This window comes from Streptomyces cynarae, assembly GCF_025642135.1.
Taxonomy (GTDB): domain Bacteria; phylum Actinomycetota; class Actinomycetes; order Streptomycetales; family Streptomycetaceae; genus Streptomyces; species Streptomyces cynarae.
Genome location: NZ_CP106793.1, coordinates 8077322 through 8191328, shown reverse-complemented (window position 1 = coordinate 8191328; position 114007 = coordinate 8077322). Strand labels below are relative to the sequence as shown.

At 70.6% G+C, this 114007-nt stretch carries 101 protein-coding genes and 5 pseudogenes (2 of these 106 cut by a window edge); 52 read left to right on the top strand and 54 right to left on the bottom strand.

Features of this window, described 5'->3' with window-relative positions; all coding sequences use genetic code 11:
- Window positions 1-306 carry the 3' portion of a Gfo/Idh/MocA family protein gene (locus N8I84_RS36980; protein ID WP_263233857.1) on the top strand. The gene continues 693 nt to the left of window position 1, outside the view, so the window shows 306 of its 999 coding nt (coding positions 694-999); its start codon lies off the left edge, out of view; it ends in the stop codon at window positions 304-306.
- Window positions 307-427: 121 nt separating this feature from the next.
- Here the strand turns inward: N8I84_RS36980 and N8I84_RS36975 are convergent.
- Window positions 428-662: pseudogene (locus tag N8I84_RS36975) on the bottom strand (MFS transporter); the annotation flags it as partial.
- A 59-nt stretch (window positions 663-721) separates the two neighbouring features.
- Here N8I84_RS36975 and N8I84_RS36970 point away from each other — a divergent pair.
- The 3 genes from N8I84_RS36970 to N8I84_RS36960 all read left to right on the top strand — a co-directional run bounded on the left by N8I84_RS36970 (window position 722) and on the right by N8I84_RS36960 (window position 2346).
- Window positions 722-952, top strand: a complete 231-nt coding sequence (locus N8I84_RS36970) for a LysR substrate-binding domain-containing protein (protein ID WP_263235010.1) — start codon at window positions 722-724, stop codon at window positions 950-952.
- 97 nt (window positions 953-1049) lie between these two features.
- Entirely contained in the window at window positions 1050-1865 is an 816-nt protein-coding gene (locus tag N8I84_RS36965) for an MBL fold metallo-hydrolase (protein WP_263233856.1), read from the top strand.
- Window positions 1866-1941: 76 nt separating this feature from the next.
- Entirely contained in the window at window positions 1942-2346 is a 405-nt protein-coding gene (locus tag N8I84_RS36960) for a tautomerase family protein (protein WP_263233855.1), read from the top strand.
- 67 nt (window positions 2347-2413) lie between these two features.
- Here N8I84_RS36960 and N8I84_RS36955 read toward each other — a convergent pair whose 3' ends face one another.
- The gene (locus N8I84_RS36955) at window positions 2414-2998 is read right to left on the bottom strand and encodes a helix-turn-helix domain-containing protein (protein WP_263233854.1); all 585 of its coding nucleotides are present in this window, start codon (window positions 2996-2998) and stop codon (window positions 2414-2416) included.
- A gap of 117 nt (window positions 2999-3115) precedes the next feature.
- Between N8I84_RS36955 and N8I84_RS42885 the strand changes: the two are divergent.
- The 3 genes and pseudogenes from N8I84_RS42885 to N8I84_RS36945 form a co-directional block, all read left to right on the top strand.
- A pseudogene (locus N8I84_RS42885) lies at window positions 3116-3400 on the top strand (EamA family transporter); the annotation flags it as partial.
- Between the two features lie 7 nt (window positions 3401-3407).
- Window positions 3408-3602: a hypothetical protein gene (locus N8I84_RS36950; protein ID WP_390899084.1), complete on the top strand. Its 195-nt coding sequence runs from the start codon at window positions 3408-3410 to the stop codon at window positions 3600-3602.
- A 33-nt stretch (window positions 3603-3635) separates the two neighbouring features.
- Window positions 3636-4343: a B3/B4 domain-containing protein gene (locus tag N8I84_RS36945; RefSeq protein WP_263233852.1), complete on the top strand. Its 708-nt coding sequence runs from the start codon at window positions 3636-3638 to the stop codon at window positions 4341-4343.
- 64 nt (window positions 4344-4407) lie between these two features.
- Here N8I84_RS36945 and N8I84_RS36940 read toward each other — a convergent pair whose 3' ends face one another.
- Genes N8I84_RS36940 through N8I84_RS36925 form a run of 4 tightly spaced genes read right to left on the bottom strand, consistent with a single transcriptional unit; the run spans window position 4408 to window position 8385 of the window.
- Window positions 4408-5418 (bottom strand): aldo/keto reductase, encoded by a 1011-nt coding sequence (locus N8I84_RS36940; protein WP_263233851.1) that lies wholly within the window; start codon window positions 5416-5418, stop codon window positions 4408-4410.
- Complete coding sequence (locus tag N8I84_RS36935; RefSeq protein ID WP_263233850.1) at window positions 5415-6188, bottom strand: SDR family NAD(P)-dependent oxidoreductase; 774 nt, start codon at window positions 6186-6188, stop codon at window positions 5415-5417. The genes N8I84_RS36940 and N8I84_RS36935 overlap by 4 nt, the downstream gene beginning before the upstream one ends.
- Window positions 6185-7522, bottom strand: coding sequence for an L-fuconate dehydratase (locus N8I84_RS36930; protein ID WP_263233848.1), 1338 nt, complete (start codon window positions 7520-7522; stop codon window positions 6185-6187). The genes N8I84_RS36935 and N8I84_RS36930 overlap by 4 nt, the downstream gene beginning before the upstream one ends.
- Before the next feature lie 11 nt (window positions 7523-7533).
- Window positions 7534-8385: a fumarylacetoacetate hydrolase family protein gene (locus N8I84_RS36925; RefSeq protein ID WP_263233847.1), complete on the bottom strand. Its 852-nt coding sequence runs from the start codon at window positions 8383-8385 to the stop codon at window positions 7534-7536.
- Window positions 8386-9252: 867 nt separating this feature from the next.
- Here N8I84_RS36925 and N8I84_RS36920 point away from each other — a divergent pair.
- From N8I84_RS36920 to N8I84_RS36890, 7 genes are all read left to right on the top strand, one after another.
- Window positions 9253-10305 carry a sugar ABC transporter substrate-binding protein gene (locus N8I84_RS36920; protein WP_263233846.1) on the top strand — a complete coding sequence of 351 codons (1053 nt, stop codon included), beginning with the start codon at window positions 9253-9255 and terminating at the stop codon, window positions 10303-10305.
- Window positions 10306-10429: 124 nt separating this feature from the next.
- On the top strand, window positions 10430-12025 hold the full coding sequence (locus N8I84_RS36915) for a sugar ABC transporter ATP-binding protein (RefSeq protein ID WP_263233845.1): 1596 nt from the start codon (window positions 10430-10432) through the stop codon (window positions 12023-12025).
- 2 nt (window positions 12026-12027) lie between these two features.
- On the top strand, window positions 12028-13071 hold the full coding sequence (locus N8I84_RS36910; protein ID WP_263233844.1) for an ABC transporter permease: 1044 nt from the start codon (window positions 12028-12030) through the stop codon (window positions 13069-13071).
- Window positions 13072-13162: 91 nt separating this feature from the next.
- A complete protein-coding gene (locus tag N8I84_RS36905; protein ID WP_263233843.1) occupies window positions 13163-13864 on the top strand; it encodes a FadR/GntR family transcriptional regulator in 702 nt (233 codons plus the stop codon).
- Window positions 13865-14694: 830 nt separating this feature from the next.
- Window positions 14695-17709, top strand: coding sequence for a hypothetical protein (locus tag N8I84_RS36900; RefSeq protein ID WP_263233842.1), 3015 nt, complete (start codon window positions 14695-14697; stop codon window positions 17707-17709).
- A 295-nt stretch (window positions 17710-18004) separates the two neighbouring features.
- Window positions 18005-18988 (top strand): cyclase family protein, encoded by a 984-nt coding sequence (locus N8I84_RS36895; protein WP_263233841.1) that lies wholly within the window; start codon window positions 18005-18007, stop codon window positions 18986-18988.
- Window positions 18989-19160: 172 nt separating this feature from the next.
- A complete protein-coding gene (locus N8I84_RS36890) occupies window positions 19161-19292 on the top strand; it encodes a hypothetical protein (RefSeq protein WP_263233840.1) in 132 nt (43 codons plus the stop codon).
- 370 nt (window positions 19293-19662) lie between these two features.
- Here N8I84_RS36890 and N8I84_RS36885 read toward each other — a convergent pair whose 3' ends face one another.
- The 3 genes from N8I84_RS36885 to N8I84_RS36870 form a co-directional block, all read right to left on the bottom strand.
- The gene (locus N8I84_RS36885; protein WP_263233839.1) at window positions 19663-20634 is read right to left on the bottom strand and encodes a succinylglutamate desuccinylase/aspartoacylase family protein; all 972 of its coding nucleotides are present in this window, start codon (window positions 20632-20634) and stop codon (window positions 19663-19665) included.
- 212 nt (window positions 20635-20846) lie between these two features.
- The gene (locus tag N8I84_RS36875) at window positions 20847-23873 is read right to left on the bottom strand and encodes an aminotransferase class III-fold pyridoxal phosphate-dependent enzyme (protein WP_263233838.1); all 3027 of its coding nucleotides are present in this window, start codon (window positions 23871-23873) and stop codon (window positions 20847-20849) included.
- 63 nt (window positions 23874-23936) lie between these two features.
- The gene (locus N8I84_RS36870) at window positions 23937-24257 is read right to left on the bottom strand and encodes a hypothetical protein (RefSeq protein ID WP_263233836.1); all 321 of its coding nucleotides are present in this window, start codon (window positions 24255-24257) and stop codon (window positions 23937-23939) included.
- A gap of 504 nt (window positions 24258-24761) precedes the next feature.
- On the opposite strand from N8I84_RS36870, the gene N8I84_RS36865 reads away from it, so the two are divergent.
- From N8I84_RS36865 to N8I84_RS36845, 5 genes and pseudogenes are all read left to right on the top strand, one after another.
- Window positions 24762-25979 (top strand): PucR family transcriptional regulator, encoded by a 1218-nt coding sequence (locus N8I84_RS36865; RefSeq protein WP_263233835.1) that lies wholly within the window; start codon window positions 24762-24764, stop codon window positions 25977-25979.
- A 596-nt stretch (window positions 25980-26575) separates the two neighbouring features.
- Window positions 26576-27259, top strand: coding sequence for a haloacid dehalogenase type II (locus N8I84_RS36860; RefSeq protein WP_263233834.1), 684 nt, complete (start codon window positions 26576-26578; stop codon window positions 27257-27259).
- 55 nt (window positions 27260-27314) lie between these two features.
- Entirely contained in the window at window positions 27315-27506 is a 192-nt protein-coding gene (locus N8I84_RS36855) for an FAD-dependent oxidoreductase (RefSeq protein ID WP_263233833.1), read from the top strand.
- A 35-nt stretch (window positions 27507-27541) separates the two neighbouring features.
- A pseudogene (locus tag N8I84_RS36850) lies at window positions 27542-27724 on the top strand (transposase); the annotation flags it as partial.
- A gap of 389 nt (window positions 27725-28113) precedes the next feature.
- The gene (locus N8I84_RS36845; RefSeq protein ID WP_263233832.1) at window positions 28114-28284 is read left to right on the top strand and encodes a hypothetical protein; all 171 of its coding nucleotides are present in this window, start codon (window positions 28114-28116) and stop codon (window positions 28282-28284) included.
- A gap of 131 nt (window positions 28285-28415) precedes the next feature.
- On the opposite strand, the gene N8I84_RS36840 is transcribed toward N8I84_RS36845, so the two are convergent.
- Window positions 28416-29594 (bottom strand): acyl-CoA dehydrogenase family protein, encoded by a 1179-nt coding sequence (locus tag N8I84_RS36840; protein WP_263233831.1) that lies wholly within the window; start codon window positions 29592-29594, stop codon window positions 28416-28418.
- Between the two features lie 129 nt (window positions 29595-29723).
- Complete coding sequence (locus N8I84_RS36835) at window positions 29724-30110, bottom strand: ferredoxin (RefSeq protein ID WP_263233829.1); 387 nt, start codon at window positions 30108-30110, stop codon at window positions 29724-29726.
- Window positions 30111-30232: 122 nt separating this feature from the next.
- On the opposite strand from N8I84_RS36835, the gene N8I84_RS36830 reads away from it, so the two are divergent.
- Window positions 30233-30637, top strand: coding sequence for a ChaB family protein (locus tag N8I84_RS36830; RefSeq protein ID WP_263233828.1), 405 nt, complete (start codon window positions 30233-30235; stop codon window positions 30635-30637).
- A 45-nt stretch (window positions 30638-30682) separates the two neighbouring features.
- Window positions 30683-31033: a hypothetical protein gene (locus N8I84_RS36825; RefSeq protein WP_263233827.1), complete on the top strand. Its 351-nt coding sequence runs from the start codon at window positions 30683-30685 to the stop codon at window positions 31031-31033.
- Window positions 31034-31106: 73 nt separating this feature from the next.
- Here N8I84_RS36825 and N8I84_RS36820 read toward each other — a convergent pair whose 3' ends face one another.
- The 7 genes from N8I84_RS36820 to N8I84_RS36790 form a co-directional block, all read right to left on the bottom strand.
- Window positions 31107-32462: an NAD(P)/FAD-dependent oxidoreductase gene (locus N8I84_RS36820; protein WP_263233825.1), complete on the bottom strand. Its 1356-nt coding sequence runs from the start codon at window positions 32460-32462 to the stop codon at window positions 31107-31109.
- Between the two features lie 140 nt (window positions 32463-32602).
- A complete protein-coding gene (locus N8I84_RS36815; protein ID WP_263233824.1) occupies window positions 32603-33859 on the bottom strand; it encodes an alginate lyase family protein in 1257 nt (418 codons plus the stop codon).
- A 27-nt stretch (window positions 33860-33886) separates the two neighbouring features.
- Window positions 33887-37216: an alginate lyase family protein gene (locus N8I84_RS36810; RefSeq protein WP_263235009.1), complete on the bottom strand. Its 3330-nt coding sequence runs from the start codon at window positions 37214-37216 to the stop codon at window positions 33887-33889.
- Between the two features lie 39 nt (window positions 37217-37255).
- The gene (locus N8I84_RS36805) at window positions 37256-39040 is read right to left on the bottom strand and encodes a glycosyl hydrolase family 28 protein (RefSeq protein WP_263233823.1); all 1785 of its coding nucleotides are present in this window, start codon (window positions 39038-39040) and stop codon (window positions 37256-37258) included.
- 56 nt (window positions 39041-39096) lie between these two features.
- Window positions 39097-39921 carry a carbohydrate ABC transporter permease gene (locus tag N8I84_RS36800; RefSeq protein ID WP_263233822.1) on the bottom strand — a complete coding sequence of 275 codons (825 nt, stop codon included), beginning with the start codon at window positions 39919-39921 and terminating at the stop codon, window positions 39097-39099.
- Window positions 39918-40913, bottom strand: a complete 996-nt coding sequence (locus N8I84_RS36795) for a carbohydrate ABC transporter permease (RefSeq protein WP_263233821.1) — start codon at window positions 40911-40913, stop codon at window positions 39918-39920. The genes N8I84_RS36800 and N8I84_RS36795 overlap by 4 nt, the downstream gene beginning before the upstream one ends.
- A complete protein-coding gene (locus N8I84_RS36790; RefSeq protein ID WP_263233820.1) occupies window positions 40910-42265 on the bottom strand; it encodes an extracellular solute-binding protein in 1356 nt (451 codons plus the stop codon). Before N8I84_RS36790 ends, N8I84_RS36795 begins: the two co-directional genes overlap by 4 nt.
- A 622-nt stretch (window positions 42266-42887) precedes the next feature.
- On the opposite strand from N8I84_RS36790, the gene N8I84_RS36785 reads away from it, so the two are divergent.
- The 6 genes from N8I84_RS36785 (at window position 42888) to N8I84_RS36760 (ending at window position 50267) form a co-directional block, all read left to right on the top strand.
- Entirely contained in the window at window positions 42888-43901 is a 1014-nt protein-coding gene (locus tag N8I84_RS36785) for a hydroxyacid dehydrogenase (protein WP_263233819.1), read from the top strand.
- Window positions 43902-44021: 120 nt separating this feature from the next.
- A complete protein-coding gene (locus N8I84_RS36780; RefSeq protein ID WP_263233818.1) occupies window positions 44022-45110 on the top strand; it encodes a LacI family DNA-binding transcriptional regulator in 1089 nt (362 codons plus the stop codon).
- Between the two features lie 379 nt (window positions 45111-45489).
- Window positions 45490-46830 (top strand): ABC transporter substrate-binding protein, encoded by a 1341-nt coding sequence (locus tag N8I84_RS36775; RefSeq protein WP_263233817.1) that lies wholly within the window; start codon window positions 45490-45492, stop codon window positions 46828-46830.
- A 10-nt stretch (window positions 46831-46840) separates the two neighbouring features.
- Window positions 46841-47725: a carbohydrate ABC transporter permease gene (locus N8I84_RS36770; RefSeq protein WP_263233815.1), complete on the top strand. Its 885-nt coding sequence runs from the start codon at window positions 46841-46843 to the stop codon at window positions 47723-47725.
- Window positions 47725-48639: a carbohydrate ABC transporter permease gene (locus tag N8I84_RS36765; protein WP_263233814.1), complete on the top strand. Its 915-nt coding sequence runs from the start codon at window positions 47725-47727 to the stop codon at window positions 48637-48639. The genes N8I84_RS36770 and N8I84_RS36765 overlap by 1 nt, the downstream gene beginning before the upstream one ends.
- Complete coding sequence (locus N8I84_RS36760) at window positions 48636-50267, top strand: glycoside hydrolase family 43 protein (RefSeq protein WP_263233813.1); 1632 nt, start codon at window positions 48636-48638, stop codon at window positions 50265-50267. Before N8I84_RS36765 ends, N8I84_RS36760 begins: the two co-directional genes overlap by 4 nt.
- A 111-nt stretch (window positions 50268-50378) precedes the next feature.
- On the opposite strand, the gene N8I84_RS36755 is transcribed toward N8I84_RS36760, so the two are convergent.
- Window positions 50379-52019: an APC family permease gene (locus tag N8I84_RS36755; RefSeq protein WP_263233812.1), complete on the bottom strand. Its 1641-nt coding sequence runs from the start codon at window positions 52017-52019 to the stop codon at window positions 50379-50381.
- Between the two features lie 355 nt (window positions 52020-52374).
- Here N8I84_RS36755 and dhaK point away from each other — a divergent pair, with 355 nt between their 5' ends.
- From dhaK to N8I84_RS36740, 3 genes are all read left to right on the top strand, one after another.
- Window positions 52375-53367: a dihydroxyacetone kinase subunit DhaK gene (dhaK, locus tag N8I84_RS36750; RefSeq protein WP_263235008.1), complete on the top strand. Its 993-nt coding sequence runs from the start codon at window positions 52375-52377 to the stop codon at window positions 53365-53367.
- Window positions 53368-53438: 71 nt separating this feature from the next.
- Window positions 53439-54038 carry a dihydroxyacetone kinase subunit DhaL gene (gene dhaL / locus N8I84_RS36745; protein WP_263233811.1) on the top strand — a complete coding sequence of 200 codons (600 nt, stop codon included), beginning with the start codon at window positions 53439-53441 and terminating at the stop codon, window positions 54036-54038.
- On the top strand, window positions 54031-54447 hold the full coding sequence (locus N8I84_RS36740; RefSeq protein WP_263233810.1) for a PTS-dependent dihydroxyacetone kinase phosphotransferase subunit DhaM: 417 nt from the start codon (window positions 54031-54033) through the stop codon (window positions 54445-54447). The genes dhaL and N8I84_RS36740 overlap by 8 nt, the downstream gene beginning before the upstream one ends.
- A 246-nt stretch (window positions 54448-54693) precedes the next feature.
- On the opposite strand, the gene N8I84_RS36735 is transcribed toward N8I84_RS36740, so the two are convergent.
- The 3 genes from N8I84_RS36735 to N8I84_RS36725 all read right to left on the bottom strand — a co-directional run bounded on the left by N8I84_RS36735 (window position 54694) and on the right by N8I84_RS36725 (window position 57924).
- Window positions 54694-55239: a PadR family transcriptional regulator gene (locus tag N8I84_RS36735; protein ID WP_263233809.1), complete on the bottom strand. Its 546-nt coding sequence runs from the start codon at window positions 55237-55239 to the stop codon at window positions 54694-54696.
- Between the two features lie 29 nt (window positions 55240-55268).
- Window positions 55269-57284: an NADPH-dependent 2,4-dienoyl-CoA reductase gene (locus N8I84_RS36730; protein ID WP_263233808.1), complete on the bottom strand. Its 2016-nt coding sequence runs from the start codon at window positions 57282-57284 to the stop codon at window positions 55269-55271.
- 124 nt (window positions 57285-57408) lie between these two features.
- Window positions 57409-57924: a MarR family winged helix-turn-helix transcriptional regulator gene (locus N8I84_RS36725; RefSeq protein WP_390899075.1), complete on the bottom strand. Its 516-nt coding sequence runs from the start codon at window positions 57922-57924 to the stop codon at window positions 57409-57411.
- 16 nt (window positions 57925-57940) lie between these two features.
- On the opposite strand from N8I84_RS36725, the gene N8I84_RS36720 reads away from it, so the two are divergent.
- Window positions 57941-58771 (top strand): alpha/beta fold hydrolase, encoded by an 831-nt coding sequence (locus N8I84_RS36720; protein ID WP_263233806.1) that lies wholly within the window; start codon window positions 57941-57943, stop codon window positions 58769-58771.
- On the opposite strand, the gene N8I84_RS36715 is transcribed toward N8I84_RS36720, so the two are convergent.
- Complete coding sequence (locus N8I84_RS36715) at window positions 58768-59544, bottom strand: putative protein N(5)-glutamine methyltransferase (protein ID WP_263233805.1); 777 nt, start codon at window positions 59542-59544, stop codon at window positions 58768-58770. The two genes, N8I84_RS36720 and N8I84_RS36715, sit on opposite strands and share 4 nt — an antisense overlap.
- A gap of 326 nt (window positions 59545-59870) precedes the next feature.
- On the opposite strand from N8I84_RS36715, the gene N8I84_RS36710 reads away from it, so the two are divergent.
- The gene (locus tag N8I84_RS36710) at window positions 59871-60290 is read left to right on the top strand and encodes a MarR family winged helix-turn-helix transcriptional regulator (RefSeq protein WP_200420014.1); all 420 of its coding nucleotides are present in this window, start codon (window positions 59871-59873) and stop codon (window positions 60288-60290) included.
- A gap of 55 nt (window positions 60291-60345) precedes the next feature.
- Here the strand turns inward: N8I84_RS36710 and N8I84_RS36705 are convergent, their stop codons facing one another.
- Window positions 60346-61056 carry a GNAT family N-acetyltransferase gene (locus N8I84_RS36705; RefSeq protein WP_263233804.1) on the bottom strand — a complete coding sequence of 237 codons (711 nt, stop codon included), beginning with the start codon at window positions 61054-61056 and terminating at the stop codon, window positions 60346-60348.
- Window positions 61053-61979 (bottom strand): NADP-dependent oxidoreductase, encoded by a 927-nt coding sequence (locus N8I84_RS36700; RefSeq protein WP_263233803.1) that lies wholly within the window; start codon window positions 61977-61979, stop codon window positions 61053-61055. Before N8I84_RS36700 ends, N8I84_RS36705 begins: the two co-directional genes overlap by 4 nt.
- Before the next feature lie 565 nt (window positions 61980-62544).
- On the opposite strand from N8I84_RS36700, the gene N8I84_RS36695 reads away from it, so the two are divergent.
- Entirely contained in the window at window positions 62545-62958 is a 414-nt protein-coding gene (locus N8I84_RS36695) for an Rv1733c family protein (RefSeq protein ID WP_313884317.1), read from the top strand.
- A gap of 94 nt (window positions 62959-63052) precedes the next feature.
- On the top strand, window positions 63053-64018 hold the full coding sequence (locus N8I84_RS36690; RefSeq protein WP_263233802.1) for an acetylxylan esterase: 966 nt from the start codon (window positions 63053-63055) through the stop codon (window positions 64016-64018).
- Between the two features lie 39 nt (window positions 64019-64057).
- On the opposite strand, the gene N8I84_RS36685 is transcribed toward N8I84_RS36690, so the two are convergent.
- The gene (locus N8I84_RS36685) at window positions 64058-64783 is read right to left on the bottom strand and encodes a class I SAM-dependent methyltransferase (protein ID WP_263233801.1); all 726 of its coding nucleotides are present in this window, start codon (window positions 64781-64783) and stop codon (window positions 64058-64060) included.
- Window positions 64784-64909: 126 nt separating this feature from the next.
- On the opposite strand from N8I84_RS36685, the gene N8I84_RS36680 reads away from it, so the two are divergent.
- From N8I84_RS36680 to N8I84_RS36665, 4 genes and pseudogenes are all read left to right on the top strand, one after another.
- Entirely contained in the window at window positions 64910-66493 is a 1584-nt protein-coding gene (locus N8I84_RS36680; RefSeq protein WP_263233800.1) for an alpha-amylase family glycosyl hydrolase, read from the top strand.
- Between the two features lie 99 nt (window positions 66494-66592).
- Window positions 66593-67255, top strand: a complete 663-nt coding sequence (locus tag N8I84_RS36675; protein WP_263233799.1) for a protein-L-isoaspartate(D-aspartate) O-methyltransferase — start codon at window positions 66593-66595, stop codon at window positions 67253-67255.
- A gap of 294 nt (window positions 67256-67549) precedes the next feature.
- Window positions 67550-68686, top strand: a complete 1137-nt coding sequence (gene rho, locus N8I84_RS36670) for a transcription termination factor Rho (RefSeq protein ID WP_263233798.1) — start codon at window positions 67550-67552, stop codon at window positions 68684-68686.
- A 108-nt stretch (window positions 68687-68794) separates the two neighbouring features.
- Window positions 68795-69619, top strand: a pseudogene (locus tag N8I84_RS36665) (D-alanyl-D-alanine carboxypeptidase family protein); the annotation flags it as partial.
- Window positions 69620-69702: 83 nt separating this feature from the next.
- On the opposite strand, the pseudogene N8I84_RS43250 reads toward N8I84_RS36665, so the two are convergent.
- The 14 genes and pseudogenes from N8I84_RS43250 to sigJ form a co-directional block, all read right to left on the bottom strand.
- Window positions 69703-71072, bottom strand: a pseudogene (locus N8I84_RS43250) (glycosyltransferase 87 family protein).
- Entirely contained in the window at window positions 71069-72622 is a 1554-nt protein-coding gene (gene mptB / locus N8I84_RS36655; protein ID WP_263233795.1) for a polyprenol phosphomannose-dependent alpha 1,6 mannosyltransferase MptB, read from the bottom strand. Before mptB ends, N8I84_RS43250 begins: the two are co-directional and overlap by 4 nt.
- 121 nt (window positions 72623-72743) lie before the next feature.
- Window positions 72744-73667 (bottom strand): glutaminase, encoded by a 924-nt coding sequence (locus N8I84_RS36650; protein WP_390898991.1) that lies wholly within the window; start codon window positions 73665-73667, stop codon window positions 72744-72746.
- A gap of 142 nt (window positions 73668-73809) precedes the next feature.
- The gene (gene aspA / locus N8I84_RS36645) at window positions 73810-75234 is read right to left on the bottom strand and encodes an aspartate ammonia-lyase (protein WP_263233793.1); all 1425 of its coding nucleotides are present in this window, start codon (window positions 75232-75234) and stop codon (window positions 73810-73812) included.
- Between the two features lie 51 nt (window positions 75235-75285).
- Window positions 75286-76302, bottom strand: coding sequence for an asparaginase (locus tag N8I84_RS36640; RefSeq protein ID WP_263235007.1), 1017 nt, complete (start codon window positions 76300-76302; stop codon window positions 75286-75288).
- An 11-nt stretch (window positions 76303-76313) separates the two neighbouring features.
- Window positions 76314-77756 (bottom strand): amino acid permease, encoded by a 1443-nt coding sequence (locus tag N8I84_RS36635; protein WP_263233792.1) that lies wholly within the window; start codon window positions 77754-77756, stop codon window positions 76314-76316.
- On the bottom strand, window positions 77753-78430 hold the full coding sequence (locus N8I84_RS36630) for a FadR/GntR family transcriptional regulator (RefSeq protein WP_263235006.1): 678 nt from the start codon (window positions 78428-78430) through the stop codon (window positions 77753-77755). Before N8I84_RS36630 ends, N8I84_RS36635 begins: the two co-directional genes overlap by 4 nt.
- A gap of 201 nt (window positions 78431-78631) precedes the next feature.
- Window positions 78632-79465, bottom strand: a complete 834-nt coding sequence (locus N8I84_RS36625; protein ID WP_263233791.1) for an undecaprenyl-diphosphate phosphatase — start codon at window positions 79463-79465, stop codon at window positions 78632-78634.
- Between the two features lie 85 nt (window positions 79466-79550).
- Window positions 79551-79925, bottom strand: a complete 375-nt coding sequence (gene crcB, locus N8I84_RS36620; protein ID WP_263233790.1) for a fluoride efflux transporter CrcB — start codon at window positions 79923-79925, stop codon at window positions 79551-79553.
- Window positions 79922-80293, bottom strand: coding sequence for a DUF190 domain-containing protein (locus N8I84_RS36615; RefSeq protein WP_263233789.1), 372 nt, complete (start codon window positions 80291-80293; stop codon window positions 79922-79924). Before N8I84_RS36615 ends, crcB (N8I84_RS36620) begins: the two co-directional genes overlap by 4 nt.
- A 34-nt stretch (window positions 80294-80327) precedes the next feature.
- Window positions 80328-80804 carry a fluoride efflux transporter CrcB gene (gene crcB, locus N8I84_RS36610; RefSeq protein ID WP_263233788.1) on the bottom strand — a complete coding sequence of 159 codons (477 nt, stop codon included), beginning with the start codon at window positions 80802-80804 and terminating at the stop codon, window positions 80328-80330.
- Window positions 80805-80985: 181 nt separating this feature from the next.
- Window positions 80986-81951, bottom strand: coding sequence for an SMP-30/gluconolactonase/LRE family protein (locus N8I84_RS36605; protein WP_263233787.1), 966 nt, complete (start codon window positions 81949-81951; stop codon window positions 80986-80988).
- A gap of 113 nt (window positions 81952-82064) precedes the next feature.
- Entirely contained in the window at window positions 82065-82505 is a 441-nt protein-coding gene (locus N8I84_RS36600) for a hypothetical protein (protein WP_263233786.1), read from the bottom strand.
- Window positions 82506-83069: 564 nt separating this feature from the next.
- Window positions 83070-84032: an RNA polymerase sigma factor SigJ gene (sigJ, locus tag N8I84_RS36595; protein ID WP_263233785.1), complete on the bottom strand. Its 963-nt coding sequence runs from the start codon at window positions 84030-84032 to the stop codon at window positions 83070-83072.
- Window positions 84033-84201: 169 nt separating this feature from the next.
- On the opposite strand from sigJ, the gene N8I84_RS36590 reads away from it, so the two are divergent.
- A complete protein-coding gene (locus N8I84_RS36590; protein ID WP_263233784.1) occupies window positions 84202-84606 on the top strand; it encodes a hypothetical protein in 405 nt (134 codons plus the stop codon).
- 39 nt (window positions 84607-84645) lie between these two features.
- On the opposite strand, the gene N8I84_RS36585 is transcribed toward N8I84_RS36590, so the two are convergent.
- The 3 genes from N8I84_RS36585 to N8I84_RS36575 form a co-directional block, all read right to left on the bottom strand.
- Window positions 84646-84933, bottom strand: coding sequence for an ArsR family transcriptional regulator (locus N8I84_RS36585; protein ID WP_263233783.1), 288 nt, complete (start codon window positions 84931-84933; stop codon window positions 84646-84648).
- 165 nt (window positions 84934-85098) lie between these two features.
- On the bottom strand, window positions 85099-86658 hold the full coding sequence (locus N8I84_RS36580; RefSeq protein ID WP_263233782.1) for a glycosyl hydrolase 53 family protein: 1560 nt from the start codon (window positions 86656-86658) through the stop codon (window positions 85099-85101).
- 144 nt (window positions 86659-86802) lie between these two features.
- The gene (locus tag N8I84_RS36575; RefSeq protein ID WP_263233780.1) at window positions 86803-88824 is read right to left on the bottom strand and encodes a beta-galactosidase; all 2022 of its coding nucleotides are present in this window, start codon (window positions 88822-88824) and stop codon (window positions 86803-86805) included.
- Window positions 88825-89053: 229 nt separating this feature from the next.
- Here N8I84_RS36575 and N8I84_RS36570 point away from each other — a divergent pair, with 229 nt between their 5' ends.
- The 7 genes from N8I84_RS36570 (at window position 89054) to N8I84_RS36540 (ending at window position 94879) form a co-directional block, all read left to right on the top strand.
- Window positions 89054-90382 carry an ABC transporter substrate-binding protein gene (locus N8I84_RS36570; RefSeq protein ID WP_263233779.1) on the top strand — a complete coding sequence of 443 codons (1329 nt, stop codon included), beginning with the start codon at window positions 89054-89056 and terminating at the stop codon, window positions 90380-90382.
- On the top strand, window positions 90379-91302 hold the full coding sequence (locus N8I84_RS36565; RefSeq protein ID WP_263233778.1) for a carbohydrate ABC transporter permease: 924 nt from the start codon (window positions 90379-90381) through the stop codon (window positions 91300-91302). The genes N8I84_RS36570 and N8I84_RS36565 overlap by 4 nt, the downstream gene beginning before the upstream one ends.
- Window positions 91299-92228 (top strand): carbohydrate ABC transporter permease, encoded by a 930-nt coding sequence (locus tag N8I84_RS36560; RefSeq protein ID WP_263233776.1) that lies wholly within the window; start codon window positions 91299-91301, stop codon window positions 92226-92228. Before N8I84_RS36565 ends, N8I84_RS36560 begins: the two co-directional genes overlap by 4 nt.
- The gene (locus N8I84_RS36555) at window positions 92225-93256 is read left to right on the top strand and encodes a LacI family DNA-binding transcriptional regulator (protein ID WP_263233775.1); all 1032 of its coding nucleotides are present in this window, start codon (window positions 92225-92227) and stop codon (window positions 93254-93256) included. Before N8I84_RS36560 ends, N8I84_RS36555 begins: the two co-directional genes overlap by 4 nt.
- Window positions 93257-93570: 314 nt before the next feature.
- Window positions 93571-93921 (top strand): VOC family protein, encoded by a 351-nt coding sequence (locus N8I84_RS36550; protein WP_263233774.1) that lies wholly within the window; start codon window positions 93571-93573, stop codon window positions 93919-93921.
- 81 nt (window positions 93922-94002) lie between these two features.
- A complete protein-coding gene (locus N8I84_RS36545) occupies window positions 94003-94410 on the top strand; it encodes a MarR family winged helix-turn-helix transcriptional regulator (protein ID WP_263233773.1) in 408 nt (135 codons plus the stop codon).
- A gap of 304 nt (window positions 94411-94714) precedes the next feature.
- Window positions 94715-94879 carry a hypothetical protein gene (locus tag N8I84_RS36540; protein WP_263233772.1) on the top strand — a complete coding sequence of 55 codons (165 nt, stop codon included), beginning with the start codon at window positions 94715-94717 and terminating at the stop codon, window positions 94877-94879.
- 273 nt (window positions 94880-95152) lie between these two features.
- On the opposite strand, the gene N8I84_RS36535 is transcribed toward N8I84_RS36540, so the two are convergent.
- The 5 genes from N8I84_RS36535 to N8I84_RS36515 form a co-directional block, all read right to left on the bottom strand.
- Entirely contained in the window at window positions 95153-96238 is a 1086-nt protein-coding gene (locus tag N8I84_RS36535) for a hypothetical protein (RefSeq protein ID WP_263233771.1), read from the bottom strand.
- Between the two features lie 103 nt (window positions 96239-96341).
- A complete protein-coding gene (locus N8I84_RS36530; protein WP_103844916.1) occupies window positions 96342-96743 on the bottom strand; it encodes an SseB family protein in 402 nt (133 codons plus the stop codon).
- Between the two features lie 172 nt (window positions 96744-96915).
- Window positions 96916-97470, bottom strand: a complete 555-nt coding sequence (locus N8I84_RS36525) for a cysteine hydrolase family protein (RefSeq protein WP_263233770.1) — start codon at window positions 97468-97470, stop codon at window positions 96916-96918.
- Window positions 97467-98963 (bottom strand): purine-cytosine permease family protein, encoded by a 1497-nt coding sequence (locus tag N8I84_RS36520; RefSeq protein WP_263233769.1) that lies wholly within the window; start codon window positions 98961-98963, stop codon window positions 97467-97469. Before N8I84_RS36520 ends, N8I84_RS36525 begins: the two co-directional genes overlap by 4 nt.
- 84 nt (window positions 98964-99047) lie before the next feature.
- On the bottom strand, window positions 99048-100025 hold the full coding sequence (locus tag N8I84_RS36515) for an Lrp/AsnC family transcriptional regulator (RefSeq protein ID WP_263233768.1): 978 nt from the start codon (window positions 100023-100025) through the stop codon (window positions 99048-99050).
- 103 nt (window positions 100026-100128) lie between these two features.
- Here N8I84_RS36515 and N8I84_RS36510 point away from each other — a divergent pair, with 103 nt between their 5' ends.
- A complete protein-coding gene (locus N8I84_RS36510; protein WP_263233767.1) occupies window positions 100129-100923 on the top strand; it encodes an inositol monophosphatase family protein in 795 nt (264 codons plus the stop codon).
- Window positions 100924-100982: 59 nt separating this feature from the next.
- On the opposite strand, the gene N8I84_RS36505 is transcribed toward N8I84_RS36510, so the two are convergent.
- The 3 genes from N8I84_RS36505 to N8I84_RS36495 all read right to left on the bottom strand — a co-directional run bounded on the left by N8I84_RS36505 (window position 100983) and on the right by N8I84_RS36495 (window position 105438).
- Window positions 100983-102800, bottom strand: a complete 1818-nt coding sequence (locus N8I84_RS36505; RefSeq protein ID WP_263233766.1) for a phospholipase C — start codon at window positions 102798-102800, stop codon at window positions 100983-100985.
- 194 nt (window positions 102801-102994) lie between these two features.
- Complete coding sequence (gene efeB / locus N8I84_RS36500) at window positions 102995-104233, bottom strand: iron uptake transporter deferrochelatase/peroxidase subunit (protein WP_263233765.1); 1239 nt, start codon at window positions 104231-104233, stop codon at window positions 102995-102997.
- Window positions 104230-105438, bottom strand: a complete 1209-nt coding sequence (locus tag N8I84_RS36495; RefSeq protein ID WP_263233764.1) for an EfeM/EfeO family lipoprotein — start codon at window positions 105436-105438, stop codon at window positions 104230-104232. Before N8I84_RS36495 ends, efeB begins: the two co-directional genes overlap by 4 nt.
- A 311-nt stretch (window positions 105439-105749) precedes the next feature.
- Between N8I84_RS36495 and ku the strand changes: the two genes are divergently transcribed.
- Both ku and N8I84_RS36485 read left to right on the top strand, forming a co-directional pair.
- The gene (gene ku, locus N8I84_RS36490; protein WP_263233763.1) at window positions 105750-106814 is read left to right on the top strand and encodes a non-homologous end joining protein Ku; all 1065 of its coding nucleotides are present in this window, start codon (window positions 105750-105752) and stop codon (window positions 106812-106814) included.
- Window positions 106815-106915: 101 nt separating this feature from the next.
- Complete coding sequence (locus tag N8I84_RS36485; protein WP_263233762.1) at window positions 106916-107287, top strand: ANTAR domain-containing protein; 372 nt, start codon at window positions 106916-106918, stop codon at window positions 107285-107287.
- 36 nt (window positions 107288-107323) lie between these two features.
- Here the strand turns inward: N8I84_RS36485 and N8I84_RS36480 are convergent, their stop codons facing one another.
- Window positions 107324-107887, bottom strand: coding sequence for a hemerythrin domain-containing protein (locus N8I84_RS36480; protein WP_200419485.1), 564 nt, complete (start codon window positions 107885-107887; stop codon window positions 107324-107326).
- Window positions 107888-108212: 325 nt separating this feature from the next.
- On the opposite strand from N8I84_RS36480, the gene N8I84_RS36475 reads away from it, so the two are divergent.
- Window positions 108213-109457 carry an MFS transporter gene (locus N8I84_RS36475; protein ID WP_263233760.1) on the top strand — a complete coding sequence of 415 codons (1245 nt, stop codon included), beginning with the start codon at window positions 108213-108215 and terminating at the stop codon, window positions 109455-109457.
- 216 nt (window positions 109458-109673) lie between these two features.
- On the top strand, window positions 109674-109832 hold the full coding sequence (locus N8I84_RS36470) for a hypothetical protein (protein WP_263233759.1): 159 nt from the start codon (window positions 109674-109676) through the stop codon (window positions 109830-109832).
- 98 nt (window positions 109833-109930) lie between these two features.
- Here the strand turns inward: N8I84_RS36470 and N8I84_RS36465 are convergent, their stop codons facing one another.
- Window positions 109931-110518 carry a hemerythrin domain-containing protein gene (locus N8I84_RS36465; protein WP_263233758.1) on the bottom strand — a complete coding sequence of 196 codons (588 nt, stop codon included), beginning with the start codon at window positions 110516-110518 and terminating at the stop codon, window positions 109931-109933.
- Between the two features lie 217 nt (window positions 110519-110735).
- On the opposite strand from N8I84_RS36465, the gene N8I84_RS36460 reads away from it, so the two are divergent.
- Entirely contained in the window at window positions 110736-112190 is a 1455-nt protein-coding gene (locus N8I84_RS36460; RefSeq protein ID WP_263233757.1) for a purine-cytosine permease family protein, read from the top strand.
- Between the two features lie 19 nt (window positions 112191-112209).
- Here N8I84_RS36460 and N8I84_RS36455 read toward each other — a convergent pair whose 3' ends face one another.
- On the bottom strand, window positions 112210-114007 hold the 3' portion of the coding sequence (locus N8I84_RS36455) for a SpoIIE family protein phosphatase (RefSeq protein ID WP_263233756.1). 368 nt of this gene lie beyond the right edge of the window; the window shows 1798 of its 2166 coding nt (coding positions 369-2166); its start codon lies beyond the right edge, outside the window — the gene reads right to left on this strand; it ends in the stop codon at window positions 112210-112212.

The following is a 114007-nucleotide window of genomic DNA, read 5'->3' as shown; positions in this document are numbered from 1 at the left end:
CGTTGTTCCATGGTGCACGGCACCTGGCAGGCGACGTGCCGGCTGGTCGGCACCCGGGGTGAGGCCACGGCGCTCGACTTCGTACTGCCGCACCAGGACGACCGGGTCGTGGTGCGCACGGACAGCGGCGAACGGACGGAGGAGCTGGGACGCAGGTCCTCGTACACCTACCAGCTCGAGGCGTTCGCGGCCCGGGTGCGGGGCGGGCAGCCGCTGCCTCTGGACGCGGACGACGCGCTGTCGACGATGCGGCTCATCGACACCGCCTACGAGAAGGCCGGGTTCACGCCCCGGCCACGCAGCTGACGCGACCGGCCTGTGACCGGGATCGGTGGTCGGCAACGGGTGGCGGGGTTGTACCCCTCGCTGCGGTCCTGAGCTGCGCGGGGAGCGTCCTTGGAGGCGACTCCTCCTGGACGTAGGGGCGTCAGGCCGCCGAGGTCGCGGGGCCGAGGTGGTGCGGGAAGCGGACGCAGACGGCGGCGGCCGCGACCGCGGCGGCGACGACCAGCGCACTGCCCAGCAGAAGCGCCTGGTGGCAGCCGTGGCTCAGCAGTGGGGCGGCGAGCAGCGGACCGAGGATCTGGCCAGCGCTGTATCCGGCGGTCACCAGGGCCACGGCGTGGGGGTACTCGAAGGTGGGCGCCGATGGACAGGGCGATCTACGGTCAGCGGTACGACCGGCCCCTGGTCGTGGCCGACGGACGAGCGCCCGGCCAAGATCGTCGAAACGGCCAACTACGACGAATGGCTGGAGACGGTGGCCGCCAACCGCGGCATCGGCATCGTCCCCGAGGTCGCACAGCGCCGTACCCAGCACCCCGCCCTGCGCTTCGTCCCCCTCACCAACGCACCGCCCAGCCCTGTCAGCCTCGTCCACTTCCCCGACGCGCAGCGGACGCTGATCCGCCGGTTCCTGGACGCCGCCCTGTCGGCCGCCACCCTGGAATGATCACAGCGGTCCAACGAGCTGAATGTATGCCTGACCGGCATGGACAGGCCACCACAGGCATTTCTGCCAAGGGCGCGGAGTCATTAGCGTCGACGGCATGAGCGAAACCCTGAGCACAGGTCTGTCCCGACAGGAATCCGCGGTCACCGTCCTGGGTGGCCCGACGGCCGTGATCGACCTCGGCGGACTGCGCATCGTCAGTGATCCGACCTTCGACGACGCGGGTCCCCACGGGTATCTCACCAAGACGGCCGACCCTGCCGTCGGCGAGGACGGCGTGGGGCGGGCCGACCTCGTTCTGGTCAGCCACGACACGCATCCGGACAACCTCGATGAGCGTGGCCGCGCGTTCGCGAAGGCCGCCCCCCTGGTGCTCACCGGCCCCCTGGCCGCCGGCCGGCTGGGATCACCGGCAGTCGGCCTCGCACCGTGGACCAGTCACTCCGTGCCCCGCGCGGACGGCGGCGGCGACCTGACCGTGCTGGCGGTCCCCGCGGTCCACGGCCCCGAGGACGGCGAGCGGGACGCCGACGGGAACGTCAACTGCGAGGTCATCGGGTTCGTGCTGTCCGGGCAAGGGCTTCCCACCGTGTATGTGAGCGGCGACAACGCCTCGATCCGCACGGTCGCGGAAATCTCCCGCCGGGTGCCCGACATCGACGCGGCCGTCCTGCACGTGGGAGCGGCACGCGTCCCGGCGAAGTTCGACGGCCGTCCACTGTCCCTGGACAGCCGAGCCGCCGCTGCCGCGGCAGCCGTCCTGGGCGCGGACACCGTCGTCCCGGCCCACTATGACGCCTGGGCCCACTTCTCCGAGGGACTGGCGGAGATCGAGCTGGCCTTCCACGAGGCCGGCCTGTCCTCCGTGCTGCGCGTCGCGCCCCACGGAACATGGGTGCAGCTGACCCGCTGACCCGCTGACCCGCTGACCCGCTGACCCGCCCTCACCGACGCACACATCAGCGACAGGACTGCAAGGAACGACACGCATGCCATTCGTACGAATCGATCTCATCCGCGGCCGTCGTCCCGATGAGGTGAGGGCGATCGCCGACGCGACGCACCAGGCGCTCCTGGATGTGCTGGACATCCCCGAGCGGAACAGGTTCCAGATCATCACCGAGCACGACGCGGATCACGTCATCGCCCTGGACGCCGGCCTCGGCTTCGAACGAAGCGACCGGCTGGTGATGATCCAGATCTTCACCCAGTCGGGACGCACCACCGAAGTCAAGCAACGCCTCTTTCACACGATCGCCGAGCAGCTCGAACCCCTCGGCATCAGCGGTGAGGACGTCTTCATCGGCATCGTGGAGAACGGCCCTCAGGACTGGTCGTTCGGCTTCGGACGCGCCCAGTACACCGAGGGCGACCTGGCCGTACCCGGCCGCTGACGCCGCATCACCAAGGCCGCCCGGGAACCGGTCGCCGGCCTCGTCCGTCAACGGTGCGCCACGCAGATCAGTTTGTGGGAGCGGGACCGGGCGGCAGATGGACCGTCATGATCAGGTGGCAGGTCTCCGTGCCCGAGCCCCGGTAGGTGTGAGAGGTGTCGCCGTCGAATGTGGCGGTCTGGCCGGCCTCGAGGGTGTGCTCGGTCCCGTCGACGAGCAGGGTCATTCGGCCGGAGGTGACGCTGACGGTTTCCACGACTCCGGCCTGGTGGGGGTGGCTGGGATATTCCTCACCCGGTTCCAGTTGCCAGCGCCAGACCTCGACCGGGGCCGGGCCTGAGGTCGTCAGCATCAGCCGGGCCTCGCTGCCCCGCTCCCCGGTCCACAGAGGTGCCACGGCGTCGGCCGTCACGACCCGGACACGCCCTTGGGGCGGTCCCTGCATCAGGGCGGACACCGAAATGCCGAGAGTGTCGGCCAGCCGCACCAAGGTGGCCAGGTTCGGGTTGCCCTGGGCCTTCTCCAGCCCCACCAGGGCGCCCTTGCTGACCTGGGCACGCCGGCTGAGTTCCTCCAGGGACAGGCCCGCGCGGATGCGGGCCGCCCGGACGTTGTGCGCGACCGTCCGCAGGGCTGTGGCTGTCTCGACCACCTGATCACCATCCTCACTGCGAGCCATTCAAATGAACCGTCCGGTCAGTTGATTTGACTCCTGCCGGTCGTTCTGTCGTACCGTGGGGTCGTTCCATTGATGGTAAGGGATGGCGCTGTGATCGCTTTGCTGCTGGCCCTGGGCAGCTCACTCGCGTACGGATGCGCCGACTTTCTCGGCGGTCTCGGCGCCAGAAAAGCTCATGTGCTGCGTACCGTGATGATCGCGGCCCCGGCCGGTCTCGCGGTCGAGCTGCTGCTGTGGCCTGTGCTCGGCGCCTCGTTCAGCTCCGCGGCCCTGGGCTGGGGTGGCGCGTCCGGGGTCGCCTCGGCCGCCGCGTTCGCCCTGCTCCACCGCACCCTGGCGATCGGCCCGATGAACGTGCTGTCACCCGTGACCGCGCGGCCGGATGCTGTCGGGCATCCGCGGGCTTCGTCTCGAAGTCACCGACGTACGGGCCAAGTCCAAGTACGACGACCACAAGCCCGTCGAACACCGCAGCGCCGTCGCCGACCGCCTCACCGAGCGCGGACAGGGCCTGGACGTGCCCGCCGCACGCCGGCAGCTCCGCCGCCTCGACCGCATCGGCCCCTGGAAGTCCTGACCGCCCCACCCGCAGAAAACGGAAACGCCATCCATGCCCGCCTTCCGCATCGCCCCCGCCGTCACAGACGCCTTCCCCGACACGCTCATCGCCCTGGTCACCGCCACCGGCCTGCGCGTCCGTGAATCCTGGCCCCACACCGCCGCCGCCGTGGAGGAACTGGAGCAACGGCTCGCCGACGGCACCTGGCGGCCCGCCGACGAGACCGACCCCCGCATCGAGGCCTGGCACAACGCCTACCGCTCCTTCGGCACCAACCCGCGCCGCGTCCGCCCCAGCGTCGACGCCCTCGGCCGCCGCCTGGCGAAGAGGGGGAGCCTGCCGCGTATCAACCCGGCCGTCGACTCCTACAACACCGTCTCCGTCCGGCACGGCCTGCCCGCAGGCGCCTTCGACCTCGACCACGTCACCGGTGACGTCGACATCCGCCACGCGGACGGCATCGAGTCCTTCACCCCGCTCGGCGAACCCGACACCGTCGAGCACCCCAAACCCGGCGAGATCATCTACACGGACACCACCGGGGTCCTGACCCGCCACTGGAACCACCGCGACGCCCACCGCACCCGCGTCACAGAGGACTCCACCCGCGTCGCCTTCGTCCTGGAAACCCTCCACGCCGACCGGGACGGCGACCTCCTCAAGGTCGCAGCCGACGAACTCCAGGGCCTCCTCGCCCCGCACGCCGAACAGACCGCTGTGTCCTACCTCGGCCCGGCACAACGCCAGGCCACCACCTGAGACCTCCGACGCGCTGACCTCGCGGCCCGCCTGACGGCGGCGGCCGGGCTGCTCCAGGCGACCCTCATGGCGACTCCTTCGGCCGCAGCGCCATGGGAGTCGGCGTGCCGGGGGCCAGCAGCCCCTCGGCGCGCAGCTCGTCCCACACCGCGGCCGGTACCGGGTGCCGCAGCTGCTCCACGGTGTCGCGCACCTCCCCGGCGGAGCGTGCCCCGGTCAGGACGCTCGCGACCGCGGAGTGGCCGAACGGGAAGTGCAGGGCGGCGGTGCGCAGCGGGACGCCGTGGCGTTCGGTGACGCTCTTCAGGTGCAGCGCTCGGTCCAGGACCGGGCGCGGGGCGGGTGCGTAGTCGTACGTCGCCCCGGGCTTCGGGTCGGTCAGCAGCCCGGAGTTGAACACGCCGCCGATGATCAGGCTCCGGCCACCGGCGGCGGCCTCGGGCAGTACCTCGGCGAGCGCCTCCTGTTCGAGCAGGGTATAGCGGCCGGCGAGCAGGACCACGTCGATGTCGGTCTCACGCAGGAAGCGGGCGGGGAGCGCGCACTGGTTCGTTCCGATGCCGATGGCCTTGACGACGCCTTCGTCACGCAGCCGCTCCAGCGCCGGATACGCCTCGGTGAGGGCCTGCTCGGCGTGGTCGTCGGGATCGTGCAGCAGCGCGATGTCGACGCGGTCCAAACCGAGGCGGTCCAGGCTCGCTTCCAGGGAGCGCAGTACCCCGTCCGCGCTGAAGTCCCAGACCCGGTGGTGGGTGTCGGGTACGGCGAAACCGTGCGCGAGGTCGTCGCCGCGGCCACCCTGCGGGTTCGGTTGCAGCAGCCGCCCGACCTTCGTGGACACGGTGTACGCGTCCCGGGGGCGGCCACGCAGCGCGGCTCCCAGACGGCACTCGGACAACCCGAGTCCGTAGTGGGGCGCGGTGTCGAAGGTGCGGATGCCCGCGTCCCAGGCCGCGTTCACGGCGGCGATGGCCGCCTCGTCGGTGACCGGGCGGTAGAGGTTGCCGATGCCCGCGGCCCCGAACGCCAGCTCGGTGACCCGCAGACCGGTGCCGCCCAGTGTCGCCGCCCTCATGAGCCGGCCTGCGGGCGGAGCCTGAGCCCCTGCATGCCGCCGTCGACGGCGAGGACGGTACCGGTCACGGAGGCGGCGGCCGGAGACGCCAGGTAGACCACGGCCGCTGCGACCTCCTCCGCGGTGACCAGGCGGCCCATCGGCTGGCGTGCGTTGAGGGCGGCGCGTTCGGCGTCGGGGTCGTCGGCGGCCTCCAGGAGCCGGGCCACCCAGGGGGTTTCGGCGGTGCCCGGGTTGACGCAGTTGACGCGGATGCCCTCGCGGACGTGGTCGGCGGCCATGGCGAGGGTCAGCGACAGGACGGCGCCCTTGCTGGCGGAGTACAGGGCGCGCTGGGGGAGCCCGGCGGTGGCGGCGATCGAGCAGGTGTTGACGACGGCCGCAGTGCCCGGACGGGCGGTGGCAGCGCGCCGCAGGTGCGGGAGGGCGGCGCGGGTCGTGCGGACCATGCCGAGGACGTTGACGTCCAGGACGAGGTGCCACTGTTCGTCGGGGTTGTCCTCGACGGTGCCGACGGCGCCGATGCCCGCGTTGTTGACGAGGATGTCCAGACCTCCGAGCCGTACGGCCGCTTCCTCGACGGCCAGGCGTACCGAGGTGTCGTCCCGGACGTCGGCCTTGAGGGCGTGCAGAGGCTCGGGCACCTGGGACGGTTCGAGGTCGAGTACGGCCACCGCGGCGCCGTGCGCCGCGAACGCGCGGGCCGTGGCGAGCCCGATGCCGGACGCGCCGCCGGTGACGAGGGCCCTGAGCCCTGACAGAGCGGTCATGAGACACCTTCCATCCGGGCACGGTCGGCGACCCAGAAAGTTCCGTCCGGGAAGTGGTAAGCGGCGATGGACTCCTCCCGCATGGTCGCGGAGAAGCCTGGGGCGAGTGGGGCGGTGTAGTGGCCGTCGCGCATCACCACGGGCGCGGTGAAGTGCTGGTGGAGGTGGTCGACGTACTCGATGACCCGGTTCTCGGTGGTGCCGGACAGGGCAAGGTAGTCGAACATCGACAGGTGTTGGACCAGCTCGCACAGTCCCACCCCGCCAGCGTGCGGACACACCGGAACGCCGAATTTCGCGGCGAGCAGCAGGATCGCCAGGTTCTCGTTGACTCCGCCGACGCGGGCGGCGTCGATCTGCAGCACGTCGATGGCGCCGGCCTGGAGGAGCTGCTTGAAGACGATGCGGTTCTGCACGTGCTCGCCGGTGGCGACCTTCATGGGGGCCACCGCCCGGCGTACGGTCGCGTGTCCGAGGACGTCGTCGGGGCTGGTGGGCTCCTCGATCCAGTAGGGCCCGAACTCGGCGAGCGCGTTGGTCCACTCGATCGCCTCGTCCACGTTCCACCGCTGGTTGGCGTCGACGGCGATGCGGATGTCGTCGCCGACGGCGGCACGAGCGATGCGCAGCCTCCGGATGTCGTCCTGGAGGTCGGCGCCGACCTTCAGTTTGATCTGGGTGAACCCGTCGGCGACGGCCTGCTTGGCCAGTCGGGTGAGTTTGTCGTCGGAGTAACCGAGCCAGCCCGGTGAGGTGGTGTAGCCCGGGTAGCCGCGCTCGAGGAGCGTCGCCTCGCGCTCGGCGAGCCCCGCCCGGCCTTCGCGCAGGAGAGCGAGAGCGTCCTCGGGAGTGAGGGCGTCGGCGATGTACTGGAAGTCGACCTGGGAGACCAGCCACTCCGGTTCGGCGTGGGCGAGCAGCCGCCACAGCGGCTGCCCGGCCCGCTTGGCGGCCAGGTCCCACACGGCGTTGACCACGGCGCCGATCGCCATGTGCATCACCCCCTTCTCGGGGCCGAGCCAGCGCAGCTGGCTGTCGCCGATCAGGTCGCGGCTGAGTGAGCCCGGGTCGGCACAGAGCTCTGCCACGGAGCGGCCCACGATGTGGGGCCGCAGGGCGCCGATCGCGGCGACCTGCACGTCGTTGCCGCGTCCGATGGTGAAGGTGAAGCCGTGGCCCTCGAGCCCGTCGCCGGCGTCGGTGCGCAGCACCACGTAGGCGGCGGAGTAGTCGGGGTCCGGGTTCATCGCGTCGGAACCGTCCAGTTCCCGCGAGGTGGGGAAGCGGACGTCGTACGTGTCGATCGCGGTGATCCGGGCTGAGTTGGCAGTCAAGGGGGTGCCTTTCATGCTTGGCCGAAGGTCTGGCGCTGGCTGCCGAGCCTGTCGACGGAGAGTTCGACGCTGTCGCCGGGGCGGAGGTAGGGCGTGCCGGGCAGGCCGAGGGCCACACCTGCGGGCGTACCCGTGTTGATCACGTCGCCCGGCTCGAGAACCATGTACTGGCTCAGGTAGGACACGATGTGGTCGACCGGGAAGATCATGTCCCGGGTGTGCCCGCTCTGCCGCTTCACGCCGTTGACGCTCAGGTGCAGCCCGAGGTTCTGCGGGTCGCCGACCTCGTCGGCGGTGACCAGCCACGGGCCCAGCGGGTTGAAGGTCTCGCAGGACTTGCCGAGGTCCCACTGCGGGGAGTACTCCAGTTGGAACTCGCGCTCGGAGACGTCATGACTGATCGCGTACCCGGCGATCACATCCCGCGCGGCCTCCGGGCCGTCCAGGTAGCGTGCCCGTCGGCCGATGACGACCGCGAGCTCGACCTCCCAGTCGGTCTTCACCGAGCCGCGGGGGACGAGCACCTCGTCGTAGGGGCCGACGACGGTGCCCGGGTCCTTCATGAACACCACGGGCCGTACGGGAATCGCCGCGCCGGTCTCGGCGGCGTGGTCCCGGTAGTTCAGACCGACGCAGACGATCTTGCCGGGGCGCACGACGGGCGGTCCGATCCGCAGGCCGTCCGCCTCCAGCGCGGGGAGACATCCTGCCGCGATCGCCGTGCGGACACGGTCGACACCGTCCGAGGCAAGGAACGCACCGTCGATGTCGGGGGTCACGGAGGACAGGTCCAGCAGTCGGCCGTCATCGGTGCGGACAGCGGGCCGCTCTTCACCGGGGGCGCCGACTCGTAGCAGTTTCACTGGCAATTCCCTTGCCGTAGGCGGTTTTTCGGATGGAGGTGACGGCCGGGTCGTACAGGCCGTGCCGCCAGCTGTGCCCTGAAACCGGAGCCCCGCAGAGAGCCTCAGCGACCGCTCGACCCAGTCATCGGATGTATGACGGCATCGCGACTGTAGACGCAAGGAAGCCGCCTGACAACGGATACCTCGGATGTCTTCCCGTGCCACTCGTGGTTCGCCACGATTTGTGCGAGCTGACACCGATGTCACCGCCGGAGTCGGGACGGCCCGTGGAGGTTTCCTCCGATGAGTGGGGCGGGCCACGCGCGGCAAGCTCCGCTGGTGGTAACCACGATCCGGCATGCCCGACACCAGCCGGAGGGGCTGCGGGAACACCGGCACGCCGCTCCGCCGACGCGGCGGCTGACCGGCCGCAGCGGTCTTTGCCGAATCGTGAGCCTGAGTCGCTCGCCGCGAGCCGGTCGACCGACCGGGCAAAGCTACAGGTCAGGAAGGGGTGCGGCAGGCTGCCGACTCGTTCGGGCGGGCCTGCGGAGGCGCGCGCCGTCATGCGGCGCAATTGAGTTGTGGCGGACTCTTGTCAACGTCGGCAACGCCGTCGTAACGTCCTCGGCGTCCGAGAGACATCGGAGGAATGGTCCAGCGCTTCAAGGCCCATTCGGTCGGACAAGTACGGCCGCTTGCCCTCCGTTTCTCGGCACCGGCTGTCCCTCACCTCCGTCCCCATCGGGCGCGGTCCGCACTGCCTTGTGCCAGGTCCACGTCTGCCCGGCCCGCGGCCGCGCCCGTCCCTGCCCGACGGCGAGTTCGCCTCCCTCTCATCGTCGCCCCGCGGTCCTCCGCCCCGCCAAAGGAGACAACACGGCCATGAAGCTCACTCGCACCCGCTCGACCGCCACCGCCGCCACCGCTGTGCTCGCGGTACTGGCCCTCGCCACCGCGTGCAACCGCGGGAGCGCCGGCTCAGTCGGCTCGGGCAGCGACAAGCCGGCCATCGGCATCGACGTGCCCCGCGCGGACTCCGACTTCTGGAACTCCTACGCGCAGTACCTGAAGAAGGACGTCCACGCCGACGGCATCAACGCCCTGCCGATGAGCGACTCGCAGAACGACGTCACGCACCTTGTCGCCAACGTGCAGGTCTTCCGCAACACCGGAGCCAAGGCCATCGTCATGGCTCCGCAGGACACCGGTGCCATCGCCTCCACCCTCCAGGAACTGTCGACCGCGAAGATCCCGGTGATCAGCGTCGACACCAGACCCGACAAGGGTGACGTATACATGGTCGTCCGCGCCGACAACCGGGCGTACGGCACCAAGGCCTGCGAGTTCCTCGGCAAGCAACTCGGTGGCGAAGGCAAGGTGGCCGAGTTCGAGGGAGCCCTGGACTCCATCAACGGCCGCGACCGCTCGGAGGCGTTCGCCGCGTGCATGAAGGAGAAGTTCCCGAAGATCAAGGTCTTCGAACTGCCCACTGACTGGAAGGGCGACGTCGCCTCGGCCAAGCTGCAGAGCCTGCTCGCCCAGAATCCCGATCTGAACGGCATCTACATGCAGGCGGGCGGTGTCTTCCTGCAGCCGACCCTGGCCCTGCTGCAGCAGAAGGGCTTGCTCAAGCCGGCGGGCCAGAAGGGGCACATCACCATCGTCTCCAACGACGGCATCCCGCAGGAGTTCGACGCGATCCGCAAGGGCCAGATCGACGCGACCGTCTCCCAGCCCGCCGATCTCTACGCCAAGTACGCGCTGTACTACGCCGAGGCCGCAGCGGAGGGCAAGACCTTCGAGCCGGGTCCGACCGACCACGACTCCACCATCATCAAGCTCCCGAACGGCCTGGAGGACCAGCTCCCCGCCCCGCTGGTGACCAAGAAGAACGTGGAGGACAAGTCCCTGTGGGGTAACAACGTCGCCCAGTGACCTGCTTCATCGCCCACAGCTGCGGGGGGCCCCACTCCCCCGGTAGCACCCCAGCACCACGGCCCCGGGTTCACCCCGCGCTCCTCGGCCCCCCAGCATCCGTACCCGAAGGACGGTATCCACCATGGCGGACACCGCCACCACCCCGGCGGCCGGTCCCGTATCCCGGGCCCCGGTCGCCGAGGCGACAAGCATCGGCAAACGGTTCGGTGCCACCGTCGCGCTGCGCGACGCCCGTATCAGCATCGCCGAGGGCGAGTCACACGCCCTGGTGGGCCGCAACGGCGCCGGCAAGTCGACGCTCGTGTCGATCCTCACCGGCCTCCAACAGCCCGACACCGGTTCACTGCGTTTCTCCGGTGAGCCGGCGCCGGCCTTCGGCGACATCGACGCCTGGCGCTCCCGGGTCGCCTGCGTCTACCAGCGGTCCACCGTCATCGGTGAACTGACCGTCGCCGAGAACCTCTTCCTGAACCGGCAGAGTCCCGGCGCGGTGCGCCCCATTCGCTGGAAGCAGCTCAGGCAGCGTGCCGAGGAACTCCTCGCCGAATACGGCGTGGCCGTCGACCCCGCCGCGCGGGCCAGGGACCTGACCGTCGAACAGCGGCAGTTCGTGGAGATCGCCCGCGCTCTGTCCTTCGGCGCCCGTTTCATCATCCTGGACGAGCCCACCGCCAAGCTCGACGCCCGCGGCATCGGCCGCCTCTTCGACAAGCTGAGGGATCTGCAGGGCCAGGGCGTCGCCTTCCTCTTCATCTCGCACCACCTCCAGGAGGTGTACGACCTCTGCACGACCGTCACGGTCTACCGTGACGCCCGCCACATCCTCACCGCACCCGTGGCCGAACTCGGTCACCGGTCCCTCGTGGAGGCCATGACCGGCGAGACCGCCTCCGCGGACACCGCCCCCGCGGGCGCGTCCCCGGCCGCACTGACCGACGGGGCGGAGCTGCTGCGCATCGACGGCCTGACCCTGCCCGGCGCCTGCGAGGACGTGTCCCTCTCGGTGCGCTCCGGGGAGGTGGTCGGGCTCGCCGGGGCGACGGCCAGCGGCAATGTGCAGGTGGGTGAGGCCATCGCCGGTCTGCACCGTGCCAAGGCCGGAAGGATCTCGGTCGGCGGCAGGAGCGTGCGCACCGGCAGCGTGCCGTCCGCCCTGACCGCCGGAGTGGGCTTCGTCCCCGAGGACCGGCATCTGCAGGGCCTGGTCAACGGCCGCAGCGTGGCGGAGAACGCGACGCTCACCGTCACCGACCAACTCGGCCCGTTCGGCGTCGTCCTGCCCGCCCGTACCAGGGCCTTCGCCCGGCGCATGATCCGGGATCTCGACATCAAGACCCCGGCAGCCGCCACCCCGGTCTCCGCGCTGTCCGGCGGCAACCAGCAGAAGGTCGTGGTCGCCCGCGCCCTGGCCACCGACCCGCACGTGCTGGTGGCCATCCGCCCCACCAACGGTGTGGACGTCAAGTCCAAGGAGTTCCTGCTCGGCCGGATCCGGCGGGCAGCCGACGAGGGCAAGGCGGCCCTGATCGTCTCCGACGAACTCGACGACCTCAGGGCCTGCGACCGGGTCGTGGTCATGTTCCACGGACGGGTGGTCGCCGAGTTCGAGCGCGGCTGGACGGACGACCAAGTGGTCGCCGCCGTCGAGGGCGTCGCCGACACCACCACCCCAACCGCCGCGGCCACGGCGTCCGGCACCGACGAGCACGGAAGGTAGACATGTCCGCCACCACAGATGTCACGGAGCCCGCACCCAGCACGACGGAGCCGGCCGCAGCGGACACCGCACGACGCCGGCTCGACCTCGGCCGCTTCCGTGAACTGTCCCTGGTCCCGGCCGTCCTCGTGCTGGGTCTGATCGGTTTCATCGTCTCGCCGGCCTTCCTCACCGCCGACAACCTCATCGGTGTGGCGCAGCAGTCCACCGAACTGAGTCTGCTCGTCCTCGCCGCCGCCCTCATCCTCATCTGCGGGCGGATGGACCTGTCTCTGGAGTCCACCATCGGCGTGGCCCCGGTCATCGCCGTATGGCTGGTCCTGCCCACCCATGGCGGGCGGTTCAACGGGCTCGGCCTCTTCCCCGAGTGGATGGCGGTCCCGCTCTGCCTGCTGGTCGGAGTGGCGATCGGCGCCCTGAACGGATTCCTCATTCTCAAGCTGCGGCTCAACGGGTTCATCGTCACCCTGGGCGGGCTGACCATGCTGCGCGGCCTGCAGGTCGCCCTGTCCGAGGGCCAGTCGATCGTGGACCTGCCGTCCTCGTTCACCTACCTGGGCAGCGCGTCCTGGCTCGGCGTGCCCGCCGCCATCTGGATCTGCGCGGTGCTGTTCGCGGCGGGAGGCAGCGCACTGGCCTGGCTGCGGCACGGACGGGCGCTGTACGCGATCGGCGGCAACCCGGAGGCGGCACGCACCGCCGGCATCCGCGTCGACCGGATCGTGTGGGTCGTCCTCATCCTCGGCAGCCTGCTGGCCGCGTTCGCCGGCATTCTCTACAGCGGACACTACGGCTCCATCTCGGCGACGCAGGGCAGCGGCTGGATCTTCCAGGTCTTCGCCGCGACCGTCATCGGCGGAGTGAGCCTCAACGGCGGCAAGGGGTCCGTGTTCGGCGCCCTCACGGGTGTCCTGACCCTCCAGCTCGTCGTCAACGTCATGACGCTGGCGGGCGTACCGCCTCTGTGGAACCAGTTCCTCAACGGCGCCATCATCATCGTCGCGCTGATCATCTCGCGCTTCGCCTCCGGCGAGAAGCAGGAGTAGCGGCCGCCCGCGCGCCGCTCCGCCCCGGACTCGGTGCCGCGTGGCGGACCGGCGCGCGCACATCCCTCCGCCGGCAAGGAAAGGCACCCGCGTGGCACTCACCGACGAGGCGATGGAGAAGATCAAGGCGATGATCGTCGCCGGTAAACTGGCGCCCGGGTCCCGCCTGCCCAAGGAGGAGGTCCTCGCCGGGCAGTTGGGCCTGTCCCGCAACTCCCTGCGCGAGGCCGTCCGCGCGCTCACCGCGATGCGCATCCTGGTGGTGCGGCAGGGCGACGGCACCTACGTGTCCAGTCTGGAGCCCCACCTGCTCCTCGAGACGCTCTCCTTCGCCTCGGACGTCTCCCAGGGCCGCACCGCCCTGCAACTGCTCCAGGTGCGCAGGCTCCTGGAACCGCAGGCGACGGGGCTGGCCGCCGCGCTGCTGACGTCCAAGGACCTCCGGGAACTCGGCGACATCCTGGAGCGGGCCAAGTCGGCCGCCACGGTGGAGGAGTTCGTCGTCTACGACACCGCCTTCCACGCGAGGATCGTCGAAGCAGTCGGCAACCCGGTGCTGTCCATGCTGCTGCGCGTGCTGTCCACCCGCACCCAGCGGGTACGCATCGTCCGGGGCAGCCGGGCCCGGCGCGCCGTGGAGAACGCGCACCGGGACCACGACCAGATCCTCGGCGCACTCCGGGCACGCGACGCTCTGCTGGCCGCCTCCACCGCGGCGGTTCACATCACCGCCGTCGAGCAGTGGCTGGCGGCCAGCCTGATCGAGGAACCTGTGGAACCCCTCGCCGACTGACCGCTCTGTACGGCTCGCTCCCGCCGCCGCCCGACACCCTCCCACGCAGGCCGGGCGGCGGGTCATCACGCCGACGAGCTGAGCGCACCGGCCACCGTGAGCAGCCGCGTGTCGGCCGCCGACGCGGCGGTGGACACGGCCGAACCCGGTGTCCTGGCCGTACCGTTCGACGCGGCAGAGCGGCTCACGGCCGACCGGTCAAGGGCCGTGGTCGAGCGGCGAGACCGCCTGCGACATCCGCGCCCCCGTCAGCTCCTCGCTCGACGCCCTCGCCGTCCCGGCGCCGCTGTCACCGAGGAGATCGCCGGGCCGCGGCACCGGGCACGCGCGTCATCAGCGCCTTCGACCCACGTTCGCCACGACGCTGGGGGCCGATGACGCCGAGTCCGCCCGTGAGCGGGTCGCCGGCCTGGTCGCCTCCGGCGGGCCCGCCCCGCCGAAGTGGGCGCGCTCGAACATGCACGCGAACTCGAGACTTTAGCGCTGCCGGATCTCCTGGCGCAGCAGGCCCGTCACGCCGGTTGCGGTGGGCGAGCACCGTCAAGCAGCGCGCTCCCTGGCCCCGGACAAGGGCTGGACTCCCCCGTTCCTCTCTCTTGCCCATGGTGGGTCATCGCCGTAGCCTCCTCCCAGGCCATAGATCCGATGTCTCATGGATGGTTTTCCCCTCTTCCATCACCCTGCCTCGAATCTCGGAGAGAAGACCTGAGGGACATCGGATCTCTTTGCCCTCCCGCAGGCAGTTGCGGGCCGGGATGGCAGGCGGTCGCCGCCCTTGTGGACGGCGAGTCCGCACCCTGGTGTCCTCATGCCTCCTCGAAGGAGCATCAATGTCGCTGTTCCGTCCCAGAGCCGCCGGCCTGCCCGGTGCGCTCGGCACACTGGCGGCGCTCGTGTGCGCCGCGATCGCCGTGCCCAGCCCGGCGTACGCCGCCACCCCGACCGTGCTGTACGCGTCGCCCTCCGGGTCCGGCAGCACCTGCTCGCTGAGCTCGCCGTGCAGTCTGGACGGCGTCAAGAGCAAGGTGGCGGGTCTGGCCCCCGGCATGGCCGCCGACATCGACGTGTATCTGCGCGGCGGTACTTACCGTCTGTCCCAGGCGTTCGCCCTGGATGCGTCCGACTCCGGGCAGAACGGCTTCAAGGTGGTCTACGCCGCCTACCCGGGCGAGAAGCCCGTCCTCAGCGGGGCGGCCAAGATCACCGGGTTCTCCCTCTTCGACAGCACGAAGAACATCTACCGCGCCTCCGTGCCCGCCGGTACGCAGAGCCGGCAGCTGTTCGTCGACGGAGTGCGGGCCCAACGGGCACGCGGTCCGCTGAACCCCTCCGGTTTCAGCCTCTCCGGGTCCAGCTTCACCACCAGCGACTCCTCCTACACGTCGTTCACCAACGCCTCCTCAGTGGAGATCGTGGACAACACCCAGTGGAAGCAGATGCGCTGCCCACTGGCGAGCATCACCGCGCCCAGCGGCGGCGGGTCCAGCCTCAACGTCGACCCGACCTGCTTCGCCGACAACAACACCTCGGTGCCCAACCGGGGCTTCCCCTTCAACGGCGCCGGGCTGCCGAAGCTGAACGCGATCAGCTACGTGGAGAACGCGTACCAACTGCTCGACGCCCCGGGGGAGTTCTATCTGGACAGCTCGGCGGGCTACCTGTACTACAAGCCGCGCAGCGGTGAGGACCTCAGCACCGCCGACGTGGAACTGCCCACCACCGAGACGCTGCTGAACGTCAGCGGCACTCCCGGCCACCTGACCCCGGTCAACGACACGGACGCGTCCATCACCTACACCGGCTCCTGGAGCCACTCCGGTGGGCGTTCCCTGGGTGACCTCTACGACGACGTGCACGCCACCACCGTCAACGGCGACTCGGTGAGCTACACCTTCACAGGCACCGGGATCGACGTGCTGTCGGAGACCAACAGCGACGAGGGCGGCATCGACGTCTACGTCGACGGCACCAAGGTCCGGAGCGTGTCCACCTCCGCCTCCTCGCGGCTCGCCCAGCAGGTCGTCGCCTCCGTCAGCGGCCTCGCCAAGGGCCGGCACACCCTCAAGCTGGTAAAGACCGGCGGGACGTACATGGTCCTCGACGGCTTCACCGTGGTGCCGGACGCGATCACGCCCGCGCACGACATCGCCTTCCAGGGCCTGACGTTCGCGTACACCACCTGGATGCTGCCCTCCACGGCCGGCTACATCGACAACCAGGCCGGCGTGCTGTGGGACCCCGGCCACTCCAACGCCCCCATCCGGATCCCCGCCGCCGTCCAGGTCCACCGCGGCTCGAACATCACCTTCACCGGTGACGAGGTCGCGCACACCGGCGGCACCGGCATCGACCTCGCCGACGGGACCCGGAACTCCACGATCACCGGAAGCTTCATCCACGACACCTCCGGCGGCGGCGTCTCCGTCGGCGAGGTCGACGACTACTACCTCACCGACACCAGCCGCATGACCACGGGCGACACCGTCTCCGAGAACTGGATCTCCCACGTCGGCCAGGACTACTCCGACGCGGTCGGCATATGGGCCGGCTACACCCGCAACCTGGCCATCTCGCACAACGACATCGGCCACACCCCGTACTCGGGCATGTCGCTCGGCTGGGGCTGGGGCTACGCCTCACCGTGCTCCATGCAGTCCGCCCAGGGCCTGACCACCTGCGCGCACGGCACCATCTACGCGGGCGCCAACCAGATCCTGAACAACCACGTGCACGACGTGATGAACATCCTGCACGACGGCGGCCCTATCTACACCAACGGCGGCCAGGGCAACGGTGACGGCTCCACCACATCCGTGCTGGCGAACAACCTCGTCGAGGTCACCAACAACACCAACAACAGGCTGTACCAGGACGAGGGCAGCTCGTATTGGAACACCTACAACAACGTCACCCGCATCGGCGGCGGCAACTGGATCGGCATGTGGACGCCGACCATCCACGACATCAACATCCACGACAACTACTCCGACACCTCCGCCTACAACGACAAGGGCACCGACATCACCTTCAACCAGGCCACGATCGTCTCCGGCGGCGCCTGGCCCACCGCCGCCCAAGCCATCATCGCCGCCGCCGGCCCCGACGCCGCCCACCAGCCGCTGACCGGCAGGATCGACGACGACGACACCTCCATCTCCTACACCGGCAGCTGGACAGCGAACGGCAACCGCGGCTACGGCGACTACGAGGACTCCGTGCACGCCACGCAGACCAACGGCGACACGGCCTCACTGACGTTCACCGGCACGGGTGTCTCGGTCATCGGCGAGAAGAACAGCGACCAGGGACAGGTCGAGGTCTTCGTCGACGGCACCTCCAAGGGCCTGTTCGACACCAGCGCCACCACCCGGCAGGCGCAGGCGGTCATCTACAGCACCAGCGGACTGCGCGCGGGCAGCCACACCGTCCAGTTCGTCAAGCGCAGCGGCACCTGGGCCACCCTGGACGGCTTCGAGGTCACCGGTGCGGCCAACGACACCGCCTCGTCCATCGCTTACACCGGTGCCTCCTGGGGCTACTACGCGGGCCGCGGTCTCGGCGACTACCAGGACGACGCCCACGCCGCCACTGCCAACGGCGACTCGGTCACCGTCACCTTCACCGGGACCGGGATCAGCCTCGTCACCGAGACCAACTCCGACGAAGGCACCATCGCGGTCTCCCTGGACGGCGCCTCCCAGGGCACGGTCAACGCGTCCTCCACGAGCCGCCTGGCCCAGCAGACCGTGTACTCCGTCAGCGGCCTGCCGCTCGGACGGCACACCCTCACCCTCACCAAGACAGGAGGCACCTATCTGGTGATCGACCGGTTCGACGTGCGGTGACCAAGCGGCGGCCACCGGCCGCACCGGGCCGTCCGTGTCGGAGCCATCGGCACGGACGGCCCGCCGCCACAACACGTTTCACGGAACGCGCCGTCGAGTCGCGCCTTGAGCAACCTGTGCGCCACCCTGGAGACGGCCGGCGTGGTGACGCGCAACAGGTCGTCGGCCAATGTGTCTCTCTCGTTCTGCGACCACAACGCCGTGGCCGCACTGTGGCCGGCGCTACGGCCTCCCGGCCGTGGCGCGCCGTTGCCCCCCCCATCGCCGGTCCGACTTCTGGAGCGCTGATCTGCCCATGAGCGCCATCCCGCCTGACCCCCCGTCCTCGGGCCGCGCAGGAAGTACATCCCCCTGTCCCGACAACGGCCCCGCCGTGACCCGTACGGAGTTCGACGCCCTCTTCGACCGGCTGCGCACCTGGGGCCGCTGGACCCCGGCCGACCGCGGCGCCTGGAACCGGGTCACCCCGGACCACGTGCGGCAGGCGGCCGCCCTGGTCCGTACCGGGACCGTCGTCCCGATGGCCCTGCCGTGGAACACGGTCCCCGGCCCCGACAACGGCAATCCCGCCCTGCACCACATGACGGACCTGGGCGACGTCGAGCCCCCGGAGCCCACCTGCCACAAGGACTTCATCGCCGCCGACTACCACGGCAAGGGCATCAGCCACCTGGACGCGCTGTCCCACATCGCCTACCGCGGGCAGCTCTACGACGGGCGCGACGCGCGCGAGTGTGTCGATTCCAAGGGGGCCTGGTTCGGTGCGGTCGACGCCCTCGGCCCGCTGGTGACCAGGGGTGTCCTGATCGACATGCCCGTCGTGCTGGGCCGCGACTGGCTGGAGCCCGGCACGGCCGTGCACGCCGAGGACGTCCTGGCGGCCGAGCAGGCCCTGGGCGTGACCATCGGTGAGAGCGACGCCGTCCTCCTGCGCTCCGGTCACTTCCGTCGCCGCCGGGAACTCGGCGCGTGGAATCCCGACGACGCCGGCGCCGGGTTCCATGTGGACGCCATGCCGTTGCTCGCCGAGCGCGGCATCGCGCTGCTGGGCGGCGACGGCGACAGCGACGTGCGTCCCTCTCCCGTCGAGGGCGTGTCCTCCCCCGTCCACGCACTCGCCATCACGGCCATGGGCGTGCCGCTGCTGGACAACCTCGACCTGGAGGCGCTCTCCGCGGCCTGTGCCGCCGTCGGCCGCTACACGTTCATGACCGTCGTGGCGCCCCTGAACGTCCCGGGCGGCACCGGCTCGCCGGTCAACCCGGTGGCCGTGCTGTGACGGGCCGCCGCACCTTCCGGGCCGGCGTCAGCTGGACTTCCTGGACGCCGACGGGTGCAACCTCTGGGGCGACATCCGCCTGTCCGGCCTCGCGCAGGCAGGCGTCGACTGGCACTACCTCCCGCGCCTGACCGATGAGCTGCCCGTCGAGGACGTCGACGGACTGGACGCCGTGTTCGCCGCACCCGCCGTCACCGAGCGCACCTTCGCAGGGGCCCTCCGCCCGCCGCTGCTGTTCGCCCGGTTCGGTGTCGGGTACGACACCGTGGACCTCGACGCCTGCACCCGGAACGGCGCCCTGTAAGCATCACGGCCCCAGGGCGTCGGCGTTCCCGGAACCTGCACGTCTTCGACTGCGACCTACTCGGAAGTGATGTGCCGTGAGCTCTGAAAGCGAGAGCGGACCACCCTGGTCACACGTCTGTGACCGGGCTCGCTAGTTGACACCAGGCCACGTTCACGACCTGCACTGATACCAAGTAGCTTCGGCAGCCGGAGCCGCAGAGTCAGCGAAATAGTTGGCACTTTGGTACAGCGCAGGTCATGAGGCGTGCGTCGCCATAGCGGGGCCAGAAACCGGAACTCGCACTTCCAGACAAGTCTCCTGGAAGGAGTGAAATGGGGCCATCTCGGCGGGGTAGGGGGATGGGGTCAGTGGACGGACGTGCGGCCCGTCAGTGGTGCGGGGCGGCGATGGCGGCGAGGTGCGTGCCGGGGCGGACGGACAGCCCGTTCATGTTGTAGATGATCTTTCCGGCGGCGATGGCGGTGATCTTGTGCTCGGCGCCGTCGACCGGGTCGATGATGCGGCCGATGGTCTGTCCCTCGGTCACCTCGTCGCCGGTGACCGCGTCCGGGTACCAGAGGCCTGCGACCGGAGACTCGACCTCGCCCGTCCACATCCAGTCGCGCGGCTGCACGGTCACCGGTGCGAGGTGCTGCGGCGCCTCAACGACTCCGAGATGGTGCAGGAGCCGGTACAGGGCGTCGAGCAGCCTGCGCACGGTGGCGGGGTCGCGGTCGCCGAGCTGACCGGTCTCGACGAGGATCGCGGGGATGCCCTGCCGGTTCGCCGCGGCGTGGCTGTTGCCGCCGTCCGGGCTGGTGCCGAAGATGACCCGCTCGTATCCGACCGCGTGGGCCATTCCCCTGTTCTTCGCGTCGAGCTCGTCGTCGCCGGTCAGGCGGTAGCCGACGAAGTCGAGCAGGTGCTGGTCGATGCCGCCGCTGTGCAGGTCGATGTAGGCGTCGGCGCCGTCGACCAGGTTCTCGAACAGCCAGGCCGCCATCCGGTCGGTGGGGCCGCCGTCCTTGTCGCCGGGGAAGACGCGGTTGATGTTGACGCCGTCCAGCGGGGAGATGTTGAGCCGTCCGCCGTAGACGGCCGGGGGGTTGGCCACGGGGCAGATCACCAGCCGGCCGGCGATCTCGTCCGGTTCCAGCAGCCCGGCCAGGCGGGTGGTGGCGTCGACGGGGATGAACTCGCCGCCGTGGACGCCACCTGTGATGACGACCTTGGGGCCGGGACGGGAGCCGTTGACGAGGATCAGGGGGACGTCCACCGTCGTGGTGCCGAGGTCGGCGGGCAGGGTCCCGCGGGTCTTCTGGCCGGGCTCGGCACGCAGCGGGCCGATGGTCAGGGTCATGGCTTTCCTCGTTCGGGCTCAGGCCGCGGTACGGCCGTTTGTGGTGATGAAGTCGATCGGCTGGGAGGTGCGGCCCTGAAGGGCGAGGTCCGCGGCGATGTCGCCCATGGCGGGCGAGACCTTGAAGCCCTGGCCGGAGAAGCTGGCCCGCGGGGCACTTCTCGCTTTCGCGGGCCACTCTCGTTCACTGCCTCAGTAGACGGTTGCCCGTCTCAGGACTGAACGGCCGAGCGCAGCTCGGGCAGGGACAGGACCTCGTCCAGCACGTCGACGTAGAGATCCACGTGCTCGCGGCGGAAGGTCATGGGCGGTTTGATCTTCAGTACGTTGTCGTGCACGCCATTGGGGAAGACGATGACACCTCGCTCCTTCATGAGCTCGGTGACCATGAAGGCCTGCTCAGTTGCCGGCATCTTGGTGGTGCGGTTGCGGACCAGTTCGACGCCGAGGTAGAGCCCTTCTGCCCGCACGTCACCGATGAGCGGTTGGCGCTGCTGGAGCTCGCGCAGCGACCGGGCGAAGTACCCGCCCACGCTCACGGCGTTCTCCCTCAGACCATCCTGCTCGACGATGTCGAGCACGGCCTCGCCGATCGCGCAGGAGACCGGGTTGCCGCCGAAGGTGTTGAAGTACTTCATGCCCGTGTCGAACGCGTCGGCGATCTCCCGAGTCGTGACCACCGCCGCGAGGGGATGCCCGTTCCCGAGCGGCTTGCCCATCGTGACGATGTCCGGGACCACCCCCTGGAGCTCGAACCCCCACCAGGGCCCGAGTCGTCCGACGCCGACCTGGACCTCGTCGGAGATGCACAGGGCACCCGCTCGCCTTGCAGCAGTGAACACGCCATCGAGGTAGCCGTCGGGGAACACGATGTTCCCACCCGATCCCATCAGGGACTCGGCGATGAAGGCGGCCGGGGGTCGGCCGTCGGCCGTGATCCGCTCGATGACAGCCGCGGCGTCGCGCGCGTACTTGACTCCGGCGTCCGCGTCGTCGTACCCGTAGGTACTGCGGTAGCGGTCCGGGATGACGACCTCGTGGGTGGTCGCGGGCGCACCGGCGCCGCCGGGGCCCTTGTAACGGTTCGGGCTGATCCCGGTCACCACACCGGTGTTTCCGTGGTACGCGCCGTCGATGTTGACGATGTGCTGACGACCTGTCACCTGGCGGGCGATCCGCAGCGCCAGGTCGTTCGCCTCGCTGCCGGTGCAGACGAGGAAGACGACCTCGAGCGGGTCGGGCAGGGTGGCTACCAGCTTCTGCACGTAACTGGCGATCTGCGGGTAGACGAAACGGCTGTTGGTGTTGAGCTTGCGCAGCTGTCGGGTGGCGGCGGCCGTCACGCGTGGCTCGGCATGGCCGACGTGGGTGACGTTGTTCAGCGAGTCCAGATAGGCCAGGCCGTCCTCGTCGTGGAACCACACGTCCCGCCCACGCACAAGGTTCATCGGGTTGCGGTAGTAGTTGCGCTGGGAGCGAGCGATGTGGCGACGGCGCACTGAGACGACGTCGTCGATGGTGGGGGCCGCGGCGGAGGACTCGGTGAACCCGAGGAGCCGGGCGGGGTCGGGTGACAGGTGGCTCCACACCTGCCGTGCGGAAGGCGGCACGACACGAGGCGGCGGCCACGTGGCCATCCGCGCGGTGCGGTGGACCTGTACCTGGACGCAGGACCCGAGCAAGTCCGTCTCCTCGCTCGCGCCGGCGCGTCCCAACGGCGCCCCGGCCGGGACTGTCGCCGCGACGGGCGGCGTGTCGTCGAGTCCCCACCAGCACGTCCAGAACTCCAGCCCCTCGACCGCATGTCGCAGTACCAACGGCATCCCGGCGCAACCGCTGGCTTCGACGACGCCGGACAGCGGGCTGGCAACCTCCTCGGCGTCTGCCAGGATCAGCGAGCCGCCGACCTGAACCGTCGCGGGCTCGTCGGCTCCCGGGCGGCGCCGGCCCCCCAGGAGCAGCGATGCGCTGAGGTGGGGCACGTAGCCCCGCCGCCGTCGTCCGTCGAGGACGTCGTCGATGCTCGCGCGCACCGCCCTCGCGTCGTGCCAGTCGACTTCGTCGTAAAGATCACTTGCCGGTCGCAGGTCGAGCAGCTGCGGGGCCGGTGCGTACGGGGCACCGTCTCGGGCCGCCTCTGCCAAGACCTCTTCCAAACCCCGCTGCTCCCGCGTCGGGGGGAGCCCACACGCGACCCGGAACGTCGCCTCGGCGACGTCGGGGCAGACCTCGGCCACCTGCGTGATCGCCGGCCAGGTGTGTTGCATGCGGGTCCGCCCGTACGGCGTGTCGCTCTCGGCGACCCGGCGCGTCCACGTCACGGCGTTCATGCACAGCCGGGCGGCCGCCAACGGATAGACAGCCGCCAGTTCCTCAGCCGTGAGGGGGAGCACCGAGTGGAAGCCGGCCACGACTTCGGCCGCCGCAGCGAGCGGGTCGGCCTTGCGGACCATGGCGTAGCCCGCCGCGATCGCCACCTCTGCCGCGCGCACACTGTAGAGCGAGTCGCCCACGTCGACGATGCCTGAGATCCGCAGCACCCCGTCCTCGTCAGCGTCGGCCAGGACGTTGGCGTCATTGAGATCCTGGTGTACGACGCTCCGAGGCAGTCGGTCCCATGCCGGCAGGAGATCGTCGTACCAGCCCATGATCGTGCGCACCGACTCCCGCCGGTCCGCGTCCTGTACAGCGTGCAGCGACGCCTCGACAATCTCAGCGGCCCGGCGCATGTCCCAGTCGTGCGGTTCCAAGCCCACCGGTGGCTCCACGCTGGAGAGTCCGAGGCTCAGCCGCCCGGCGGCTGCTCCCAGCTGACGCAGAAGCGCCGCGGGGTGGTCGTCGAGGTCCGCCAGGACCCGGCCCTCGATCCAGCTCATCACGCGAACCACGTGCGTTCGGCCCTCGTGGACGACGGCGGCAAGGAACTTCCCCTCGCGTGTCGGGACCAGCCGTGGCACCGGAAGGTCGGGAACGGTGGAGGCCAGATGCTGGAGGAGCGAGTTCTGCCAGAGAACGTCGGCCGAGTCCGGCTCCGCGCGGGTGACCCGTACGAAGTAGCGCATGCCGTCATCGCCGGTGATCCGGACGTTCTGGTCGACCTCCCCTCCCAGTGGGTGCTGGACATATCCCTCGAGTCCGAAGGACTGCCGCAATACGTGATCGAGGAGCGGGCCCGGCAGTTGGCCGGTGTGACCGGGGATGGTCGTTCCGTCCCGGCTGGTGGTGGTCGCTGAGGTCATTGGTGCGTTCTCTCTCTCGTCGTCAGGTCGCTCATCACTCACCGTGGGCCTGCGCCACGACGCTCAGGTCGTGGCCAGTCCCCCGCCGCCACCCGTGTCGGACCTTTGCCCGACGCTGTCAGCCAGTTCCCTGACGGTCCGATCGATTGCGGTTCCCGGGGGCGGCGGGCAGAGCTGCCGCGGCTGTGTCTCGATCGCTTCGCGGGCTGCGCAGACCTCGACCAAGTTGACGAGCGACAGGTCCAGGGCGAACTCCCCCGTTTGGTACTTCCCCTCGATGCCCCGCTCCCACGGCCGCAGGGGCCGGGCCAGGACGCGCTCCAGCACCTGGTCGGCGATCGGTTCCGAGGTGGGCCGTCCGTCCGTCAAAGGCGTTGTGCTCATCGAGACGGGGCATCAGCTCACGCGACGGCGGTCATGGCGTCCCAGGTGACGTTGGCGGCGAGCACCCCGCGCAGCGCCTCGGCAGGCTCCGGCGGTGTCCTCATGGTCATCGACCCTCGCCTTGAGCTCGGCGTGGTCTCTGGGGGAGTCCTGGGTGATCTCGATCCCGCTCTGCCTGGCGAACCGCTGACACTGACCCGAGGAACGCGGCACCCTCAGCAGCGCCTACTCAAGGTGACGGACTGGGGGTCAGGTGCCTACGGAAGTGCCATAGCCGCTCCAAGTGCGTGGTCATGTCACGAGCTCTCTCCGGCCCGAGGTGATGCGTCAGATGAAACACCGCGGAGAATCCGGCAACAAGGGACGGAAGGCCGCGACATCGACCCGGTATTTTGTGCCTGTGCACAATCACTGCCAGGGAGCCCCACCGGCATGTCAGCGGCATTACCCGGAGACGGCCCCGGATCCGTCCAGTGACGGCTGTCGTCGGGAGAGGCGGTCCTCATGAGCGGCCCGGGGCGCCGTCAGGGCGGGGCTCGCCACGACGCCGTACAGGCGATCGCGCGCCGGCTCCTCGAGGAACGACTCGACGAACTGACCTCTCGTGCTCTCGAACGACTGGAAGCCGAGGAGCCTGCCTACGCGTCGTTGGACTGGGACCCGGTCCAGAAACGAGAGGGGATGCGACGAACCCTCGAACTCGCCCTGACCCGGCTGGCCGGCGGTCCCGTGTCCCGGACGGTCTCGCGCGCCACCGAGGACGTGGGACGCGAGCGAGCGGAGCATGCGTTTCCGCTGACCGCGCTGATGCACTCCTTCCAGCTGGACCTCAGGACCCTGTGGGAGGCCGTGCTCGCAGAGGGGCGGGCACGTGGCATCAGCGCCGATCCCGACTTCCTCGACGGGTTGATCCGTGTCTGGGAGGCGACGGACGCCAACAGCGTCGAGGTCGTCGACGCCTACCGCCGCACCGAGCGCGACCTGGCGAGCCGTCGTACGGAGGTGCGCAACCGCGCCTTCAGCCGCCTGGTCCTGGAAGGGGAGCAGGATCCCTCCACCGTCGCCGAGGCCTCCACGTTGCTGGGCTTCTCCGAGAACGTCGCCCTGACCGTGGTCGTGGTCGAATCCGTTCCCACCGGGGACCCGGCTGTGTCCCAGGTCGACGATGCGCTGCGTCGGGGCGGCCTGGTACGTCACTTCGGATGGATGGGCGACGAGCTCCTCGGCATCATCGGTCACGGACGGCGCGATGAAGAGGCCGTGCTTGCCATGCTGCGGCCGTTCGCCCCGTGGCGCTGCGGCGTCGCGGAAGTCCCCGGCCTGGCGCTGACGGCGCGCGGCATCCGGTTCGCACGTGCCGCGATCCGCAGCTCCGCGCAGCCCGGAGTGCGGCACGTGGAGGGTCACTGGATCGGGGCGATCATGTCGGCGCAGGAGGAGCTCACCGGTGCGATGGCCACCGGCGTGCTGCGCCCACTGCTCGAGCTGCGCGACAGCGACAGCATCGTCGAGACCCTGCGCTGGTATTTCGACCTGGGCTCGGTCGCCGAGGTGGCCGCACGCACCTACCGTCACCGGAACACGGTGGGCAATCGCCTGCAGGCTGCGGAAGAGGCGACCGGGCTGAAGCTGTCCCGACCGAACGACGCCGCCCGGCTGGTCCTCGCCCTGGCTTGGCTGGAGACGGACGCGGGCGCCCGCTTCCGGGCGACGATGTCCTGATCCACCGATCGCTGGACGGGGCGAGGCAACCGGCCGGGGCCGCGACCGGGAGAGCTGGAGCCAAAGCGTGTCGGTCAGAGGCCGCATGCCCTTCATGTGGACGGCAGCTTGGCGGCCGACAGCCCGGTCACGCCGCCGGGCAGCGGCGCCGAGCGGCCGCAGTCCGGAGCCGCTCGCGGCGCCTCTCAGAGACCATTCGGTTCGAGCGGAACTGCATCGGCCCCTGACAGGAAGTTGTGCACAGGCACAAAATACGCGGTCGATCTCGCGGCCTCACGTCGCTTGTCGCCGGATTCTCCGCAGTGCTTCACTGACGCATCGCCTCAAGCCGTAGAGAGGCTCATCGCATCGGAGCAGCAATGATGCTGCCGCCGACTACCTGATCAGCATTCGCCGTCCCCGTCGTGTCCGGGGGCTCGTCCTCCAGCGGCGGCCCCTCGGGCACCTCCTCGGCCCCCAGGCCCCCTAAACAGGTCGCCGCCCCAACGCCTCGGCAGCCTCCTGAACTTCCGATGCGGCCGACCTGGCCGCACTCGACGAGATCGCGACTCCCGGTAAGCGGAATATCCCATATGCCCGGAAAGGGATTTAATATCATGCGCCAGATCGTCACCTTCGATGCCTACGGCACCCTGGTCGACTTCCAGCTCGGCCCCACCACCCTGAAAGTCCTGGCCGACCGGCTGGACCTGGACCGTCTGAACGTCGACGAGTTCCTCGACGACTTCCGCATCATGCGGTTCCACGCCGTCCTGGAGGCATACCGCCCCTTCCGCGAGCTGCTGCCCGCCAGCCTGGAGATAGCGATGCGTCTGCACGGCCTGGAGTACCGGCAGTCCGACGGCGAGGCCCTGGTCGCGGCCGTGCCCACCTTCGGCCCCCACCCCGAGGTCCCGGCCGCCCTGCGGGCGCTGAAGTCCCGGTACGAGATCGCCATCATCTCCAACACGGACGACGACCTCATCGCCCAGAACCTGGCCAACATGGGCGTCGAGTTCGACCATGTCATCACCGCCCAGCAGGCCAAGGCGTACAAGCCGTCCCGGCAGACCTTCGAGTACGCCTTCCAGACCATGGACATCGACCCCGCCCAGGTCATCCACGTCGCCCAGGGCTGGGAGTACGACCTCATCCCCACCCGCGACCTCGGCCTCGCTCGCCGCGTGTGGATCAACCGCTACGGCCACAACGGCTCCATCGGCGCCCGCGGCAGCGGCGACTACCAGCCCTTCGACGAACTGCCCGACCTGTCCGGCCTGCCGGCCCTGCTCGGCTGCTGAAGCCGGGACCCGGACAACACCCCCTGGACTACCGGCAGACCCGAGGACGTACGTCATGAAGCAGATCCCCTACTGGCTCGACACAGCTCCTGCCTTCCCCGACCGGACCGGCAAGCCCCTGCCCGAGCAGGCGGACCTGGTGGTCATCGGCGGCGGCCTCACCGGCCTGTCCACCGCCTACCACGCGGCACTCAAGGGCGCCCACGTCGTCCTCGTTAGGTGTGCTCGTTCGTTGATTCGCGCATGACGGATCTGGCCATGCGGTTGGTGCCGGACGGGTTAGGGCTTGAGTCCAGCGAACGCCTTGGCCGCCGCAGGTGGGTGATCGAGCAGACGATGTCGTGGCTGTCCGGCTACCGCAGACTCACCCACCGCTACGAGCGTGATTCCCGCAACTACCTGGCCTTTCTCAGACTGGCCGCCGCGCTCCGCTGCTACAAGCGCCTCGTCCGCCTCACCAGTTAGGACACGGTTTCAGGCGGTAGGGCGCGGGAAGCACTCTCCGGATCGCTGAGATGCAGAGAAGAAGGCCATTCCGTGACCCACGGGGACGTGGTGCACGACCGCCGGTGCGGCTGATCGAGCACGCCGCCAGGATCGGTAACGTCACCGATCTGCCAGGTGCTCGGCGTCTCCCGCGAAACCTGGTACGACTCGACGAAGAAGGCCGAACAGTCGGCGTGCGGGGGCACGAGTGCTGCGCCGCACATCCGGGGCACCCTGAGTCACGGACCGCCGCGCTCACCTCCCACAAGGCGTTCAAGGCGCGAGTCGCCGAGTGGAGGATCGTCCCTCACCAGATCCCGCCCCGGCCTCCACGGCGCAACAGAGTCCATGAACGGATTCAACGCACCGTGCTGCGCGAGTTCTACCGGATCCGTTTCCACCGCGGCCCGGTCAACGTTGCGGGCCCCTACGCGACCCTCGTGGCCACGGCACGAGCGGAAGCCGGCGCGCAGATGAGCCTCGGCTGGCAGCAACCACCGGTCACCACCGATAGCGGCATGAACCTCGGAATCCCGTAACCCGGGACCGATCGAACGCGGCCCGATCCACATGCATCGAGTTGATGCGCCGGCACCTCTGACAACACCTGTGATCTTGGTGCCAGCCATCCCTCTTTTGTGCCGACTAAAAATCCTCGTCACACAGTCCGTCACCTGCGCACCCGGGGCATGCCGAGGCCGATCCAGGAGATGATCTCCCGCTGGATCTCGTTGTTCCCGCCGCCGAAGGTGAAGATCACCGCCGAGCGGTAGCCGCGCTCCAGTTCGCCGTGGAGCGCGGCGCCCGCCGGGCCCTCCTTCAGCGGCCCCGCGGCCGCCACGACCTCCATCAGCCAGGCGTAGGCGTCGCGGCGGGCCTCGGAGCCGTAGACCTTGACCGCGGAGGCGTCCTGCGGGGTGAGCGTGCCCTCCTCGACCGCGCTCACCATCTGCCAGTTCAGCAGCTTCATCGCGTCCAGCTTCGTGTGCGTCAGGGCCAGGCGGCGGCGCACCCAGGGCAGGTCGATCACCCGGCGGCCGTCGGTGAGCTTGGTCTGCATGGCCCAGCGCTGCACGTCGTGCAGGGCGCGGATGGCCATGGTGCCGTGGGCGGCGAGGGTGACGCGCTCGTGGTTGAGCTGGTTGGTGATCAGCCGCCAGCCGTGGTTCTCCTCGCCCACACGACGGGAGACGGGGACACGGACGTTCTCGTAGTAGCTCGCGGTGGTGTCGTGCCCGGCGAGTGTCCGGATGAGGGTGCAGGAGTAGCCGGGATCGCCGGTCGGCACGAGCAGCATGGTGATGCCCTTGTGCGGCGGGGCCTCGGGGTCGGTGCGTACGGCGAGCCACACCCAGTCGGCGGTGTCGCCGTTGGTGGTCCAGCTCTTCTGCCCGTTGACGACGTACCTGTCGCCCTCGCGGACGGCGCGCGTCTTCAGGGACGCGAGGTCGGTCCCGGCGCCGGGCTCGCTGTAGCCGATCGCGAAGTCGATCTCCCCGGAGAGGATCCTCGGCAGGAAGTACTCCTTCTGCTCGTCCGTGCCGAACCGCATGAGCGTCGGACCGACCGTGTTGAGCGCCATCAGCGGCAGCGGCACTCCCGCCTGGGCGGCCTCGTCGAAGAAGATGAACTGCTCCATTGCGCTCATCCCGCGCCCGCCGTACTCCTTCGGCCAGCCCACGCCGAGCCAGCCGTCACTGCCCAGACGGCGGATGGTGTCGCGGTAGAACCGCTTCTGTGCCGCCGGGTCGCTGTGCCGGGCGTAGGCGCCCTCTGGCACCAGCCGCGCGAAGTACCCACGCAGCTCGGTGCGCAGCCGCTGTTGCTCGGGCGTGTAGTCGAGATGCACGGCGCCTCCAGGCTCCCCGTGGCCGGTCCTGACGGCGCACACCGTAGAACCTGTTCCAGAAATTGGGAATGCCGAGGAAGGGGAATGCCTGGCGCGGCGTCCAGAGCGTCGAGCCGGTGTCCGGATCCGTCAGCCCAGTGTCTGGAGGAAATCGGAACAGGCCCGGGCGGCTTCGCGACAGGCCCGCGCCGCCTCCTCGCCACCCGGGTCCGCGTCGAAGACGTGCGCGGTGTCCAGGCAGACCGCCCGGCACCAGGTCACCTGGCCGCGGATGTCGTCCTCGTCCTGACTGCCGTACGCGGACAGCACGCGGCAGGTCGCGTCGCAGACCTCCGCGCACATGATGCCCTTGCGCCGCAGACGTTCCTGGCCCCGAGTACCGCCCGGTTCGGCGAGGCTCGCGCGCAAGGCGCACGCCCGCGCACACTCCGTGCACGCCTGTGCGCACGCGAAGCGATCCTCCAGAAACCGAATGGGATCCTGCTGCGAAATCGTGTGCGAAGTCGTGGCTGTCACACCGCGCGGGTAGCCGGTGGCGACCCCGTCAAACCGGCGTTCGCGGGAGCTGCACCCGTTTTCCCGGCGGGCCCCAGGGCACTCGTGGGGCACAGAGAGCGACGAGACGAGGAGGTGGATCCGTGCCAGGACGACAGGAACTGCCGTCGACGCTGGAGCGCTCCTCCCAGGACGCGCAGCGCACCTGGATCAAGGCGCACGACTCGGCGGTCGAGAGTTACGGCGAGGGCGAGCGGGCGCACCGGGTGGCGTACGGCGCGCTCAAGCACACCTTCGAGAAGGTCGGCGACCACTGGGAGCGCAAGGAGGGCGGCCGAAAGGGCCCCTCGGACCCCCGTTCGGCGCGGCCCCGGCAGCAGGGCGGGCGCAGCGGCGAGGGCATCGACGAGAACGCCTCGAAGGAGCACCTCTACCACGTCGCGCAGCGCCTGGGCATCGACGGGCGGTCCCGAATGTCGAAGGCGGAGCTGCTGGACGCGATCCGCAAGGAGAACCGCTCGCGTACCCGGGCCGCCCGGTCGCGCTGAGCCGCGTCCCACGTCAGGCCGTCGCACAGAGGGAAGTGAAGATTCATGGCTGAGCCCGGCCGCGGCACCCTGCCGCTGCCCGACTACGACGAGCTGCCGCTCGGCAGCCTGGAGAGCCGCATCCGCGCGCTGAACGCGGACGAGGTGGAGCAGCTGCTCGCGCACGAGCGTGAGCACGCGGGCCGTGTCCCGGTGACCGAGCTGCTCACGGCCCGGCTGGAGCAGTTGCGCGCGGGCGCCGAGCCGACGTCCGGTGACACCGCGGGCCTGCGTCCCGAGGCGAGCCGGAGCAGTGGGGGCTCGCCGGTGTCCCCGGCGACCTCGCCGGAGCCCATCAGCCCGCCGCCGCACGGGACACCCGATCAGCGGGGCAAGCCGAAGGGCGACCGCGCCTGACCCGTGCCGGTCGGCACCTGAGCCGCGTCGACCGGCGCCTGACCCGCGTCAGTCAGTCGACGTCGGTCGACCGTCAGTCGACCGCCTTCGGTGCCGTGTGCGAGGCGATCAGGTCGGGCGTGAGGTAGGCGTCGGTCCGCTCGAAGTCCTTGAGCGTGGCCGGGCGCCCGCCCTGGAAGCCGGTGCGGACGAAGTCGTAGCCCGCCATCGCGTTCAGCGTCCAGTTCGTCAGCGTGCGCAGGCGGGCCGGGACCGTGCGCAGGGCGCCCAGGTGGTAGCCGCGCGCGACGACCTGTGCGGGCAGGCCGGTCAGCTCCACGCCGACCGGCTTGGACACGGCCTGGACGCCGCCGAGGTCGACGACGAGCCCCAGGTCTCGGTGGTGGTAGGGGCTCGGCGGCGCGCCGCGCAGCGCCGCCGCGATGTTCTTCGCGGCCCTCCAGCCCTGGCGCATGGCGTGCTGGGCGGTCGGCGGGCAGATGGCGTCCGGGCCCTTGGCGAGGTCGGGCACCGCCGCGGCGTCACCGAGGGCGAACACGCCGTCAAGGCCCGGCACGGCCAGGTCGTCGCGGACGACCAGCCGACCGCGGTCGGTCTTGGCGTCCAGCGTGGCGATCAGCGGGCTGGGGGCGACGCCGGCGGTCCAGATCAGGGTGTGGCAGCGCAGCTTGCGGCCGTCGGTGAGGGTGACGGTGTCCGCCGTGGCCTCGGCGACCGAGACGCCGAGTGAGACGTGCAGGCCTCGCCGTTCCAGGATGGCGAGCGCCTTCGCGCCGAGCCGGTCGCCGAGTTCCGGCATGAGCTTGGGCGCGATGTCGACGAGGTGCCACTTCAGCAGGGACGGGTCCAGGCCCGGACAGCGCTTCACGGCGGCGGTGGTGAGGTGGTGCAGATAGGCGGCGGTCTCGGTACCGGCGTAGCCGCCGCCGACGACCACGAACTGCAGCCGTGTCTCGCGCTCGACCGGGTCGGAACTGGCCGCGGCGAGGTCGAGCTGGGAGATGACGTGGTCCCGTACCCAGGCCGCCTCCGCGAGGGTCTTCATGCCCACCGCGTGCTGGTTCACGCCGGGGATGTCGAACTGCCGTGTGACGCTGCCGGGCGTCAGCACCAGGTAGTCGTAGTGCTCGACGGTCGTCTCGCCGTTGATCTTGCGCACGACCACGGCCTTGGCGGAGGGATCGACGCCGACCGCCTGGCCGGGCACGAGCAGCGTACGGTGCAGCAGCCGGCGCAGCGGGACCGCGACCGACTGCGGGGTGAGGATTCCCGACGCGACGTGCGGCAGCAGGGGCAGATAGAGCTGGTGGCTGTAGGGCGCGACGAGCCTGAGGCGCGCCTCGGCGGGCCCCAGAATCCGCTCGAGTCGCCGCGCGGTCTCCATGCCGGCGAACCCGCCGCCGACGATCACGATCCGGGGCACGGCCATGACAGATCCCTCCAGCGGGAGACTTCGACCCCTGCCACGCTAGGGAACAGGGCCCGCATCCGCACCCCCAGCCGCCCTGTTTTCCGCGCGGGCCCGTCGGCCGGTCCGACGCCGACGGGCCCGCGCGGCCCTGCGGTGCGCTACTTGGCGTACGTCAGCGTGCCGAAGCCGAGCTGGTCGTAGCCGCCGCTGGTGGAGCCGTAGTCACCGCCGCCGCCCTCGGGGGCGACGAGGTCGTAGTACATCGCCGAGATGTACTTGTCGTCGAGGTACAGGCGCCGGTTGTAGTGGAAGTGGAGCATGGCCCACACCGGGCGGATCTGGCCGCGGGACCCGGAGCTGATCACCGTCTGCGACTGCTGGCTGCAGGTCGTGCCGCTGCCCCAGGTGTAGGTGGTGTACGGCACGTCCTGGCCGATGTTGTACTTGGCGACGTACTGGGCCGCCTTGAAGAACCTCCTGCTGTCGTAGCTGTACAGGTCCGTGCCCTGGTTCCAGGCCATCTCGCAGATGGCGCCCATCTGGCCCATGCCCATCATGGTGTGGCCCTGGTCGCGGCCCGACTCCTGCCACTGGCCCAGGGCGTAGCCGGCCGAGTCCGTGTACAGGTACGGGACGGCGTGCTCGATGGAGCCGTTGCCGGCGCCGTTGTAGAAGTAGTTGACGGCCTGGTCGTACTTGGCGCCGTCCTCGCACAGGATCGCCGTGGCGAGGATGGACGCCATGTTGCACAGGTCCCAGTTGGCCCAGTAGTTCGTGATGCAGGCGCCGTTGTGGTGGACCAGGAAGTCGTTGTTCATCGGGTAGAAGACGTTGAGCATCATCTTCTTGAACCCGGCGAGGTCGAAGCCCGGATAGTCGCGCATCAGCTCGCCGACGTTGGCGAACTGCCAGCCGTAGATGCCGGCGGCGAGGAACCGGTCCGCGTTGCCCTGGATCGAGGTCAGGGTTTTCGACCAGGCGTTGCAGATCCTGACGGCGCAGTCGGCGTTGGCGCTGGTGCCGGCGACCCACCATCTCAGCGCGTTCTGGTAGGCGGCGGCGATGTCGTTGTAGAGGATCCCGTAGTTCTCGGGGTATCCCGAACCCCGGTAGACGATGGACTGGGGGTTGGGCGTCCAGGTGGACGCGGAGTGGGAGTTGTTGATCAGGCGCTGCCAGCCGGAGTACCAGGGGTCCGTGCCGGCGGCGACCCTGACCTTGGCGCGGTTGAGGTCGCCCGAGTTGTGCAGGGCGCCGGGGTGGGCCCAGGTGGTCGGGGCGGCTCCCGCCGACTGCATGGTGGCGGCGCTGATCAGACCCGCGGCGGCGAGCCCGCCGGCGGCGCGCAGCACGCCCCGCCGACTGGGCCCGGTGTGGGGGGAATCCGGTGCTGGGTGGAGATCTCTGCGGCTCATTCGTGCATCTCCGATCCGTGGGGGGATCTATGTCGTGGTGATGCTCACCTCGCCGAACTGGGAGGTGCCGAGGGCCAGGGGGTTGCGTGAGCAGACCACGAGGCCCACGTAGTAGGGGGCGTCACCGAAGCCGGGGATGTCTCCCGCGGCGATGGCGGTCCAGGTGGCGCCGTCATCGGTGGAGGCGGACGCGGTGAAGCTCGTCCCGGTGCGCTTCAGCCGCAGCAGGCAGGGAGCGGCGACCGCCGCGTTGCCCGTGAAGGTCGACTTTCCGGCGACGGTCGTGCGCAGCATGAGCTGCGCACTGGTGCCGCCGGTGACGATGGCCCCGGCCGCCTGGTCGAACGGCGACAGGGACTTGGCCATGAGCAGGCCGACCCGGTCGCCGGTGGCTCCGCTGCGGGAGACGAGCCGGGCGGTCACCTCGCAGTCGCCGGTGACGGGCTGTCGTGCGAACTGGCCCGTCATTCCTTGGCTGTTGGCGTTGAGGTCGGTCCCGGCGCCCCGCACCACGAAGGTCCCGTCCTCGTAGGCGGTGCTGCCGGGGGTCTGGATGGCGACCACGCCGAAGGTGCCGAAGGCGCGGTCGTCGAGGACGACGTCACCGAGGTCGCCGTAAGTCCAGGGCGCGGGCGGCGGGGTGCCGACCGTGAGGGTGAGGGTGCCGGTGGTGTCACCGGCGGCGTTGCCCGCGGTGGTGGTGACGGTGAAATCGCCGGTCTCGTTCGGCGTTCCGGAGACCAGGCCGGTGCGCTTGTCGATGCTCAGCCCGTCGGGCAGGCCGTCCGCCGCGAACCGGATGGGCTCGTGCGACGCCCGCAGCAGGAATCGGAAGGGCACTCCCTTGTTGGCGAACGCCGCCGTGGCGGAGGTGAGTTGGGGCACCGACGGTGTGGGCATCGTCGCGGTGGCCGGGTCCGACAGCGGGCCGCGTCCGGCGCAGTTCGTCTTGGCGACGACGTAGTGGTACGTCGTGCCGGGCGTGCCGGTGGCGTCCGCGTACCGGATACGGGCGCCGAAGCCGACCGGTCCGACGCAGACCGCGATCGTCTCGTACGGTCCGTCGGCCTGCGTCGACCGCAGCACCTTGTAGCGGCCCGCGAGGTCCGGGTCGGTCCAGGCCAGCTCCACCGCGTCGGCGCCCGCGGTGGCGCTCAGGTCGGTGGCGGTGCGGGCGGGGCGCGGCACGGACCAGACCTCGCCGCGGGTGCGGGAGGTGACGCTGACGTTGTCGAAGGCGCCGGCGCCGGTCTCGGCGTAGTCCTGGTCGACGCCGAGGCAGGAGGTGAGGGCCAGGCCCGCGTACGCGGTGTGCCCCAACGCGACCTCGGTGGAGCCGACTTCGGTCCAGCGGATGCCGTCCGGGGAGATCGCGCCGGTGCAGCGGTCGCCCCGGCGGGTCACCCGTACCCAGTAGGGCATGCGCATCCGGTAGCCGTCGCCCGCGCCCTCGACGTACGGGGCCTGGAGCGGGGTCGCCGATTCGGGCAGCGTGCCGAGGTTGGAGATCGGGAAGCCGGCGCCGGAGGTGATCGCCTGCTGCTGGGAGGGCGGCACGGGCGTGCTGCCGGTGGCGGATATGCCGGCCCCGTCCTGGGTGCGCACGGTCCACACACCGCTCCAGGTGTGCAGCGGCAGCCCCTGGATGAGCATCGAGGCGTGTGCCGCGTCCGCGTCCAGGGAGGCGCGCAGGGTGACGCCGATCTTGGAGTACTGGGAGCTGAGGGGGAACACCACCCGCGCGGTGATCGTGCCGTCGCCGGCCAGCGGCAGGTGGGCCAGGCGGCAGGTGTCCGCGGTGCCGGACGCCTCCAGCACGAACCGCTCGCCGTCGAAGACGGCCGAACCGGGGATCTTCACCTCACCGATGTCCTGCGTGGCCCAGGACTCGGGGAGTCCTGCGGCGGCCACCGCCCAGGCCGAGCTCGCGCTGCCGCCCTGGGAGTTGGTGGCGGTGACGGCGTAGTAGTGGACGCGGCCTCCGCGCGCGTCGCTGTCGGTGTACGTCGCCTTGTCGACACCGGTCGCGATCTGCTCGTACGGGCCGTCGGGGGTGGTGGCCCGCAGGACCGTGTACGTGTCGGCCCACGCGGACGGCAGCCAGGTCACGGTGACGGACTTGTCGCCGCCGACCGCCGTGACGCCCGCCGGAGCGGCCGGGACGGTGGCGTTGGGCGCCGTCGTGCCGGCGTAGGTGAGGGTGCCCCAGCTGGGCAGGTCGTCGTTGCTGCCCTCGACGACTCGGGCGCCGCCCGTGCCGCGGAAGACGGCCGCCCTGGTGTACGGGGCGTCGAGACCGCGGACGCCCGTGTAGTGGGCGTAGTACATCTCGTAGATCGGCGGGAGGGTGCCGCGGGAAACGGCGGAGACTGCCGTCTTGATGTACTTGCCGGTGCGGTCCAGGTCGGGGACGAAGGGCACGTCGCCGCCGAGGTTGTAGCGGGCGGCGTACTCGGCGTTCGCCAGGATGCGGTTGTCGTCGAAGCCCCACAGGTCGACGCCCTGGTTCCAGGCGACCTGGGCGGCGTCGCCCATGAGGCCGACCGCGAGCTGTTCGTGGCCCTGGTCACGGCCCGACTCCTGGCCCTGGCCGGCGTCGGTGACGATACGGTGCAGGACGCTGCCGTTGCCCGCGCCGGCGGCGGCGAACCTCAGGGCGTCCTCGAAGAGCGCCCGCTCCTCGCAGAACACGCCGATGGCCATGATGGACTGAATCGACGTCAGGTCCCAGTTGCCGTTGGCGTACAGCATGTAGCCGGAGACGGCGGGATACCAGACGGTGAGGAAGGACTCCTCGCAGCGGGCGATGTCGGAGTCCGCCCAGCCGTCGTAGTCGCTGTGCCGCAGCAGCTCGGCGGCGTTGACGAACTTGAATGCCTGCAGACCCGCGCCGAGCGGACCGTCGGCCCCGGTGACGGCCGTCAGGGAGGCCGACCACACGTTGAGGATGTCGCGGGCCTTGTCGGCGTAAGCGCGGTTGCCGGTGATGCGCCACATGAGGGCGAGCTGGTAGGCGGCGGCCGAGTCGGCGACGGCCTGGTTCTGGAAGTTGGTGGGGCCACGGCCCCAGGAGGTGATCTGGCCGGTGTTCTGGATCGTGTACGTCGACTTCGAGCGCGAGTGGGCCGCGAGCGCGAGGAACCCGTCGTAGATCGGGGATTCCCTGGCGGCGACCGCGGCCTTCATGCGGGCCAGGTCGTCGGCGCTGTGCAGTAGTCCGGGGTGGGTGAAGGCCCGGAGCGTGGTGGTGTCGTCCTGGGCCCAGGCCGCCGAGGCGGAGGCGGACAGCAGTCCGCCTCCGGCGGCGACCACGAGCCCCGCGGCGCCGAGGAACGAGCGTCTGCTGAGGGGAAGCACGGGGGTCACGGGGGTGTCTCCTGGATCAGTGGTGCCGCATCACGCGTGCTGCACGGTGAGCGTGACGGTCTGGGTCGCGGTGCCCACGCTGTTGGTGGCCGACACGGTGACGTCGAAGGAGCCGACGTTGTCCGTCATGACGCCGGAGATCAGGCCGGTGCCGGTGTCGATGTCCAGTCCCTTCGGCAGCCCGTCGGCGCTGAACGTCGTCGGTAGCTCGCTTGCCGTGATCAGGTAGTTGAAGACCTGGTTCTTCGTGCCCGCGGCCTGGGCCGGGCTGGTGATCTGGGGCGCGTTGGTGGACGTGGCGTCGGTGGAGTTCAGGAACCGCATGTTCAGCACGTGCTCGTTGGCGTACGCCGGCATCATGTCCGTGAACTTGTACCAGCCGGGCTTCTTCATCCCGTTGCCGATGAACTTGCCGTTGATGACCAGGTTCTGGAACGTGACGTTGTTGATGGCGTGGTCCGCGTCGTAGCCGACCATGATGGCCGGGTTGGCGTGGGTACCGTTGTACGCCAGGTTCTTGATGTACACGCCGTCGATGCCGCGGCCGACGGAGGTGTTGTACGTCTTGTTGAACATGACACGCATGTTGATGAGCTGGCCCCAGCGGAAGTCCTCCACCCGGATGTCCTGGGCGCGGACGTTCTTCACCAGGTTGCTGTCCCCGGGGTTGAGCGCGATGCAGCCCTGGTAGTCCATCTGCGGTTCGCGGTGATCGAGGATGTCGATGTTGCTGAAGACGAGGTTCTCGATGGTCTCCGGGTTGTCGGTGTTGCCGTGTGTGCCGACGTTGATCGGGTGCGCGACGTCCGCCCAGAGGATGGAGTTGCGGACGGTGATGTTTCGGACGTCGCCGTAGTAGTTCCAGCGGTGGGCGTAGATCGCGATGCAGTCGTCGGCGTTGCGCATCCAGACGTTGTCGATCAGGACGTCCTGGCTGCAGAAGATGTCGATGCCGTCGCCCCACTGGCCGTGGCTGTAGGCGTGGAAGTTGTGGATGGTGACCTGCTGGGACTGGCCCACGGTGATCGCGTAGCCGCTGCTGGGGTTGAGCACCGTCACGCCGTCGATCTCGATGTTCTTCGAGTACTCGACCAGCACGCCGCTCGGGGAGTTGTACAGCACGCCGCGGCCCCGCAGTCGGGCGTTCTCCACGTTCTGGAACGCCACCTGCGACGTGAGCACCGCACCGCCGGCCAGGTAGACCGTCTTGCCGCTGGGCACGGTCAGTACGTTGTTGGTGGTCTTGTGCAGGCCGGGGCCGAAGTAGATGACGTCCTCGTCGCCGGGGTCGGGGACGTGCGTCTCGATCGGGTTGGCGTGCAGTTGCAGGTTGTTGAAGACGTCGCCGTCGACCTCGATGGAGAGGTTGCGCGGCTCGGTGAGGGTGAAGCTGATCGTCGCGCCGTCCACCGTGAACTGGGTGTCGTACGACAGCGGGCGGATCCGCGCGCTGCCGATCGTGCCCTTGGCCGACGTGACGGCGACCTCCACGGTGCCCTGGAAGTCGAACATGGCGACGGAGGAGTTGAACACCGGACCGCTGCCCGTGTTCGCGTCGATCTGCTTCGCTCTCGCGCGGTAGACGGGCACCGTCTGCCAGTCGCCGCCCGGGGTACGGGCCTTGACGGAGTAGCTCAGGTTGGTCGGGACCCCGCTCGGGATGGGGTAGATCACCAGCTTGTCGGTCGATGCGGGCGTGTCATCGGCTCTCGCGGTACCGGCTGCGGCACCGATCAGGGAGTACGCGGCGGCAGCGGCGCCCGCGGCCTGGAGAACGGTGCGCCGGGTCATACCGGTGCCCTGGGTGTCGTTCATGGAGAAATTCCTTAACTGAGCGGGAAGATGAGAGACAGACGGGGAGAAGAGGGCCGTCACTTGAGGCCGGATGTGGACATCCCGGTGACGAAGCCGCGCTGAGCGACCAGGAAGATCAGCAGGATGGGGACGACGTACATCACGGTGCCCGCCGCGATCCAGTTGTTGACGGGCAGGCCCTGGGCGTTGACGTACGACGTGGAGATGGCGACCGCGAGCGTGGAACGGTCGTTGGACAGCAAGAGCATGGGAGCGATGTAGTCGCCCCAGCTCCAGGTGAAGGCGATCACGAAGCTGGTCGCGAGCGCCGGCCAGGACTGCGGCAGGAAGATCCGCCAGAAGATCCCGCTCCAGCCGCAGCCGTCGACGATCGCGGCCTCCTCCAGTTCGCGGGGCATGCCGGCGAAGAACTGCCGGAACAGGAAGATGAGGAACGGGGCGCCGGACAGGCCCCACAGCACCCAGGGCCAGTACGTGTCGACCATGCCGAGCTTCGCGAAGATCAGGTAGGTCGGGAAGAGCGTGATCATCTGCGGCAGCATCATGGTGCCGAGCAGCACGCCGAACATCTGCTTCTTGCCGGGTGCGGACAGGCGTGCGAAACCGAAGCCGACCCATGCCGAGCTGAGCGTGACGAGCGTCGCGTAGATCGTTGCGATGATGAGGGAGTTGCGGGCGTAGCCGAGGAAGTCGATGTTGGTGAACGCGTCGGCGAAGTTCCCCCACTTGAGGTCGTGGGGCCACCAGTGCACGGGCGAGGCCGCGAGTTCCGAGGTGGACTTCAGGGCGGTGATCACCAGCCAGCCGAACGGGCCGAGGAACAGGCCGGTGATGATGACGAGCGCCGCGTACAGGGCGAGGCGGGGCAGCCGGGTGGTCACTTCTTCGCCTCCGGGTCGACGTTGTAGAACACCACGCCGGACGTGGTCTTGAAGATGAGTCCGGTGACGATCAGGATCAGCACGAACAGGACCCACAGCAGGGCGGAGGCGTAGCCGAAACGGCCGTAGGCGAAGTACTCCGCGAACACGTGCATCATGTACAGGTAGTTGGACTGCGGGACGGACGTGACGCCCCCGGGCGGGGGCTGGGACGCCAGCAGCAGCGGCATCACGGTCTGCACGGAGGCGATCACGCCCGTCACGGCCTGGAAGAGCAGCACCGGCGACAGCAGCGGCACGGTGACGCTGCGGAAGGTGCGCCAGGCGCTCGCGCCGTCGACCCGGGCGGCCTCGTGGAGTTCGCGAGGGATGTCCTGGAGGCCGGCCAGCGAGATGATCATGACGTTGCCCGCGCCCCACAGCACGGTCATCAGCAGCACGTAGCGGGCGTACGGGTCGCTGAGCCAGGCGACGGCGTTGATGCCGAAGATGTCGAGGACACCGTTGGTGGCGCCGGAGTTCGTGTCGAAGAGCTGCTTGAAGATGAGGCCCGCGCCGACCGGCGGTACGACGGCCGGCAGGTACAGCAGGGTGCGGAAGATGCCGCGGGCCTTGATGGGCCGGTTGACGAGGACCGCGAGGGCGAGGCCCGCGACGATCGACAGGGGCACGGAGGTCACCGCGAACAGTCCGGTCCGGCCCAGGGCGCCCCAGGTGACCGAGTCGCTCAGCAGCTCGCGGTAGTTGGCGAGGCCGATCCAGTGCCAGTTCGGGGAGATCCCGTCGAACGTGGTGAGGCTCAGCCACAGCGCGAACGCCATCGGGCCGATGGTCAGCAGCAGGAATCCGGCGATCCAGGGCGCGGTGAACATGTAGAACGCGCGATGCTGTCGCGTTGCGACGGAGGTCTGCCGCCGCGCGGGCCGAGCGCGGTCGGCGCCCCGGGCGTGGCCGGGCCGCCCGGCGACGGCGGCCAGCTGGTCGGCCGTCATGACACCAGCTCCTTTCCGCGCTTCATCTCTTCGTTCGTCTTGTCGTTGAGCCGGTCGATCAGCGTGCCGATGGACATCTGGCCCCTCATCGCGGCGGGGATGATCAGGTTGATGACCGCGTCCAGGGCCTCGACCTTGGCGTAGGGCGTGAAGGAGACGACCGAGAAGTGCTTCAGCTCGGCCTCCTGCACCGCGACGACCTGCTTCTGATAGTCCTTCTGACGCGGCATCAGGGGGCGGAGGGACCTCAAGGTCGGGATGCCCCAGCCGCCGGTCGCACGGTCCTTGGCCGGACCCTGGCCGAAGAACCATTCGAAGACCCGCCAGGCCGCCTGCTTGTTGTGCGCCTTCTTCGGCATCCAGAAGCCGGTACCGGCCTGGCAGGCGCTGATGCGCGGGCCGCCGGCGAATCGGGGCGCGGGGGCGAGACGGGACACCTTTGCCACCTTCTCGTCCCCGTTGATCATGCCGCCCAGCCAGTAGCCCGAGTTGCTCATGGCCATGCGGTTCGCCATGTAGGTGGGGCCGTCCCAGGTGTCGGGGTTCGGGTTGATGAGGCTCGGTCCGACCCCCGTCTTCGCGTAGTCCACGTACCAGGTGAGCGCCTTGCGGGCCTCCGGGCTGGAGAAGTCGATGGTCGCGTAGTCGTCGGTGAACAGGTTGCCGCCGGCGGCGGCCGTGAGGGCCGCGAGGTTGACGGTCAGGCCGACGCCGTTGTAACTGCCGCCGAACACCCTGGTCTGACCACCCTTGCGCTGGGTGAGCTGTTCGGCCTTCTCCAGCCACTCCTCGTAGGTGATGGGCTCCGTGGCGGACGGGTACGCGACGCTCTTCTGGTCGAACAGGGCGGTGTTGTACCAGTACATGGAGTCCTGGGAGAAGTCCTTCGCCATGCCGTAGCGGGGACCCTTGCCCTGGGCCTTGCCGTCCCAGCGCCACAGGTCGTTCACCGGGTCGAGGTCATCGACCTCGAGGACCGTGCTCTTGGCGAAGTACGGGTCCAGATTCTCGGCGACGCCGCGTGCGGCGAAGTACGGCGCGTCCGTGGCGCCGACGCCGCGCACCAGCTCCGGAGGTCTGCCCGCGGTGAGCATCGCGATCAGGCGGGTGACGTCGTACTTGACCCGGATGATCCTTATGCCGAGCTCCTTCTGCGCCTGCTTGATCTGGTCATCGGTGATGTCGCCCTCGTTGACCATCACCGTGATCGAGTCGCCGCCGCCCCCGCTGTCCGCGGCGCCCGCCACCTGCAGCGCACATCCGCTGAGGGCCGCCGCACCGGCCACGGCGCCGCCGGCCGACAGGGCGAGGAAGCGACGGCGACTGGGGGGAGCACCGGCGTGGGAGCGCATGAACGCCTCACCTTCTGCTTCGGGGAACGCGGCACGGGCTCTGCCGCGGGAACGCAGGCGAAGTTCGGTCGAGTAACAGGTAGCAACCGGTTGCTACGACCGAGTGGGCAGAGCTTCTTCCGGGACGGATGGCACGTCAAGGGGCTTCGCAGATTTTCGAAAAGTCTGTGTAACAGCCGAGACGTGCACGAACAGAGCCGCGGACCGCCGGGCGTCGGGCCCGACAAGGCCGATGAGCTGGGTTTTTGCGAAATCCGATAGTCCTGTTACCCAGAGTGGAGGCCATCCGGAAGCGGATGCTCCCGATCCGGCGGTAGGCACGAGCCCCCACCGGATCGCCGGCGACTGATGGTGACAACCGACCGCCACACCCCCGATGAGCGGCGGAAACCGTTACGGCCCACGCCTGCGGGCCTACCCGCACCCTCCGCACCGACTCACACCACGCCGACGGAGACCGCCCTAACCCCCAACCCCCACTGCGACGTGGGCATTTGCGTGCGGAAGCAGCCGAAAGCCGCCCATCCCCGGTGGCCCGTCGTACCGATTGACCGTGACTCCACAGCGGAATTACGGTAGAAGGCGCTTTCAGAAAATGTTACCGACACGCTTCAGGAGAGACATGCCCAGCGCCCAGCCCCCCAGGGCCGTGTTCGCCATGGATCCGGTGCACCTGCCCCTGCTGTTCCCTCCGCCGCTCATGGCCCGGTTGCAGAAGACGGTCGACATCGACACCGCGCTCGTCGTACGGGACTTCACCGACCCGGCGGCCGCATCCGCGCTGGCCCGGGCCGAGGTACTGATCACCGGCTGGGGCTGCCCCCAGCTGGACGCTCGCACCCTGACGGCGGTGCCAGAGCTGCGCGCGGTGCTGCATGCCGCCGGCTCCGTCCGCTCGCTGGTCGGCGAAGCGCTGTGGCGGCGCGGTGTCGCCGTCTCCAGCGCGGTGACCGGCAACGCGCTGCCGGTCGCGGAGTACACGCTCGCGATGATCCTGCTGGCGGGCAAGGACGCCTTCGGGCACCGGGAGCGGTTCCGGCACACGCACGCCTACCCCTCCCCCGCAGAGACGTCGGGCATCGGGAACCTCGGCCGCCGGATCGGCGTCATCGGCGCATCGCGGGTGGGCCGCCGGCTCCTGGAGCTGCTGCGCCCGTTCGACTTCAGGATCTTCCTCTACGACCCCTACGTGACGGCCGACGAGGCGGAGGCGCTCGGTGCCCAGTCACTGCCGCTGGACGAACTGCTGCGTCGCAGCGACATCGTCAGCCTGCACGCCCCCGACATCCCCGAGACCCAGCGCATGCTCAGCCGCGACCGGCTCGCCCTCATCCGGGACGGCGGCGTGCTGATCAACACCTCCCGGGGCGCGCTGGTCGACCAGAACGCCCTGACCGACGAGTTGGTCTCCGGCCGTCTGAGCGCGGTCCTGGACGTCACGGAGCCCGAGCCGCTGCCCGCCGGCTCCCCGTTGTACGGGCTCCCCAATGTCTTCCTCACCCCGCACATCGCGGGCTCGCTCGGCAACGAGCTGGAACGTCTCGGCCTTGTCGTCGTGACGGAGGTCGAGCGCCTGGTCGCAGGCCTGCCACTGGCCCATGAGGTGCACCGTGCCGATCTGGCCCGTGTCGCGTGACCGGCCCGTCCACAACCCGGTCCGGCGGGGAGTAACGATGGGATACGGTTTCGACACCGGGGGAGGGCGGGATCCCGGCTCGTCGGACGAGAAGGTCCCTACCGTGAAGGAGTCGCTACGGTGAGTCAGCGCAAGGCGTCGGCCGAGGCCGGACGGGCCACCATCCGCGACGTGGCGGAACGGGCGGGCGTGTCGGTCGCCAGCGTGTCGCGCGTCCTGTCGGGCAACTACCCCGTCTCCGACGAGCTGCGCCGCCGGGTGATGAAGGTCGTGCGGGACCTGGACTACGTCACCAACGCCCACGCCCGCTCCCTGGCCGGCGGCGGCACACCGACCGTGGCGATCCTGCTGAACAACATCACGGGCGCCGCGTTCGCACACGTCGCCAAGGGCGTCGAGGGCGCCGCCTCGCTGCGCGGCTGGCTGTCACTGGTGGGCACCACGGGGGACGACCCCGAGCGGGAACTCGCGCTGGTCAACCTCATGCGCCAGCAGGGCGTCGCCGCGGTGGTGCTGCTCGGCGGGGCGTACGACTTCGAGGAGTACCAGCTGAGGATGGCCCGCTTCGCGCGCTCCCTGGACGCGGCCGGCTCGCACCTGGTGCTGGTCGGCAGGCCGCCGCTGGAGGGCGACGTACCGGCGACGACGGTGGACTACGACAACGAGGGCGGGGCCTACGCGATGGCGAGCCATCTGCTGTCCGCCGGGCACCGCCGCGTCCTGGTGCTGCCGGGACCCGCCGAACTCACCACGGCGCAGGGCCGCTTGAAGGGCGCCCAGCGGGCCTTCGAGGCGTACGGGGTGCCGTTCGACCCGGGCCTGGTGCGGCACGGGCCGTACGACGACGAGCACGGGTACACGGCCGTCGAGGCGGCCCTGCACGAAACGCCGGACTTCACCGCCGTCCTCGCCGGAACCGACGTGGTGGCCGCGGGCGCCATGCAGGCGCTGCGCGCGGCGGGCCTCCGTGTGCCCGAGGACGTCTCCATCGTCGGCTACGACGACATCCCGCTCGCCTCCCAGCTCACTCCCCAACTGACCACCGTGCACGTCCCGTACGAGGAGATGGGCCGCGTCGCGCTGCGCGCGGTGGCGGACCGGCGCGAGAGCGGCACGAGCCGCCGAAAGGGAAGCGACGGCGACCACCTGGTGCTGGGCACGCACGTCGTCGTACGCGGCTCCGTGCAGCCGCCGCCGCGACGGTCGTGACGCGGCACGCGCAGTTCGACGTTTCGTAAACGGTTACAGCCCGGAAACCGCCCGCCCCTGAGAACGCTTACCGCGCGGCACAAGAGGCGACGCAGGCACGCTTGCACTGCGCTGACCTGCGTGAATGCCCGCCGCACCACAACGGCCAGCCCACCCTTCCGGCTTACGTGCCGGACAACGGGCCGTAACAATTTCCGCCCGCCCTCTTGCTAGAGACGTGGAATCGTCCTACGGTCCACAGCAACCGCTTACTACAGCTTCAGCTTGGCCGACCCCCCGCAACCGCGAGCCGACGGTTTCCCGGCCGCTGTTCCTGGCCAACACCGAGCCGCCGTCCTCTCGTTCTGAGAACGCCTACATTCCGAAGGATCACGGTCAGATGAACTTCACCAGCTCCCGGAGAAGGTTCGCCCACGCCGCCGTCGCGGGCATCGCGCTGACAGGTCTCCTCACCGCCTGCGGCGGATCCGACTCGGGCGACGACGCGAAGTCGAAGTCCTCCGGCCCCGTCACCCTCGACTTCTGGGGCTGGGCCAACGGCCAGGAGGCCGTCGTGAAGGCGTTCAACGCCTCGCACAAGGACATCAAGCTGAAGTACACCAAGGTCACCGACCAGCTGACCATGCAGAAGCAGCTGACCAACGCGGTGAAGGCGGGCAACGCGCCCTGCCTGGTGCAGAACACGGCCGAGTACGTGACCAGCTGGGTGTCGCAGGGCGCCCTCGCCGACATCACCCAGTACGTCGAGTCCAGCAAGGACAAGTTCAACCCGGGCTCCTGGGCGAGCGCACAGGTGCAGGGCAAGATGTACGGCGTTCCCACGAGCTCGGCGCCGAACTTCACGATCTACCGCACCGACATCTTCCAGAAGTACGGCCTCAAGCCCCCGGCGACCTGGGACGACTTCATCGCTGCGGGCAAGGAGCTGAAGAAGCACGGCATCAAGATCACCAACTTCGCCGGTGAGGACCCGAGCACGCTCGAGGTTCTCGCGATGCAGGCCGGGGCACACTGGTACTCCATCGACGGCAACTCCTGGAAGGTGAACTTCCAGGACCCGGGGAGCCTGAAGGCCGCGCAGGTGATCCAGGACATCGTCGACAACGACCTGAACTCCAAGCTGTCGTTCGCCGACTACGCGGCCGTGCAGCGCAACTACGACACCGGCGGCACCGCGACCCGGCAGATCTCCACCTGGCAGCAGTCCGGCATGGTCGCGAACTTCACCAAGTCCTTCGGCAAGTGGGCCCTGTCCCCCTGGCCGACGTTCAAGGGCGAGGCGCCCAAGACCCCGGCCGGCACCAACCTGACCGGCAGCGTGACCCTGGTGGCCAAGCAGTGCAAGAACCAGGAGCAGGCCGCCCAGGCGGCACTGTGGATGTCCACGGACCAGACCGCCGTCAAGACGATGGCGAGCCCGGAGACCGGCAACGGCGTGTTCCCGGCGCTGGCGGACAGTGACTCGTACGTCGCCGAGGCGACCTCCCAGAAGCTGCTCGGCAACAACTACCAGGCGGCCCAACAGGTCGTGAAGGACAGCCTGAAGACCGTCACCACCGACTGGACCTTCGGCCCGGACTGGACCGCGATGTTCACGGAGATGCAGGCGGGCTGGGCCAAGGTGGTCAACAAGCAGGAGAAGGTCACCGACCTGCTGGCGCACATGCAGCAGTGGACCGTCAATGACCTGAAGTCCCGCGGTATCAGCGTCAAGGGCTGAGGCAGTCTCGATGATTCGCTCCATGCGCTGGAAGGGCGCCGCGTTCACGGTGCCCTTCCAGCTCGGCTTCGTCTTCCTGTACCTGCTCCCCATCGGGTACGCCGTCTACCAGTCGCTGTTCCGCGAGCAGCAGTCCGGCCTCGGGCTCGGGGGCTCGACCACTGAGTTCAACGGGCTCGACAACTACGCCAAGGGCCTGAGCGACTCGGCGTTCATGGGCTCCATCCTGCGGGTGGTGCTCTTCGCCTGCGTCCAGATCCCGGTGATGCTGTTCATCAGCCTGGTACTGGCGCTGCTCCTGGACGCGGTCACCTCACGGGTGGCCGGCCGCTTCCGGATCCTGCTGCTGGTGCCGTACATGATCCCCGGCGTGGTCGCGGCGATCATGTGGGTCAACCTCTACAGCCCGGACGTCGGCCCACTCACCCCGCTCGGCGAGCTCTTCGGCTTCCACTGGAACTTCTTCGCGCCGTCGATGGTGTGGCCGTCCATCGGCAACCTGCTGACCTGGCACGGTATCGGTTACAACATGGTGATCATCTACTCGGCGCTGCAGGGCGTGCCCCGCGAACTGTTCGAGGCGGCCCGGCTCGACGGCGCGTCCGAGATCCGGATCGCGCGCAGCATCAAGATCCCGTACGTGCGCGGGGCCCTGGTCCTGACCGGTCTGCTCTCGATCATCCAGATGCTGCAGATCTTCAACGAGCCCGCGCTGTTCCGGAACGTCACCCCGCAGACGGTCAGCGACAGCTTCACCCCGATCATGATCATCTACAACCAGGCGTTCAACTCCGGCAACTACCACTACGCCGCGGCACTGTCGGTGCTGCTCGCCCTGATTCTGGGCCTCGCCTCCTTCCTCTTCTACCGGTTCACCTCGAAGGAGGCCGACTGATGGTGCTGACCGACAAGCGCACCGAGAGGCCCCCTGTCCGCAGCGCCCGGCGCCTGACCCGTCCGGACGCCGCCTCCCGCGGGCGGGGCGGCCAGCGCTTCCTCCTCCTCGGGCTGATCCTGGCCAGCGTCTACAGCCTGTTCCCGGTGTGGTGGCTGCTCGTCGCCGCGACCAAGAACCGGACCGCGCTGTACCAGAGCAACGGCCTGTGGTTCTCCGGCTGGCACCTGTGGGAGAACCTGCACCAGGTGTTCACCTACCAGGACCACATCTTTCTGCGCTGGACGGCGAACTCGTTCCTGTATGCGGGCGTCGGTTCACTCGGCGGCACGCTGGTCGCCCTCGCCACGGGCTACGGCCTGGCGCGCTTCGACTTCCCCGGCCGGAACGTGGTCTTCGCGTGCGTCGTCGGCTCGTTCCTGATCCCGATCGCGCTTCTCACGCTCCCCCTCTACCTGCTGTTCTCGGCGATCGGCCTGGTGGACACCCCCTGGGCGATGCTGATCCCCTGCCTGATCAACCCGTTCAGCGTGTACCTGGCCAAGGTGTACACGGAAGCCACGATCCCCTACGAGCTGTTGGAGGCGGCCCGCATCGACGGCGCCGGTGAGCTGCGGATCTTCTTCAGCATCGTGCTGCGGATGATGACGACGGGCGGCGCGACGGTGTTCCTGCTCGCCTTCGTCAACACCTGGAACGCCTTCTTCCTCCCGCTGACCGTGCTGCGCGGCAAGGAGAACTGGACCCTGAACCTGGGCCTGTACAACTGGTCGGGTACGCGGATGGAGTCCGGCATCGACCTGACGGGGCTCGTGCTGACCGGTGCACTGCTGTCCATCGTGCCGATGGCGATCATGATGGTGGCGATGCGCCGCTACTGGCGGACCGGCGTCACTCTGGGAGCCCTCAAGTGACCGTGCTGCGCAATCCCGTGATCCGCGGTTTCGCCCCGGACCCCTCGCTGGTCCGGGTCGGCGACTGGTACTACGTGGCCACGAGTTCGTTCGAGTGGTTCCCGACGATCCCGATCCACCGGTCGCGCGATCTGGCGCACTGGGAGTACGCGGGTCATGTGCGGGGTGCGGTCCCCGGGGACTCACTGGCCGGGGTCCCCGACTCGGGGGGCGTCTGGGCGCCGTCGCTGAGCTGGGACGGCGAACGGTTCTGGATGGTCTACACGATCGTCCGCTCGGTCGGCACGGCGTACTTCGACCTGGACACGTACGTCACCACGGCGACCGAGGCGGACGGGAAGTGGAGTGCGCCGCGCAGGGTCGCGAGCCATGGCTTCGACCCGGCGCTCTTCCACGACGGGGGCCGGCTGTGGCTGCTCAACCTCCAGAACGACCACCGCCCGGGCGGGGACCGTTTCGCCGGGATCGTCCTGACGGAGCTGGACCGAGCCACCCTCGCCCCGCTCGGTGAAACGCACCTGCTGCTTCAGCACGAACGGCTCATCGAGGGTCCGAAGCTGCTGCGACGCGACGGCTGGTACTACCTGGTCCTCGCGGAGGGAGGCACGGGCTTCCAGCACGGGGTGCGCGTGGCGCGCGGGCGGACCATCACCGGCCCGTACGAACTGGACGACGCTCCCCTGCTGACGAGCCGGGACGATCCCTCGCTGCCGTTGCAGAAGGCGGGGCACGCGGAGTTGGTCGAGACGCCGGACGGGTCGTGGGTCATGAGCCATCTGGCGGCCCGTCCGCTGCGGACCCCGGACGGTCCCCGGTGCACCCTCGGCCGAGAGACGGCGATCCAGGCCGTGACCTGGGACACGGACGGCTGGCCCCGGCTGCGACAGGGAGGCCCGCACCCCCTGGTCGAGGTCGACGTCCCCACGCGCTCCGACCCGGCGCCGCCGATCGCGCGGCCCGAGCCGCTGTCCTGGCCCTGGAGCACCCTGCGCGGATACCCGGACCCGTCCTGGGCCGACACCGCCGGCCGTCCGGGCTGGATCCGGCTGCGTGGCCGTCAGGGGCCCGAGTCGCTGTGGGCGCAGAGCCTGCTCGCCCAGCGCGTCACCGAGCACCGCGCGGAGGCCGAGGTCACGGTGGAGGCGGCGCCGCGCACCTTCACCCAGGCCGCCGGCCTCGTCCTCTGGTACGACACCCGGTCCTACCTGACGCTCGACCTGACCTGGGCGGAGCCCGACGGCGAACCGCAGCGGGGCCAGCAGTGGCGGGGGGCCGGCCGTACCGTGCTCAGCCTGGTGGAGCGGGACGAGCAGGACCTCCGGCAGGTCGCCCTGGTCGACGTGGACGCGCGCGGCCCGGTCACGCTGGGCGTCACCGTCGACGGCGCCGAGGCCCGGTTCTGGTATGTGCGGGCGGGCACGCGCACGCCGGTCGGGCCGCCGCTCGACTTCAGCCGGCTGTCCGACGACCACGGCTCCCGGCTGCGGTTCACGGGCGCCTTCGCGGGCATCCACGCCCGCGACCTGGTCGACGCCGCGTTCACGGCCGACTTCACCGGCTTCCGTCTCACCTGCACGCCCCCGGTGACGATGCTGGGGGGAGCGGAGCTGACGCGTCATCACGGGTGAGGCCGCCGCCGCGCACGGCGGCTCAGCCGCCCCGGGCAAACGAGAGGCGGGTGTCGTACCGGACCGGCGATCCGGTACGACACCCGCCTCGCTGCACAGGAATCCGAGGGGTCAGTGCGTGGGCACGTCCACGACCACGACCTCGTCGATGCTGCGCTGGATCTCCTCCGGGCGCGGGGCGACGGCGCGGGCCCAGAAGTAGATGCCCAGGGAGAAGACGGCGATGACCAGGATGTCCCACCACAGCGGGAGGTTGCCCTGGCCGCCGAAGGTGCCCTGCCAGGAGATCAGGCCCATGCCCAGCAGGTAGACCGGCAGCCACTGGGCGGCCTTGAAGTCCATCCGGGGCGCGTCGGGCAGGCCCTTGTTGTTGGCGTAGAGGGCGTAGCCGCCGAGCAGCACGTAGCCGAGGACGATCGCCACGCCGAGCCGCCAGAGGATGTCCCAGCCGGACCAGAAGATGATCAGGTTGGCCACCACGAAGGACAGCGGGGCGATCACCTTGCCGGCGGGCAGGCGGTAGGGGCGCTCGCGGTCCGGCAGCTTGTCGGTGAAGACGCCGTAGGCGAGCGGGGCGCCCGCGTACATCAGGACGCTCGCCGAGGTGATGAAACCGACCAGCTTCTGCCAGCTCGGGAAGGGCAGGAAGCAGATGACGCCGGTGACGAAGGAGAGGATCAGGCCGAACCACGGCACGCCGCGGGCATCGACCTTCTCGAACAGCTTGGGCGCGTAGCCGTTCTTGGAGAGACCGAAGGAGACACGCGAGGTGGCGGTGGTGTAGATGAGGCCGGTGCCGCCGGGGGAGATCACCGCGTCGATGTACAGCACGACGGCCAGCCAGCCGAGGCCGACCAGCGTGGCCAGGCCCGCCCACGGGCCCTCGATGCCCTTGAAGGCGAGCTTCGCCCAGCCGTGCGCGAAGCTGCTGTGGGGCAGCGCGGCGATGAACACGACCTGGAGCAGGACGTAGATGATCGCGCCGATCGCGACGGAGCCGAGGGTCGCGCGGGGCAGGTCGCGCTTGGGGTCGCGGCTCTCACCGGCGAGCTGGATCGCCTGCTCGAAGCCCAGCAGGGCGAAGATGATGCCGCTGGTGCTGATGGCGCCGAGCACACCCTTGGCGCCCATCGGGGCGAAGCCCTCCGAGGTGAAGTTGCCCGGGTGGAAGTTGCCGATCGCGACGATGAAGATGGCGGCCAGCGGGACGGCGATCTTCCACCAGGTGGCGGCGCTGTTGGTGTGCGCGAGGACCTTGACGCCGAGGAAGTTGACGGCGACGAAGACGGCCATCAGGAAGACGGCGACGACGAGACCGCTGGCCGTCAGGGTGCCGTCGGAGGCGTGCTGGAAGCTCTGCGCGAAGTGCCAGTGGCCGAGGTAGCCGATCATGGCCTCGACCTCGATGGGCGCCACGGTCGCCGCCTGGAGCCAGGAGAACCAGCCGAAGGACATGCCCGCCAGGCCGCCGAAGGCGTAGTGCGGATAGCGTGCCGTACCGCCCGCCACCGGGAACATGCCGCCGAGCTCGGCGTGCACGAGGGCGAGGAGGACGATGGCGACAGCGCCGATCACCCACGAGATGGTCGCCGCGGGACCGGCTGTCATGACGGCGTTCTTGGCGCCGTAGAGCCAGCCGGAGCCGATGATGGACCCCACCGAGGCCCACATCAGTCCGATCAGACCGACGTCACGCCGCAGACCGGTCCGGTCGCGGGTGGCGTCGGGGGCTGCATGGTCAAGGTTCACCATGTCAAGGGGCCTCTCACTATCTGAGCAGGGAATTAACGCACAATTGGCGGCTCAGGGTAGGAACGGAGACCCGTTCGACAGAAGGTCGTCACCTGAAATTTGACCCTTCCAGGGGGATTTCTTTTACTCGCACTTTGCGCAGGTCAGCGAGGGTTCCGGAATGTCCGTATTCAGTCCGGGAATGCGAGAAGAAGGTAAGACAGATCACACTTCTCGAGGTATTCGGCCGGCGTAAATAGTCATGCTCATGCCAAACAGTTCCCGCAGGCCGGACGCGCTGAAGAACGTCCGCACACGTGACCGCCGCCTCCCGAACATCGATACTGCCGACAGCGAGTGGACGCAGGAGGCTCCCATGAAGATGTTGATCAATGTCCCGGAGACGGTGGTCGCCGACGCGCTGCGGGGCATGGCGGCCGCGCACCCCGAGCTTGCCGTCGATGTGGAGAACCGGGTGATCGTACGGCGTGACGCCCCGGTCGCCGGAAAGGTCGCGCTCGTCTCCGGCGGCGGTTCGGGCCACGAGCCGCTGCACGGCGGCTTCGTGGGCCCCGGCATGCTGTCGGCGGCCTGCCCCGGCGAGGTGTTCACCTCTCCGGTGCCCGACCAGATGGTACGGGCGGCGGCCGCCGTGGACAGCGGCGCCGGTGTCCTGTTCATCGTGAAGAACTACACCGGCGACGTGCTGAACTTCGAGATGGCGGCCGAGCTCGCCGAGGACGAGGGCATCCAGGTCGCGAAGGTCCTGGTCAACGATGACGTCGCCGTGACCGACAGCCTCTACACGGCGGGCCGGCGCGGCACCGGCGCCACCTTGTTCGTGGAGAAGATCGCGGGGGCGGCGGCCGACGAGGGGCAGCCGCTGGAGCGGGTGCAGTCCATCGCCCGGCAGGTCAACGAGAACTCCCGCAGCTTCGGTGTCGCCCTGAGCGCCTGCACCACGCCCGCCAAGGGGACCCCCACCTTCGACCTGCCGCCCGGCGAGCTGGAGCTGGGTATCGGCATCCACGGCGAGCCGGGCCGCGAGCGGCGCCCGATGATGACCGCCCGGGAGATCGCCGACTTCTCGGTGAACGCCGTCCTGGACGACCTGGAGCCCCGCAATCCGGTGCTGGTCCTGGTCAACGGCATGGGCGCCACCCCACTGCTGGAGCTGTACGGCTACAACGCGGAGGTGCAGCGGGTGCTGTCCGAGCGTGGCGTCCCGGTGGCCCGCACTCTGGTCGGCAACTATGTCACCTCCCTCGACATGGCCGGCGCCTCGGTCACCCTGTGCCAGATCGACGAGGAGCTGCTGCGGCTGTGGGACGCACCGGTGAGCACGCCGGCGCTGCGCTGGGGCCTGTGAGCGACCTGTCCCCCGGGCCGCACGCGGGGCAGACGAGTGAGGTCAACGTTCGTATCAGGCAAGGAGATGCAGTGCTCGACGCCGACTTCTTCCGCCGTTGGATGACGGCGGCCGCCGCGTCCGTCGACCGCGAGGCCGAGCGGCTGACCGCGCTCGACTCGCCGATCGGCGACGCCGACCACGGCAGCAACCTGCAGCGCGGCTTCCGCGCGGTCACGGCCACGCTGGAGAAGGAGGCGCCGGACACGCCCGGTGCGATTCTCCAGCTCGCGGGCCGTCAACTGATCTCGACGGTCGGGGGTGCCTCCGGCCCGCTGTACGGGACGCTGCTGCGCCGCACCGGCAAGGCCCTCGGGGACGCCACCGAGGTGACCGAGCAACAGCTGACGGACGCCGTACGGGAGGGCGTGGACGCGGTGATGGCGCTCGGCGGGGCCGCGCCCGGCGACAAGACCATGATCGACGCCCTGGTGCCCGCGGTGGACGCGCTCGCCACCTCCTTCCGGGCGGCGGCGGCCGCCGCCGAGGAGGGTGCCGTGGCGACGATCCCGTTGCAGGCCCGCAAGGGCCGGGCGAGCTATCTGGGTGAGCGCAGCATCGGGCACCAGGATCCCGGCGCCACCTCGTCCGCCCTGCTGATCGCCGCTCTCGTGGAGGCCTCCGGTGAGTGACGGCACGGAGAACCTGGTCGGGATCGTGCTCGTCTCGCACAGCCCGGCGGTCGCCGAGTCGGTGGCGACGCTGGCGAAGGCGCTGTCGGGCGGGGGGACCACCGCGCCCATCGCCGCGGCGGGCGGAACGGTGGACGGCGGGTTCGGAACGAGCTCCGAGCTGGTGTCCGCCGCGGCGGCCTCCGTCGACCGGGGTGCGGGAGTCGCGATCCTGATGGACCTGGGCAGCGCGGTTCTCACTGTGAAGGCGCTGCTCGCGGAGGGCGACGAGCTGCCGCCTAACACCCGGGCCGTCGACGCCCCGTTCGTCGAGGGCGCGGTCGCCGCGATGGTCACGGCGTCGACGGGCGCGGACCTGGCGGCGGTGGAGGCGGCGGCCGGGGAGGCGTACTCCTACCGGAAGGAGTGACGGGGCACCCGAATCGTCGGGACGGTGCGGCCGAGGGCCGGGGCGGATCGGGGCCCCGGCCCTCGGCCGCGTTCGCCGGCGCGGGATCAGCGACGACAGCGGACCGCGCCGTCGGCACGAACTGCCCTGGAAGGCAAGCGAGTTCACGCCGCATAGGGCACCAGCATACGTAGCCCGGACGGGCCCGGGCCAACACCGCCCCCGTCCGCGGGGCCCGGTTGGGCTGTCCGGGTGCGGGCGGATCCGCTATTCGGGGGCGGACAGCTCCTGGAACTCCTCCAGGGCGTGGGTGAGCCACTGGATCCAGAAGGTCTCCAGGTCGATGCCGGCCCGCAGCACGAGGTGCTGGAGGCGGTCCCGCACCGAGTCACGGCCGGGCCCGAAGTCGCGTTCCTCGAACTCGCGGTACTCGGCCAACTGACGCCGGTGCAGGTCGAGATGGCGGCGCAGGTCCGCCTCCATCCCCTCGGTGCCGACGACGGCGGCGGCGCGCAGCCGCAGCAGCAGCACGTCCCGGTGCGGCTTGGGGTCCTGGGAGGCGGCCGTCCAGCGGGCGAGTTCGGCACGGCCGGCCGGCAGGACCTCGTACGACTTCTTCTGCCCCCGGGCCGGCTGCTCGGCGGGCAGGGCGCGGATCAGGCCGTCGCTCTCGAGGCGTCCCAGCTCCCGGTAGATCTGCTGATGGGTGGCCGACCAGAAGTAGCCGATCGAGCGGTCGAACCGACGGGTCAGTTCGAGCCCCGACGACGGCTTCTCCAGCAGGGCGGTCAGGATCGCGTGCGGGAGGGACATGGCCTCATCCTAGGGACCGGCTCCGGCTCCTACAGTGCCGCCGCCAGCTCCGTGCCCTGCTTGATCGCACGCTTGGCATCCAGCTCGGCAGCCACGTCGGCGCCGCCGATGAGGTGCGGGGTGCGGCCCGCGGCGAGAAGCTCCTCGTACAGGTCGCGGCGCGGCTCCTGCCCGGTGCACAGGACGACCGTGTCGACCTCCAGGACGCGGCTCTCCCCGTCCACGGTGATGTGCAGCCCGGCGTCGTCGATCCGGTCGTATCCGACGCCCGGCACCATGGTCACGCCCCGGTGCTTCAGCTCGGTGCGGTGGATCCAGCCGGTGGTCTTGCCGAGCCCGGCGCCGACCTTGGAGGTCTTGCGCTGGAGGAGGTGGACGGTGCGCGGCGGGGCGGGCCGCTCGGGGGCGGCGAGGCCGCCGGGGGCCCGGTAGTCCATGTCGACGCCCCAGTGGCGGAAGTATGTCGCCGGGTCCTCGCTCGCCTTGTCACCGCCGTCGGTGAGGTACTCGGCGACGTCGAACCCGATGCCGCCCGCGCCGAGGATCGCCACGCGGTCGCCGACGGGCGCGCCGTCCCGCAGCACGTCGAGGTAGCCGAGGACGCGTGGGTGGTCGGCGCCGGGGATGTCGGGGGTGCGGGGGGTGACACCGGTCGCCACGACGATCTCGTCGTATCCGGACAGGTCACCGGCGGCGACAGGGGTGTTCAACCGGACGTCCACGCCGTGCAGGTCGAGCTGGGTGCGGAAGTAGCGCAGGGTCTCGTCGAACTCCTGCTTGCCCGGCACCTTGCGGGCCACGTTGAGCTGGCCCCCGATCTCGCCCGCCGCCTCGTAGAGCGTGACGTCGTGGCCGCGCTCGGCGGCGGAGACGGCACAGGCCAGTCCGGCGGGACCGGCGCCGACGACGGCGACGCGCTTGCGCAGCCGGGTCGGGGCGAGGACGAGTTCGGTCTCGTGGCAGGCGCGCGGGTTGACCAGGCAGGAGGTGATCTGCCCGCTGAAGGTGTGGTCGAGGCAGGCCTGGTTGCAGCCGATGCAGGTGTTGATGGTCTCGGGCCGCCCGGCCGCGGCCTTGGCGACGAAGTCCGGGTCGGCGAGCATCGGGCGGGCCAGGGACACCATGTCGGCGTATCCCTCGGCGATCAACTGCTCGGCCAGCTCGGGGGTGTTGATGCGGTTGGTCGTCACCAGCGGCAGCGAGACGGCCCCCATGACCTTCTTGGTCACCCAGGCGTACGCGCCGCGCGGCACGGAGGTGGCGATGGTGGGGATGCGGGCCTCGTGCCAGCCGATGCCGGTGTTGATGATCGTGGCTCCGGCGGCCTCGACCGCCTTGGCGAGGGTGACGACCTCCTCCAGGGACGAGCCGCCGGGGACGAGGTCCAGCATGGAGAGCCGGTAGACGACGATGAAGTCCTCGCCGACCGCCTCGCGGACGCGGCGGACGATCTCGACCGGGAAGCGCATCCGGTTCTCGTAGGAGCCGCCCCAGCGGTCGGTGCGCCGGTTGGTCCCCGCCGCGATGAACTCGTTGATGAGGTAGCCCTCGGAGCCCATGATCTCCACGCCGTCGTACCCGGCCTGCCGGGCCAGGCGGGCGGCGCGCGCGTAGTCGTCGATGGTCTGCTCGACCTCGGCGTCGCTGAGGGCGTGCGGGACGAACGGGCTGATCGGCGCCTGGAGGGCGCTGGGCGCGACGAGGTCGCGGTGGTAGGCGTAACGGCCGAAGTGGAGGATCTGCATCGCGATCCGCCCGCCCTCGCGGTGCACGGCGTCGGTGATGACGCGGTGCTGTTCGGCCTCCGCGTCGGTGGTGAGCTTGGCGCCGCCCTCGTACGGGCGTCCGGCCTCGTTGGGGGCGATACCGCCGGTGACGATGAGCCCCACTCCCCCGCGCGCCCGCTCGGCGTAGAACGCCGCCATGCGCTCGAAGCCGCGCTCGGCCTCCTCCAGGCCCACGTGCATCGAGCCCATGAGCACGCGGTTGGGCAGCGTGGTGAAGCCCAGGTCGAGCGGGGTCAGCAGGTGCGGGTAGCGGCTCATGGGGCCCTCCGTGCGGCGTGTCGTCCCGTCTGTTGTAGACGACGGCGGCCGGTTTGTGCAACTAGTTGCACAAACCCTGATGGGCAGTTCCCCGCGGTTTCGGGTGGCAGTCCTGAGCCGGCCCTCAGTCCACGTCGACGTCGTCGAAGAGGTCGAGCATCCGGGTCAGCACCCGCAGGCACGCTTGCAGATCGGCCTCGGTCAGGTCGCCGCGCACCTGCCGCAGCAGCGTGTACTCGCGGGCCGTTACGGCGTCGATCACCGCCTCCCCCTCGCCGGTGAGCCGGAGCAGCGAGGAGCGCTTGTGGGCGGGGTTCGGGATGCTCTCGACCAGCCCGCGCGCCGCCGCCCCGTTGACCATCCGCTGCACGAACTGCCTGCTGAGCGCCTGCGCGCGCCCCATCTGCGGGACGGTCATGGGCCCGTGGTCGCGCAGCAGGGCGAGCACGGCGCGTACGCCGACGGAGACGCCCTCGATCGCCTCGGCCTGTTCCACCTTGCGCTGCACCCGCCGGTACAGCGGGCCCACCAGGGCGAAGACCTCCATGAGACGGGGGGCGAGGACATCCGGGGCGAGTGGCGCGTTCCGATCGGTCACACCGGCAATTATGACACCTGAGTTGTCAACCTCTCGGGACATTGACACCTTGGTTGTCATGACGGAGACCATGGAGACGCTGAAGACGTTCGAGACCGGCGACGGCAGGCTGGCGTATCGCGACGAGGGCGCGGGGGCGCCGCTGGTGCTGCTGCACGGCGGCTTCCTCGACCACCGGATGTGGGACGACCAGATCCCGGTGTTCGCGCGGACCCACCGGGTGATCGCCCCGGACGCGCGCGGCCACGGGGCGTCCTCGAACGCGACCCGGCCGTTCCGCCACACCGACGATCTCGCCGCGCTGCTGCGCCACCTCGGCACCGGGCCCGCGACCCTGGTCGGGCTGTCGATGGGCGGGGCGATCGCCGTGGACACCGCTCTCGAGCACCCGGACCTCGTGCGCGCCCTCGTCGTCAGCGGCGTCGGCACGAGTGAGCCCGACTTCCAGGACCCGTGGACGCAGGCCGTCAACTCCGCGTACTGGCATGCGCTCGGCGCCGGTGACATCGACGCCTTCGTGGACGCGTTCGCACGGTTCACTTACGGCCCGCAGCGCACGGCCGAGGACGTCGACCCCGAAGTCGACCGGCGGGTACGGGAGATGGCCCGGGCGACGATCACCAAGCACACCGGCGACGAGCCGGACCACTCGGTCCGCGTCACCGACACCTGGGCCCGCGCCGCGAGGATCGAGGTGCCCGTGCTGGCCGTCAACGGCGGCATCGACTCGCCCGACCACATCGGCATGGCCGAGCGTCTGGTCCGCACCGTCGCGCACGGCCGGGCGACGGTCGTGGAGGGCACCGGGCACTACCCCAACATGGAGCGGCCCGATGCCTTCGACGCGATCGTCCGGGACTTCCTGCGCTCGCCCGAGGCGAGTCGCTAGCGCCTGTTGCCGATCAGCACGTTGGCGTACAGCTCCTCCGAGACGGCGAGCCGGACGTCGAGGCCGCCGTGGGTGAACGCCTCGACAGCCGAGGGGACTTGGCGTTCGCTCGTCTCGACGAGCAGACGGCCGCCGGGTGCCAGCCACGCGGACGCCTCTGCGGTGACCCGGCGCAGCACCTCCAGGCCGTCGCAGCCGCCGTCCAGAGCGGTCAGGGGCTCGTGGTCGCGGGCCTCCGACGGCAGCAGCGCGACTTCGTCCGTGGGGACGTAGGGGACGTTGGCGGTCAGGACGTCGACACGGCCGCGCAGTTCGTCCGGGAGGGCGGCGAACAGGTCGCCCTCATGGACCCGGCCCCCGTACGCGGCGACGTTGCGGCGGGCGCAGCGTACGGCGGCCGGGTCGATGTCGGCGGCGTGGAGTTCGGGCCGGTCGAGCCCGGCCGCCAGCGCCGCGCCGACCGCCCCCGAGCCGCAGCACAGGTCCACGACGAGACGGGCGCCGCGAGAGACGGCGAGGGCCTGTTCGACGAGGAACTCGGTGCGGCGGCGGGGCACGAAGACGCCCGGTTCCATCGCGATGCGCAGTCCGTGGAACTCGGCCCAGCCCAGGACGTGTTCCAGGGGAAGCCCGGCGACGCGCCGGTCGACCATGCGGGCGGCCTCGTCGAGGGTGCGGGCGGTGGACAGGATCAACTCCGCCTCGTCCTCGGCGAAGACACAGCCGGCGGAACGCAGCGCGGAGACGACGTGGGAACGTGACAGTGGTGGCATGGAGCGGAGAAAGCTTTCCGGTGGACCGAAGGGCGCACTCGCGGTCAGCCGGCGGCGGTGGTCCGCGCCGTCCTGAGGTGGGAGAGCACCCGAGCCGACACAGCGGTAATGGGACTCACCTCCTCGGCCACACCGGCCGGGACGGTCCGCGGCCAGGACGGACACCCTAGCAGGAAGGACGTTCGCGGAATCCCCCTTCGGCCGCGAAGACCACCCGCCGGCCGAGTTGTATTCTACAACTGGGCGACGAGGGAGGTCCCGTGCAGACAGAGCGCGCCACCGCCGCGTCCGCGACGGAAGCCGCCGTCGAGACCATTCAGCGCGAGATGACGGTGTTCGCCCGGCGCGCCCGGGCCTCGGCCGGCCGTATGCACCCGGAGCTGTCCCTGGTCTCGTACACGCTGCTCGGGCACCTGGAGGAGAGCGGCGGCTGCCGGGCCACCGACCTGGCCGCGCACTACGCCCTGGACAAGTCCACGGTGAGCCGGCAGGTGGCCGCGCTGGAGCGGGCCGGGCTCATCGAGCGGCGGCAGGATCCGGACGACCACCGGGTCCAGGTGCTGCAGTTGACCCGGGCGGGCACGCGGATCCTCGCCCAGGTCACGGAGAGCCGCCGGGAGGCGTTCCGGGAGCGGCTCGCGGGCTGGCCGGAGCAGGACCTGGAACGCTTCGCCGCCTACCTGCTGCGCTACAACGCAGCGGCCGTCGCCCCACCGGTCGGGCCGCCCGCCCCGGCTGACGGCTGACGGCGGGCGACGGGAAGGGCCCGCCTGCGGCGAGCCCCGCCCCGTGGCCCTGCTGTCAGATCCCCACCACCTGCTCGTCCCCCAGCCGCTCAGGGACCCGTGCCGACAGGAACTTCGTCGTGCGGCGCAGGCGGAAGCCCAGGGACTCGTAGAGGCGGATGGCGCCCGTGTTGCCCGCGCCGGTGTGCAGGAACGGGGTCTCGCCACGCTCGCGGACGACGTGCGCGACCGCCAGGACCAGCCGGGTGGCCAGGCCCTGACCGCGGAACGCCGGATCGGTGCACACGGCGCTGATCTCGGTCCAGCCGGGCGGGTGCAACCGTTCGCCCGCCATGGCGACCAGGGCCCCGCCGCGGCGGATGCCCAGGTAGGTGCCCAGTTCGATGGTGCGCGGCAGGAACGGGCCGGGCCGCGTGCGCGCCACCAGGTCCAGCATCTCGGGCACGTCGGCCGCAGTGAGGCGTACGGCCTCCGGGTCGGGCGCGGCGGCGATCCCGTCGTCGACGAGTTGCACGCCGTCGAGGGTGAAGGTGATCTCCCAGCCGTCCGGGACCTCCCCGCGGAAGCCGGGGAGCGGGGCCTGTGCACCGGGGCCCGCCAGCGCCGCCAGGTCGGCCCAGTCGTCGGCGTCCGGATCCTCCGGCAGGCCCACCCACGGCGACACGTCGACGGGGTAACGCAGGACGCGGCCCCGGCGCTCCGCGAAGTGGGCGTGCGGGCCGGTCAGCGAGGCGAGCGCCGGGTTGTCGAGCACATGGTCGCTCATGCGGCGACCTCGATCACGACCTTGCCGCGGGCGTGCCCGTCCTCCACCAGGCGCAGGGCCTCCCCGGCCTGTTCGAGCGGGAAGGTCCGTGTGACATACGGGTTCAGGTCGCCGGCCACCACCAGCCGCGCCACCTCGTCGAGCACCGCGGCGGTACGGGCGCGCTCCACCCGCGCGCCGCCCAGCCGCTCGACGTCCTCCGGGGCCGCCCCTGCGGTGATCAGCTTGGCCCGGTCGGTCAGCAGGGTCGCCGTCTCCTCCAGCACGTCGCCGCCGACCAGGTCGTAGACGCCGTCGACGCCGTCCGGTGCGGCCGCCCGCACCCGCGCGGCGAGATCCGTGCCCGAAGCGACGTGGACGGCGCCGAGCTGCTCGACGAAGTCCTTCTTGCCCTCGCTCGCCGTGCCGACGACGCGCAGACCGAAGGCACGGGCGATCTGCACGGCCGCGACGCCGACTCCCCCGCCCGCGCCGGTGACCAGCAGGGTCGCACCGGCGGGCAGGCCGAGCTGCCGGATGCCGTCGTAGGCGGTGGCCGCGGCGACCGGCAGGACCGCTGCGTCCGTGAGGGACAGGCCGCCCGGCACGTGCGCGGTCACCGTCGCGGGCAGGAGCGCGTATTCGGCGTATCCGCCGGCCACGGTGTTGCCGAAGACCGCGTCCCCGACGGCGAACCCGGTCACGCCCTCGCCGATCTCCTCGACGATCCCGGCGGCCTCGCTGCCGAACACCAGTGGGAACTCGGGCGTGCCGGTGTCGCCGGGGCGCCGGAAGCCCGAGCGCACCTTCCAGTCGACGGGGTTGACGCCCGCCGCGCGCACCGCGACGAGGAGCTGTCCGGGGCCGGGGTCCGGCCGGTCCACGTCGATGAACGTCTCCGTCTCGGGACCGCCGTAGCGGGTGTACGCGTACGCCTTGGGCATGTCCTGCCTCACTCTCCCTCGCTGTCGCCGGACCACCCGTCGCAGGAGCCACCGGTCCCGGCCACTACAACGCAAGGAAGATCACGGGGCGGCTATTCCCGGGCGTCGGGAGAGTTCATACGCCTGCAATGACCGGCCCCGGCGAGCGTCCCGGCGCACCGGGAGCTGGGTGTCGCCGAGGTGGCGGGCCAAGGTTTCGTGGCCACAGGTCCGGGAACCCCGCCCGAGAGGGAGAATGGGCACAAAAAGCCGCTTCACAAGCCGCTTCGTGTCGGACACGTCCCGTCGGGGACGGTCCGCCCCGGACCCGGGAGGGACGCCGGGCCGTGCGCCGAGTGGCGACGCCCGCCTCGCACCGACCCGTCGGCGGGGCATGGCGGCAAGGAGGTCGAGATGCGAACCCGGGTGCGCGGCTGGCGCTGGAAGCGCAATCCGCTGCGCCGCCGTTGCGATGTCGTCGAGGCGTGGACGGCGCTGATCGTCGCCGTGCTGCTGTGTGTCGGGGCGCCGCTCGTCGGCACGGCCGTGGGCTGGCGGGCGTACGAGCAGGGCGCGCGCCACGCAGGTGGCCCAGCGCGCCGAACGCCACCAGGTGGCCGCGGTGCTCGCCGAGGACGCCCCGGCCGCCGCGCCCGCGACTCAGGGCGGGAAGCAGCCCCTGTACCCGGCGAAGGTGCGCTGGAGCGAGCCGGGCAAGGGCACGCTGACCACGATCGCCGAGGTCCCGGCGGGTTCGCGCGGCGGCGACCGGGTGCCGGTGTGGCTGGACTCCAGGGATCGCGGGGTCGCCCCGCCGCCGGGTGACGGCGCGGTGTGGCAGCACGCCCTGACGGCCGGTGTGTGGGCCGCGGGCGGAATGGCCGGGACGGTACTCCTCGCCCGCGCCGTGACCAGGCGGGTCGCCGAGCGGCACCGCATGGCGGAATGGGAGGCCGAGTGGGCCCGCACCGGGCCCGAGTGGGGGCGTCGGACGGCCTGACCGCGCTCACAGGGAGGCCGATGAAGGTCTGGCGGGTCCGTGACGGCCACCGTACGGTGTGATCATCCGCACCCGACGTCAAAGGTGGTCCTTCATGGCCCTGTTCGACCTGCCTCTGGACGAACTCCGCGAGTACCGCAGCGCTTCCGTCGAGCCCGCGGACTTCGACGCGTTCTGGACGAAGACGCTCCAGGAGGCCCGCGAGCACGACCTGGGCGCCCGTTTCGAACCCGTCGAGACGGGACTGAGGACGGTCCAGGTGTACGACGTGACGTTCGCCGGGTTCGGCGGCCACCCGGTGAAGGGCTGGCTGACCGTGCCGGTCTCCGTGGAGGGTCCGCTGCCGACGGTCGTGGAGTTCGTCGGCTACGGCGGTGGACGGGCCCTTCCGCACGAGCATCTGCTGTGGGCGTCGGCGGGTTTCGCGCACTTCGTGATGGACACGCGGGGCCAGGGGAGCGGATGGGGCGGGGGTGAGACGCCGGACCCGGTGGGCAGCGCGCCGTCCGTCCCCGGGTTCATGACGCGCGGGATCGAGGACCCCGAAAGCTACTACTACCGGCGGGTGTTCACGGACGGCGTGCGCGCCGTGGAGGCGGCCCGCGCGCATCCGCTGACCGACGCCTCCCGTACCGCGGCCGTCGGCGGCAGCCAGGGCGGCGGTATCACGATCGCGGTCGGCGGTCTCGTACCGGACCTGGCGGCCGTCGCGCCGGACGTGCCGTTCCTGTGCGACTTCCCCCGCGCGACGACGCTCACGGACCGCCACCCGTACCGGGAGATCGGCAGCTACCTCAAGACGCACCGCGGCCGTACCGAGCAGGTGATGCGGACCCTGTCGTACTTCGACGGCGTGCACTTCGCCGCGCGCGGCCGGGCGCCCGCGCTGTTCTCGGCGGCGCTGGAGGACCAGACGTGTCCGCCGTCGACGGTGTTCGCCGCGTTCAACGCGTGGGCGCACGAGGAGAAGACGATCGAGGTCTACGACTTCAACGACCACGAGGGCGGCGGCGCCCACCAGCAGGGGCTCAAGCTGCGCTGGCTGCCGGCGCGTTTCTGACGAACCAGGGAGACCCGGCCGAGGCCGGCGCGGGTCCGGTCAGGTCCGGGTGGCCACGATCAGCCGGCAGCACGGGCTGCCGTCGGGCCGGTGGCCGAAGGCCGTCAGTGCCCGGTGCTCCACGGTGAATCCGGCGCGGGTCAGCTCGCGCCGGACGTCACCGAAGCGGAACGTCCGGTAGTACATGACGAACGGCGGCCGCCACAGGGCGTTGCGCACCCGCATCGCGGCGTCGAAGCCGAGCAGCGCCCAGTACCAGGGCGACTCCGGGGACGGCGGGGCGCCGACGGGGAACACGAACCGTCCGCCGGGCCGCATCACGGAGTGCACCTCGGTGAACAGGCCGGGCAGCTCGCGCGGCAGGAAGTGGCCGAACGCGCCGAAGCTCACCGCCAGGTCGAAGACGGGGCCGAACGGCAGGGCGCGGGCGTCACCACGCACCCACGCGACGTGCGGCGGCCCGTCGGACCGTACCCGTGCGCGTGCGACGGCCAGCATGCCCGCGCTGAAGTCGACGCCGGTGACGCTCTCGCGGCAGACGGTGCGCAGCACCTCCGTCCCCGCACCCGTACCGCAGCACAGGTCGAGTCCGTGCGCGAAGGGCCCCATCCCCTTCAGCTCCCCTTGGACGGCGTCGAGGACGGCGTCCGGAGTCCGGAAGGGCGTGTGGTCGAACTTGGGCGCGAGCAGGTCGTAGCCGCGCTCGACCGACGACAGCGCCTGGACGGTCAGCTCGCGGATGGTGGGACCGTGCGGGGAGAACATCGGCACCAGCTTAGGACAGCGCCGCCCCGGGGAGGGGCTCACCTACGACCGTTCGATTCGCATCATCTTCGGTCAACGGCCGACGACGCCTGCGGGTCCGCCCGCCGCTCGCCTAGGGTCGTGTGCATGACTTCGTTCCGTCCCGCCCCCGCCTGGCTGGCCGACGCCGTCTTCTACCAGATCTACCCGCAGTCGTTCGCCGACTCGAACGGCGACGGCATCGGTGACTTCCAAGGGATCACCGAGCGCCTGGACCATCTCGCGTGGCTGGGCGTGAACACCGTGTGGCTCAACCCTTGTTTCGTCTCCCCGTTCCGCGACGCCGGCTACGACGTCGCGGACTACCTGACGGTCGCGCCCCGCTACGGCTCCGCCGACGATCTCGCCGCGCTCGTCGACGAGGCGGGCCGCCGCGGCATCCGCATCCTCCTCGACCTCGTCGCCGGACACACCTCCGACGCGCACCCGTGGTTCCGGGCCTCGGCGGACGACCCGGACGACCACCGGTACATCTGGGCCCCCGAGGGCCGTCCCGAGGGTTTCGTCCCCTCCCCCGGCACCCGTCCCGGCTCCTATCTGCCGAACTTCTTCGACAGCCAGCCCGCCCTCAACTTCGGCTACGCGCGGCAGAATCCGGCCGAGCCCTGGCGGCAGCCGGTCGACGCGGAGGGCCCGCGAGCCAACCGGGCCGCACTGCGCGAGATCATGGACCACTGGCTGGGGTTCGGCATCTCCGGTTTCCGCGTCGACATGGCCGCGTCCCTCGTCAAGGACGACCCGGACAAGACGGAGACGGCCGCGATCTGGACCGAGTTGCGCCACTGGCTGGACCGGGCGCACCCGGAGGCGGTGCTGCTGTCGGAGTGGGGCGATCCGGAGGTGTCCGTCCCGGCGGGCTTCCACACGGACTTCTTCCTGCACTTCGGCGGCCCCACGAACGGTCTGCCGCTGCGGTCCCTGTGGAGCAACGGCGAAGGCACGGTGAACGCGGCCTGGGACCCGCTGGACTGCTTCTTCGACCCGAGCGGCAGGGGCTCCGCGCGCCCGTTCGTGGAGGCGTACGACAAGGCGACGACCGCACTGGCGGGCTCCGGCTTCGTCTCGCTGCCGACCGCCAACCACGACTTCTCCCGGCTGAACTGCGGCCCGCGCACGGCCGAGCAGCTCCCGGCGGCCTTCGCGTTCCAGCTGACCTGGCCGACACTGCCGGCGATCTACTATGGCGACGAGATCGGCATGCGCTACGTCGACAGCCTGCCCGACAAGGAGGGCAGCGTCCTCGGCCCCCGCTACAACCGGGCGGGCTCCCGCACCCCGATGCAGTGGGACGAGGGCCCGAACGCCGGCTTCTCCACAGCGCCCGAGGACCGCCTCTACCTCCCTCTGGACCCCCACCCCGACCGCCCGACAGTGGCCGCGCAGCGCGCCGACGAGGCCTCGCTGCTGCATCTCGTACGCCGGCTGATCGCCCTGCGCAGGACCACACCGGAGTTCGGCCCGCGCGGTGCGGTGGAGGTGCTGCACACCGGATACCCGTTCGTGTACGTCCGGGGCGGCCGCTTTCTGGTGGTCGTCAACCCGCGCAGCAGCGAGGCGAGTTACGGATACTCCGCCACCGGTCGCGCGCTGGAGGTGTCGGGGGTGGAGTCGGCGGGCGGGACGATCACGGCCCGGGGATTCGGCTACGGCATCTTCGAACTCGGCGGGTAGAGGAGCCGGGCGTCCGGCGATGGGCCGCGCAGGGCCGAGAACAGCGCATCGGGGTTCGGAGCGCAGGTATACGCTGGCAGCGAGGGTGAGGTGAGCTCCGTGCACTCCGTACCCGGCAGCCCCGAAGATCTCGTACGGGCTCTCCGATCCGCCGGGATCAGGGACGAGCGTCTGCTGGAGGCCGTGCGGACGACGCCCCGGGCCCGGTTCGTCCCCGCCGCTCAGGCGGCCGCCGCCTACCGGGACACCCCCGTTCCGATCGGGCAGGGGCAGGTCACCACACAGCCGTCGCTGTCCGCCGTGATGATCGAGAGCCTTGAGCTGAGCGGAAGCGAGCACGTCCTCGAGGTCGGGACCGGACTCGGCTTCCAGACCGCGCTGCTCGCCCGGATGGCCGGCGACGTGGTCAGCGTCGAGATGCGGCCGGACATCGCCCGGCAGGCGCGCGGCAACCTGGCCGGGCAGGGCGTGCGGAACGTGGAGTTGCGGGTCGGTGACGGCAGCGGCGGTGTGCCCGACCGCGCCCCGTACGACGCGGTGATCGTCTCGGCCGCGTTCCCGGAAGTGCCCGAGCCGCTGGTAGCGCAGCTACGGCCGTCCGGCCGCCTGGTGCAGCCGGTCGGGCCGGGCGGCCACGAACAGGTGGTGTGCTTCGTGCGCACCGCCTCCGGGCTGGAGCAGTGGCGGATCGTGACCGCGGCCTGCTTCGTCCGGCTGCTCGGGCGGTACGGTTTTCCGCAGGACGACACGGATGTCACCTGAGCGCGGAACAGACCGCGTCCCGTCCGTGTTCTCCCCGGCAGAACCGCCGAGTGCTAAAGTGCGGTGAGCACTTGTGTACGCCCCGTCCGGGGCGCCGGTGCCTGTTTCTCCCCGTTCGCCGTTCCGCCCGTCGTTGCCGACCGGCGCATCGGCTTTCCGACACCACCTCGTCAGGCAGTGCGTCGTACGGCGTACCCGAGGTGCTGTTCCTCGACGTTGCGAGGCGTGATCCTGCCGCCTCCCGGCCCCTCTCCCCTTCCCTTCCTCCTTCCTCCCGTTCCTGAAAGGCCGTCCATGACCACCACACTCGAACACCCCCCGATCCAGCAGGAGCGAACGCCTCAGACCGTCACCGGAGTCCTCGACATCGACGCCGGCGGGAAGGGGCATCTGCGTGCCGAAGGCTGCCTCGCCTCACCCGCCGACCTCCCCGTACTGCCCGCACTGATCCGCCGTCACGGGCTGCGCAAGGGCGACAGCCTCGCCGGCACCCGTACCGGACGCTCCCTCACCGAGGTCGAGCTGGTCGACGGCCGGCCCCCGGAGGAACTACGCGGCCGTCCGCACTTCCGCGACCTCACCCCGCTGCACCCGCGCGAGCGGCTGCGGCTCGAGCACCCGGCGTCGGGCCTGGGCGGACGCGTGATGGACCTTCTCTCACCCGTCGGCAAGGGCCAGCGCGGGCTGATCGTCGCCCCGCCCAAGACCGGCAAGACCGTCCTGCTCCAGCAGATCGCCGCGGCCGTCGCCGGCAACCACCCCGAGTGCCGTCTGATGGTGGTGCTGCTCGACGAGCGGCCCGAGGAGGTCACCGACATGCGGCGCTCGGTGCGGGGTGAGGTGTACGCCTCCACGTTCGACCGCACACCGAAGCAGCACATCGCGCTCGCGGAAATGGTCGTCGAGCGCGCCAAGCGACTGGTCGAGCAGGGTCAGGACGTCGTCGTCCTGCTGGACTCGCTGACCCGGCTGTGCCGGGCCCACAACAACGCGGCCTCCTCCGGTGGCCGCACTCTCAGCGGCGGCGTCGACGCGTCCGCTCTGCACGGCCCGAAGCGCTTCTTCGGCGCCGCCCGTCTGGCCGAGGAGGGCGGCTCACTCACCATCCTGGCCACCGCCCTGGTCGAGACCGGCTCCCGGGCCGACGAGTTCTTCTTCGAGGAGCTGAAGAGCACCGGCAACATGGAGCTGCGCCTGGACCGCACCCTGGCCGCCCGCCGCATCCACCCGGCCGTCGACGTCGCCGCGTCCGGCACCCGGCGTGAGGAACTCCTGCTCGGCCCGGGCGAGTTGGCGACCGTGCGAGGACTGCGGCGCGCTCTGCAGTCACAGGGGCAGCCCGCCGTGGAGACCCTGCTGGCGCGGTTGCGGGCGACGCCCGACAACGCGGCGTTCCTGCGCCAGGTCCAGCCCACACTGCCGGCCGGCTGATCTGTCCGGCCGGACGCGCTCCGGCGTCAGGCATCCGGGTGCACGATCCCCCCACTCGGCTCACGCCGACCGGGCGGAGGCGTGCTCACCGTTCCTACGGTGTCCGGTATGAGCATCGGATTCTCCTCTCGCGCCCTCCTCTCCTGCTGCGCTCTCGGCGCGGTCGGCATGTCGGCCCTCGCGCCGCTGCCCGCCGCCGCCCTGACGGGCACCGGCTCCGGCACTCCCGGGCCCGTCTCGTCTCAGTCGCCGCTCCTGTACGGGCCCGGCACCCAGGTGCGGCCGCGCACGGGAGCCCCCGAGGTGCCGTATGTGTCGGCGCTGTCGTGGCTGGTGGCCGACGCCGACACCGGTGACGTGCTCGCCGCGCACGACGCGCACCGTCCGCTGCCGCCCGCGAGCACCCTCAAGACCCTGTTCGCGCTCACCGTGCTGCCGGCGCTGCCCGCGGGCACTCGGCACACCGTCAGGGAGCGAGAGCTGGCGGGCATCGGGCCCGGCAGCAGCCTCGTCGGGGTCAAGGAGGGCCTCACCTACCGGGTGAGCGACCTGTGGAAGGGGGTCTTCCTGCACTCCGGCAACGACGCGGTGCATGTGCTGGCCGCCCTCAACGGCGGCGTGGAGACAACGGTCCGACGGATGCAGGCCAAGGCCCGGCAGCTGGGCGCCTTCGACACCCAGGTGGTCTCGCCGGACGGCTACGACGCCCCCGGGCAGGTGTCGTCGGCGTACGACCTCGCGGTGTTCGGCAGGGCCGGGCTGCACAATCCGGACTTCGCCCGGTACTGCTCCCTGGCGGAGTCGACGTTCCCCGGCGACGGCGCGTCATACGGGATCCGCAACACCAACCGGCTGCTGACCGGCGCCGACGGCGTCGAACGCTACCCGGGGCTGATCGGCATCAAGAACGGCTACACCAGCAACGCGGGGAACACCCTCGTGGCCGCGGCCCGCCACGGCGGGCGCACCCTCGTGGTGACGGTGATGAACCCTCAGGAGGGTGGCGGGCTCACGGTCTACGAGGAGGCCCGCTCGCTGCTCGACTGGGGCTTCGACGCCGCCGGGCGGGTCGCGCCGGTCGGCTCGCTGCTGCCCGAGGGCTCCGGCGTGGCGCGCTCCGGTCCCACCGCGCTGCCGACGACGGCCCCCGCAAGGAGGACGAAGACCCGTCCGACTGGCCGGAGGCGGGGACGCTGGCGGGCGCCGTCGGTCTGGGGACGGGCGCGGCGGTCGCGCTGGCGCTGCGGCTGCTGGGCAGACGGCCGGAGCGGGACTGACCGACCGGCAGCCCGAGGAGCAGGCCGAGGGTGATCCATGTGTAGGTGTTGCTGCCGAGGAAGCCGTCGATCCCGGACGCGTCGTCGAACCACAGCCACACCACGCTGGTGCACAGCACCGCGTACAGGGCGGCCGCGGTCCGCAGCCGGCGTGCGTGCGCCAGCACCGCGAACGAGGGCAGCAGCCACACCAGATGGTGCACCCAGGTGATCGGGGAGACCAGGCAGGCGATGAGTCCGGTGAGGGCGAAGGCGGCCCGCCAGTCCCCGGCGCGCAGCGCCCGGTGTGTGCGCCACGCCCACAGCGCGAGGACTACGACGACGGCCAGCGCCCACGTGGCCCGGCTCGGATCCTCCGGCGCCGCGAGCCGGGCGAGGACGCCCTGCAGGGACTGGTTGGAGACGTAGTCGAGGCGGCCGACGCGGGTGGTGTCCCACACGGCGCTGGTCCAGTAGAAGCGGGAGGCGTCCGGTGCCGCCCACGCCGCGAGCAGGGTGGCGGCCCCGGCGACGGCGGTGGCGAGGGCGGCGGCCCGCCATCTGCGGGCGAGCAGCAGCAGAGCGATGAACACCGCCGGGGTGAGCTTGACGGCCGCCGCGAGTCCGATACCGGCTCCCGCCCAGCGCCCGCGCCCGGTGGACAGCAGCCAGGCATCGGCGAGCACGAGCGCCAGCAGCAAGAGGTTGACCTGCCCGAAGCTGAAGGTGTCCCGGACAGGTTCGAACAGGGCCAGCGCGCAGGCGGCCAGGCCCCAGCCGAACCAGCCGTAGCGGCCCAGCTCCCGGCCGACGAGGATCCCCACCACGGCGGCGAGGGCCGCCAGGTTGAACAGCAGGGCGAGCGCGATCGCCGTGTGCAGGCCGACGAACGCCATCGGCAGCATGCACAGCGCGGCGAACGGAGGATAGGTGAAGCCGTACGTCGTGCCCGGCACCCGGTAGTCGTAGATCCGGCCGCCGTGGTGCATCCAGGCGTCCACGGCCCCGTAGTAGACGCGCAGGTCGAACCAGCCGCGCAGCAGCGGCACGGTGGCGGTGAAAACGGTCACGGCGACGGCGAGGACGAGGACGAGGACGAGCCGTCCCTTCTCGGTGCGCGGCGGTCTCACGCGGTCCGTCCCAGTACGGCTGTTTGGGCCGCCTGGTGCGCCTGCCACAGCACGACCACGGCGAGCAGGCCGCCGGAGACGGCCAGCACCACCTGGGCGAGGTCGGGCGGGCCGCCGCTGGGCAGCACGGCGAGCGCGAGGACGGCGGTGGCGGCGGCCACCCGGTGGCGTACCGAGGTGCTGGGGGCCGCGGCGGCGATGAGGAACAGTCCCCACAGGGCGTACCAGGGGCGGATGGCCGGACCGAGGACGGCGACGACGGCGAGGCTCAGGCCGAGCGCGTAGACCGGGGCGGGCCGCAGCTTCACCCAGATGACCAGCACGGCGATGGCGGTCGCGGCGATCCCGACCGCGTGCCAGGCCGGTTCGGCGAGGGGCGCGAGGTCGCTGCCGAGACCGTCGAGCATCCGGCCCGTGAGCCGGCCGAGGACGCTGGTGGGTGACCAGTTGTGCGGGGAGACCGGTGTCTTCAGGGCCGCTATCCAGCCGTACCCGGTGCCGGCGACGGCGGTGGCCGCGGCGGTGGTGGCGAGCGCGACCACCGTGGTCGTCACCGTCGCCCGGACGACGCCGACGTTCCGCCGCAGCGCGATCACGGCGAGCAGGCCGAGCGCGGCGGGGGCCTTGACGAGGGCGGCGAGCGTGACCAGGACGGCGCCGAGGACGTGCAGCCGGCCGCGGGCGGCTGGGGACTGTCCGGAGTCTGCCCGCGGGAGAAGGAGCGGCGTTCGGTGCGTGGGATCGGCGTGCCGGACGAATGCCCTGGTAGCGGAGCTACTCGGGCGTTCGGCCGGTGCGGCGGGCGTGCGTGCCGGGCGTCGCGACGCCGCGGGGGAACTCCGGACGGTCCCCAGCAGGCCCATGCCGAGCAGGCCGAGCATGACGGCATCGTTGTGGGCGCCGGCGACCAGGTGCAGCAGGACGAGCGGGTTGAGGGCGCCGAGCCACAGCGCGGCGGCCGGGTCGGCGCCGCAGTGCTTGGCGAGCCGTGGCAGCGCGAACGCCATCAGGGCCACTCCGAGCAGCGCGACCAGGCGCATGCCGAGCAGCCCGGCCGGCAGTTCGCCGCGGGTCAGTCCGGACAGCGCGGAGGCGACGACGAGGAAGACCGGACCGTAGGGGGCCGCGGTGTCCCGCCACACCGGAGCCACCTCGTCCGCCAGCGGACCGCCGAGCTGGGCGGGCCCGTGGGCGTAGACGTCGAGGTGGGCGTGGACCATGGCGCCCTGGGCGAGGTAGCTGTAGACGTCCCGGCTGAACAGCGGCGGCGCCAGCAGCAGCGGCGCCGCCCAGGTGGCGAGGACGAGCAGTAGGGCCCGCGGCGTCGGCGGTTCGGGACCGCGGATCACCCGGCCGAGCAGGGCCCAGGCGGCGATCAGCAGGACGACACCGAAGTACACCCCCACCAGCCCGAGCGCGGCGCGCCCGGACTCCGGGGAGACCAGATCCTCGACCGGCAGGGCCCCGGCGGTCTCACCGCCCAGTGCGAGAAAGGCGGTACCGGCCAGACCGAGCGCCTGGCAGCGGCGGAGATCGACGGGGAAAGCCATGGCCAACACTCGGGAAGCGTGTCAACACCGGGTGGCCGGGAAGCGACGTCCGTCTCTCGCGCGGGCGGCCTGCTTGTGACCGCCGCGTGATCGACGGGCACATGGGGGCACGGAACCCCGGTCAGAACACGGACAACCCCGTCAGGGTGGTGAAGCGGTCGAGTGCCGCGACGCCCGCGACGGAGTTGCCGCGCTCGTCGAGGCCGGGGCTCCATACGCACAGGGTGCAGCGGCCGGGCACGACCGCGATGATGCCGCCGCCGACGCCGCTCTTGCCGGGCAGCCCGACCCGGTAGGCGAAGTCGCCCGCCGCGTCGTACGTGCCGCAGGTCAGCATCACCGCGTTGACCTGCTTGGCCTGGCTGCGGGTCAGCAGCCGGGTGCCGTCGGCGCGGATGCCGTGCCGGGCCAGGAAGCCGGTGGCGAGGGCGAGGTCGGCGCAGGACGCGGTGAGGGAGCACTGCCGGAAGTACTGCTCGAGCAGCACCGGCACGGGGTTGCCGACGTTGCCGTAGGACGCCATGAAATGGGCTAGGGCGGCGTTGCGGTCGCCGTGCGCGGCCTCGGAGGCGGCGACCTCCGTGTCGAAGGAGAGTCCGGGGTTGCCGCTCTCGGCGCGCAGGAAGTCGAGCAGGGTGCCGGCCGCGTCACCGGTACGGGTGTGCAGACGGTCGGTGACGACGAGGGCGCCCGCGTTGATGAAGGGATTGCGCGGGATGCCGTTCTCGTACTCCAGTTGGACCAGCGAGTTGAACGGGTTGCCGGACGGCTCCCGGCCCACGTGCTCCCACAGCGCGTCACCCTCGCGGGCGAGGTCGAGGGCGAGGGTGAAGACCTTGGTGATGGACTGGGTGGAGAACGGCTCCCGCCACTCCCCCACCCCGTACACCGTGCCGTCCAGTTCGGCGACGGCCATGCCGAAGCGGCGCGGGTCCAAGGCGGCGAGCGCCGGTATGTAGTCGGCGGCCCGGCCGCGACCGGGGCGCTGCTCCATCTCTTCGGCGATACGTTCCAGCACGGGCTGGAAGTTCAACGACGGGGCCATGGTCACCATCGTGCCGCCCCCTGCGACGGACCGCTCACCTGACGTACCTCGTGATCACGCGCTGGATCCTGTGACGCGGCCGGGGCCGCTCGCCCCGGCGGGGCGGCGGCGACGGCCGCCGCCCCAGTGGCATTCCCCCTGCTCACCGGGAAGGTCGAAGCTCCGGGGAACCGCTGCCCGCGACCACCTCGGGCCGCAGCAGGGCCTGCAACCGCTCGGCCGGCAACAGCCCCTTCTCCAGCACGAGTTCGGCGACGCCGCGCCCGGTGGCGAGGGCCTCCTTGGCGATGCCGGTGGCCGCCTCGTAGCCGATGTACGGGTTGAGTGCGGTGACCAGGCCGATGGAGTTCTCCACGGCGGCCCGCAGCTCCTTCTCGTTGGCCGTTATCCCGGCGACGCACCGCTCGGCCAGGGTGAGGCAGGCGCGCTCCAGGTGCGTGATGCTCTCGGAGAGGGAGTGCAGGATGACCGGCTCGAAGGCGTTGAGCTGGAGCTGGCCGGCCTCGGCGGCCATGGTGATGGTGACGTCGTTGCCGATCACCTCGAAGGCGACCTGGTTGACGACCTCGGGGATCACCGGGTTGACCTTGCCGGGCATGATGCTCGAACCGGCCTGTACCGGCGGCAGGTTGATCTCGTTCAGGCCCGCGCGCGGCCCGGAGGACAGCAGGCGCAGGTCGTTGCAGCTCTTGGAGAGCTTGACCGCGATCCGCTTGAGGACGCCGGACATCTGGACGAAGGCGCCGCAGTCCTGGGTGGCCTCGACCAGGTTGGCGGCGGTGACCAGGGGCAGCCCGGTGATGGTGGCGAGGTGACGGCGGGCCGCCTCGGCGTACCCGGCGGGGGCGTTGAGGCCGGTGCCGATCGCGGTGGCGCCGAGGTTGATCTCGTGGATCAGTTCGACGGCCTCCGCGAGCCGGCTGCGGTCCTCGTCGAGCATGACGGCGTACGCCGAGAACTCCTGGCCCAGCGTCATCGGCACCGCGTCCTGCAGCTGAGTGCGGCCCATCTTCAGCACGTCGCGGAACTCGACGGCCTTGGCCGCGAAGGCGTCCTGGAGCACGGCCATCGCCTTGAGCAGGCCGCGCACCGCGTACACGGTCGCGATCTTGACGGCGGTCGGGTAGACGTCGTTGGTGGACTGGCCGAGGTTGACGTCCTCGTTGGGGTGCAGGTGCCGGTACTCGCCCTTGGCGTGCCCCAGCAGTTCCAGCGCCCGGTTCGCGACGACCTCGTTGGCGTTCATGTTGGTCGAGGTGCCCGCGCCGCCCTGGATGACGTCGACCACGAACTGGTCGTGCAGCTTGCCGTCGCGGATCTCGCGGCAGGCCTCCACGATGGCGGCGGCCTTCTTCGGCTCCAGCAGGCCGAGTTCCTCGTTGGCGAGGGCGGCGGCCTCCTTGACGGCGGCGAGGGCGTCGATCAGGTGCGGGTAGGCGGAGATCGGCGTCCCCGTGATGGGGAAGTTCTCCCGGGCGCGCAGGGTGTGGATGCCCCAGTACGCCTCGGCGGGTACGTCGCGGTGGCCGAGCAGGTCGTGCTCGCTGCGGTGGGCTGCGGCGGTCATGGCGGTGCGGGCCCTCTTTCGGAGGTGGAGAGAACGAGGTGGACGAGTCGGTCAGGCGCAGGTCTGGTGGGCGACGGGGTCGAGGGCCCGGACCGGCCGGACGTTGCCGACGGGTTCGCCGCCGCCGAGCAGCGGCTCGCCCGCGAACTCGGTGAGCGCCGCCGGGTCGACGCCGGCGCGGGCCAGGGCCGCGGCGGCGACCGGGATCCGTGCCCGGCTCGCCCCGTCGGCGATCTTCACGGCGACGGCACGGCCGTCGGGCAACGCGGCGACCTGGACGCCCTCGAAGCCGTCCTTGGCGAGCAGCCCGGGTACGGCCCGCATCAGCGCGGCGACGTCACGCCCGGAGCCGGAGGCCATCTCGGCGTGCTCGCGCACGGCGTCCGCCACCCGTGCCTCCGGGGTGCCGGCCGGCGCGGTGGTGATGCGGGCCGCTGCACGGGCGAGCCCGTGCAGCGAGACGGAGAACAGCGGCGCGCCGCAGCCGTCGACGGTCACCCGGGCGATCGCCTGGCCGGTGAGGTCCTCGACGATCTCGGCGATGGCCTGCTGGAGGGGGTGGGAAGGGTCGAGATAGTCCTCCAGCGGCCAGCCGTTGAGCTTGCAGGTGTACAGCATGGCCGCGTGCTTGCCGGAGCAGTTCTGGGCGATCCGGGAGGGCGGGCGGCCCTCCCGGATCCAGTCGTCGCGGACGACCGGGTCGTACGGCAGGTCCGGGATGTTGCCGAGATCGTCCTCGGTGACACCGGCCAGCTCCAGGATCCGCCGGGTGCCGGCCAGGTGCCGTTCCTCGCCGGAGTGGCTGGCCGCGGTCAGCGACAGCAGCTCACCGTCGAGCGGAAGCCCGGCGCGCACCATGGCCACCGCCTGCACGGGCTTGAGGGCCGAGCGCGGGTAGAAGGCGGCCTCGATGTCACCGAGTTGCAGTTCCACTCTCCCGTCGGCGTCGAGGACGACGACCGAGCCGTAGTGGATGCCTTCGATGACGCCGCCCCGGACGAGGTGGGCGATAGGTGCGTGCAGGGGCTCCCGGATCACAGGAGCCTCGGCGACCGGACTTCCGTACAACACTGCGTGGTTCACACATTCACCTTGGGGGACTTACTGCGGCCGACCCGGCCGCGGACGCCGAACCAGCCGACGACGAGGGCGACGACGATCAGCGGCAGGCACAGCACGGTGGTGCGGCCCGCGCCGCCGTCGGCGTACATCAGGACGAACACGGAGGCGAGGAAGCCGAGTGTGACGATCTCGGTCCACGGCGAGCCGGGCAGGCGGTAGCCGGGGCGGGACAGTTCGCCCCTCTGCGTCTTCCGCCAGAAGAGCAGGTGACAGAGCATGATCATGCCCCAGGTGGACAGGATGCCGATCGCCGCGAAGTTGAGCACGATCTCGAACGCGTCCGCCGGGACGACGAAGTTGAGCCCGACCCCGAGGACGCAGATCCCGCTGGTGAGCAGGATGCCGCCGTACGGGACCTGGCTGCGGCTCATCACGCTCGTGAACCTCGGCGCCGAGCCGGACATGGCCATGGAGCGCAGGATGCGGCCGGTGGAGTACAGGCCCGAGTTGAGCGAGGACATGGCCGCGGTGAGGACGACGAGGTTCATCACGCCGCCGGCTGCCGGGACGCCGATGTTGGACAGGACCGTGACGAAGGGGCTCTCGCCGGCGGAGTACTTGTTCCAGGGCAGCAGCATCGAGAGCAGGACGACCGAGCCGACGTAGAACAGGCCGACGCGCCACATGATCGAGTTGATCGCCCTCGGCATGATCTTCTCGGGATTCTCGGTCTCGCCCGCGGTGACTCCTACCAACTCCACGGAGGCGTAGGCGAAGACGACACCCTGGATGATCAGCAGCATCGGCAGCACACCGTTGGGGAAGACGCCGCCGTGGTCGGTGATCAGGGACGGGCCCGGGGTGCTGCCGTCGACCTTGTGCTGGGTGACCAGCAGGAAGATGGCGATCGCCATGAAGACCACGAGGGCGCCGACCTTGACGATGGCGAACCAGAACTCCAGTTCGCCGAAGATCTTCACCGAGATCAGGTTCACCGTGAGGACCACGGCGAGGGCTATGAGCGCGATCACCCACTGCGGGATGTCGGAGAACATGCCCCAGTAGTGGGTGTAGGTGGCCACGGCGGTGATGTCGGCGATGCCGGTGGTCGCCCAGTTGAGGAAGTACATCCAGCCCGCGGTGTACGCGCCCTTCTCGCCGAGGAATTCACGGGCGTACGACACGAAGGCGCCGGACGACGGCCGGTACAGGACGAGTTCGCCGAGCGCGCGCACCACCAGGAAGGCGAAGACGCCGCAGATCGCGTACGCGACGAAGAGGGAGGGGCCGGCGTCGGCGAGGCGGCCGCCGGCGCCGAGGAAGAGGCCGGTGCCGATGGCCCCGCCGATGGCGATCATGTTGACGTGCCGGGACTTCAGGGACTTGCTGTAGCCCGCGTCTCCGGCGTCGACGTGACCGGACGATGGGCGCGTCTCTTCTTTGAGGTGCTGTTCGCTCACGCCTCTGGTCCGCCTTCCGTGGGGAGATCCGTGCGCCGGGGGCGCAGGATGTCGGTGAGGGTCGTCTCGACGCGGTCGATGTGGTGGGCCATGGCCGCCACCGCGTCGTCTTCGGAACCGTCCATCAGCGCCTCGACGATCGCCCGGTGCTCCCGGTTGGACTGCTCACGCCGGCCGCCCAGTTCGTTGAGGAAGGCCGACTGACGCGCCAGTGCGTCGCGGATCTCCTCGATGACCCGGCGGAATACCGGGTTCTGGGCGGCCTCGGCCACGGCGAGGTGGAAGAGGGTGTCCATCGCGACCCACGCGGTGGTGTCCGTCTCCCGCTCCATCCGGTCCAGCAGATGGGCCAGGTGGTCCAGGTTCTCCGGGGTGCGGCGCAGTGCCGCGTACCCGGCGACCGGGATCTCGATGTGACGGCGCACCTCCAGCAGGTCGCTCGCCGCGTAGTCGCCGAAGGTCGGGTCCTCGACCGCGTTGGCGACGACGAAGGTGCCCTTGCCGGTCCGCGAGACGGTCAGCCCCATCGTCTGCAGGGCTCGCAGAGCCTCGCGCAGCACGGGGCGGCTGACCTCGAGCGTGCGGCACAGCTCGGCCTCGGACGGGAGCTTGTCACCGATCGCGTACTCGCCGCGCTCGATGGCGCCGCGGAGGTGGGTGAGGACCGCTTCCATCGCGCTGACGCGCCGCGGCCCCGGACCACCTGTCTGGCTGTCTGACAGGTTCACGGGGGTTGATCCTCCGGGTTACGGGACGGAACTGTCAAGGGGCGGAGTAAGGATATTTTCAGGGGGCCGGGGCGCCTGAATATCGGCTTCCCGACCCCCGATGATCAGCGGTGATCAGCTCGTGCGCTGCTCCCAGGACGGACCTGGTCAGCTGAGCACACCGGTCGCGAGCAGGCCGAGGAGCGCCACGCCGACCACGATCCGGTAGATCACGAAGGCGTTGAAGGAGTGCTTGGCGACGAACTTCAGCAGCCACGCGATCGAGGCGTAGGCGACCACGAACGACACGATCGTGCCGACGGCCAGCGGCGCGGCGCCCACCCCCGTGCCCAGGGCGTCCTTCAGCTCGTAGAGGCCGGCGCCGGTGAGGGCCGGGATGCCCAGGAAGAAGGAGAGGCGGGTGGCGGCCACCCGGTCGAGGTCGAGGATGAGCGCGGTGGACATGGTGGCACCGGAGCGGGAGAAGCCCGGGAAGAGCAGGGCGAGGATCTGCGAGCTGCCGACCAGCATCGCGTCCTTGAACGAGGTGTCGTCCTCGCCGCGCTTGTGCCGGCCCATCTGGTCCGCGCACCACATCACGCCGCTGCCGACGATCAGCGAGCCGGCGACCACCCACAGCGAGGCGAGCGGCCCGTCGATGAGCGGCTTGGCGGCCAGGCCGACCACGACGATCGGGACGGTCGCGGCGATGACCCACCAGGCGAACTTGTAGTCGTGGTGATACCGCTCCTGCTTGTTGAACAGGCCCCGGAACCACGCCGAGACGATCCGCACGATGTCCTTGAGGAAGTACAGGAGCACGGCCGCGATCGCGCCGACCTGGATGACGGCCGAGAAACCGACGACGGCCTGGTCGTCGACGGGAATCCCCATCAGCCCCTCGGTGATCTTGAGATGGCCGGTCGAGGACACGGGGAGGAATTCGGTCAATCCCTCGACGACTCCGAGGACGGCGGCCTGACCGACGTTGATGACGCTCATGGGATCCAGTTCTGAGGAGTTGGTCGACAGTGCTGTAGACGGTGGTGCTGGGGAATTTGTACTACGCGCGGGTGACGGCCGCCGACTAGGGCCACACGGCCTGCGCGAGCGAAACCCCGGCAAAAGCCGCACCGAGGCCCGCCGTCACGCTCGCGACGACGTTGACGGCAGCGTAGAACCCCGCGCCGGTCTCGGTAAGCCGCAGTGTCTCGTACGAGAACGTCGAGTACGTCGTCAGCGCCCCGCACAGGCCCGTGCCGAGCAGGAGTTGCAGGTGCGGCGAGGCATGGCCGGTCGCGGCGGCGCCGGTCAGCAGGCCGAGGACGAGGCAGCCCGTGACGTTGACCACCAGGGTGCCCCAGGGAAAGACCGTGTCGTGCTTGAGCTGCACCGCGCGGTCGGTGAGGTAACGCAGGGGTGCGCCGACCACGGCACCGAGGATCACCAGCAGCCAATTCACAACGTGTTCTCACCTTTCCCTCGTGCGGTGCCTTCGCGTCCGGCGTACCGGATGACCTCGCAGTCGTCGAGCGTCACGAGTCCTTCGGTGACGAGCTCGTCGAGCTGGGGCAGGAAGGCACGGACGTGCTCCTCCGTGTCGACGATCACGACGGCGACGGGCAGGTCCTCGCTCAGCGACAGCAGCCTCGAGGTGTGGATCAGCGACGAGGCGCCGAAGCCCTCGATGCCGCGGAAGACGCTCGCGCCCGCGAGACCCGCGGCATGCGCCCGGTGCACGATCTCGCTGTAGAGAGGCTTGTGGTGCCATGTGTCGTGCTCGCCGATGAAGACGGTCAACCTGAGGGCTCTGCCGGTCAGTCGTGTCATGGCCGCCTCCGCGGGCGCCGGTCGGTGGTGTCGTTCATCGCTGCCGCCACGCCAGGACGCGACGGACGGCCGTCATCGCGAGCCAGACCGAGGCGAGGGCCCCGAGGAGCGTCGCGAACAGATACGCGAGTGCGGTGCGCGGATGGCCCGCGTCGACCAGTCTCTGGATGTCCACGGCGTACGTCGAGAAGGTGGTGAAGCCGCCGAGCACGCCGGTGCCGAAGAAGGGCCGCACCAGCCGGCGGGCAGCCCACACATCGGTGATCACGACCATGAAGACGCCGATCACGGCACAGCCGACGAGGTTGACACCGAAGGTGGTCCACGGGAATCCCCCGGTGCGTGCGGGCCACAGCAGCGAGGCGCCGTAGCGGGCCGTGGCGCCGATGCCGCCGCCGAGGGCGACGACCGCGACGACAGGCCCCTGTCCGTGCCAGGGGGACGGCCGACGCGCCGGTTCGGGCGATGCGGCACCGGTGGTGTCGGCGCTCTTGGGGTGCGGGACTGACATGGACGTACTTCTCCTACTCGCCGGGGCCCTGCCGGACGGGCACGCTCATCGCAAGTAGGGACCGTTGGCGGCGGCGCTGCCGCGGTTCGGGTACGGCGGGCCCCACCGCCGCGCCGCGGGACATGATCGCGGCCGGGGAACAGGTTACCTCCGGGCGCGGCGGACGCGCACACGCGGGTCCTCAGCCGGGGTCGTCGGGCAGCTCGCACACGGCGATGCCGCGTTCCCAGACACTGCCGAGGACCAGTCGGCCGTCGGCGACGCAGGCGCTGGTGGACATGCGGAAGCCGGAGGGGCGGTGGACCAGGTGCCGTCGGACCCGGCCGTCGTCGTCGACCGCGAGGACGCCGGCCATGGCCGCCGGGCGGTACGGGGCCCGCACCGCGAGCCGGGCGGCGGCGCGACGCACGGGCGGGGCGGCGCGGTGCAGCAGGTCCAGGGCGGGGACGTGCGGTCCGGCGAGGGCCACCCAGATCGGACCGTCGGGTCCTTCGCGCCAGAGGTTGTCCGGCATTCCCGGGAGGTCATCGAGGAACGGTTCGGCGCGCCCGGAACGCGGTCCGGCCAGCCAGTAGCGGCTGAGGCGTCGGGCTCCGGTCTCGGCGACGACGAGGAAGGACTCGTCCTTGGAGGGCGCGAGGCCGTTGGCGAACTGGAGCCCGTCCAGGAGCACCTCGGGAGCGTCGGCGCCGGGGGCGAGGCACAACAGCCGTCCCGTTGCGGAGTGCTCGGCGATGTCGCCGATCCACTGCTCGAACGGGTAGCGGCGACTGGACACGGTGAAGTACAGCGTGCCGTCGGACAGGGCGACGACGTTGCTGCAGAACCGCAGGGGCTCCCCCGCCACCGAGTCGGCGAGGACCCGTACGGTGCCGTCATGGAGGGCGACGCGCAGCAGCCCTCGATGGGCGTCGCACACCACCAGGCCGCCGTCCGGGAGGAGTTCGAGGCCGAGGGGGCGGCCACCGGTCTCGGCGAGCACCTCGACGCGGGTACGGGCCGGGTCGGCGAGTCCGTCGAGGCGCAGGATGCGGCCGCCCTCGACACCGGTGAGCACCCGCCCGCGCCGGTCGACGACGACGTCCTCGGGACCCCGGCCGCCGATGGCGACGTAGCCGAGCGGAACAAGAGCCGTGGGACGGTTCATGCGTGCTGCCCTTCGCTGCGAAGACGGTTCATCCTCGCAGGGGGTACCCGCAGGCGCCCGCTCCCTTTCGGACTCGTGCGAGGGTGCGGTCCGCCCACGCGCACACCCGTAGGTCAGGACGTCACGCCCGCCGTTCCCCGCGCTCTGCCGTGCAATGTCAGGTAGAAGAGCTGCAGGGAATCCTCGGGGCCGCCCAGTTCGAAGCGGTTGAAGACCTTGCCGAGGGGGTTCCAGACCCGCCCGTCCGGCATGCGTACGCCGACCGACTGTCCGAAGTAGGCGCGCTGCTCGGCGTCGAAGTCCACCCACACCGCCCCCGCGCGGCGCACGAGCACCTCACCGACGTACGCGCCCAGCGCCAGCAGCGTCCCGGACATCCGCTTCCGGTCGGCCCCGCCCTTGCGCAGGCCGTCGACCATGAAGTCGACGACGCGCAGGCTGGCCACGGAGTAATCCAACGGCAACCGGTTGCGGGCAGTGACGCGCGCGACGAAGACAGCCGCATACGGCCGCATCTCGTTCGCGTACGGCCCGCGTTCGTCCCCCTGGCCCATCGGAACCCATCCTTTACCAGCTCCGGGGAACGCCAACCGGTCCCCTCCTACTGGTCAAGCGCACGCCAAGTCATGAACATCACGGGTCCCCTGCGTGGCGAACGCCACACGGGAAGCCCGCAGCGGGCGTACAACCTTTTCACCGGCGTCACGTCGGTCCTTTACGGCGTCCTCGACACCCGCAAGGACGGCGGCCGGGCAGACAAGCGCCTTCCGACCGCCTCGGTGACGTACGGGGTGACCGGCGAAGGCGCCGCCGAGCGGCCGGCACGTGCAGAGCGCGACCGCCACCGGCGAGTTCGAACGGGCCACGTACAGCGGCGAACTACGCAGGACCGCCTGCACCGAACTCCGAAACACGGTGAGAGTTGGACCACTCTGCGTCTTCCGTCCATACGAGAACGACCGCGGGCCGGGCACCTGGAGGGACTCGCTGCCGTCGAGACGAGTGATCACCTGGCGCAGCCAGGAGTCCCCTTGAGTAGCCGGCTCACCGCTGAGAGCCGCGCACTGATGGCCCGGGCTCCTTCTGGTCCTCTGCCGGCGCATACCACGTGATCGGATTCACGACGCCGGTTCCGCCTGTCCGCTCTCGGTCCACGGGCGGAGTTTCTCAGGGTTGCGGACCGCCCAGATGCGAGTGATGCGGCCGTCGGTGAGGCTGAACGCCGCCACGGTCACGGTGACGCCGGCATGCTGGGCGACCAGGCCCGGACGGCCGTTGACCGTCCGCTCCAGGAGCGTCGGTCCAGGGGCTTTGCCGGCGATGTGGATCAGGTACTGGGCGATGCGCTCGCTGCCCTCGACCGGGCGGAGGACGGTGCCGACCATTCCGCCACCGTCGGCGATCATCGTGGCGTCGGGGTCGAGCAGTTCGACGAGGGCCTCGATGTCCCTGGCCTCCCACGCCTCTTTGAAGTTCCGCACCAGACCGGCCTGCCCCGCCGCCGGAACCACCGGAGCCTGCGCCGCGCGAACCCGTCGACGGGCCGAGGACGCCAGCTGCCGGCAGGCCACCGGGGTCCGGCCGACGATCTCGGCGACCTCCGCAAAGGGGTATCGGAAGACGTCGTGCAGGATGAACGCCACGCGTTCGGCCGGCGTCATCGACTCCAGCACGACGAGGAACGCCATGTTCACCGACTCGTCCAAGGTGACCCAGTCGGCGGGATCGGCCGGCTCGGCCCCGCCGCCGGCCGGCCCGGTGATCCACTCCGTACGGTCGGGCAGCGGCTCGGGTATCCATTCGCCGACGTAGCGCTCGCGCCGGACGCGCGCCGAGCCGAGCAGATCCAGGCAGATTCGGGTGGCCACCGTCGTCAGCCAGGCGCCCGGCGAGTCGATGGCCTCCTGCCGTTCCCGGGACATCGCGTACCAGCGGGCGTAGGTCTCCTGCACCGCGTCCTCGGCCTCGGCCAGCGAACCGAGCAGCCGGTAGGCGAGATTGATCAGCTGGCGTCGCTCGCCGACGATCGCGCTCAGGTCCGGCTCGAACCGGTCATGACCTGGCTCGGATGGGGTGCTCATGGTCGCGACCGCTCCCTGGTTCTCTTCGTCCGCTCTGGCTCTCCCCCTTCGACGAAACACCGCACCGGAGTGTGAGGCCGGCACCCGCCTCACATTTCACGGGCCTACGTCGTCGGACCACCGAGACACTACCGACCCACCGCCGCAAGGCAGAAGAGGGGACCGCGCCATGGCCACACAGACGACCGCAGAGCAGCGCAGCCTCACGTTCCTCCGGGTCGCGATCGCCCTGCAGACCCTGGCCATCTTCTTCCAGGCGGTCACCGCCGGAGTGCTGTTGTCCTCGTCCCACGGCGAGGTACTGCACAGCGTCGGAGCACGCGTGATGTACGGCGCGTCGATGCTGTACGTGCTCGCCGCGATCCTGGCGTGGCGGCCGGGCGGTGGGACACCCCGCCCGATCCTGTACGCGTCCGGCTTCCTGGCGCTGGCGTCGGTGCAGGTGGTGCTGGGCATCGCGCACATGCCGTCCCTCCATGTCCCCCTGGGCGTCGTGATGTTCGGCCTGAGCGTGCTGGCGCTGGGCCAGGTGCTGTCCGCCCGCTTGCCGGAGCGCGTCGGCACCCGGTCGTAACCGCCGCGCACGCGCCGCCCGGCCGTGTGAGGCCGGCACTCACCAGCCTTTCTCGAACATCCGCGCCACCTCGGCGATCCGTACCTCGTCTCGGCGGTAGTGGGTGCGGCGGCGGATTCTCCTCGTGCGGAGGACGCCGATGGCGGCGAGGAGGCGAAGGTCGGACTCGGCGACACAGCGGGGCACACCGAGTTTCGAGGCCACGACGGCCGCGGTCACGCCGTCCTCGGTGAGGTCGGTCTGCCGCTGGGGCGGGAAGTGGGCGCCCGGGTCCTTCAGCCACTCCATGATCCGCAGCCGCCTGTCGCCGGCGGGTCTCTTCAGCATCTCGTCCCTTCCGTACCGCCCTCTGGTCCCACTCTGCCGTGACGGACGACGCGGGGCCGAGGCCCGATCGGGCCGAAGTGAAAAGGGCCGAACGGCTTCTTGTACGCGCGGGGCCCCGGCCGCACACGTGGCCGGGGCCCTGGCTTCCCCGTGGTCGGCGGGGTTTCAGCGGTGGCTGAACCAGCTCATCGCCGGGGTCGCCTTGTTGTCGTAGTCGAAGAGGGCCTGGTTCTCCCATCCGTTGCCGGAGGACGGGTCGGTCGGGTCCCAGCCGTTGCCGGTGACCGCGGTCCAGGTGGCCTCCCAGTAGAAGACGCCGAGGCCGCGGCCGTTCGGCACGGCCTCCACGATGTTCAGCACGTCCCGCAGCCAGGCGGCCTGCCCGGCCGTGGTCGCCGGGTAGCCGTTCACCAGCTCACCGGTGGTGTCGATCTGGTTGGTCAGCGAGTCCTTGCTGTCCAGCCGGAAGGGGTAGGCCGTCTCCGCGACGAACACCGGCTTGCCGTAGCGGGAGGCGGCGTCGTCGATGGTGCTCTGGAAGTCGGAGAGCGGGCCGTGCCAGTAGCCGTAGTACGACAGGCCGATGGCGTCGAACTTCACCCCGTTCGCCACCGCGTTGTCGAACCACCACTCCGTGCCCGACTTGTCACCGCCCTTGGCCAGGTGGAGCGCCACGACGGTGGACGAGGAGACCGCCTTGGCGGCGGTGTAGCCGGAGTTGAGCAGGCCGGCGAGCTGCGACCAGTGGTCCGTGGAGCCCTCGGACCACAGGATGCCGCCGTTGATCTCGTTGCCGATCTGCACCATGTCGGCCGTCGTGCCCTGCGCCTTGAGGGCGTTCAGCACGTCGTACGTGTGGTTGTAGACGTCCGTCTTCAGCTGGCTGTACGAGTGGCCCGCCCACGCGGCCGGCTTGGTCTGCGTGCCCGGGTCGGCCCAGGTGTCCGAGTAGTGGAAGTCGACGAGGAGCTTCATCCCCTGCGCCTTGATGCGCTTGGCGATGGCGAGGACGCGCGTCTTGTTGTTGTAGCCGTCGGCCGGGTTCACCCAGACCTTCAGGCGCGCGTAGTTCATCCCGGCGGACTTGAGGATGGCCAGCGCGTCACCCGTCGCGCCGGAGCTCGTCCTGTAGACACCCCCGAGCGCCTCGCTCTTCGCCAGGGATGAGATGTCGGCGCCCTTGATGGTGAGGCCCGACGTGCCCGAGGTGAAGGTCAGGTCGTCGACGTTGATCCAGTTGCCCGCGTTGGCATCGGAGTTGATGCTGATCGTGCACTGGTTGTTCGTCACGGCCACGGGGACCACGATCCGGATCCAGCCGCTGGTGGACACCGGCAGGTCGGTGCGCTGCTCGGAACCGCCGCAGTTCTTCAGGGCCATGTACGCCGACTTCTGGCCGCCGCTGGAGCGGACCCAGGCGGTCAGCCTGTAGTTCCCGTTGGTCAGCCCCGACAGGTACTGGTAGGTCTCCACCTTGTACGCCGAGGACGACCACTGCGTCAGCCGGTAACTGCCGCTGTGGCCGCCGGACTCGGTGTACGAGGCGCCGGTGTCGCCGTACTCGGACCAGCCGGCCGGCGTCGCGGTGCCGGCGCCGTCCGCTTCGAAGCCGCCGTTGGTGAGCGTCGAGGCGGCGTGCGCGGCCGTGGCGGGCAGCGTGGTGAGGGCGAGGCCCGCGACCAGCGGTGTCAGCAGGGTCCTCAGAGCGCGTCTCGCGTGGAACATCGTCGTCCCTTCGACGAAGGTGGGGGCCTTCTCCCAGTGGAGGAAGGGGCGGCGCCGTACCCGAAGGGTCTGACCCCGGCGCCGCCCGACCCGGCCCGGACTGCCCCAGGAATGTCCGGCCGGAGCTCGAGAAGGGGATGCCGCTCAGTCGTCCAGTCGTACGACCCTCACGGCCCCCGCCGGAACGCCGAGGTGCCCGGCGGCGCCCTCGCCGGTCAGCAGCTCCATGCCGTGCGCCTCCAGCGGCACCTTGGCGTCGAGCGCCGAGTGGTTGATCACGAACAGGAACGTGCCCGACTCCCCCGCACGGCGCACCACCTCGACGTCACGCGGCAGGTCCGCGCGCGGCGTGATCCCGGCGTCGTCGGCGGCCCAGCCCAGCAGCGCGTCCAGTCCGTGCACGTCGAGCCGGGTCGAGACGTACCAGGCGGAACCCTCGCCGTGGCGGTGGCGGGTGATCGCGGGGTGGCCGGCGGTGAGGCCGTCGGCGTAGGTCCACACGGTCTCGGCGCCGCGCGGGACCACGAACTCGGTCCACACGTCGCCGCTCAGCTCGGAGCCGTCGGGCCCGGTGATGCGGACCCGCTCGCCCTTGAGCAGCGGCGAGAACTCCTCCACGGTCAGGCCGAGGACGTCGCGCAGGGCGCCCGGGTAGGGGCCCTCGTGGACGGCGTCGTGCTCGTCGACGATCCCGGAGAAGTAGGAGACGACGAGCGTGCCGCCGTTCTCGACGTACTCCTCCAGGTTGTTCCCGGCGGCTTCGGTCGTCAGGTACAGCGCGGGCACGACGACAAGGGGATACCTCGACAAGTCGGCTTCCGGGTGGGCGAAGTCGACAGTGAGGTGGCGGTCGTAGAGGGCCTCGTAGAAGGCGTCGGCGCGTTCGCGCGGGTCGTGGTCCTCGCTGGGGCGCCACTGGAGGTTCTGCGCCCACCAGGAGTGCCAGTCCCACAGGACGGCCACGTCGGCCTGCGTGCGGGTGCCGCGGATCGGGCTCAACGAGTCGACAGACGCGCCGAGTTCGACGACCTCGCGCCACACCCGGGTGTCCGTGCCGCCGTGCGGGAGCATCGCCGAGTGGAACTTCTCGGCACCGCGCCGTGACTGCCGCCACTGGAAGAACATGGCGCCGTCGGAGCCGTGGGCCACGTGCGCGAGGGAGTTGCGCGCCATCTGGCCGGGGGCCTTGGCGGGGTTGCGGGGCTGCCAGTTGACGCCCGAGGTGGAGTGCTCGAGCAGCAGCCAGGGGGCGCCGCCGGCGACGGAGCGGGTCAGGTCGGCGGCCATGGCGAGGTTGACGTGGGTGCGGCGGCCGTCGGTGATCAGGTAGTGGTCGTTGGTGACGAGGTCGACCTCGCGGCCCCAGGCCCAGTAGTCGATCGAGTCGCACTGGCTGAGCGCGGTCATGAAGTTGGTGGTGACGGGGATACCGGGTGAGAGGCGGTGCAGGATGTCCCGCTCCATGCGGAAGTTCTCGCGGATGGTGGCGTCGGCGAACCGCTTGTAGTCCAGCGCCTGGGCGGGGTTGCCGACCGTGGGGGTCGCGCGCGGCGGGTTGATCTGGCCGAAGTCGGTGTATCGCTGACCCCAGAAGGCCGTGCCCCAGGCCTCGTTGAGCTCATCCACCGTGCCGTAGATCCCGGCGAGCCAGCGGCGGAAGTGGGCGGCGCAGGAGTCGCAGTAGCAGGCCGAGACGGGCACGCCGTACTCGTTGTGGACGTGCCACAGCGCGAGCCCCGGGTGGGCGCCGTAGCGCTCGGCGAGTGCGGTGGTGATGGCCGCGGCGGCGGCCCGGTAGTCGGCGTTGCTGTGGCAGATCGCGCCGCGGGAGCCGAACTCGTAGCGGGTGCCGTCGGCGGTCACCGGCAGCGCGTCCGGGTGGGCGCGGTAGAACCAGGCGGGCGGCGCCACCGTGGGCGTACCGAGGTCGACGCGGATGCCGTGCTCGTGCAGCAGGTCCAGGAGGCGGTCCAGCCAGCCGAACTCATAGGTGCCCGGTGAGGGTTCGAGCAGGGCCCAGGAGAAGATCCCCACGCTGACCATCGTGACGCCGGCCTCGCGCATGAGCCGCACGTCCTCGCGCCAGACGCTTTCCGGCCACTGCTCGGGGTTGTAGTCCCCACCGAAGGCGAGCCTGGTGAGGCCCGTGGGGGTGGTGTCCGGCATGGGTCCTCCCGTTGGTCGATCATTTGGGAACGTGCACACACGGCGGCGGCGGTGCGAGCCCAACATAACCGCAGAGCAACAACCATTGACAAGTGTCCAGGATGTTTCTCTACTGTGAACGCTCACAGAAGCATCCCAGGGCTTCGCGACGGGCGAGGTCCCAGGTCAGTCACATCTGCAGGGCAGGTCTCCGCAGCGGGCGGAGACCCAGGTCAGGGGAGAACGATCCATGCCCAACACGAAGAGCCGACGACTGAGCAGAGGCGCGGCCTTCGCGGTCGCCGTCACGCTCGGTGCCACCACGCTCGCCGCCTGCGGCTCGTCCAAGGACGACAGCGACGCCCAGTCCGGGCCGGTCTCGCTGACGTACTGGACGTGGACCCCGGGCATGGACAAGGTCGTCGACCTGTGGAACAAGGGGCCGGGCAAGAAGGAGCAGATCACGGTCACCGCGAAGAAGCAGGCCTCCGGCGACACGCTGGTCACCAAGATCCTCACCGCGCACAAGGCCAAGAACGGGCCCGACCTGGTGCAGGCCGAGTACCAGGCGCTGCCGACGCTGGTGAGCAATGACGCGCTCGCCGACATCTCCAAGGAGGCGGGCAGCGCGAAGAGCAAGTTCGCCCCCGGCGTCTGGCAGCAGACCACGCTCGGCACCGACGCGGTCTACGCGATCCCGCAGGACATCGGGCCGATGATGTTCTACTACCGCACGGACCTGTTCAAGAAGTACGGCCTGAAGGTCCCGACGACCTGGGACGAGTTCGCCCAGACCGCCCGCGATCTGAAGAAGAAGGCCCCGGACAAGGCCCTGACCACGTTCTCCGCCAACGACTCCGGGCTCTTCGCGGGTCTCGCCCAGCAGGCCGGCGCCAAGTGGTGGACGACCTCCGGGCAGAAGTGGAAGGTCGGCATCGACGACGCGGCGACGCAGAAGGTCGCCAAGTTCTGGGGCGGTCTCGTCAAGGAGGGCGCCGTCGACAACCAGCCGATGTACACGCCGGCCTGGAACAACGCCATCGACACGGGCAAGCAGATCGCGTGGGTGAGCGCGGTGTGGGCGCCGGGCACCCTGGCCACCGCGGCGCCCGACACCAAGGGCAAGTGGGCGATGGCGCCGCTGCCGCAGTGGTCGAACAGTGAGAACGTCACGGGCAGCTGGGGCGGTTCGTCGACCGCCGTGACGACGGACTCCCAGCACAAGGAGGCCGCCGCCAAGTTCGCCACCTGGCTGAACACCGACCCCGAGGCGTTGACGGCGCTCGCGAAGGAGGGCGGCATCTACCCGGCCGCCACCACCGCGCAGACGAGTGACGCGTTCGCCGAACCGCCGGCGTTCTTCTCGAACCAGGCGGACTTCTACACGCAGGCCGCGGACATCGCCAAGACCACGGCGCCCTCGGCGTGGGGCCCGAACGTGAACGTCGCCTACCAGTCCTTCAAGGACGCCTTCGGCGCCGCCGCCAAGAACAAGTCGGACTTCACGGCGGCCCTGAAGACCATGCAGGACGCCACGGTCGCCGACATGAAGAAGCAGGGCTTCGAGGTCGCTCGGTGACCAGCGCACGTCAGAGGTCGTACGGGGTCAAGGCGGCCCCGTACGGCTTCCTCTTCCCCGCCGCCGTTCTCTTCGCCCTGTTCTTCGCGCTGCCCATCGGCTACGCGCTGTGGCTCAGCCTCCACAAGGTGCACGTCTTGGGCCTCGGCCTCGGGGCGGGTGCCCGCAAGGAGGTCTGGGCGGGCCTGGAGAACTACACCGATGCCTTCAAGGACTCCGAGCTCCTGCACGGCGCGCTGCGCGTGCTCGGGTACGGCGCCATCGTCGTGCCGGTGATGCTCGGCCTCGCGCTGCTGTTCGCGCTGATGCTGGACACGGAGAAGGTCAGGCTCGCTCCGTTCAGCCGCCTCGCGATCTTCCTGCCGTACGCCGTCCCCGGTGTCGTCGCGGCGACCCTGTGGGGCTTCCTGTACCTGCCGAGCGTCAGCCCGTTCTACTTCGTCCTCGACAAGCTGGGGCTGCCGCAGCCGAACCTGCTCGACGGCGGCCCGCTGTACCTGGCCCTGTCCAACATCGCGGTCTGGGGCGGCACCGGCTTCAACATGATCGTCATCTACACCTCGCTGCAGGCCATTCCGGTCGAGGTGTACGAGGCGGCCAAGCTGGACGGCGCCACCCCGCTGCAGATCGCCTGGAAGATCAAGATCCCGATGGTGGCGCCCTCGCTGGTGCTGACCTTCTTCTTCTCGATCATCGCGACGCTGCAGGTGTTCAGCGAGCCGACCATCCTCAAGCCCCTCACCAACTCCGTCTCCACCACCTGGAGTCCGCTGATGAAGGTGTACCGGGACGCCTTCGGCGCGGGCGACATCTACGCGGCCGCCGCGGAGGCCGTACTGATCGCCCTCGTCACGCTCGTCCTGTCCTTCGGCTTCCTGCGGGCCGCCAACTCCCGGACCAAGCAGGAGGAAGCACGATGAGCACCCTCGCCCTCCGCAAGTCCGCGCCCGCCGCGGGCACCACGCCCGGCACGGCACAAGGCCCTCCCCCTGCCTTCGGCGGGGGGACCCCCATGCGCCGCCGGATCGGTCTCGTCCCGACGGTCACGCTGCTGGCCGGAGCGATCTACTGCCTGCTCCCGGTGGCCTGGGTGGTGATCGCGTCCACCAAGTCGGGCAAGGAACTGTTCTCCACGTTCACGTTCTGGCCGGGCACGGGCTTCGCGGACAACCTGAAGGACCTGAACGCCTACCGCGACGGCATCTACTGGACGTGGATGGGCAACTCGGCCCTCTACGCCGTCCTGGGCGCCCTGCTGTCGACGGCCGTCTCGGCGGTCAGCGGCTACGCCCTCGCGATCTACCGTTTCAAGGGCCGCGAGGCCCTCTTCAGCATCCTGCTGGCGGGCGTGCTGATGCCACCGGTGATCCTCGCCGTGCCGCAGTACCTGCTGCTGGCGAAGGTCAACATGACGGACTCGTACGTGTCCGTGTTCCTGCCGCAGGTCCTGTCGCCGTACGGCGTCTACCTCGCCCGTATCTACGCGAGCGCGGCCGTGCCGCCCGATGTGGTCGAGGCCGGGCGGATGGACGGCGCGGGCGAGTGGCGCATCTTCACCCGGATCGCGCTGCCGATGATGCTGCCGGGCCTGGTGACGGTGTTCCTCTTCCAGTTCGTCGCGGTGTGGAACAACTTTCTGCTGCCGTACATCATGCTCAGCGACGACGAGAAGTTCCCGATCACTCTCGGCCTGCAGACGCTGCTCGAACAGGGCGCGAACACCCCAGCGCTGTACACCCTGGTGATCACGGGCGCGTTCCTGGCGGTCATCCCGCTCATCGCCCTGTTCCTGGTCATCCAGCGCTTCTGGAGTCTCGATCTGCTCTCCGGAGCCGTAAAGTCATGACCATGAGCAACACGGGGGGCCGGCGCAAACCGCCGACGATCCACGACGTCGCGCGCGAGGCGGGTGTCTCCCGCGGCACCGTCTCGCGCGTGCTCAACGGCGGGCACTACGTCAGCCCGGCCGCGCAGGAGGCGGTCAACGCCGCCATCCGCAGGACGGGATACGTCGTGAACCGGCACGCCCGCTCCCTGATCACCGGCCGCTCCGACTCCATCGGCTTCCTGCTCACCGAGCCGCAGGAGCGGTTCTTCGAGGACCCCAACTTCAACGTGCTGCTGCGCGGCTGTACGCAGGCGCTGGCCGCACACGACATCCCGCTGCTGCTGATGCTCGCGGGCACCAAGGACGAACGGCGGCGCATCACCCGGTACATCACCGCGGGCCACGTCGACGGGGTGCTGCTGGTCTCCAGCCACTCCGGTGACCCGGTCGCCGAGGAGCTGCGCGAGGCGGGCGTACCGCTGGTCGCGTGCGGCAAGCCCATCGGACTGGGCGCCAAGGTGAGCTATGTGGCCGCGGACGACCGGGACGGCGCCCGCGAGATGGTGCGCCATCTGCTGTCCGTGGGCCGACGGCGGATCGGCGTGGTCACGGGTCCCCTCGACACGCCGGGCGGCGTGGAGCGCCTCGCCGGCTACAAGGAGGTCCTCGGCGAGGCCGGCCTGGAGTTCGACGAGAAGCTCGTCGTTCCCGGTGACTACAGCCGGGCCGGCGGCGAGGCGGGCGCGGAACGGCTGCTGGCGCAGGCGCCGGACATGGACGCGGTGTTCGTCGCCTCCGACCTGATGGCCCAGGGCGTGCTGACCGCACTCCGGCGGGCGGGCCGCCGGGTCCCCGACGACGTGGCGGTGGGCGGCTTCGACGACTCCCCCGCGGCCACGGCGGTGAGCCCCGCCCTCACCACCATCCGTCAGCCGTGGGACCGGATCAGCAACGAAATGGTCCGCGTCCTGCTGGCGCAGATCGGTGGCGAGGACCCGGCGGCGGTGATCCTGCCGACGGAGCTGGTGAAACGCGAGTCGACGTGACCTCACGGTCGCTCGGGCGCGTCACTCGGCCACCTATGGTCTTTCGTTTGGATCAGGCCGGATCAGGGAGCGGGGCCTGGTGCCGTGCATCGCAAGGCGGAGGAGGGCGCCATGGCGGAGCCATGGCAACCGACGACAACGCGGCGAGGCGCGGTGCCAGACCCCGCGAGCCCGGCATGATCCAAACGAGAGGCCCTAGCCGTCGGCGCTCTCGTGCGACCGGTCAGTTTTGGAGAAGCCGTGCGCCACTCCCCCTCCGTAGCGTGAGAGCACCGGCGAACGACGCCGGCCCGCCCACCGCCAAGGAGCACACCATGACCACGGGCCTGCAGACCATCATCTACCCCGTCAAGGACCTGGCCGCCGCCAAGTCGATGTTCAGCGCCCTGCTGGAGACGGAGCCGTACGTGGACGAGTCCTACTACGTGGGGTTCCGGGTCGCCGGGCAGGACGTCGGGCTGGACCCGAACGGGCACGCCAAGGGCCTGACCGGGCCGGTGCCCTTCTGGCACGTGTCCGACATCGAGGCCCGGCTCGGGGCGCTGGTGGACGCCGGGGCCGAGGTGCTTCAGGACCTCCAGGACGTCGGCGGCGGCAGGCTGATCGCCTCGGTGAAGGACGCGGACGGCAACCTCGTGGGCCTCCTCCAGGACCCGGCCGCGTAGGGGTTTCGCCCTGCGTGAAGCGCTTGCACACACACTAGTTGCAAGGTAAACAAAAGGGGGTTTCTCTGTTACCGTGCGGGTATGGCAGTGAAGACGGCCGACTCCCGGCTCGAGGATCAGTGGCGGGACATCCTGTCGGTGCACGCGCGCACCATGTGCGAGATCGACCGTGTGCTCCACCCCCACGGCCTGGGCGCCAGCGACTTCGAGGTCCTCGACATCCTCGCCGCCGAGACGCCCGCCCACGGCGACCAGTGCCGGGTGCAGAACATCGCCGGGCGCGTCCATCTGAGCCAGAGCGCGCTGTCCCGGCTGATCGGGCGGCTGGAGAAGGACGGCCTGGTGCTGCGCTCGGTGTGCGAGGAGGACCGGCGCGGCGTATGGGTCGCCCTGACCGAGAAGGGCCGCGCGCTGCACGCCGAGGTGCTGCCGCTGCAACGCGAGGTCCTCGCCCGCACGCTGACGTCCTGGCCCGGCCGACCCGTCTGACCTCGTGGCACGGGCTTGTCAGCCCGGCGCGCCGCCGTCCCGGCATCATGCGCGCGATCGCATGCGTGGCCGCTCCGTGTGAACCTGGTGGTCCAGGGCCTCTCGTCTGGATCAGGCCGGATCAGGGAGCGGGGCCTGGTGCCGTGCATCGCAAGGCGGAGGAGGGCGCCATGGCGGAGCCATGGCAACCGACGACAACGCGGCGAGGCGCGGTGCCAGACCCCGCGAGCCCGGCATGATCCAAACGAGAGGCCCTGGGCGCCACGGGGCGAACGACATGGGCCAGGACAACCGGAGGGACGTCATGGAGCAGGTCGGAGACAAGCCGGAAGACGTACGCCGGCATCTCGAGGAGGAGCAGCAGCAGCTCCAGGAGCAGCAGCCGTCACGAAGCGGGGGCCGCCCGGACGACGAGGCCGAGCAGACGGCCCCCGACGACGCGGCCGACGCCTCCGGCAGCGACGCCTAGTCCCCTGGCAGGCAACGTTTGCCCGTCAAGGAGCGGCGTCCGGTGCGTGCTCTGGGGGTACCCCCTGCTCGAAGAGCTTGGGGAGTGCCGGCCGGAAGCCCTCGTACTGGACGTACTTGGGCTTTCGGCCGGTGCGGCGAGTGGGGGTACCCCCTGCTCGAAGAGCTTGGGGGAGCGTGCCGGGCGTCGCGACGGGGCGAACGTTGCCTGCCCCGGGGCACTGGGGTCCGTCTTCCGGATCGGACCGGCCCGCCCGGCCCTGGACCGCCGCGCTCATCCCGTCCCGGGCCGCCGGTCGACCGGGCGGCTCGGGGAGATCTGGCGGGAGTCGAAGTCGCGGGGACCGCTCCACAGCGCGGGTACGGCGTCGCAGCGGCGGCACAGTTCGTATGCGATCGCCTCGTAGTTGACCCGCCAGCCCTGGAAGTGCGGCCAGGCCTCCCGCGCCGTCCGCTCCGCCAGGAAGCCCGTCGCCTCCAGCATCGCCACGGCCGCGTCGAACTCCGTGAAGGTGAGGTGGATCGGGGCGTCGGGTGCCGGGTCGGCCTCGAACGGCAAGCGCAGGGAGCGGGCGATGTCGCGCAGGGCGGTGAACCCGGCCCGGAGCACCAGCCGGCCCTCCGGTGGCGCGGCGCCCGGCGCGAGGGAGAGCTGCATCGCCGCCGCGTCCATGACGGCGAGCATCCCGACCAGCCAGTTCCGGTACGGGCGCGGCGAGCGGAACGAGATCAGCACCGGGTAGGTGGAGTGGCTCTCGCCGATGTCGGCGGCCAGCCGCTCCCACGCACGGTACAGCTCGGGCAGCGCGGTCTCGGTTTCGACGAGCCACTGACGGGCCAGGATCTCCGGGCCCCAGGCGGGCTCGCCGGCCCGCGACTGCAGCAGGGTGACCTCCAGTTCACGGCGGTTGTAGGCGGCGTACAGGGTGGGCAGGTAGGCGATCTGCAGGGCGATGACCACGGGCCCGGTGGCCGCAGCGACGAAGTCCAGCGCGGACAGTCGCAGCCGCATACCGCTGGCGAAGCCGAGCGTGAACAGGCTGGAGCCCGCCTCACGGAACGCATTGCTCCAGCTCAGCGGGGACACGGAGTACAGCAGCAGGCCGTAACCCACGAGCGCCCCACCGAGCCAGATGGCGAGCATGCCGATCAGGATCAGGGGGGCGAGCCAGGTCTGTGCCCGGTCGATGTCCTCGTAGCGGCCGCTCGGCGCGGCCAGCCGCAGCAGCCGCCGCAGCGCCCACCACAGCCTGTACACGAGGATCGAGTACAGCCCGCGGGGCACCACGAGAGTGCGCACGATGCTGGAGAGCACGGCCACCAGGACCAGGGCGCCGGCGACGCCGGAGATCCAACTCATGCGGTCATTGTGGACCGCGCGGCCCGGCCAGCCTCGGCACAGCCGGTGCGGTGCTCCAGGGCGTCGCGGGCCGCCGCCCCCGACGCCGCCGTGCGCGCCGGCCCTACGGCCGGGCCAGCAGGTGACGCACCCCGTCCGAATTGAGGGTCAGGCCGTGCGGGGAGGCCGCGTCGATGGTCAGGGTGAGGTCGCCGGTGGGCCACTGGGACGCGAGCGCGCCGAGCGGCACCAGGCGGTAGCGGGAGACGAACGGCAGCAGGTCCGCCATCTCCGTCTCCGAGGTGAACACCGGCACGGTCTGTTCGCCGTCCGGCTGCTCCAGGACGGGCAGCGCGACGGTGTTCGGGTTGTTGGCGTCCTCCTCGCTGGCGTCGTCCGGCACGGGGACGAGCACATCGCTCCCGGCCAGCGTGTCCAGCGCCTCCGCGTCCCCGGCATCCACCGCAAGGGTGTCCAGTGCCGCCTGGGCCGCGGTCGGGTGGTGGTTCTTGTCCGGAGTGTCCATGGCAAATCCCCAGGTAGGTGCGGGCGGGACGCCCCGGAACCAGTGGCTCCGGGCGCACTCCCGCCCACGTACCCATCCCGCGCCGGGCCATGCATGCCGCACGGGTCAGGTGTCGGCCCGGTCAGGGCACGGCTGACGCGCAGGCCGGGACGGCCGTCGAGGGGGACGCCTGTCAGGCCCGCCACTCCGCGAGCAGTTCCCCGGTGGTGACCACCCGGATCAGCGGACGGTACAGGTCCATCACGCGCAGCGCCCGATCGTGGGCGGTGTCGTCGGCGCCCGCGCAGGCGTCGGCGACCACCAGCACCTCGGCTCCCGCGTCCGCGGCGGCGAGAGCCGTGGACAGCACGCAGCAGTCGGTGCTCACACCGGCCAGCACCAGACGGCCCTCGGGTCCGACCCGCCCGGCCAGTTCGGGCGTCCACTTGCCGAACGTGGTCGCGTCCACCACGTGCCGCGCCACGGCGGCGAAGTCGTCGGCCAGCCGCCACAGCGGGGCCCGATGCGGTTGCAGGGCGAAGGGCCACTGCTCGTAGTACGCCCGCCAGGCGCCCTCGGGTGTCCGGGGTGCCAGGAAGCGGGTGAAGGTGACGCGTTCCCCGAAGGCGGGCAACAGGCGCCGTACGCCGTCCGCCGCCTCCCGGAAACGGGGGGCGGCCCAGGGGCTCGCGGGATCGGCGAAGACGCGCTGCATGTCGATCACGGCGAGCAGGTCGGCGGCGGTCATGCGATCGGTGCGCCTTCGTTCGCCGTCCGGCCCGTGGCCTCCCGCTCCTGCCGGTGCACACGCCCGCGGCCGAGGACGAGGGTGGCGAGGAAGCCCACCGCCAGGGCCGCGAGAACGCCGAGGTTGGCGTACGCCCAAGCGCCCGACGTGCCGCCGAGGCCCAGGGGGCCGAGGAGATAGCCCTGCCAGTCCAGCCAGTTCGCGGCGGTGTTCGTCACCAGGCCCCAGCCGATCGCCGTGGCGGCGAGGGTCAGCAGCAGGGGGGTGAGCGGGACGTCGCCGTAGCGGCCGCGCGGACGGTAGAGGTCGCCCTCGTGGTAGTCGCGGCGGCGCAGGGCCAGGTCGGCGAGCATGATGCCGCACCAGGCCGCGATGGGGACGCCGAGCGTCGTCAGGAAGCCCATGAACGGGCCGAGGAAGTCGCCGGCGAAGAAGACGATGTAGACCGAGCCCGCGATCATCAGCACGCCGTCGACCAGAGCGGCCACCGGGCGGGGAATCCGCAGCCCGGCGGAGAGCAGCGCCAGGCCCGAAGAGTAGATGTCCAGCACCGCGCCGCCCACCAGGCCGAGCACCGCGACCACCGCGAACGGGACCAGGAACCAGGTCGGCAGGATCGTGGTCAGCGCGCCGATCGGGTCGGCGGCGACGGCCTTGCTCAGGGTGTCGGACGAGCCCGCCAGCAGCAGCCCGAAGACCAGCAGGAGCAGGGGGGCGACCGAGGCGCCGAAGGTGGTCCAGCCGATCACGCCGCGGCTCGAGGAGGTGCGCGGCAGGTAACGGGAGTAGTCCGCGGCCGCGTTGACCCAGCCGAGCCCGAAGCCCGTCATCATGAAGACCAGGGCGCCGATGAACTCCTGGGCGGAGCCGGTCGGATGGGCACTGACCGTGTGCCAGTGGATGTGGTCGGCGACGAGGGCGATGTAGACGACGGTGAGCACGCCCGTGACCACGGTGATCACGGTCTGCAGGCGCATGATCAGGTCGAAGCCCATGACGCCGCCGACGACGGTCAGCGCGCCGACCAGGACGAGCGCCGCCACCTTGGTCCCGGTGCCGCCTCCCCAGCCGAGCCGTCCGAAGACGGTGGCGGTGGCCAGGGTGGCGAGTGCGGTCAGGACCGTCTCCCAGCCGACGGTGAGCATCCAGGAGATCACCGACGGCAGCCGGTTGCCGCGCACACCGTACGCGGCGCGGCTGAGCACCATCGTCGGGGCCGAGCCGCGCTTGCCCGCGACCGCTATGAAACCGCACAGCAGGAAGGAGAAGACGATCCCGATCGCCCCGGCTGCCAGCGCCTGCCAGAAGGAGATCCCGAAGCCGAGTGCGAAGGCGCCGTAACTGAGTCCCAGGACGGAGACGTTGGCCCCGAACCACGGCCAGAACAGCGTCCGCGGAGTGCCCTTGCGCTCGGCGTCACCGATCACGTCGAGGCCGTGCGGCTCCACCTGGAACTGCCGTCCCCCGGGTCTGCTGTCGGAGGAGTCCGTCATCGTCGACCTGCCTGTCTGAACGCGTTCGCCACGGACCCGGTCGGTCCGGGCCGGCGTCCAGGGTAAGCGCGCGCCGCACACGGTTCACCCGGCCCTGCCGCCGGGCCCCTTCCCGGGGCGTTTCACCGCGTGGCCCACGATCACGGTCTCGGCGCCGTCGACGCCCAGGCGGCCGAGGTCCCGTGTGATGAACCGGTAGAGGTGTTCCAGGTCCCGTACCCAGATCGCCAGGTGCAGGTTGGCCGCGCCGGTGGTGGCGAAGGCGCCGTGCACCGCGGGGTGCGCGGCCAGCGTGCGCCCCACCTCGTCGAGGCGGTCGGGTGCGACCCGCACCATGACGTTGGCGTCGATGAGGAGCCCGAGCCGCTTCGGATCGACCACGACGTGGGTGAGGAGCCGGCCGGTGCCGGTGAGCCGGGCGATGCGGCGCCGGACCGTGGACTCCGGGTGACCCGTGCGCGCGGCGACGGCCGCCGCCGCTGCCCTGGCGTCGTCCTCCAGCGCGGCGAGGATGTCACGGTCGATGTCGTCCAGCGGCCCCGCCGTGGCGGCGCCCGGTCGCCGCGGGGGTGTCAGCGCGGCGCGTTCGGCGGCGCTGAGGACGTCGTGGCGCCAGTCCAGGGCCTCCGCGAACACGTGCAGAACGGTGTCCGCCGCCACGGAGGTGACGGCCCGGGTTGCGGGCAGTTCCCGGAAGACCAGGTCGTCCCGGGTGCCGGGCCGGGTCCAGCGGACGGCGAGGATCTCGTCGCCGGACGCGGAGACGTCGATGAACGGGACGTCGGGACGGGCCGCCAGCGCGGCGGTGAGCGCGTCGAGCTTGCTGCCGATCACCCGGATCCGCAGGAACAGCGCGCCGACGGAGTCCGGCCGGGCGGGCAGCGCGATCACCCGGCAGACGCCGTCGGCGATCAGGGCCTGCCAGCGCCGGTGGACGGTGCGCGGGCTCGTCCCGAGGACCTCACCGGCCCGTTCGGCGGTCAGCCGCCCGTCGCACTGCAGCGCCGCGATCAGCCGCTGGTCGCGGTCGTCGACTACGGAATCAGCCGGTTCAATGGCCATGAGTGGCAGTATCGCTCACAGTCGCCCCGGGGAGGGACCTGGGAGAGCCGGCAGCGCGGAGGATCGACGCGTCGAAACGATCCCCCGCCTCAAGGAGCCGAAGATGACGTACCAGGGCCTGCTCGCCCCCATGGCCGCCGCCGTCGAGGAGGTGGGCGCGCTGCTGTCGGCCACCCCGCGCCCCGCCCCCGTCACCTCCCGCGACGAACTCGCCCTGGCCTTCGAGGCGTTGGAGGAACCGGCGGCCGCCGTGATGCGTCGGCACCTGGACGCGCTGCGGCCCGGCGTCGCCTGGGCGGACGAGCTGGACGGCCTGGCCCCGCTGCCCGACGGCGAGGTGTGGATGGTCGACTGCGTCGACGGCGCGGTGCAGTTCCTGCAGGACCTGCCGCAGTTCTGTGTGAGCCTGGCACTGGTCCGGGACGGCGAACCCGTGGCGGCCGCCCTGCACGCGCCGCTGCTGGGCGAGACCTACCTGGCGTCCCTCGGCGGCGGTGCCACCCGCGACGGGCGGCCGATCGCCCCGTCGGCCAAGACCGATCCGGCCGCCGCCGTCGTGGCCGGCAGCCATCCCCCGTTCATCGGCCGGCAGCCGGCGGCGGCCGAGGAGGCCGGACGCTCGCTGGCCGCCCTGCTGCCGCACGTTGGTGCCGTACGCAATCTGGGTCCCACCTCGTGGCAGATCGCCGACACGGGGGCCGGACGCCTCGACGCCTTCTGGCAGTTCGGCCGTGACGCCGCCAACCTGCTGCCGGGCGCGCTGGTCGCCCGTGAGGCGGGCGCGCTGGTCACCGATGCCGACGGCGGCCCGTGGACCGCTGAATCCGGCAGCTTCCTCGTGGCACCGGCGGGGCTGCACGATCGGCTGGTGGAGATACTCGGCCACCGTGGCCGGTAGAAACGGGCGGTGGCCCCGAGATCGCCGAGGCCACCGCTCATGTGTGCGCGTGCGCCGGATCAGGCGCCCGCGCGCTCCCTGCGGCGCAGGGTGAGGAAGGTGCCGGTGCCGCCGGCCGCGACGAGGGCGCCCGCCGCGATGCCCACCGGGAGGGCGGGGAACGACGAGGCGTCCGTGCTGGCGGCCGTGTTCTGCATCGCCGGGCCGGGGGTGATGCTGGTGGCGACGGCCTTCACCGGGTGGATCGGGCCGACCGACTGCACCGAACCGTCCGAGTTCAGCAGCACCTGCTTGTTGTTGGGGTGCCGGAAGTCGAACATGCCCGCCATCGAGCCGGCGGTGGCGTCGAAGGAGTGGTCACCGATCCGGCCGGTGTGCCAGTTGTCCTCGATGAAGCGGATGATCGAGGACTGGTCGGTCTGCGTGTGGTCGACCTTGTTGACCTTGCTGTACGGGGAGACCACGAGCAGCGGCTGACGGGTGCCGGGGCCGCAGCGGTCCTGGTAGCCGCCGGCCGGGGCCGGGCCCGCCTGACAGGCCGGGCTGTCGGTGGCCTTGCCGTTGGAGCCGGTCGAGGTGTCCGTGGAGCCGTTGCGCGGCTTGGCGTAGGCGTGGTCGTACCAGCCGTCGGAGTCGTCGTAGGCGATGACGACGGCCGTGGACTTCCACTGCGGCGACTTCTGGATGGCGTTGATCTCGCTCACCAGGAAGTGCTGTTCGTCGATCGGGTCCGAGTAACCCGCGTGACCGTCCTGGTACTCGGCGGCCTTGAGGAAGCTGACCGCCGGCAGCTTGCCCGCCTTCAGGGCCGCGTCGAAGTCGGTCAGGTCGTAGTTGTGGTTCGCCTGCCCGTTGTGGCCGATCTCGTCGACGCTCTTCGGCGGCAGGTGGTGCGGGTTGGACGTCGACTTGTAGTACTCGAACGGCGAGTGGTGCGGGCTGTAGTCGACGACGGCGGCGCCGCCGACGTTGGTGTGCGTGGTGTCGCACTTGGCGTAGTCGCCCTGCTTGCCGTCCCACGCGGTGGACGGGCGGAACCCGCCCTGGAACCAACCCCAGGTGACCTTCTTCGAGTTGAGCACGTCACCGATGTTCTGGCCCTGCATCGCGGCCAGCGCGTTCTTGCTGGTGTGGTCCTTGCCCGAGCAGTCGTCGTAGGCCGGGTCCGGGTCGTTGACGACCGTGCCGACCCCCTTGGCGTCCGGCGACTGGACGGTGTACGAGTCCGGCGTCGAGGTCTGCTTGGGGTTCTCGGTGCCGGTCGCGGGGTCCACGGAGATGACGCCGTGCGTCTGGCCGGAGACCAGGTTGAGCGCGCCGGGCGTGGACGGGCCGTAGTTCGAGCTGTAGGAACGGTCGTTGAGGGCGTAGTGCTGGGCGTAGTTCCACAGCCCGGTCACCGTGTTGCCGTCGTAGTAGTCCATGACCAGGCCCGGCTCGCCGAACAGGTTGCCGGAGCACTTGCCGGAGTCGGTGTTCTGGACGAACTGGTCGTTCTTGCCGCCGTTGTACGCGTACTGCTCGGGCCCGTAGGCGTGGTTCTGGTCGCAGGTCATGGCCTGCGACGGGGTGAGCCGCTTGGGCGCGTACTGGTTGGGGTTCTTCGTCAGCAGCCCGGCGTTCGCCAGGGTGTCGATGTCCTTCGGGGTTTTTTTCGACGCCGTGAACTTCGTGCCGTCGGTGTTCGCGGCCTTCGGGTAGGTCGCGAAGTAGTGGTCGAAGGAGATGTTCTCGTCGAAGAGGACGACCACGTGCTTGATGGGCGTGGCCGTCGAGGAGCGGGTCCCGTGACCGTCCGGCGCCGCCGCCCAGGCGGGCGCGCCGGTCCCCAGGGCCGTGAGCGCGGCGGCGCCCGCGAGCGCGCCGAGGCTCCTCATCGTTGCTCGTCTACCTCTGCTGGCCATCCTTGTTCACCTTCCGGGCACGAACGTGTTTGCGCCATACGGTCAGAGATGCTCTGTTCAACGAACGGCACGATGCTGGAGGCACGGTGGCGGTCAAGTGAACACCGGGTCAGGGAAGCCAAGGGAAAACTTGACCGCCTGTTGACTCGGCGGCGGCCCATACACGTTCAGGACGTCCCGGCCAGCAGTTTCCGTCCGTACCAGTCACCGCTGTCCCGCACACCGGGCAGCGCGAAGAAGTAGCCGCCACCGAATGGCTTGATGTAGTCGGTGAGTGGTTCGCCCGCGAGGCGCCGCTGCACGGTCTCGAACTGCCGGGCGAGGTCCTGCTGGTAGCAGCAGAACAGCAGCCCCATGTCGAGGTTGCCGTTGCCGTCCAGGCCCGCGTCGTAGTTGTAGGCGCGGCGCAGGATCCGCTGGTCGGCCGTGGCCGCCGTGCGCGGGTTGGCCAGGCGTATGTGGGCGTCCAGCGGGATGACGTCGCCCTTGGGGTCGTTCGCGTAGTCGGGCGTGTCGTGCTCCGCGTTCCCGTCCAGGGGCGCGCCGGTCTCCCGGGACCGGCCGAACATCCGCTCCTGCTCGGTGAGGGAGACCCGGTCCCAGAACTCCACGAGCATGCGGATCAGCCGGACGACCTGGTAGCTGCCGCCGACGGCCCAGTCCGGTTCACCCAGGCCGGGGCCCACCCACACCAGGCTGTTCATCTCGCGGGCGTCGGTGGGGTCCGGGTTGGCCGTGCCGTCCCTGAAGCCCATCAGGTTGCGCGGTGTGCCCGAGGGGCGGGGTGGGCTGGAGAATCCGTCGAGGCGCCAGCGGACCTGCAGGCCGCCGCGGGTGTGCCGGGCGATGTCGCGCAGGGCGTGCAACACGGTGTCCGCGTCGTCGGCGTGCAGTTGGAGGCTGAGGTCGCCGTGGCACCACTCGGGTCTGAGGTCGTCGTCGGGGAACGACGGCATCGTCGTCAGCCTGCGTGGGCGGTGACCGGAGAGGCCGAAGCGGTCGTCGAAGAGGGACGCGCCGAGGCCGACGGTCACCGCCAGCGCACCGGAGGGCAGCCGCTCGCCGAGGATGCCGGAGTCGGTGGGCGGGCCGGTGATGCCGACGGGCGAGGGCGTACCGCCCGAGGTGAGGAAGCGGGCGCGGGCGGTGAGGGTGCGCAGGAGGTCGACGAGGTCGGCGCGGTTCTGGGCGGTCACGTCGAGGGCCGCGAACGCGGTGACCCGTCGGGGGGCGGCGAGCACCGACTGCTGATGGGGGCCGTGGAACGGCGCGACGGGCGACGGATTCGCTCCGCCCGTGGCGGCCGGGGCCGCCGCCCCGCCCGCCGCCAGCCCGGCGCCCGCGAGGGCCGCACCGCGCAGGAAGCCGCGCCGCCCGACCCCGCTGGCCTCCACGGACGCGCTCATACCGTCCTCCGCGGGTCGCAGAGTGTCGCCACCGAGGCGAGCCGCTCGACCAGGTCGTCGAGGACCGCGTCGACCTGTTCGCGGTGCGAGCGGTCCAGGCGGTCGAGCGGCGTCCAGCTCTCCCCGTGGTGGAAGCCGTCGAGCGTGTGCTGGGCGCGGTCCAGCTCCCGCTCGAGGCCGGGCAGGTCCGGGTACCGGGTGGTGAGCAGGGGGCGCAGCCGGGACAGCACGGCGCGGGTGCCGTCGAGGTTGGCGCGGGCGGTGGCGAGGTTGCTGCCGCTGCCGTAGTCGGTCCGCCCGGTCAACTCGAACTGCACGGTGTTCTCCAGGATCTCGTGTGCCCTCAGGCCCAGCTGCGCCGGATCCATACGGGACTGCGCCCAGCTGTCGCGCAGCGCGGTGACCGCCTTGACGAGGGCGCCCGCCGGAGCGCGCAGGGCGGTGGCCGTCCGGCCGTGCCACAGTCCGTACTCGATGCGGTGGAAACCGGTGAACGACGGGTCGTGGACGCCCCCGGCGAGCCCCGCGTCCGTTCCGTTGATCTGCTTGTCCGCGTCACCGAAGGCGTCGTACGCCGCGCCCAGCCGCTCGTACTCCAGATGCGCGGGAAGCCAGGCGGCCCTGGCCCCCTCGAGGTCGCCACGGTCGATGGCCTCGTTCAGCCGTCCGGTCAGCCGTACGACCTCGTCCAAGCCGCCCGCGACCCACTTCTGGTAGTCGATCGCCAGGGGGATCAGGTCGTGCTCGGTGACCGGGGCCGCCGCGGGCCCGGACCGTCCCGAGGTGATGCGGACGGTGGGGCCGGTGACCGCGTCGGCGTCGTCGGGCAGGCAGGTGAAAGCGTAGGAGCCCTTGCCGAGCCGCACGGTCAACGCCCGTGTAGCGCCCGGTGCCAGGCCCTCCATCTCGCCGTAGACGGCCCTGGTGCGGGCGTCCTCGAGGTAGACCTCGGCGGGGCCGCTTGAGGTGTTGTGCAGATCGAAGACCTGCAGGCCGGAGACCGGCCGGTCCCAGCCCCGTCCGCAGCCGCTCGGTGACACCTCGACGGTGGTGTGCGGCAGCCCGTCGTCGTCGGCGGCGGCCCGGGCGTGCCGGGCTCCGCCGAGGGTCGTGGCCAGGAGCGCCGCCGCCAGGACGAGGGTGAGAAGGGCTCCGCCCGCGGCCCAGAGTCGGGCCCGCCGTGACGAGAGGCCGGGCACCGGCATTTTGCTCCGCGCCTCCCCGGACGATGTGCGAACGAACCGACGCGCCCGGCCGGCGGGCGCGATCACGCATGCTAGTGCCGCGGCAGGCGACGTTTGCCCGTCGCGACGGCGCGAACGTTGCCTGTTGCGGCACCAGGCAGCACCGTACGCCCGAACGGCCCTGCGGCAGGGCCGGACACCGAGAGTTCCGTCAGAGTTCACCGCGTGCTCGCCGGTGGCGGTCGTCGTCAGTCCTGTGGACCGCTTCACCGTGCCACGGGCCCGCGCCCTTCGTACGCTGGTGCCCTCGGGGCATGTCACGGAGGTCTGCGATGCCCCGGAGCATCTGGTCGGGAGCGATCAGCTTCGGTCTGGTCACGATTCCGGTCAACGTGGTGCCCGCGACCGAGGACCACAGTGTGCGCTTCCACCAGTACCACTTGGAGGACATGGGCCGGGTCCGGGTGCGCAAGTACTGCGAGCTGGAGGACCGTGAGGTCCCGTCCGAGGAGATCGGCAAGGGCTACGAGCTGTCCAGGGAGCGGGTCGTTCCCGTGCTCGACGAGGAGCTGCGTGAGCTCCCGTTGCCCACGGCGAAGGCCATCGAGATCGCCGCGTTCGTGCCGGCCGGGTCGATCGACCCGCTGCGCATCGGCGAGGGCTACTACCTGCAGGCGTCCGGCACGGTCGCCGGAAAGCCGTACGCGCTGCTCCGCAAGGCGCTGGAGCGGACGTCGAAGGTCGCGGTGGCGAAGTTCGCCTGGCACGGCCGGGAGAGGCTCGGGCTGCTGAGGGTGCGGGACGAGGCGATCGTGCTGCACGCGATGCGGTGGCCCGACGAGATCCGCGACCCGGGAGAGCTGGCTCCACAGCAGGTCCGGCTCTCCGACGACGAGATCACCGAGGCGGAACACCTGATCGACCGGATGACCCGTGAGGACCTCCAGGGCCCCGACTTCGTCGACCACTACACCGAAGCGCTCGAGCAGGTGATCGAGGCCCGGCGTGAGGGGCAGGCGCCGCCCGAGATGCCGGAGCCGGAGGCGGGGCCCGGCAAGGTGCTGGATCTGATGACCGCGCTCCAGGCGTCCGTGGCCCAGGCGAAGGCCTCCCGCGGCGAGGAGACGGAGGCCGAGGTCCACGAGCTGCCGGAGAAGAAGGCCGACGTCGGCAGGGCGGCGAAGAAGGAGCCCGCCGAGAAGACCGCGGCGAAGAAGACGGCCGGGAAGAAGACCACGAAGAAGCCCGCGGCGAAGACCGCCCCGAAGGCCGGGGCGCAGAGCGCCGCACGGAAGGACACCGCACAGAAGAAGACCGCGGCTAAGGGGGCCGCGGCGAAGAAGACGGCGGAGAAGACGGCGGAGAAGAGGACAGCCCGTCGGCCGCGCAGCGCCTAGGCACGGGCGCGGCCGACGGGGACACCGCGCATCCGGGTCGTCCACGACGCCGACCTGGGGGAAGCTGGAACTGCGGCCACTCGTTCATCCAGGGGCACACCATGGCGTTCCACGCGATATCCAAGCGGCACCCTCCACGCCTGCCCGCGCACCTGCTCTCCCCCGCCGACCTGGCGACGGAGAACGAGCGGCTGCACGAGGAGAACGCGCAGCTGCGGCAGGCGGTGACCTCCCATGCCACCATCGACCAGGCCATGGGGGCCGTGGTCGTGCTGGGACGGATCGCGCCGGAGGAGGCATGGCGCGTCCTGCGCGACGTCTCCCAGCACACCAACACCAAGCTGCGGGTCGTCGCCGAGCACATCCTGAGGTTCGCGCAGGGTGATGCCCTGCCCGACCCCGAGCTGAACCAGCTGCGGCAGGCGCTCAGCCGGTACGAGATCCGCTCCCGCGCCGACCGGCCCGACCGGTGAACCGCCGATCGGCCCGACCGGTGAACCGCCGGCCGGTCAGTCCTTCTCTCCGCGCCCCGTGAGCGCGTCACGGATACGGTCCACCAGGCCGGCGCCGGGCGCGAGCAGCTTGTTGGCCGGGGGCTTGTCCGGGGCCGCGGGGTGCGGGCGGGTCGGCGCGGTCTGCTTCGCCCGCCGGACCTTGTCGCCCAGCTCGTCGAGGGCTTCGGCGGAAGCCGTTTCGCCCAGCCTCGGGAAGAGGTTCCCCTCCTCGTCGGCCACATGGGACCGGATCTCGGTCATGAGCATCCCGATGAGCCGGTCGAACTCGGGATCGTCGGCCTCGTGGCGCTCCAGATCCTTCATGATCTGTTCGGCCTTGGCGTGGTCCTCGAGCTCCTTGTCGGCCACCGCGTCACCGTCGGGCAGGAACTGCCGCACCGCCGGGTAGAGATAGGCCTCCTCGGCCACCGAGTGACGCACGAGTTCCATGACGGCCTGATCGGCGTACACCTTGCGGTTCTTGTCCCCGGGCGGCAGTGCCTCGATCCGGCCGAAGAGCTCCTCCACTTCCCGATGGTCCGTCATCAGCTCGTTGATGACGTTACCTCCATGGCCCATGTCCGATGCCTCCTTGTGGATTCGGCTGGATACGGCGACCCCACGAGGGCTCGCCCGGCACACCGGGTGCCCCCGTCGACGGGCGGATAACCAGGGTGTCGCGGTAGGTGGAGGCCCCGGTCCTCCGGTGCGGGACGCGCCGGCGCGGCCACGAGGGTGGGACGAAGCTGCGTACGACATCGAGATCCACGCAGCCCACCGTATTCGCACAACGGATGGTTGTGCTTTCCTGTTGGGTCGGCTGTTTGATCTCGCCATCTGCCACTCGCTTTGATGCCGATGGTCAGCGGCAGGCTGTTTCGGGGCGGCGAGAGGTGCGTCGGGCATGGCGGGGAGACGGGCGCTGGGGCGGCGGTTCGGGTGGTTGTGGGCGGCGTATGCGGTCAGCTCGTACGGCACAGGGCTCGGGTTCGGCGCGTTTTCCGTGCTGGCGGTTGTCGTGCTGCACTCCGGGCCGACACAGGTGGCTGCGCTGTCCGCGGCGGGGCGGGCAGTGGGAGCCGTGGTGGCGGTGCCACTCGGTCCGTGGGTGGAGTTCCGGCGTAAACGGCCGGTCATGGTGGCGATGGACCTGACCCGGTTCGCGGCGTTGACGAGTGTCCCCGCCGCGTTCGCGCTGGGTCGGCTCACCTTCGCCCAACTGCTTGTCGTCTCCGTGGTGGTCGCCGCGGCCAACATCGCCTTCAACGCGGCCGGCGGGGCGTATCTGAAGGCGCTCGTGCCCCCGGAGGACCTGCTCGTCGCGAACGGCCGGTTCGAGTCCACGATGTGGAGCGCGACGGTGGTCGGACCGCCGCTCGGCGGGGCGGCGATCGGGATGTTCGGCCCGGTGACGACCGTGGTGGCCGATGCGGTCAGTTACCTGCTCTCGGCGCTGGGCATCCGCGCCATCGGCGGGACGGAACCGCGGCCCGCGCGGACCGGCGCGCCGCGGCTGCGCGCAGGCGATCTCCTCGAAGGATGGCGGCACATCCTCACCCACCCGGCGCTGCGCCCGCTGTTCCTCAACACGATCGTGGTCAACGGCCTGATCATGGCCTCCGAGCCGCTGCTCGCCGTGCTCCTGCTGGGCCGCCTCGGGTTCAGGCCCTGGCAGTACGGTCTCGCGTTCGCGGCCCCTTGCGTCGGTGGTCTCGTCGGCTCACGCCTGGCGCGCCGGCTCGTGGCGCGGTTCGGGCAGCACAAGGTGATGCTCACCGCGGGGGTGCTGCGTGCGTGCTGGCCTGTCGGACTGGCGTTCGTCCGGCCCGGTGTCCCCGGGATCGTCCTCGTCATCGCCGTCCAACTCGGCCTGGTCACCTGCATCGGCGTGTTCAACCCGGTGCTGGCCACCTACCGGCTCGACCACACCGGCCCCGACCGGGTCGCCCGTACCCTGACCGCGTGGTCGGTCAGCAGCAGCGCCGCCATCGCAGCCCTGACCGCTCTGTGGGGTCTGCTGGCCGCCGTCACCGGCGCCCGCACCGCGATCGCGATCGCCGGAATCCTCCTCCTCGCCACCCCCCTGCTGCTCCCGCGCCGCGAGAACGCGCCCGGGAACGCGAAGAAGCAGGCTGCCACCCTCATCTGACACGTGCGCGTTGTCGGACGAAGGGCGCGTTGTCGGACGACGGCTCTGGGTACTCGGCGCGCATGAACGAAGCACCGCAACCACGACAGTGACGAGCGGCGGACGGCCGAGCAGGCCGCCCGGGAGCAGCGCAAGGCTGAGGACCGGCGCGCCGCTTCGCGTCTGTTCGAGTACCCCTACCCGGAGCGCCGGGCAGGCGTCAGGGCCCGGCGCCGTGTGACGGAAGAGGCGGCGGACGCCGACATGGCGCCCGGTGTCCCCGGCGGCTACGGCACCACCGGGGGCGGCCAGCCGGGCGGCACGGGAGCGGCCCATCCGCCCCGGCCTGCCCGACAGCAACGCGGGGAGGGCGACGGCGACACGCAGAAGCCCTGACGGTGCCCGCCGGCAGGGCGACACCACCGCCGGTGTCCGCCGGCGGTGGGTCGCCCGTCTGCCGGTGCGCACACGCGTCGAGCGTGCGCCCGCGTCTCTCAGGTGCGGCCCGACGATCCGGTGATCGCGTCCTTCACCCGGTCGACCATGGACGCGAAGGGACCGGTCAGCAACTGGACCGCGGGCGATCCCGCAGCGGTGGGGTGCGGATGAGTCGGTGCCACCTTCTCGACCATCTGCAGCCTCGCCCCGAGGCCCTTGAGCTGCTCCTCGTCGCAACCGCGCCGCACCGCGGGGAACTCCTCCCGCTCCTCGTGCTCGGCGTGATCGATGACGGCCTTCTCGAAGGCGGCGAGCTTCCCGTCGAACTCGGCGCTGGTGACGTCCATCTTCTCCAGCTCGGCGAGGACCTTGTTGGCTTCCTCCTCCTCGTGGTTGCGGGCCTCAGCCTCGGCGTCACCGGCCGTCCTCTTCGCGGTGGGGCGCAGGATCAGTTCCTCCGCGGTCTCGTGCACCGCCAGCAGCGCCCTCAGCTCGTCGAACGTCTGCTTCTTCTGCTCGCCCTGCGCGCTCTTCACGTCGTCGAACAGGTCTCGGATACGTGCGTGCTGCTCCAGCAGGACGCGGACCACGTCGCCTTCCGGAAGCCTCGCCGCCTCCTTGCGTTCCATCGTCGCATCGCTCACGGCACTGCCCTCCTCTGAGCGTCGTCACTGGGCGGGTAACCCCATCCCATTAGGACAAACGGAACAAACCAGGCACAGGTCGCACAGGGGCCCGCCGCGGATGCCCCTCGTCGCGCCGCCCCGTGAGGAAGAACGGGGGGCGTTGCTACGCACCTCTTGACCAGCCGCGATCAGGGGAAGATCGTGTGACCGGGCGGACCGGCACGCAGGAGGCGCCGTGACAAGCACATCAGCAGAGCCGCGGATGCCGAGCCTGGAGATCCGCTCCATCGACTACGTCCCACTCGACGAACGCCACGGCAAGCTGTGGCACCTCGGGCCGTTGTGGTTCATGTCGAACGCGCAGATCGCCACACTGGCGGTGGGCCTGATCAGCATCACCGAGGGTGGGAACCTCATCTGGTCGCTCATCGCGATCGTGGCGGGGACCGTCGTCGGCACCTTCTTCATGGCCTTCCACTCCGCCCAGGGCCCGCAACTGGGGCTGCCCCAGATGATCCAGTCGCGGCCCCAGTTCGGCTACGTCGGGGCCCTTCTGGTGTGGCTCTTCGCCTACCTGCAGTACGCCGGGTTCAACGTCTTCAACACCATCCTCGCCGGGGAGGCCCTGCACACCACGGTGCACGGAGGCGTCGACCTGTGGGTGGTCGTGGTCACCGTCGTCGCCTTCCTCGTGGCGCTGGTGGGCTACGACGTCATCCACCGGGCCGAGCAGATGCTGACGTACACGTTCCTGGTCGTCTTCGGGATCTTCACGGTGGGAATCCTGGTCACCCTGCACTACCCGCCGGGTTCCTTCGACCTCGGCGCCTTCCGGTGGACGCCGTTCCTCGCCCAGTTCGGCGTGGTGGCCGGCTACCAGATCAGCTGGGCCATCTACGTCTCGGACTACTCGCGGTACCTTCCGCCGGACGTGACGGTCCGCAAGACCTTCTACTGGACCTACTTCGGGTCGGCGCTCGGCGGCATCTGGCTGATGGTGCTCGGGACGCTGCTCGCCGCCTGGGCGGGCAAGGACTTCGACACCATCCGCTCGATCGACGCCGCGGGCGACAAGGTGTTCAGTGGATTCGGCGCGATCGTGCTGCTGTTTGCCGCGCTGGGGCTGGTGTCGGTCACCGCGCTGAACATGTACGGCGGGTCGCTGACGCTCATCAGCGCCATCGACTCCTTCAGGAGGGTGCGCCCGACGCTCGCCGTACGGCTGGTGACCATCGGACTGACCGCGGCGCTCTCCCTGATCGGCGCACTGTCCGCGACGTCCAACTTCCTTCAGAACTTCAACAACTTCCTGCTGCTGGTGCTCTACCTGTTCATCCCGTGGACCGCGGTCAACCTCATGGACTACTACGTGGTGCGCCGCGGCCACTACGCCATCGCCGAGATCTTCAATCCGCGCGGGGTCTACGGGCGCTGGGGGTGGCACGGCATCATCGCGTACCTGGTCGGGTTCGCCGCCATGGTGCCGTTCTTCTCCGTCGCGAACCTCTACGTCGGGCCCGCCGCCGAGGCGCTCGGCGGAGCCGACATCTCCCTCTTCGTCGGACTACCGGTCGCCGCGCTGCTGTACTGGCTGCTGACCCGGTCCATCGATGTGGAGGCCGAGCGGCGACTGGCCGAGGCGGAGGCCGCGGAACTGGAGCGAGCGGCACACGAGCACCGCGAACCGTAGGGCCTGCCCTCCGATCAGCTCATACGGCGGTCACGACCAGCGCGGCCTGGTCGTCCCGGGAGGTGTCGTGCGTGAAGGCGGCGACGGCGGTGGTGACGGACTCCAGCAGGGCGGCGGCGGTGGGCGGAACCGTGGTCAGCGTGTCTGCCAGCCGTTCCTCACCGAACAGCTCGCCCTCCGGGGACCGCGCTTCGGTGATGCCGTCAGTGACGAGGACCAGGCCGTCGCCCGGGTGCAGGTCGACGCGCACAGGTGATCCCACACCGCCCAGGCCGAGGCCCAGCAGCAGGCCGGGCGGCACGAGCCGTTCGACGGTGCCGCCTGCGCGGCGCACGAGCGGCGGCACGTGGCCGGCGCGCATCAGGGTCACCGCCTGTCCCCCGGTGGTGTGCCGCAGCTCGCCGTAGACGAGCGACACGAACAGGTCCTGGCCCTCGGTGTGCTCGGCCAGGGCGTCGTTGATCGCGGCGACCACGGACACGGGGTCGCGCAGCAGACGGGCGACCGCACGTGCCGTGTGCCGGACCATACCGGTCGTGGTGGCGGCCACCGCTCCGTGACCGCACACGTCGCCGATCATGACGGCCCAGCGGTCGCCGGGCAGCGGGAAGACGTCGTAGAAGTCGCCGCCGACGTCGAGACCCTCGCCGGCCGGATGGTAGGAGGCCGCCAGAGCGGCGCCCGGCACGTGCGGCAGCTTCGGCGGCAGCAGCCCGGCCTGGAGTTCATGTGCGAGCCGCACCCGGTGCGTGAACTGGCGGGCGTTGTCCGCGCTCAGGGCCGCCCGGCCGGCGAGTTCTTCGGCCAGTGCCACGACGTGGCCGTCCCAGTCCCGGTCGACGGCCAGCAGCGCCAGGGCGCCGAAGGTGGATCCGCGGGCCGTGAGCGGTACGCAGAGGTAACCGGCGCCGCGCCCGCCGAGCTCTGTCCCGGGGCGGAGCTCGATGAACCCGGTCTCCGTCGCGCCGGAGGCCAGCACCCGGGCCACCGCGCGATCCACCGCCTCGCACCACTCCGGTGCCACGAGCAGCGGCTCGTGCGCGCGGGTCGCGGCCGCGGAGGCGATCCGGCTGTGGTGGCCGCCGTCGGCCACGTAGACGGCACACAGCTGCGCGAGGCTCGGGACCGTCAGCTGGGCCAGACGCCGCAGGCTGTTCGCGTAGTGCTGTTCGCGTGCGATGGCGGTGCTCGCCTCCAGGACGAAGGCGAGGTCTTCGCGGGCCGAGCTCTCACGCTGCCGCGCGGCTCGGCCCGCCGCCACGGCCTGGTGCCGCTCGATGGCCAGGGCCGCGACGCGCGTGAAGGCGGCGCCGAGGGCCAGGTCCTTCAGTTCCGGGATCTTCGGCGTCCGGTGGTACATGGCGAACGTGCCCAGCAGCCGGCCGTCCGTGCTCAGGATCGGGGTGGACCAGCAGGCCCCGACCCCCGCCCGCTTCGCCAGCTCGCGGTACTCCGCCCACAGCGGATCGGTGGCGATGTCGGTACAGACCACCGGGGCGCGCCGGTACGCGGTGGTGCCGCAGGATCCCTGGCCCTCGCCGATCGGGACCCCGTCGATCGCCTCGTTGTAGAAGTCGGGCAGGCTCGGGCCGGTGCCGTGCCGCAGCCGCCGGCCGTCGGCGTCGACGAGCAGCACGGAGACGAGCATGCCCGGGGAGAAGTCCTCGATCGTCCTGGCCATGCCGGTGAGAATCTCCTGCAGCGGGGCCTCGCGCGCGATCTGCTCCAGCAGGGCGCGCTGCTCCGCCGCCAGCAGCTGTGTGTCACGGTAGGCGGTGGTGTCCATGGCGATCACCACGACCCCGTCGACCCTGCCC

Bases quoted from the DNA above. Each gene is read 5' to 3' on its own strand.
- N8I84_RS36495 (WP_263233764.1), bottom strand. From the start codon at position 105,438: ATGCCGGTGCCCGGCCTCTCGTCACGGCGGGCCCGACTCTGGGCCGCG.
- N8I84_RS36815 (WP_263233824.1), bottom strand. From the start codon at position 33,859: ATGAGCCGCAGAGATCTCCACCCAGCACCGGATTCCCCCCACACCGGG.
- N8I84_RS36625 (WP_263233791.1), bottom strand. From the start codon at position 79,465: ATGAGCGTCATCAACGTCGGTCAGGCCGCCGTCCTCGGAGTCGTCGAG.
- N8I84_RS36735 (WP_263233809.1), bottom strand. From the start codon at position 55,239: ATGTCCCTCCCGCACGCGATCCTGACCGCCCTGCTGGAGAAGCCGTCG.
- sigJ (WP_263233785.1), bottom strand. From the start codon at position 84,032: ATGAGCACCCCATCCGAGCCAGGTCATGACCGGTTCGAGCCGGACCTG.
- N8I84_RS36875 (WP_263233838.1), bottom strand. From the start codon at position 23,873: ATGACCTCAGCGACCACCACCAGCCGGGACGGAACGACCATCCCCGGT.
- N8I84_RS36680 (WP_263233800.1), top strand. From the start codon at position 64,910: ATGACTTCGTTCCGTCCCGCCCCCGCCTGGCTGGCCGACGCCGTCTTC.
- N8I84_RS36710 (WP_200420014.1), top strand. From the start codon at position 59,871: ATGACGGTGTTCGCCCGGCGCGCCCGGGCCTCGGCCGGCCGTATGCAC.
- N8I84_RS36730 (WP_263233808.1), bottom strand. From the start codon at position 57,284: ATGAGCCGCTACCCGCACCTGCTGACCCCGCTCGACCTGGGCTTCACC.
- N8I84_RS36480 (WP_200419485.1), bottom strand. From the start codon at position 107,887: ATGGGCCATGGAGGTAACGTCATCAACGAGCTGATGACGGACCATCGG.
- N8I84_RS36690 (WP_263233802.1), top strand. From the start codon at position 63,053: ATGGCCCTGTTCGACCTGCCTCTGGACGAACTCCGCGAGTACCGCAGC.
- ku (WP_263233763.1), top strand. From the start codon at position 105,750: ATGCCCCGGAGCATCTGGTCGGGAGCGATCAGCTTCGGTCTGGTCACG.
- dhaK (WP_263235008.1), top strand. From the start codon at position 52,375: ATGAAGATGTTGATCAATGTCCCGGAGACGGTGGTCGCCGACGCGCTG.
- N8I84_RS36855 (WP_263233833.1), top strand. From the start codon at position 27,315: ATGAAGCAGATCCCCTACTGGCTCGACACAGCTCCTGCCTTCCCCGAC.
- N8I84_RS36700 (WP_263233803.1), bottom strand. From the start codon at position 61,979: ATGCCCAAGGCGTACGCGTACACCCGCTACGGCGGTCCCGAGACGGAG.
- N8I84_RS36755 (WP_263233812.1), bottom strand. From the start codon at position 52,019: ATGGTGAACCTTGACCATGCAGCCCCCGACGCCACCCGCGACCGGACC.
- N8I84_RS36935 (WP_263233850.1), bottom strand. From the start codon at position 6,188: ATGACCGCTCTGTCAGGGCTCAGGGCCCTCGTCACCGGCGGCGCGTCC.
- crcB (WP_263233788.1), bottom strand. From the start codon at position 80,804: ATGTCAGTCCCGCACCCCAAGAGCGCCGACACCACCGGTGCCGCATCG.
- N8I84_RS36575 (WP_263233780.1), bottom strand. From the start codon at position 88,824: ATGCCGGACACCACCCCCACGGGCCTCACCAGGCTCGCCTTCGGTGGG.
- N8I84_RS36630 (WP_263235006.1), bottom strand. From the start codon at position 78,430: ATGGAAGCGGTCCTCACCCACCTCCGCGGCGCCATCGAGCGCGGCGAG.
- N8I84_RS36590 (WP_263233784.1), top strand. From the start codon at position 84,202: ATGGCCACACAGACGACCGCAGAGCAGCGCAGCCTCACGTTCCTCCGG.
- N8I84_RS36820 (WP_263233825.1), bottom strand. From the start codon at position 32,462: ATGGCCGTGCCCCGGATCGTGATCGTCGGCGGCGGGTTCGCCGGCATG.
- N8I84_RS36540 (WP_263233772.1), top strand. From the start codon at position 94,715: ATGGAGCAGGTCGGAGACAAGCCGGAAGACGTACGCCGGCATCTCGAG.
- N8I84_RS36525 (WP_263233770.1), bottom strand. From the start codon at position 97,470: ATGACCGCCGCCGACCTGCTCGCCGTGATCGACATGCAGCGCGTCTTC.
- N8I84_RS36790 (WP_263233820.1), bottom strand. From the start codon at position 42,265: ATGCGCTCCCACGCCGGTGCTCCCCCCAGTCGCCGTCGCTTCCTCGCC.
- N8I84_RS36705 (WP_263233804.1), bottom strand. From the start codon at position 61,056: ATGAGCGACCATGTGCTCGACAACCCGGCGCTCGCCTCGCTGACCGGC.
- N8I84_RS36785 (WP_263233819.1), top strand. From the start codon at position 42,888: ATGCCCAGCGCCCAGCCCCCCAGGGCCGTGTTCGCCATGGATCCGGTG.
- N8I84_RS36605 (WP_263233787.1), bottom strand. From the start codon at position 81,951: ATGAACCGTCCCACGGCTCTTGTTCCGCTCGGCTACGTCGCCATCGGC.
- efeB (WP_263233765.1), bottom strand. From the start codon at position 104,233: ATGAGCGCGTCCGTGGAGGCCAGCGGGGTCGGGCGGCGCGGCTTCCTG.
- N8I84_RS36940 (WP_263233851.1), bottom strand. From the start codon at position 5,418: ATGAGGGCGGCGACACTGGGCGGCACCGGTCTGCGGGTCACCGAGCTG.
- N8I84_RS36960 (WP_263233855.1), top strand. From the start codon at position 1,942: ATGCCATTCGTACGAATCGATCTCATCCGCGGCCGTCGTCCCGATGAG.
- N8I84_RS36555 (WP_263233775.1), top strand. From the start codon at position 92,225: ATGACCATGAGCAACACGGGGGGCCGGCGCAAACCGCCGACGATCCAC.
- N8I84_RS36510 (WP_263233767.1), top strand. From the start codon at position 100,129: ATGACGTACCAGGGCCTGCTCGCCCCCATGGCCGCCGCCGTCGAGGAG.
- N8I84_RS36560 (WP_263233776.1), top strand. From the start codon at position 91,299: ATGAGCACCCTCGCCCTCCGCAAGTCCGCGCCCGCCGCGGGCACCACG.
- N8I84_RS36515 (WP_263233768.1), bottom strand. From the start codon at position 100,025: ATGGCCATTGAACCGGCTGATTCCGTAGTCGACGACCGCGACCAGCGG.
- N8I84_RS36600 (WP_263233786.1), bottom strand. From the start codon at position 82,505: ATGGGCCAGGGGGACGAACGCGGGCCGTACGCGAACGAGATGCGGCCG.
- N8I84_RS36720 (WP_263233806.1), top strand. From the start codon at position 57,941: ATGACGGAGACCATGGAGACGCTGAAGACGTTCGAGACCGGCGACGGC.
- N8I84_RS36585 (WP_263233783.1), bottom strand. From the start codon at position 84,933: ATGCTGAAGAGACCCGCCGGCGACAGGCGGCTGCGGATCATGGAGTGG.
- N8I84_RS36715 (WP_263233805.1), bottom strand. From the start codon at position 59,544: ATGCCACCACTGTCACGTTCCCACGTCGTCTCCGCGCTGCGTTCCGCC.
- aspA (WP_263233793.1), bottom strand. From the start codon at position 75,234: ATGACCGCCGCAGCCCACCGCAGCGAGCACGACCTGCTCGGCCACCGC.
- N8I84_RS36570 (WP_263233779.1), top strand. From the start codon at position 89,054: ATGCCCAACACGAAGAGCCGACGACTGAGCAGAGGCGCGGCCTTCGCG.
- N8I84_RS36770 (WP_263233815.1), top strand. From the start codon at position 46,841: ATGATTCGCTCCATGCGCTGGAAGGGCGCCGCGTTCACGGTGCCCTTC.
- N8I84_RS36825 (WP_263233827.1), top strand. From the start codon at position 30,683: ATGGCTGAGCCCGGCCGCGGCACCCTGCCGCTGCCCGACTACGACGAG.
- N8I84_RS36485 (WP_263233762.1), top strand. From the start codon at position 106,916: ATGGCGTTCCACGCGATATCCAAGCGGCACCCTCCACGCCTGCCCGCG.
- N8I84_RS36865 (WP_263233835.1), top strand. From the start codon at position 24,762: ATGAGCGGCCCGGGGCGCCGTCAGGGCGGGGCTCGCCACGACGCCGTA.
- N8I84_RS36795 (WP_263233821.1), bottom strand. From the start codon at position 40,913: ATGACGGCCGACCAGCTGGCCGCCGTCGCCGGGCGGCCCGGCCACGCC.
- N8I84_RS36860 (WP_263233834.1), top strand. From the start codon at position 26,576: ATGCGCCAGATCGTCACCTTCGATGCCTACGGCACCCTGGTCGACTTC.
- N8I84_RS36765 (WP_263233814.1), top strand. From the start codon at position 47,725: ATGGTGCTGACCGACAAGCGCACCGAGAGGCCCCCTGTCCGCAGCGCC.
- N8I84_RS36550 (WP_263233774.1), top strand. From the start codon at position 93,571: ATGACCACGGGCCTGCAGACCATCATCTACCCCGTCAAGGACCTGGCC.
- N8I84_RS36920 (WP_263233846.1), top strand. From the start codon at position 9,253: ATGAAGCTCACTCGCACCCGCTCGACCGCCACCGCCGCCACCGCTGTG.
- N8I84_RS36900 (WP_263233842.1), top strand. From the start codon at position 14,695: ATGTCGCTGTTCCGTCCCAGAGCCGCCGGCCTGCCCGGTGCGCTCGGC.
- N8I84_RS36775 (WP_263233817.1), top strand. From the start codon at position 45,490: ATGAACTTCACCAGCTCCCGGAGAAGGTTCGCCCACGCCGCCGTCGCG.
- N8I84_RS36580 (WP_263233782.1), bottom strand. From the start codon at position 86,658: ATGTTCCACGCGAGACGCGCTCTGAGGACCCTGCTGACACCGCTGGTC.
- N8I84_RS36915 (WP_263233845.1), top strand. From the start codon at position 10,430: ATGGCGGACACCGCCACCACCCCGGCGGCCGGTCCCGTATCCCGGGCC.
- N8I84_RS36505 (WP_263233766.1), bottom strand. From the start codon at position 102,800: ATGAGGAGCCTCGGCGCGCTCGCGGGCGCCGCCGCGCTCACGGCCCTG.
- N8I84_RS36520 (WP_263233769.1), bottom strand. From the start codon at position 98,963: ATGACGGACTCCTCCGACAGCAGACCCGGGGGACGGCAGTTCCAGGTG.
- mptB (WP_263233795.1), bottom strand. From the start codon at position 72,622: ATGGCTTTCCCCGTCGATCTCCGCCGCTGCCAGGCGCTCGGTCTGGCC.
- N8I84_RS36650 (WP_390898991.1), bottom strand. From the start codon at position 73,667: ATGGCCCCGTCGTTGAACTTCCAGCCCGTGCTGGAACGTATCGCCGAA.
- N8I84_RS36950 (WP_390899084.1), top strand. From the start codon at position 3,408: ATGCTGTCGGGCATCCGCGGGCTTCGTCTCGAAGTCACCGACGTACGG.
- N8I84_RS36475 (WP_263233760.1), top strand. From the start codon at position 108,213: ATGGCGGGGAGACGGGCGCTGGGGCGGCGGTTCGGGTGGTTGTGGGCG.
- N8I84_RS36535 (WP_263233771.1), bottom strand. From the start codon at position 96,238: ATGAGTTGGATCTCCGGCGTCGCCGGCGCCCTGGTCCTGGTGGCCGTG.
- N8I84_RS36725 (WP_390899075.1), bottom strand. From the start codon at position 57,924: ATGTCCCGAGAGGTTGACAACTCAGGTGTCATAATTGCCGGTGTGACC.
- rho (WP_263233798.1), top strand. From the start codon at position 67,550: ATGACCACCACACTCGAACACCCCCCGATCCAGCAGGAGCGAACGCCT.
- N8I84_RS36870 (WP_263233836.1), bottom strand. From the start codon at position 24,257: ATGAGCACAACGCCTTTGACGGACGGACGGCCCACCTCGGAACCGATC.
- N8I84_RS36885 (WP_263233839.1), bottom strand. From the start codon at position 20,634: ATGACCCTGACCATCGGCCCGCTGCGTGCCGAGCCCGGCCAGAAGACC.
- N8I84_RS36530 (WP_103844916.1), bottom strand. From the start codon at position 96,743: ATGGACACTCCGGACAAGAACCACCACCCGACCGCGGCCCAGGCGGCA.
- N8I84_RS36910 (WP_263233844.1), top strand. From the start codon at position 12,028: ATGTCCGCCACCACAGATGTCACGGAGCCCGCACCCAGCACGACGGAG.
- N8I84_RS36945 (WP_263233852.1), top strand. From the start codon at position 3,636: ATGCCCGCCTTCCGCATCGCCCCCGCCGTCACAGACGCCTTCCCCGAC.
- N8I84_RS36615 (WP_263233789.1), bottom strand. From the start codon at position 80,293: ATGACACGACTGACCGGCAGAGCCCTCAGGTTGACCGTCTTCATCGGC.
- N8I84_RS36685 (WP_263233801.1), bottom strand. From the start codon at position 64,783: ATGTTCTCCCCGCACGGTCCCACCATCCGCGAGCTGACCGTCCAGGCG.
- N8I84_RS36895 (WP_263233841.1), top strand. From the start codon at position 18,005: ATGAGCGCCATCCCGCCTGACCCCCCGTCCTCGGGCCGCGCAGGAAGT.
- N8I84_RS36965 (WP_263233856.1), top strand. From the start codon at position 1,050: ATGAGCGAAACCCTGAGCACAGGTCTGTCCCGACAGGAATCCGCGGTC.
- N8I84_RS36545 (WP_263233773.1), top strand. From the start codon at position 94,003: ATGGCAGTGAAGACGGCCGACTCCCGGCTCGAGGATCAGTGGCGGGAC.
- N8I84_RS36805 (WP_263233823.1), bottom strand. From the start codon at position 39,040: ATGAACGACACCCAGGGCACCGGTATGACCCGGCGCACCGTTCTCCAG.